The 108,867-nt window shown below is 71.9% G+C and carries 95 protein-coding genes and 3 pseudogenes; 48 read left to right on the top strand and 50 right to left on the bottom strand.

Translation table 11 applies throughout. The features are described 5' to 3' along the window. Positions 1–52: 52 nt before the first annotated feature. The 4 genes from WN71_RS23585 to WN71_RS23570 all read right to left on the bottom strand — a co-directional run bounded on the left by WN71_RS23585 (position 53) and on the right by WN71_RS23570 (position 3,315). Positions 53–1,093 (bottom strand): NAD(P)-dependent alcohol dehydrogenase, encoded by a 1,041-nt coding sequence (locus WN71_RS23585; protein ID WP_046584773.1) that lies wholly within the window; start codon positions 1,091–1,093, stop codon positions 53–55. A gap of 34 nt (positions 1,094–1,127) precedes the next feature. After that, complete coding sequence (locus tag WN71_RS23580; RefSeq protein ID WP_046584774.1) at positions 1,128–1,913, bottom strand: SDR family NAD(P)-dependent oxidoreductase; 786 nt, start codon at positions 1,911–1,913, stop codon at positions 1,128–1,130. An 8-nt stretch (positions 1,914–1,921) separates the two neighbouring features. Beyond that, positions 1,922–2,590, bottom strand: coding sequence for a TetR family transcriptional regulator (locus WN71_RS23575; protein WP_046584775.1), 669 nt, complete (start codon positions 2,588–2,590; stop codon positions 1,922–1,924). A 215-nt stretch (positions 2,591–2,805) separates the two neighbouring features. Continuing rightward, positions 2,806–3,315, bottom strand: a complete 510-nt coding sequence (locus WN71_RS23570) for an FBP domain-containing protein (protein ID WP_046584776.1) — start codon at positions 3,313–3,315, stop codon at positions 2,806–2,808. Positions 3,316–3,386: 71 nt separating this feature from the next. Between WN71_RS23570 and WN71_RS23565 the strand changes: the two genes are divergently transcribed. The 6 genes from WN71_RS23565 to WN71_RS23540 all read left to right on the top strand — a co-directional run bounded on the left by WN71_RS23565 (position 3,387) and on the right by WN71_RS23540 (position 8,866). Continuing rightward, a complete protein-coding gene (locus WN71_RS23565; RefSeq protein ID WP_046584777.1) occupies positions 3,387–3,959 on the top strand; it encodes a TetR/AcrR family transcriptional regulator in 573 nt (190 codons plus the stop codon). Between the two features lie 139 nt (positions 3,960–4,098). After that, complete coding sequence (locus WN71_RS23560; protein WP_046584778.1) at positions 4,099–4,833, top strand: response regulator transcription factor; 735 nt, start codon at positions 4,099–4,101, stop codon at positions 4,831–4,833. Continuing rightward, the gene (locus tag WN71_RS23555; RefSeq protein WP_420856520.1) at positions 4,827–6,341 is read left to right on the top strand and encodes a sensor histidine kinase; all 1,515 of its coding nucleotides are present in this window, start codon (positions 4,827–4,829) and stop codon (positions 6,339–6,341) included. The genes WN71_RS23560 and WN71_RS23555 overlap by 7 nt, the downstream gene beginning before the upstream one ends. 147 nt (positions 6,342–6,488) lie before the next feature. Next, positions 6,489–7,442: an intradiol ring-cleavage dioxygenase gene (locus WN71_RS23550; protein WP_107469735.1), complete on the top strand. Its 954-nt coding sequence runs from the start codon at positions 6,489–6,491 to the stop codon at positions 7,440–7,442. Between the two features lie 84 nt (positions 7,443–7,526). After that, positions 7,527–8,384 carry a triphosphoribosyl-dephospho-CoA synthase gene (locus tag WN71_RS23545; protein WP_046584821.1) on the top strand — a complete coding sequence of 286 codons (858 nt, stop codon included), beginning with the start codon at positions 7,527–7,529 and terminating at the stop codon, positions 8,382–8,384. A gap of 128 nt (positions 8,385–8,512) precedes the next feature. Then, positions 8,513–8,866, top strand: a complete 354-nt coding sequence (locus WN71_RS23540) for a hypothetical protein (protein ID WP_046584822.1) — start codon at positions 8,513–8,515, stop codon at positions 8,864–8,866. Between the two features lie 53 nt (positions 8,867–8,919). Here WN71_RS23540 and WN71_RS23535 read toward each other — a convergent pair whose 3' ends face one another. The 4 genes from WN71_RS23535 to WN71_RS23520 all read right to left on the bottom strand — a co-directional run bounded on the left by WN71_RS23535 (position 8,920) and on the right by WN71_RS23520 (position 13,997). Then, complete coding sequence (locus WN71_RS23535) at positions 8,920–10,494, bottom strand: Na+/H+ antiporter (RefSeq protein ID WP_046584780.1); 1,575 nt, start codon at positions 10,492–10,494, stop codon at positions 8,920–8,922. 114 nt (positions 10,495–10,608) lie between these two features. Beyond that, a complete protein-coding gene (locus WN71_RS23530) occupies positions 10,609–12,057 on the bottom strand; it encodes an FG-GAP-like repeat-containing protein (protein ID WP_240529728.1) in 1,449 nt (482 codons plus the stop codon). A gap of 219 nt (positions 12,058–12,276) precedes the next feature. Continuing rightward, the gene (locus tag WN71_RS23525) at positions 12,277–13,332 is read right to left on the bottom strand and encodes a hypothetical protein (RefSeq protein ID WP_046584782.1); all 1,056 of its coding nucleotides are present in this window, start codon (positions 13,330–13,332) and stop codon (positions 12,277–12,279) included. Between the two features lie 119 nt (positions 13,333–13,451). Beyond that, positions 13,452–13,997 carry a TetR/AcrR family transcriptional regulator gene (locus WN71_RS23520; protein ID WP_046584783.1) on the bottom strand — a complete coding sequence of 182 codons (546 nt, stop codon included), beginning with the start codon at positions 13,995–13,997 and terminating at the stop codon, positions 13,452–13,454. 171 nt (positions 13,998–14,168) lie between these two features. Here WN71_RS23520 and WN71_RS23515 point away from each other — a divergent pair, with 171 nt between their 5' ends. Further along, positions 14,169–15,002 carry an oxidoreductase gene (locus WN71_RS23515; protein WP_046584784.1) on the top strand — a complete coding sequence of 278 codons (834 nt, stop codon included), beginning with the start codon at positions 14,169–14,171 and terminating at the stop codon, positions 15,000–15,002. 190 nt (positions 15,003–15,192) lie between these two features. On the opposite strand, the gene WN71_RS23510 is transcribed toward WN71_RS23515, so the two are convergent. Further along, the gene (locus tag WN71_RS23510; protein WP_046584785.1) at positions 15,193–15,975 is read right to left on the bottom strand and encodes an SDR family NAD(P)-dependent oxidoreductase; all 783 of its coding nucleotides are present in this window, start codon (positions 15,973–15,975) and stop codon (positions 15,193–15,195) included. 86 nt (positions 15,976–16,061) lie between these two features. On the opposite strand from WN71_RS23510, the gene WN71_RS23505 reads away from it, so the two are divergent. Both WN71_RS23505 and WN71_RS23500 read left to right on the top strand, forming a co-directional pair. Then, the gene (locus WN71_RS23505) at positions 16,062–16,913 is read left to right on the top strand and encodes a helix-turn-helix transcriptional regulator (protein WP_046584786.1); all 852 of its coding nucleotides are present in this window, start codon (positions 16,062–16,064) and stop codon (positions 16,911–16,913) included. Between the two features lie 196 nt (positions 16,914–17,109). Further along, the gene (locus tag WN71_RS23500) at positions 17,110–17,790 is read left to right on the top strand and encodes a hypothetical protein (RefSeq protein ID WP_046584787.1); all 681 of its coding nucleotides are present in this window, start codon (positions 17,110–17,112) and stop codon (positions 17,788–17,790) included. On the opposite strand, the gene WN71_RS23495 is transcribed toward WN71_RS23500, so the two are convergent. Beyond that, positions 17,753–18,670: a hypothetical protein gene (locus tag WN71_RS23495; RefSeq protein ID WP_240529727.1), complete on the bottom strand. Its 918-nt coding sequence runs from the start codon at positions 18,668–18,670 to the stop codon at positions 17,753–17,755. The genes WN71_RS23500 and WN71_RS23495 overlap by 38 nt on opposite strands. A gap of 80 nt (positions 18,671–18,750) precedes the next feature. On the opposite strand from WN71_RS23495, the gene WN71_RS23490 reads away from it, so the two are divergent. The 5 genes from WN71_RS23490 (at position 18,751) to WN71_RS23470 (ending at position 25,823) form a co-directional block, all read left to right on the top strand. Then, positions 18,751–19,974 carry a CapA family protein gene (locus tag WN71_RS23490; RefSeq protein ID WP_240529726.1) on the top strand — a complete coding sequence of 408 codons (1,224 nt, stop codon included), beginning with the start codon at positions 18,751–18,753 and terminating at the stop codon, positions 19,972–19,974. Between the two features lie 317 nt (positions 19,975–20,291). Then, a complete protein-coding gene (locus WN71_RS23485; RefSeq protein WP_079178046.1) occupies positions 20,292–22,553 on the top strand; it encodes a HAMP domain-containing protein in 2,262 nt (753 codons plus the stop codon). A 6-nt stretch (positions 22,554–22,559) separates the two neighbouring features. Beyond that, positions 22,560–24,248 (top strand): poly-gamma-glutamate synthase PgsB, encoded by a 1,689-nt coding sequence (gene pgsB, locus WN71_RS23480; RefSeq protein WP_052743003.1) that lies wholly within the window; start codon positions 22,560–22,562, stop codon positions 24,246–24,248. After that, positions 24,245–24,727 carry a poly-gamma-glutamate biosynthesis protein PgsC/CapC gene (locus WN71_RS23475; RefSeq protein ID WP_037621835.1) on the top strand — a complete coding sequence of 161 codons (483 nt, stop codon included), beginning with the start codon at positions 24,245–24,247 and terminating at the stop codon, positions 24,725–24,727. The genes pgsB and WN71_RS23475 overlap by 4 nt, the downstream gene beginning before the upstream one ends. 37 nt (positions 24,728–24,764) lie before the next feature. Further along, positions 24,765–25,823, top strand: coding sequence for an NlpC/P60 family protein (locus tag WN71_RS23470; RefSeq protein ID WP_046584788.1), 1,059 nt, complete (start codon positions 24,765–24,767; stop codon positions 25,821–25,823). 16 nt (positions 25,824–25,839) lie between these two features. On the opposite strand, the gene WN71_RS23465 is transcribed toward WN71_RS23470, so the two are convergent. Further along, positions 25,840–26,472: a DUF1345 domain-containing protein gene (locus tag WN71_RS23465; protein ID WP_046584789.1), complete on the bottom strand. Its 633-nt coding sequence runs from the start codon at positions 26,470–26,472 to the stop codon at positions 25,840–25,842. 322 nt (positions 26,473–26,794) lie between these two features. On the opposite strand from WN71_RS23465, the gene WN71_RS23460 reads away from it, so the two are divergent. The 5 genes from WN71_RS23460 (at position 26,795) to WN71_RS23440 (ending at position 36,797) form a co-directional block, all read left to right on the top strand. Further along, positions 26,795–28,129 carry a DUF3500 domain-containing protein gene (locus WN71_RS23460; protein WP_052743004.1) on the top strand — a complete coding sequence of 445 codons (1,335 nt, stop codon included), beginning with the start codon at positions 26,795–26,797 and terminating at the stop codon, positions 28,127–28,129. Further along, complete coding sequence (locus WN71_RS23455) at positions 28,126–29,517, top strand: HupE/UreJ family protein (RefSeq protein ID WP_046584790.1); 1,392 nt, start codon at positions 28,126–28,128, stop codon at positions 29,515–29,517. Before WN71_RS23460 ends, WN71_RS23455 begins: the two co-directional genes overlap by 4 nt. 264 nt (positions 29,518–29,781) lie before the next feature. After that, positions 29,782–30,771 (top strand): ornithine cyclodeaminase family protein, encoded by a 990-nt coding sequence (locus WN71_RS23450; RefSeq protein ID WP_046584791.1) that lies wholly within the window; start codon positions 29,782–29,784, stop codon positions 30,769–30,771. Positions 30,772–31,147: 376 nt separating this feature from the next. Next, a complete protein-coding gene (locus WN71_RS23445) occupies positions 31,148–35,419 on the top strand; it encodes a discoidin domain-containing protein (protein WP_046584792.1) in 4,272 nt (1,423 codons plus the stop codon). Between the two features lie 145 nt (positions 35,420–35,564). Continuing rightward, entirely contained in the window at positions 35,565–36,797 is a 1,233-nt protein-coding gene (locus WN71_RS23440) for a hypothetical protein (protein WP_046584793.1), read from the top strand. Between the two features lie 3 nt (positions 36,798–36,800). On the opposite strand, the gene WN71_RS23435 is transcribed toward WN71_RS23440, so the two are convergent. Then, the gene (locus WN71_RS23435) at positions 36,801–38,048 is read right to left on the bottom strand and encodes an MFS transporter (RefSeq protein WP_052743005.1); all 1,248 of its coding nucleotides are present in this window, start codon (positions 38,046–38,048) and stop codon (positions 36,801–36,803) included. Between the two features lie 375 nt (positions 38,049–38,423). Between WN71_RS23435 and WN71_RS23430 the strand changes: the two genes are divergently transcribed. Continuing rightward, positions 38,424–39,296 (top strand): IclR family transcriptional regulator, encoded by an 873-nt coding sequence (locus WN71_RS23430; protein ID WP_046584794.1) that lies wholly within the window; start codon positions 38,424–38,426, stop codon positions 39,294–39,296. Positions 39,297–39,341: 45 nt separating this feature from the next. Here the strand turns inward: WN71_RS23430 and WN71_RS23425 are convergent, their stop codons facing one another. The 3 genes from WN71_RS23425 to WN71_RS23415 form a co-directional block, all read right to left on the bottom strand. Further along, positions 39,342–39,923, bottom strand: coding sequence for a flavin reductase family protein (locus WN71_RS23425; RefSeq protein ID WP_240529725.1), 582 nt, complete (start codon positions 39,921–39,923; stop codon positions 39,342–39,344). Positions 39,924–40,011: 88 nt separating this feature from the next. Then, a complete protein-coding gene (locus WN71_RS42310; RefSeq protein ID WP_079178044.1) occupies positions 40,012–40,758 on the bottom strand; it encodes a nuclear transport factor 2 family protein in 747 nt (248 codons plus the stop codon). After that, on the bottom strand, positions 40,755–42,014 hold the full coding sequence (locus tag WN71_RS23415) for an acyl-CoA dehydrogenase family protein (protein ID WP_052743006.1): 1,260 nt from the start codon (positions 42,012–42,014) through the stop codon (positions 40,755–40,757). Before WN71_RS23415 ends, WN71_RS42310 begins: the two co-directional genes overlap by 4 nt. 312 nt (positions 42,015–42,326) lie before the next feature. On the opposite strand from WN71_RS23415, the gene WN71_RS23410 reads away from it, so the two are divergent. The 3 genes from WN71_RS23410 (at position 42,327) to WN71_RS23400 (ending at position 44,946) form a co-directional block, all read left to right on the top strand. Continuing rightward, positions 42,327–43,508 (top strand): acyl-CoA dehydrogenase family protein, encoded by a 1,182-nt coding sequence (locus tag WN71_RS23410; protein WP_052743007.1) that lies wholly within the window; start codon positions 42,327–42,329, stop codon positions 43,506–43,508. 51 nt (positions 43,509–43,559) lie between these two features. Then, the gene (locus WN71_RS23405) at positions 43,560–44,216 is read left to right on the top strand and encodes a nuclear transport factor 2 family protein (RefSeq protein ID WP_046584796.1); all 657 of its coding nucleotides are present in this window, start codon (positions 43,560–43,562) and stop codon (positions 44,214–44,216) included. Between the two features lie 121 nt (positions 44,217–44,337). After that, on the top strand, positions 44,338–44,946 hold the full coding sequence (locus tag WN71_RS23400; RefSeq protein ID WP_046584797.1) for a TetR/AcrR family transcriptional regulator: 609 nt from the start codon (positions 44,338–44,340) through the stop codon (positions 44,944–44,946). A gap of 35 nt (positions 44,947–44,981) precedes the next feature. Here the strand turns inward: WN71_RS23400 and WN71_RS23395 are convergent, their stop codons facing one another. The 8 genes from WN71_RS23395 to WN71_RS23360 all read right to left on the bottom strand — a co-directional run bounded on the left by WN71_RS23395 (position 44,982) and on the right by WN71_RS23360 (position 54,939). Next, on the bottom strand, positions 44,982–46,475 hold the full coding sequence (locus WN71_RS23395; protein WP_046584798.1) for an MFS transporter: 1,494 nt from the start codon (positions 46,473–46,475) through the stop codon (positions 44,982–44,984). A 49-nt stretch (positions 46,476–46,524) separates the two neighbouring features. Continuing rightward, entirely contained in the window at positions 46,525–47,502 is a 978-nt protein-coding gene (locus tag WN71_RS23390; RefSeq protein WP_046584799.1) for a fumarylacetoacetate hydrolase family protein, read from the bottom strand. A gap of 79 nt (positions 47,503–47,581) precedes the next feature. Then, positions 47,582–48,712 (bottom strand): FAD-dependent monooxygenase, encoded by a 1,131-nt coding sequence (locus tag WN71_RS23385; RefSeq protein ID WP_046584800.1) that lies wholly within the window; start codon positions 48,710–48,712, stop codon positions 47,582–47,584. Then, a complete protein-coding gene (locus WN71_RS23380; protein WP_046584801.1) occupies positions 48,709–49,731 on the bottom strand; it encodes an amidohydrolase family protein in 1,023 nt (340 codons plus the stop codon). The genes WN71_RS23385 and WN71_RS23380 overlap by 4 nt, the downstream gene beginning before the upstream one ends. Further along, positions 49,725–50,705, bottom strand: a complete 981-nt coding sequence (locus WN71_RS23375) for a fumarylacetoacetate hydrolase family protein (RefSeq protein WP_046584802.1) — start codon at positions 50,703–50,705, stop codon at positions 49,725–49,727. The genes WN71_RS23380 and WN71_RS23375 overlap by 7 nt, the downstream gene beginning before the upstream one ends. Before the next feature lie 42 nt (positions 50,706–50,747). Next, positions 50,748–51,758 (bottom strand): cyclase family protein, encoded by a 1,011-nt coding sequence (locus tag WN71_RS23370; protein ID WP_046584803.1) that lies wholly within the window; start codon positions 51,756–51,758, stop codon positions 50,748–50,750. Between the two features lie 469 nt (positions 51,759–52,227). Further along, on the bottom strand, positions 52,228–53,148 hold the full coding sequence (locus WN71_RS23365) for a LysR family transcriptional regulator (RefSeq protein ID WP_046584804.1): 921 nt from the start codon (positions 53,146–53,148) through the stop codon (positions 52,228–52,230). A 282-nt stretch (positions 53,149–53,430) separates the two neighbouring features. After that, positions 53,431–54,939, bottom strand: a complete 1,509-nt coding sequence (locus WN71_RS23360) for an MFS transporter (RefSeq protein WP_240529724.1) — start codon at positions 54,937–54,939, stop codon at positions 53,431–53,433. Positions 54,940–55,406: 467 nt separating this feature from the next. On the opposite strand from WN71_RS23360, the gene WN71_RS23355 reads away from it, so the two are divergent. From WN71_RS23355 to WN71_RS23315, 9 genes are all read left to right on the top strand, one after another. Continuing rightward, positions 55,407–56,342 (top strand): VOC family protein, encoded by a 936-nt coding sequence (locus WN71_RS23355; protein WP_046584806.1) that lies wholly within the window; start codon positions 55,407–55,409, stop codon positions 56,340–56,342. Between the two features lie 59 nt (positions 56,343–56,401). Beyond that, positions 56,402–56,809, top strand: a complete 408-nt coding sequence (locus WN71_RS23350; RefSeq protein ID WP_052743009.1) for a Rieske (2Fe-2S) protein — start codon at positions 56,402–56,404, stop codon at positions 56,807–56,809. Further along, a complete protein-coding gene (locus WN71_RS23345) occupies positions 56,806–57,636 on the top strand; it encodes an acetoacetate decarboxylase family protein (RefSeq protein WP_052743010.1) in 831 nt (276 codons plus the stop codon). Before WN71_RS23350 ends, WN71_RS23345 begins: the two co-directional genes overlap by 4 nt. A 54-nt stretch (positions 57,637–57,690) precedes the next feature. Continuing rightward, positions 57,691–57,921 (top strand): hypothetical protein, encoded by a 231-nt coding sequence (locus WN71_RS23340; RefSeq protein WP_046584807.1) that lies wholly within the window; start codon positions 57,691–57,693, stop codon positions 57,919–57,921. A 231-nt stretch (positions 57,922–58,152) separates the two neighbouring features. Continuing rightward, positions 58,153–58,965, top strand: a complete 813-nt coding sequence (locus WN71_RS23335; RefSeq protein WP_046584808.1) for a TauD/TfdA dioxygenase family protein — start codon at positions 58,153–58,155, stop codon at positions 58,963–58,965. A 50-nt stretch (positions 58,966–59,015) separates the two neighbouring features. After that, positions 59,016–60,035: a transporter substrate-binding domain-containing protein gene (locus tag WN71_RS23330; RefSeq protein WP_046584809.1), complete on the top strand. Its 1,020-nt coding sequence runs from the start codon at positions 59,016–59,018 to the stop codon at positions 60,033–60,035. 43 nt (positions 60,036–60,078) lie between these two features. Next, positions 60,079–61,299, top strand: coding sequence for an MFS transporter (locus tag WN71_RS23325; RefSeq protein ID WP_052743011.1), 1,221 nt, complete (start codon positions 60,079–60,081; stop codon positions 61,297–61,299). A gap of 94 nt (positions 61,300–61,393) precedes the next feature. After that, positions 61,394–62,230 (top strand): LLM class flavin-dependent oxidoreductase, encoded by an 837-nt coding sequence (locus WN71_RS23320; RefSeq protein WP_046584810.1) that lies wholly within the window; start codon positions 61,394–61,396, stop codon positions 62,228–62,230. 34 nt (positions 62,231–62,264) lie between these two features. Further along, positions 62,265–62,807: a nucleoside deaminase gene (locus tag WN71_RS23315; RefSeq protein WP_240529730.1), complete on the top strand. Its 543-nt coding sequence runs from the start codon at positions 62,265–62,267 to the stop codon at positions 62,805–62,807. A 105-nt stretch (positions 62,808–62,912) separates the two neighbouring features. On the opposite strand, the gene WN71_RS23310 is transcribed toward WN71_RS23315, so the two are convergent. The 8 genes and pseudogenes from WN71_RS23310 to WN71_RS23280 form a co-directional block, all read right to left on the bottom strand. After that, positions 62,913–63,365: a cupin domain-containing protein gene (locus tag WN71_RS23310; RefSeq protein ID WP_052743012.1), complete on the bottom strand. Its 453-nt coding sequence runs from the start codon at positions 63,363–63,365 to the stop codon at positions 62,913–62,915. Positions 63,366–63,427: 62 nt separating this feature from the next. Next, on the bottom strand, positions 63,428–64,693 hold the full coding sequence (locus tag WN71_RS23305; protein ID WP_167382949.1) for an MFS transporter: 1,266 nt from the start codon (positions 64,691–64,693) through the stop codon (positions 63,428–63,430). A gap of 10 nt (positions 64,694–64,703) precedes the next feature. Beyond that, positions 64,704–65,960 carry an ATP-grasp domain-containing protein gene (locus WN71_RS23300; protein ID WP_046584811.1) on the bottom strand — a complete coding sequence of 419 codons (1,257 nt, stop codon included), beginning with the start codon at positions 65,958–65,960 and terminating at the stop codon, positions 64,704–64,706. A 79-nt stretch (positions 65,961–66,039) separates the two neighbouring features. Continuing rightward, on the bottom strand, positions 66,040–67,365 hold the full coding sequence (locus tag WN71_RS23295; protein WP_052743014.1) for an ATP-grasp domain-containing protein: 1,326 nt from the start codon (positions 67,363–67,365) through the stop codon (positions 66,040–66,042). Next, the gene (locus WN71_RS42830) at positions 67,362–68,717 is read right to left on the bottom strand and encodes a pyridoxal-phosphate dependent enzyme (protein WP_420856521.1); all 1,356 of its coding nucleotides are present in this window, start codon (positions 68,715–68,717) and stop codon (positions 67,362–67,364) included. Before WN71_RS42830 ends, WN71_RS23295 begins: the two co-directional genes overlap by 4 nt. 24 nt (positions 68,718–68,741) lie before the next feature. Further along, positions 68,742–69,698: pseudogene (locus tag WN71_RS42825) on the bottom strand (ATP-grasp domain-containing protein); the annotation flags it as partial. Positions 69,699–69,781: 83 nt separating this feature from the next. After that, positions 69,782–70,390: a serine O-acetyltransferase EpsC gene (epsC, locus tag WN71_RS23285; protein ID WP_046584812.1), complete on the bottom strand. Its 609-nt coding sequence runs from the start codon at positions 70,388–70,390 to the stop codon at positions 69,782–69,784. A gap of 84 nt (positions 70,391–70,474) precedes the next feature. After that, positions 70,475–74,665 (bottom strand): amino acid adenylation domain-containing protein, encoded by a 4,191-nt coding sequence (locus tag WN71_RS23280; RefSeq protein WP_046584813.1) that lies wholly within the window; start codon positions 74,663–74,665, stop codon positions 70,475–70,477. A gap of 896 nt (positions 74,666–75,561) precedes the next feature. Here WN71_RS23280 and WN71_RS23275 point away from each other — a divergent pair. The 6 genes from WN71_RS23275 (at position 75,562) to WN71_RS23250 (ending at position 81,073) form a co-directional block, all read left to right on the top strand. After that, positions 75,562–76,170, top strand: coding sequence for a superoxide dismutase (locus WN71_RS23275; protein WP_046584814.1), 609 nt, complete (start codon positions 75,562–75,564; stop codon positions 76,168–76,170). A 150-nt stretch (positions 76,171–76,320) separates the two neighbouring features. Beyond that, the gene (locus tag WN71_RS23270) at positions 76,321–77,610 is read left to right on the top strand and encodes a flavin-containing monooxygenase (RefSeq protein WP_046584815.1); all 1,290 of its coding nucleotides are present in this window, start codon (positions 76,321–76,323) and stop codon (positions 77,608–77,610) included. Continuing rightward, positions 77,607–78,245, top strand: a complete 639-nt coding sequence (locus WN71_RS42820) for a RidA family protein (RefSeq protein WP_240529723.1) — start codon at positions 77,607–77,609, stop codon at positions 78,243–78,245. Before WN71_RS23270 ends, WN71_RS42820 begins: the two co-directional genes overlap by 4 nt. Further along, positions 78,242–78,907: a DUF1028 domain-containing protein gene (locus WN71_RS23260; RefSeq protein ID WP_046584816.1), complete on the top strand. Its 666-nt coding sequence runs from the start codon at positions 78,242–78,244 to the stop codon at positions 78,905–78,907. The genes WN71_RS42820 and WN71_RS23260 overlap by 4 nt, the downstream gene beginning before the upstream one ends. Next, the gene (locus WN71_RS23255) at positions 78,907–80,043 is read left to right on the top strand and encodes a M20 family metallopeptidase (protein ID WP_046584817.1); all 1,137 of its coding nucleotides are present in this window, start codon (positions 78,907–78,909) and stop codon (positions 80,041–80,043) included. Before WN71_RS23260 ends, WN71_RS23255 begins: the two co-directional genes overlap by 1 nt. Before the next feature lie 103 nt (positions 80,044–80,146). After that, entirely contained in the window at positions 80,147–81,073 is a 927-nt protein-coding gene (locus WN71_RS23250; RefSeq protein ID WP_046584818.1) for a LysR family transcriptional regulator, read from the top strand. A 41-nt stretch (positions 81,074–81,114) separates the two neighbouring features. Here the strand turns inward: WN71_RS23250 and WN71_RS23245 are convergent, their stop codons facing one another. Next, a complete protein-coding gene (locus WN71_RS23245) occupies positions 81,115–81,732 on the bottom strand; it encodes a TetR/AcrR family transcriptional regulator (RefSeq protein ID WP_046584819.1) in 618 nt (205 codons plus the stop codon). A 446-nt stretch (positions 81,733–82,178) separates the two neighbouring features. On the opposite strand from WN71_RS23245, the gene WN71_RS23240 reads away from it, so the two are divergent. Next, the gene (locus tag WN71_RS23240; RefSeq protein WP_046592442.1) at positions 82,179–82,475 is read left to right on the top strand and encodes a hypothetical protein; all 297 of its coding nucleotides are present in this window, start codon (positions 82,179–82,181) and stop codon (positions 82,473–82,475) included. A 15-nt stretch (positions 82,476–82,490) separates the two neighbouring features. Here WN71_RS23240 and pspAB read toward each other — a convergent pair whose 3' ends face one another. The 4 genes from pspAB to glnA form a co-directional block, all read right to left on the bottom strand. After that, on the bottom strand, positions 82,491–83,075 hold the full coding sequence (pspAB, locus tag WN71_RS23235) for a PspA-associated protein PspAB (RefSeq protein WP_046592443.1): 585 nt from the start codon (positions 83,073–83,075) through the stop codon (positions 82,491–82,493). A gap of 2 nt (positions 83,076–83,077) precedes the next feature. Beyond that, positions 83,078–83,995 (bottom strand): zinc metalloprotease HtpX, encoded by a 918-nt coding sequence (gene htpX / locus WN71_RS23230; RefSeq protein ID WP_046592444.1) that lies wholly within the window; start codon positions 83,993–83,995, stop codon positions 83,078–83,080. A 189-nt stretch (positions 83,996–84,184) separates the two neighbouring features. Further along, the gene (locus WN71_RS23225) at positions 84,185–84,442 is read right to left on the bottom strand and encodes an SCO2583/SCO2584 N-terminal domain-containing protein (protein WP_046592445.1); all 258 of its coding nucleotides are present in this window, start codon (positions 84,440–84,442) and stop codon (positions 84,185–84,187) included. Positions 84,443–84,699: 257 nt separating this feature from the next. Then, entirely contained in the window at positions 84,700–86,109 is a 1,410-nt protein-coding gene (glnA, locus tag WN71_RS23220) for a type I glutamate--ammonia ligase (protein ID WP_046592446.1), read from the bottom strand. 208 nt (positions 86,110–86,317) lie between these two features. Here glnA and WN71_RS23215 point away from each other — a divergent pair, with 208 nt between their 5' ends. Next, positions 86,318–86,785 (top strand): RDD family protein, encoded by a 468-nt coding sequence (locus tag WN71_RS23215; protein ID WP_046592447.1) that lies wholly within the window; start codon positions 86,318–86,320, stop codon positions 86,783–86,785. 340 nt (positions 86,786–87,125) lie between these two features. Here WN71_RS23215 and WN71_RS23210 read toward each other — a convergent pair whose 3' ends face one another. From WN71_RS23210 to lipB, 4 genes are all read right to left on the bottom strand, one after another. Further along, positions 87,126–87,824, bottom strand: a complete 699-nt coding sequence (locus WN71_RS23210) for a DUF4191 domain-containing protein (protein ID WP_046592448.1) — start codon at positions 87,822–87,824, stop codon at positions 87,126–87,128. A 145-nt stretch (positions 87,825–87,969) separates the two neighbouring features. Then, a complete protein-coding gene (locus tag WN71_RS23205; protein ID WP_046592449.1) occupies positions 87,970–88,170 on the bottom strand; it encodes an SCO2195 family GlnR-regulated protein in 201 nt (66 codons plus the stop codon). A 372-nt stretch (positions 88,171–88,542) separates the two neighbouring features. Beyond that, positions 88,543–89,508: a lipoyl synthase gene (lipA, locus tag WN71_RS23200; RefSeq protein WP_046592450.1), complete on the bottom strand. Its 966-nt coding sequence runs from the start codon at positions 89,506–89,508 to the stop codon at positions 88,543–88,545. A 97-nt stretch (positions 89,509–89,605) separates the two neighbouring features. Next, positions 89,606–90,409, bottom strand: a complete 804-nt coding sequence (lipB, locus tag WN71_RS23195) for a lipoyl(octanoyl) transferase LipB (protein WP_046592451.1) — start codon at positions 90,407–90,409, stop codon at positions 89,606–89,608. A 298-nt stretch (positions 90,410–90,707) separates the two neighbouring features. Here lipB and WN71_RS23190 point away from each other — a divergent pair, with 298 nt between their 5' ends. Continuing rightward, a complete protein-coding gene (locus WN71_RS23190; protein WP_046592452.1) occupies positions 90,708–92,228 on the top strand; it encodes an NsdA family TPR-like regulatory protein in 1,521 nt (506 codons plus the stop codon). Between the two features lie 461 nt (positions 92,229–92,689). On the opposite strand, the gene WN71_RS23185 is transcribed toward WN71_RS23190, so the two are convergent. Together WN71_RS23185 and WN71_RS23180 are read right to left on the bottom strand one after the other, a co-directional pair. Further along, the gene (locus WN71_RS23185; RefSeq protein ID WP_046592453.1) at positions 92,690–94,045 is read right to left on the bottom strand and encodes an NAD(P)/FAD-dependent oxidoreductase; all 1,356 of its coding nucleotides are present in this window, start codon (positions 94,043–94,045) and stop codon (positions 92,690–92,692) included. Positions 94,046–94,324: 279 nt separating this feature from the next. After that, positions 94,325–95,221 (bottom strand): TIGR01777 family oxidoreductase, encoded by an 897-nt coding sequence (locus WN71_RS23180; protein WP_046592454.1) that lies wholly within the window; start codon positions 95,219–95,221, stop codon positions 94,325–94,327. Positions 95,222–95,345: 124 nt separating this feature from the next. Here WN71_RS23180 and WN71_RS23175 point away from each other — a divergent pair, with 124 nt between their 5' ends. Beyond that, a complete protein-coding gene (locus tag WN71_RS23175) occupies positions 95,346–95,834 on the top strand; it encodes a GNAT family N-acetyltransferase (protein ID WP_046592455.1) in 489 nt (162 codons plus the stop codon). Between the two features lie 111 nt (positions 95,835–95,945). On the opposite strand, the gene WN71_RS23170 is transcribed toward WN71_RS23175, so the two are convergent. Beyond that, positions 95,946–97,130 (bottom strand): MarP family serine protease, encoded by a 1,185-nt coding sequence (locus tag WN71_RS23170; RefSeq protein WP_046592456.1) that lies wholly within the window; start codon positions 97,128–97,130, stop codon positions 95,946–95,948. A gap of 277 nt (positions 97,131–97,407) precedes the next feature. Here WN71_RS23170 and WN71_RS23165 point away from each other — a divergent pair, with 277 nt between their 5' ends. Both WN71_RS23165 and WN71_RS23160 read left to right on the top strand, forming a co-directional pair. Further along, positions 97,408–98,310 carry a peptidoglycan recognition protein family protein gene (locus WN71_RS23165; protein WP_338058692.1) on the top strand — a complete coding sequence of 301 codons (903 nt, stop codon included), beginning with the start codon at positions 97,408–97,410 and terminating at the stop codon, positions 98,308–98,310. Positions 98,311–98,413: 103 nt separating this feature from the next. Continuing rightward, a complete protein-coding gene (locus WN71_RS23160) occupies positions 98,414–98,674 on the top strand; it encodes a hypothetical protein (RefSeq protein WP_046592457.1) in 261 nt (86 codons plus the stop codon). Positions 98,675–98,755: 81 nt separating this feature from the next. Here the strand turns inward: WN71_RS23160 and WN71_RS23155 are convergent, their stop codons facing one another. The 5 genes and pseudogenes from WN71_RS23155 to WN71_RS23140 all read right to left on the bottom strand — a co-directional run bounded on the left by WN71_RS23155 (position 98,756) and on the right by WN71_RS23140 (position 104,110). After that, positions 98,756–99,274: a DUF4240 domain-containing protein gene (locus tag WN71_RS23155; RefSeq protein ID WP_046592458.1), complete on the bottom strand. Its 519-nt coding sequence runs from the start codon at positions 99,272–99,274 to the stop codon at positions 98,756–98,758. A 110-nt stretch (positions 99,275–99,384) separates the two neighbouring features. After that, positions 99,385–100,359, bottom strand: a complete 975-nt coding sequence (locus WN71_RS23150) for a helix-turn-helix transcriptional regulator (RefSeq protein ID WP_046592459.1) — start codon at positions 100,357–100,359, stop codon at positions 99,385–99,387. 77 nt (positions 100,360–100,436) lie between these two features. Then, positions 100,437–103,133, bottom strand: a complete 2,697-nt coding sequence (aceE, locus tag WN71_RS23145) for a pyruvate dehydrogenase (acetyl-transferring), homodimeric type (RefSeq protein ID WP_046592460.1) — start codon at positions 103,131–103,133, stop codon at positions 100,437–100,439. 220 nt (positions 103,134–103,353) lie between these two features. Then, positions 103,354–103,479, bottom strand: a pseudogene (locus tag WN71_RS43570) (CU044_2847 family protein); the annotation flags it as partial. Between the two features lie 7 nt (positions 103,480–103,486). Continuing rightward, entirely contained in the window at positions 103,487–104,110 is a 624-nt protein-coding gene (locus WN71_RS23140) for a GntR family transcriptional regulator (RefSeq protein ID WP_046592461.1), read from the bottom strand. Between the two features lie 589 nt (positions 104,111–104,699). On the opposite strand from WN71_RS23140, the gene WN71_RS23135 reads away from it, so the two are divergent. From WN71_RS23135 to WN71_RS42000, 4 genes and pseudogenes are all read left to right on the top strand, one after another. Continuing rightward, on the top strand, positions 104,700–105,014 hold the full coding sequence (locus WN71_RS23135; RefSeq protein ID WP_046592462.1) for a WXG100 family type VII secretion target: 315 nt from the start codon (positions 104,700–104,702) through the stop codon (positions 105,012–105,014). Then, positions 105,014–106,762 carry an RNase A-like domain-containing protein gene (locus tag WN71_RS23130; protein WP_046592463.1) on the top strand — a complete coding sequence of 583 codons (1,749 nt, stop codon included), beginning with the start codon at positions 105,014–105,016 and terminating at the stop codon, positions 106,760–106,762. Before WN71_RS23135 ends, WN71_RS23130 begins: the two co-directional genes overlap by 1 nt. A 17-nt stretch (positions 106,763–106,779) precedes the next feature. Further along, entirely contained in the window at positions 106,780–107,319 is a 540-nt protein-coding gene (locus WN71_RS23125) for a hypothetical protein (RefSeq protein ID WP_046592464.1), read from the top strand. A gap of 30 nt (positions 107,320–107,349) precedes the next feature. Next, a pseudogene (locus tag WN71_RS42000) lies at positions 107,350–107,520 on the top strand (RNase A-like domain-containing protein); the annotation flags it as partial. Here WN71_RS42000 and WN71_RS41995 read toward each other — a convergent pair. Both WN71_RS41995 and sucB read right to left on the bottom strand, forming a co-directional pair. After that, complete coding sequence (locus tag WN71_RS41995) at positions 107,448–107,690, bottom strand: hypothetical protein (protein WP_046592465.1); 243 nt, start codon at positions 107,688–107,690, stop codon at positions 107,448–107,450. The pseudogene WN71_RS42000 and the gene WN71_RS41995 overlap by 73 nt on opposite strands. Before the next feature lie 70 nt (positions 107,691–107,760). Further along, a partial coding sequence (sucB, locus tag WN71_RS23115; protein WP_071369872.1) for a 2-oxoglutarate dehydrogenase, E2 component, dihydrolipoamide succinyltransferase occupies positions 107,761–108,867 on the bottom strand: 1,107 nt, incomplete at its 5' end.

Genomic DNA, 108,867 nt, shown 5'->3' with positions numbered 1-108,867 from the left:
GACCGCGCGTCGGCGGTTCGGCGGGCGGCGACCGGCGCCCGCCTCACCCCTGTCAGGCGTTCGGCAGGATGACCGCCCGGCCGTTGATCTTTCCGGCGTGCAGGCGCTCGTAGGCGAGCGGGGCCTCGTCCAAGGAGTAGGTCTCGGTGTGCACCGAGACCGCGCCCGCGCGGGCCAGGCCGAGGACCTCGATCAGCTCGCCGCGGCTGCCCCAGTAGGGGGCGGACACGGACACCTCGAAGGGCAGGGTGCCGAAGCCGACGGGCAGGGCCGCGCCGCCGATGCCGACGATCGTGACGTCGGCCTCCACGGCGGCGACGGCGCCCGCGGTCCTCACGGTCGGCTCGGCGCCGACGAAGTCGAAGACGGCCTCCGCGCCGAGACCCCCGGTCAGGGCGCGTACGGCGGCGGCCGCGCCCGCGTCGGAGACCACCACCTCGTGGGCGCCGACCTCCTTGGCCAGCCGCAGCTTGTCCTCGCTGACGTCGAGCGCGATCACCCGGGCCGGGGTGAGGGCGCGCAGCAGCTGGATGGCGACGTGCCCGAGACCTCCGGTGCCGATGACCACCGCCGTCGAGCCGGGGACCAGCTTCGGCAGCGACCGCTTGATCGCGTGGTAGGGGGTGAGGCCCGCGTCGGTCAGCGGGACCGCGGTCACCGGGTCCAGACCGTCCAGCGGCACGAGGTGGCGCGGGTCGTCGACGAGCAGGTACTCGGCGATGGCGCCCGGCGCGCCGAGCCCCGGCGGCCGGATGCCGAGGGCGTCGGCCCGCAGGCAGTAGTTCTCCTTGCCCTGCGCGCACTTGGCGCAGGTGCCGCACCCCCAGGGCCCGTACACGGCGACCGCGTCGCCCTCGCGCACGCCGCTGACGCCCGCGCCCAGCGCGGCGACCGTGCCGACGCCCTCGTGGCCGAGGGTGAGGGGAAGGTCGTAGGGGAAGTTCTCGGCGGGCCAGCTCATCACCGCGATGTCGGAGTGGCAGACGCCGGCGGCGGTGACCTTCAGCAGGACCTGGCCGGGGCCGGGCTCGGGGTCGGGGACGGTGACCACCTCGGGGGCGGCGCCGATGGTGCGGTACTGCAGTGCCTTCATGAGGCGAACTCCTTTCTGTGGCTGACGGCGCGGCTCAGACGGCGGTGTAGGCGCCGTCGACCAGGTGGTAGCTGCCGGCCACGAAGGAGGCGCGGTCGGAGAGCAGGAAGGCGATCAGCTCGGCGACCTCCTCGGGGCGGCCGAGACGGGCGATCGGGTGCAGGCCGACCAGGCCGTCGTAGGCCTGCTGGTCCATGCCCTGGAGCAGCGGGGTCTCGATGAAGCCGGGGCCGACCGCGTTGACGCGGATGTTCTTCGCCGCGTACTCGGCGGCGGCCGTCTTGGTCAGGCCGACCACGCCGTGCTTGGCGGCGACGTAGGCGCACGATCCGGCGAAGCCGACCGAGCCGAGGATGGAGGCGACGTTGACCACGGCGCCGCCCTCGCCGGCCGCCTCGATGGCGGGCAGTTCGTGGCGCAGGGAGTAGAAGACGCCGTCCAGGTTGGTGCGGACGACCTGGCTGTAGGCGTCGAGGTCGTACGCGCCGGTCGGGGCGCTGGGGCCGCCGATGCCGGCGTTGTTCACGGCGAGATGCAGGGCGCCGTAGGTGTCCTGGGCGAAGGCGACGGCGGCGGCCACGGAGGCCGGGTCGGTGACGTCGAGCTTCACGGCGGCGGCCTTGATGCCCTCGGCCCTGAGCGTCTCGGCGGCCTGTTCGGCGCCCTCGGCGTTGTAGTCGGCGATGACGACGTTCGCGCCGCCGGCCCCAAGGCGGCGGGCGGTGGCCAGGCCGATGCCGGAGGCGGCGCCGGTGACCAGGGCGGTGCGGCCGGCGAACTCGTCGGCGTAGGTGAACTCCGTGCTGGGGGTGGTGCTCATGTGCGGTCTCACTCTTCGGAAGATGGATCGGCGGCCGCGGTGGCGGCCTCCGAGATCAGGGCGTCGTAGGCCCGCTCCACCAGGGCGGCCAGGTCTGCGGCTCCCGAGTCGTGGCCCTCGCCGCCGCGCGCCCAGATGCGCAGCGCGGCGGTGAGGACTCCGGCGGCGGCGTCCACGACGACGGCCGGGCGCATGTCCCGTACGTCGTCCGTGCCGAGCCGCTCGGCGATGATCCGGATCGACTCCTCCTGGGCGTCGACCCGGATGCGTTCATAGGCGGCGAACAGAGCCGGCTCCGTGTCCACCAGGGTCAGCAGCCGCCGCATACGGGGGCGCAGATGGTGGGCCGGGTTCTCCTGGTCGGCGAGCCACGCGCGCACCGCCCGCCGGTAGGCGAGCAGCGGCGGCTCGGCGGCCGGCCGGGTGCGCAGCAGGGCGTTGATGCGGTCGCCGTCACCCCGGACGAAGTCCAGCGCCGCGTCCTCCTTGCCGGTGAAGTACCGGCTGAAGGTGCGGCGGGTGACGTCGGCCCGCTCCGCGATCGCCTCGACGGTCGTGGCCGCGAGCCCGCGCTCGAGGATCAGCTCGACGGCGGCCGCGGCCAGCGCGTTCCGCGTCTGCTGCGCCTTGCGCTGCCGCCGGTCCTGGGTCGGGGTGAGGGGCTCCGTCGCCTTCATGGGACCCACCGTACGCCTGGATGTCCCAGTGGGACACATGTCGCGATGAGACATGTGTCCCACTGGGACATGCTGGCTCGATGTCGCCGCCCGGGGACGGACTCTCGGCCGGGAGTGACCGTCGGCCCGGAGCGGCTGCCGGCCGGGGGCGAGTCCGCAGGGCGGGCGCAAGGCCGGCCGGGTGGGGGCAGGGCCGGTCGACCGGGGGCGGTGGGTCAGCCGCGCGGAGGCGCCTCCGCGGTGACCTTGGCGACGAACGCCGCGAGATGCGCGACGGTCCGCTCGACCTTCTCCTCCAGGGTGAGCGACTCCGGCAGGCGCGCGCCGATCCCCGCGTCCTTCTTGCCCCGCACGTACAACGGGCAGGCGAGGTCGCTGCACATGTACACGCCCACGGAGTTGCCCTGCTGCCCGGCCTTGCCCGCCTTCGCGGCGACCATGAGCGAGACGCCTCCGGTGTGGGTGGTCAGGCAGACCGAGCACATGCTGCGTCGCGACTGCCAGGAACCGCCGCCGGAGGAGCGCAGGGCGAGCGCAGCCGGGCGGCCGTCCAGCTCGGCGACGAGATAGGCGCGGTCGGGGGCCTGGGGATCCCGCCAGCCGAGGAAGTCCAGGTCGTCCCAGGGGCGTTCGTCGAGGTCGTGGGGGACGAACAGGCGCTTGGCCTGACCCTTGGTGCAGTTCACGAAGGCGGCGCGGATCTCCCGCTCGGTCAGGGGCTTCATGAAAGGCAGGCTAGTTTGCCTAAAAGCTTTAGGCAAATGCCTTATAGTTGTCGCCAGACAGGAGGATGCTGATGGTGAGAGTGGGACTGACCCCGGAGCGGCTGACCCTGGCCGGTGCGGAACTGGCCGACGAGGTCGGGTTCGAGCAGGTGACCGTCTCGGCGCTGGCCCGGCGGTTCGACGTCAAGGTCGCGAGTCTGTACTCGCATCTGAAGAACTCCCAGGAACTCAGGACCAGGATCGCCCTGTTCGCCCTGGAGGAACTCGCCGACCGGGTCGCCGACGCCCTCGCCGGACGCGCCGGCAAGGACGCCCTGGCCGCCTTCGCGAACGCCTACCGCACCTACGCCCGCGAGCACCCCGGCCGCTACGACGCCGCCCGGCTCCGTCTCGATCCGGCCACCGCCGCGGCCAGCGCCGGGGTCCGGCACGCGCAGATGACACGCGCGATCCTGCGCGGCTACGACCTGACCGAGCCGGACCAGACGCACGCGGTACGGATGCTCGGCAGCGTCTTCCACGGCTACGTCAGCCTGGAACTGGCCGGCGGCTTCGACCACAGCAAGCCGGACCCCCAGCAGTCCTGGGACTGGATCATCGACTCCCTGGACATGTTGCTGCGGAACCGGCCCACCGACAACTGAGCACCCGAGGCCGCGAGTTCATCCGACCGTCGTGGCCCGGGTCGGCCCGGTTCCCGGGTCGCCCTGCGGGTGCAGCCATCGAGCCACGGGCGTGCGCGTACACAGCGTTCTGACAGGGCCGCGGAGCAGCCTCGCGGGCATGACTCAACTGGGAACCCTCCACCGCAACGCCGTTCGGGTCCTCATCGTCGACGACGAGCCCGAACTGTCGCACGTGCTCAGTGAGGCCTTCGCCGAGACGGGCTGGCAGCCCTTCAGCGCGCACGACGGTCACGACGCCCTGCGCCTGGCCCGGGAGTGCGATCCGCACGCCGTCGTACTCGACTGGATGCTGCCCGACCTCGACGGCCTGAACGTCCTACGGCGACTGCGCGACGACAACGCCGAACTGCCCGTGCTCATGCTCACCGCCCGGGACGCGCTGGAGCACCGCCTCGACGGACTGTCGGCGGGCGCGGACGACTACGTGACCAAACCCTTCTCCCTGGACGAGGTGATGCTGCGGCTGCGCGGGCTGCTGCGCCGCGCCGGATCGGGCGGCGACCCCGCGCACGCCGACCCCGGCGAACGCAGACTGGGCGACCTGGCGCTGTCCAGACACAGCCGCAAGGTGTGGCGCGGGACGACACCGATCACCCTCACGGCCAAGGAGTTCGACCTGCTGTGGTTCCTGGTCGGCCGCCCCCGCCAGGTGCTGAGCAAGAGTCAGCTGCTGGAGCACGTGTGGAACAGCTCCTTCGACGGAGAGGGAAACCTCGTCGAGGTGTACATCTACGGCCTGCGCTCGAAGATCGACAAAGGACGGGCCCCGATGATCCACACGGTACGCGGGGCCGGCTACGTCATACGCGCGGCCGAGGCCGGACCGTGCTGACTCCGGTTCCCGGCGGGGCGGGTCCGGCACGGGGGCGCGGCCGGTCCCTGCGGACGCGTCTGGCGCTCTCCCTGTCCGTACTCATGGCGGTCGTCTGCGCGGCCATGTCCGTGGCGACCGTGCTGGTGCAGGGCGCGTACCTGCGCAGGGACCTCGACCAGCGGGTCGTGGAGGCCGCCGAACGCAGTCAGGGTGTCCTGCACGTGTGGAACGGCGGCGCGCAGGGCGTGCAGTTCCTCCGACTGCGCGGCCAGGCGGCCGGAACGCTGGGCGCGCGCACCGACTTCCGCGGCCGCGTCCTGGTCGGCGGCGTGGTCGACCACCACGGCCGCCGCCGGCAGTTGTCCGCCGCCCAGTGCGCGGCGCTCGACGCGCTCCCGCTGGACGGCTCCCCGCACACGCGCGTGGTGCCAGGCCTCGGCACCTACCGGCTGACCGCGCTGTCCGACGGAGGCACTCCGGTGGTCGCGGGGCTGCCCACGGCCGAGGGGGAGCGCCTGATCCGCCGCCTGGTGATGCTGGAGACGGTCATCGCGGCGGCGGGGCTCGTCCTCGCGGGAGGGATCTGCGCGGTGACGGTCGGGCGGCAACTGCGGCCGCTCAGCCGGGTCGCCGCGACCGCCGCGGAGGTCGCCCGGGTCCCCCTGGACCGGGGCGAGATCACCGGACTGAGCCGGGTCTCCCCGCGCGACGCCGACCCCGGCACCGAGACCGGGCAGGTCGCGGCCGCCCTCAACCGGCTGATCGACCACGTGGAGAGGTCGCTGGCCGGGCGGCAGCGCACCGAGGAACGGATGCGGCGCTTCCTGGCCGACGTCGGCCACGAACTGCGCACCCCGCTGGCCTCGATCGCGGGCTACGCCCAGCTCATGACGGCGGGCAGCGCCAGGACGGCGCCCGAGGTGGCCTGGCGGCGCGTGTCCGCCCAGTCGGCGCGCATGACCGCCCTGGTGGAGGACCTGCTGCTGCTCGCCCGCCTCGACGAGGGCCGTCGGCTGGAACGGGCCGAGGTCAACGTGGCGACCCTCGTCGCCGAGGCCGTATGGGACGCCCGCGCGGCGGGGGACGACCACCGGTGGCAGGTGGCGCTGCGGCTCGGTCCCGCCGTCAGCGTGGTCGGCGACCACGCGCGGCTCCACCAGGTGCTGGCCAATCTGCTGGCCAACGCGCAGGCGCACACACCGCCCGGCACGCACATCGGCGTGACCGCCGTGGCCTCCCGCGACCGGTGCGAGATACACGTCCACGACGACGGCCCCGGCATCCCGGCCGCGCTGCTGCCCTCGGTCTTCGAACGCTTCACCCGCGCCGACGCCTCCCGCACCCGGACCGCCGGCCGGCCGGGCGGCACCGGCCTCGGACTCGCCATAGCCGCCGCGATCACCCGGGCGCACGGGGGCCGGATCGACGTGCGCAGCGCGCCGGGGGACACGGAGTTCACGGTGGTGCTGCCGCTGACCGGGCATCCGGTCGAGGGGCACCCGGCGTCGCCGGAAGGGGACTCCTGAGCCGGACCCGCGGTAGGCGGTCGTCGCCGATGGCTCGAATTCCCCATCCGCCACACCCGTTTCAGCTGCGCCTCAGGTCCGCCCCGCACAGTGAGTGTCTCGAGGCCGGTCGCCGCAGACCGCCGCCCGTGAAGGGAGTGGATGACGATGACTCAGGAAGACGTGCGCCCCGACGGCACCGCGTCCCGCCGCCGCGTGCTCGCCGCGGGCGGTGCCGTGGTGGCCGGGGCCGGCGCGGGAGGTCTGCTCGCCACGAACGCCGTCGCCGAGGCGGCACCGGCCGGCACCGCCGACTCGACGAGCACCACGGGTGAGGTCTGCTACCGGCTGACCTCGGAGTCGATCGAGGGTCCGTACTACATCGACGCCGACAAGCTCCGTACGAACGTCACCGAGGGCAAGCCGGGCATCCGGCTCGCGCTGAACATCAAGGTGATCGACTCCGAGACCTGCCGGCCGCTGCGGAACGCGGCCGTCGACATCTGGCACTGCGACGCGCTCGGCGTCTACTCCGGATACGAGTCCACCGGCTCCGGCGGCGGCTCGGGCGGCGGCCCCACCGGCGGTCCGACCGACAGCCCCACCGACACACCCACCGGCGGTCCCGGTGGCGGCGGCGGGGGTGGCGGTCACCAGGAGCCCACCGACGACACGCGGTACCTGCGCGGCACCTGGCGCACCGACCACCAGGGAAGAGTCCGCTTCCAGACCGTCCTCCCCGGCTGGTACCAGGGCCGGGCGGTGCACATCCACACCAAGGTGCACGTCGGCGGCGCCTGGACCGAGGGCGGCTACGAGGGCGGACACACCTGCCACACCGGCCAGTTCTACTTCGAGGAGGAAGCGGTCCTGGCCGCCGCCGAGCTGACGCCGTACTCCACCAGCACCGTCACCCGTGTCACCCTCACCGAGGACATGCTGTACGACCAGAGCGGCGCCACCGGCGGCCTGCTGACGCTGCACTACGACAAGAGGCGGATCGGCAGGGGAGTCCGCGCGTTCATCACCGTGGGCGTCGACCCGGACGCCACCCACGACGGCGACGACGGGGGCTTCCCCGGCGGCGGTTCACCCGCGCCCTCACCCTCGGCGACGGCGTAGCCGCACCCTCGGCCGGTGCCGCGCACCGCCCCCTGACCGCACCTCCGCCCCCATCCAGCCGGACACGCAGTCGCCATGATGACCATGTTCACGCCCCGGGACCGCCGGCTCGCCGAGACCGCCGTGTCCGCGCTGACCGACCAACTCGACCTGGCCCCCAAGCCAGGACTGCCCGACCCGCGCGACCCCGCCGCCCGGGTCACCGGCCACGACCACCACGCCCTGCGCTGGTCGGCCGGGGCCATGACCTCCGGACTGACCGCGATGGCCGCCGCCGCACGCCGCACCGGGGAGCCGAGCGCGGCGCTGCGCGCCGAACTCGGGGCGATCGGACGCTGCACCGAGCACTCCCTGCGGCTGGCCGGCGGCGGCCACCGCGGAGCGCTGTGGACCCTCGGCCTGCTCGTGGCCGGCGCCGCCCTCACCCCCTCCACGGGCAGCGACGACATCACGGCCACCGTCCGGCGGATCGCCGCACACCCCGACCCCGGCGCCCCGCACCGTCCCTCGCACGGCTCGGCCATGTCGGTGCGGTACGGCGCCGCCGGCGCCCGCGGCGAGGCACGCGCGGGCTTCCCGCACGTACGCCGCGCCCTCCACGTCCTCACCGCCACGCGCAGATCCGGTGCCCCCGAGACCCAGGCACGCCTCGACGCCCTCCTCGCCGTGATGGCCAGCCTGCGCGACAGCGAACTCCTCCACACGGCCGGTCCGTCGGGCCTGCGCCAGGTGCACAGCGAGGTCCAGGCGGTTCTGGAGGCGGGGGGCACCGCGACCCCGGCCGGCGCCGCGGCGCTCGCCGCACTGGACGAGGCCCTGCGGGCGCGTGGCTGGAGCCCCCGCGGCAGCGCGGGACTCCTGGCCGGGGCGCTGTTCCTCGACGCACTGAAGTCCGCGGGCCGCAACGGGAATTCGCAGGGCGCCGGGAGCGGGCGGCGCTGAGACGGCGCCGGTCACGGAGCCGGCCGAGGGCGGGAAACCCGGTGGCTGCCGGCTTCGGGCCACCGGTAGGGTCCGGTCCCCGGGCCACCCGCCGCACCGGCACGGCCCCCGTCCAGAAGGCGATGCAGATGACCGGCCGCAACCCGACGACGACCCTCTGGCGCCCGACCGGCCCCAAGGAGCTCGCTCTCGTGCGTGAGCTCGACTGGCGTGCCTGGCCGCCTCGCCTGCCGGAGCAGCCGATCTTCTACCCGGTCCTCGACGAGGACTACGCCATCAGGATCGCGCGGGACTGGAACGTGAAGCACAGCGGAGCCGGCTATGTCACGCGCTTCGAGGTCGAGTCGGACTTCGTGAGCCGGTACCCCGTCCAGCAGGCCGGCGGCCGGACCATCCTCGAACTCTGGGTTCCGGCCGAGGACCTGGACGACTTCAACGCCCATATCGTCGGCGAGATCCAGGTGGTGCACGAGTTCCCCTGACGCCGCGCGCCCGAGGTCCGTCGAAGACGGTGCCGGACGGGGGCCGGGCGAGGTCAGGAGTCCGTCAGCCTGGCCTCCTCGAGGTCCAGGGTGCGCTGCAGCTTGCGGCGGCTGGTGTCGCTGATGCGGTGGGTGTCGTACAGGCGCTGCAACTCGGCCGACTCGACGACGATCAGGTCGCGGCGGAGCTGCCGGTAGACCTGGTCCGTGGACTCGACGGCCCCGGCGGCGCCGTCGTTGCCGGAGAGCCGGTCGCGGGCGTCGTCGATCCGGGCGACCAGACCCCGGCGCAGCCGGTCGAGGACGACCGCGGGTACGGCCTCCGCCTCCCCCAGTTCCTCCAGGCGGGAGAGGCCGGCGCGGGCGATCCGGGAGTGGGCCTCGGCCTCCTCGCGCGCGGTGTGCGCGGGCTCCAGGGCGATGCCGGAGGCGCGGACCACCGGGGCGAGGGTGAAACCCTGCACCACCAGCGTGACGACCACGACCGAGGTGGTGAGCACCAGCACCAGCGGCCGCTCGCCGAGCGGCGTGCCGTTCCGCGCGACCTCCGGGATGGACAGCGCGGCGGCCAGCGGCATGACCCCGCGCGTACCCGCCCAGGTCAGCACCATCGGGATCCGCCAGTTCGGGCGGCCGATCCCGCCCTTGCGCTGGACGACCGCCGACAGCGGTGCCAGCCACAGCAGGCGTACCGCGACGAGTGTGGCGGCGACACCGAGGGCGTACAGCGGCCAGGCGCCGTCACCGTCCACCAGGGCCCGCACCTGCGAGGGCAGGGCCAGACCGATGAGACTGAAGACGACACTCTCCAGCAGGAAGACGACCGTGCCGTAGACGGCGTGCAGTTGGAGCCGGATGCGGGCGCTGGTGAGGCGGTCGCCGCGGCCGCCCAGGACGATCCCCGCCACCACGCAGGAGGTCACTCCGGAGGTTCCCGCGGCCTCCGCGACGAGATAGGCGGCGTACGGGGTGACCAGGGCGATCACCGTCTCCAGGACCGGATCCTCGGTACGGCGCCGGATCAGCGCGACCACCCCGGCCAGCGCGGCCCCGATCACCGTGCCGCCGCCCGCGAGCAGCACGAACTCGCCGCCTGCCGCACCCCAGTCGGGGGCGGTCGAGGCGATGGCGATGCCCGCCGCCACCCGGACCAGCACCAGGGAGGTGGCGTCGTTGAACAGACTCTCCGCCTGCACCAGGACCTGCACCCGGGGCGGGAGGGCGAGCCTGCGGCCGAGCGCCGTCACCGCCACCGGGTCGGTGCTGGACAGCACCGCGCCGAGGACGAACGCCATCTGCCAGGACAACGGGGTCAGCCAGGTGGCCACGGCGGCCACCGCGGCGGCCGACGCCAGCACCAGGCCGATGGCGAGGACCCCGACCGGTTTCCACACGGCGCGCAGTTCCCGCCACGGCATGTCCTCGGCGCTCGCGTACAGCAGCGGTGGCAGGACGACCAGCCCGATGACCTCCGGGCTGATCTCGATCCGCGGGGTGCCCGGCAGCAGGGCCACGGCCAGGCCGGCGACCACGAGGAGGGAGGGGGCGGGGATGCGCCAGCGGCGCGCGAAGGTGGCCACCACCGTGGCGAGGACCACCAGGGCCAGAACCGTACCGACGCTGCGCATGCCGTCCCCCTGGAATGTCGGAAGCCGCTCCGGCTTCCGGCCGACCAGACTTCCCGGCACACCTGCCCTCACCCTATCGGGTCAGTCGGGCGAACACCCAGGTGGGCTGCCCTGTCAGTTGTCCTTGTCGAGGTCGTATCCGAACTCCGCCTGCGTGGCCGGTGCCCCGAGGTCCATCGGGTTCAGCGTGACGGAGCCGGTGGCGGTGAGGCCGCCGGCCGTGCCGGGCAGCAGCCATGCCGCGCCCCCGTCCACGACCAGGCCGAGGTCCTCACCGGGGGCGCCCGCGACCAGATCCGCCTTGCCGTCACCGGTCATGTCCAGCAGCCGCACCGCCCAGCCGAATCGGTCGCCCGCCTCCACGACACCCGGCACGCCCGCGGTGTCCTGGTGGAAGGCCTGCGCGCCCGTGCCGGTGAGGCCGTTCTTGCCGCCCTTGAGGAGGACGACGGAGCCGGCCTCGTCCCGGGTGCCGATGGCCTCGCCGGGCACGCCGACGGCCAGGTCGGGGTAGCCGTCGCCGTTGACGTCGCCGGTGCTCATGCGCCGTCCGAAGGCGTCGCCGACCTCGTCGACGCCGGGCACGCCGGCGGTGTTCTGGGTGATGGTCTGCGTACGGGTCTGGCTGGGGCCGGCCGGCGAGCCGTAGTAGATCCTGACGGTGCCGGAGTCTTCCGTCTCGGTGTCGTTGTCGAGGTAGAGGCGGGTGGCGAGGTCGGCGTAGCCGTCCTGGTCGAAGTCGCCGACGGCGGTGCTGGCCGCGGAGGGCAGCCGCTGCGGGACGGTCGACAGACCCTGCGGGGTGCCGAGCCAGAGCTTGCCGCCCTCGGCGTGGTCCTCGTAGACGTAGAACGTGGCGAGGTCCTCGATGCCGTCGCCGTTGAAGTCGCCCGCGGCGGTGGTGTTGATGAAGTTGTCGGTGCTGTAGACCGTCAGCGTCTGCTCGCGGGCGGGGGAGCCGTCGCGGTCGAAGGGGCCGTAGAGGACGTCGTGGTCGTCGTACTCCTCGTTGCGGCTCATGAACAGGTCGAGGTGGCCGTCCCCGTCGAAGTCGCCCGCGGTGAGGTCGTCGCCGACGGTGGCGCCGGAGGGTGCCGGGACGCGGACCGCGTCCTGGCCGGAGATACCGGACTTACGGCCCCAGAGGATGATCACCGAGCCACTGGTGTTGTCCTCGGACCGGTAGCCGTGGGCCACGAGGGCGAGGTCGGTCAGGCCGTCGCCGTCCAGGTCGCCGGCGGTCATGAGGTAGCCGAACGCCGCGTCGTCGGCGGCAGGGCCGGGAACACCCGGGGTGTCCTGGCTGATGACCGTGGTGCGGGCCGGCTTGAGGCCGTCGGCCGAGCCGTAACTGATCGCGACGTAACCGGCCTTGGTGTGGCCGGCGACCTTGGCGAGGGGAGCGGCGATGGCGACGTCCTCGTATCCGTCGCCGTTGAAGTCCTCGCGCACGGTGGCGGTGCCGTTCTCGGCGGAGGCCGCACCGGCGATGATCGGTACGCTGAAGGTGCCGATCAGGGCGGCGGCTACGGCGGTCGAGATGGCGGGTCGGCGGATGCCCACGATTCCTCCTTGGGGGGCGCGAGCGGATCGAAGTCGCATGCGCGCGGATGAGATTCGCCTGTGAGACCCACGGCAACGGCGGATGGTTGTGTGGTGAACGGGGCGTGAACCGGCCGCAGTTGGTGGCGCGTGTCACGACGAGCCGGACGTGTGCCCCTGGTGTCTCACGGCTTTCGTCGTCCACCGCAGCACGCGCGCCGGCCCTCTCGGCCGACGGCTTCACACCTCTTCGGCGTCGGCCGCCTGCCAGGTCTGCGTGTCCTGGTTCCAGCGCAGGGTCGTCCCGCGCACCGCGTCCGCGGTGATGTCGAGCTCGATCAGGGCGAGTCGGGCCTCCTCCGTGAAGTCCTCCGGCAGGGCCACGGTGGTCGGGCGGCGGCTCTCCCCGTCCTCGATCTCCAGATTCCTGGCAGCCGCGTCACGTCGACGTGTCACCCTGATGCGCCCGAGCACCTGGGCGACGGACTCCCCGAGCCGCTCGCCGAGTTTTCCCGCGAAGGCCTCCAGGAACGGCCCGAGGAGCTTGACGGCGAGGAAGCCGACGACGATCTCCTCGAACACCGACGGGAACGCGGCCTCCGCACCTCGGCCGTGTTCGGGCTCCGGTGCGGCGAGTTCGGCGGTGGAGGGCGTCGTAGGGCCGCCGCCGTCGTCGCTGTAGGCGTCCGCCTCCTCCGCGTACGGCATGAGGACGTCCAACTGCCAGGAGAACTGCCTGAGTCGGGAGGGCCACAGCGCGTGCGCCCGGTGCGCCGCGTCGTCGGCCCACCCCGGTTCACCGGCCGTCCGGAAGACCCTCCCTGCCTGGCGAAACGCGCTCTGGGCGGCGGCGAGCGCCCTTTCGCGTCGCCTGACGATCGCGGCTTCCCGTGCGTCCTTTCCCAGCCATGCGCCCCAGGCGGTGTCGGGGTCACCCCCGATCGTCTGCAGGTCGAGGCCGCGTTCCATGAGCATCCCGGCCTGGGCCACGCGTACGGCCGCGCTGGGAGCGACGGCATCGGCCCGCCGGTGGAAGTGATCGGCTTCGGCCGACCGGCCGGCCTCCTCCAGGGCCTGGGCGAGGACCGTCAGGGCGCGCGCCTCGCGCGCGGCGTCGCCGCGTTCGCGGGAGTCGGTGACGGCGTCCCAGGCGGCGTCGACGGCGAACTCGATCTCCGCCGGATCGGCGCCGTCCGTCGCCGCGGCGCCGGTGCCGTGGCGCCGGACGGGCTGCGCCGTCAAGCGTGTGGGGCGCGTCGGCTCGGATTCCAGGAAGCCGTCCCTGCCTGCGTCCACGAGCCCTCCGTCGATTCTGGGCGACGGGGTCAGCGAACCAGACGACGTCTCGTCACGACCGCCGTTTCGCGGTTTCGGCTCACCGGGCGGTGCGGCGCTTCACCGGGCGGTCCGGCGCTTCACCGTGCGCCGAAGCCGTTCAGGAAGGTGTCCGCCACGAGGTCCGCCGCCTGGGGGGCGTCCAGGGTCGGGAAGTCGTGGGCGACGGTGTCGACGAGGCGGCCCAGAGCGGCGTAGGTCCAGGCCGAGTCGACGTCGGCGCGGAGATGTCCCTCGGCGGCGGCGCGTCGCAGGAAGGCGTCGAGGCGCTCGCTCAGCGCGTCTCGGCGGTCCCGTGCCGCGGGGTCCTGCTGCATCATCCGGCGCGTGTCCACGGGCCAGTCGCGGCTGACCGGGATGATCCCCTCCAGGTAGCGGTGGAGGGCGACGGGAACCGGGGCCTCGGTGAGGCGGGCCTCGTCGAGGACGCGTTCCGACGCGTCGAGCTTGGCCTGGAAGACGGCCCGCAGCAGCGCCTCCCGGCTCGCGAAGCGGCGGTGGACGGTCGTCCGGTCGACTCCCGCGGCCGTGGCGATGGCCGCCATCGATGTGCTCGGGTCCTCCGCGAGGAGGCGTGCCCCGGTGCGCAGGACGGTGACGAGGTTGCGGGCGGCGTCGGCTCTCATGATGGCGACAGAGTAACGGATCGTTGCAGTTGGCGCACAAATAACTCTACATAGGATGCGATCTCCTCGATATCTGCAACACTGATGTTGCGGTTACTGAAAAATGAGCTACATTCGAGTTGCTCCCCTGCTGGTCGAGGCAGTCGGAGAGACGATCCCGAGGAGTACGACATGACGCAGACGTGGCTGATCACCGGAGCTTCCCAAGGGCTCGGCAGGGCGCTGGCCGTCGAGGCGCTGCGGGCCGGGCACCGCGTCGTCGCGACCTCGCGCACGCCCGGGGCGCTCGCGGACCTGGAGGCGGAGTGCCCGCAGCACCTGGCGGCCGTGGCGCTGGACGTGACGGCGCCCGCCGAGGCGCGCGAGGTGGTGGCGGACGTGGTGGAGCGGTTCGGCACCGTGGACGTCGTGGTCAACAACGCGGGCTACGCCACCAGCAGCTCGATCGAGGACTTCCCGGAGGACGAGTTCCGGGCCCAGATCGAGGCCAATCTGTACGGCGTGATCAACGTGACCCGCGCCGCGCTGCCCGTGCTGCGGGCGCAGCGGTCCGGAACCGTCGTCCAGATCTCCTCCGTCGGCGGCCGGGTCGGCGGCACGCCCGGACTCGGCGCCTACCAGACCGCCAAGTTCGGAGTCGAGGGCTTCTCGGAGGTGTTGGCCAACGAAGTGGCGCCTTTCGGCATCGATGTGATCATCGTGGAGCCGGGCGGTATCCGCACCGGCTGGACCGCGGGCGCGGCGACGTCGGCCGCCCCGGTCACCCGCGACTACGAGGAGACGGTCGGGGCGATGCTGCGGCGCCGAGCCGACTACGACGGCAAGGAGCCCGGCGACCCGGTGCGGATGGCGCGCGCCGTGATCGAGGCCGTGGCCGCCGAGCAGCCCCCGCGCCGTCTGCTGCTCGGCTCCGACGCCCTGGACCTCGCGCTCACGTCCGAGGAGGCGCGGCTGGCGGAGGCCCGCGCGTGGAGCGAGGTCAGCCGCTCCGTGAGCCATCGGTGAAGCGTGGGGTCATCGGTGAAGGGTGGGGCCCTCGGCGCGGCGCGGGTCATCGGTGAACCGCGGGTCATCGGTCAGCTGCGGGCTCGTCCGTCCGCGCGAAACGGTGGGCCCGCCCGTCCGCACATCCGTGGGCCCGTCCGTCCGCACCTCCGTGGGCCGTCCGTCCTTGGCCCTGGGCGACCCATTCCGCTCAGGCGCCCGCGCCGCCGTCCACCGGCACGATCGCTCCGGTCACCATCGAGGCCCGGTCGCTGAGCAGCCACGCGGCCACCTCGGCGACCTCGCGGGGCTCGGCCATCCGTCCCAGCGGAATGGTGGCGTTGATCTGCTCGACGACCCCTGGGCTTGCCGCTTCCCACGCGTCGATCATCTGCGTGGCGGTCCCGCCGGGGGTGATGCCGTTGACGCGGATGCCCTGCGGGGCCCAGGTGACGGCCGCCGTCTCGGTGATGCTGTCGAGGGCGCGCTTCATCGCCCCGTACGCGGGCAGCCGGGGGTTCGCGCGACGGCTTCCGATGCTGGACGTGTTCACGATCGCCCCGCCGCCGCCCCTGCGCATGAGCGCGGCTTCGAGTGTCATCGCGGTCCAGTGCGCCCGGAAGTTCACCGCGAACTGCTCCTCGATGTCCTCCTCGCTCGTGGTGTCGAGCGGGCCGGGGTGCTGGATCGCGGCGCCGTTGTTGAACGCGCCGTCGAGCCGGCCGTGCAGCTCTGCCACGCGGTCGACGGCCGCGTGGATGCTCGCCCGGTCGGCGAGGTCCACGGTCACGGCATCGGCGGTGCCGCCGTCGGCGCGGATGCCGGCGACGACCTGCCGGAGCGCGTCCGTGCCCCGGGCGGCGAGCACGACCGCCGCGCCCTCCTCGGCGAAGAGGCGGGCCGCGGCGGCCCCGATCCCGCGGCTGGCGCCGGTGATGAACACGACCTTGCCCTTGAGCAGGCCGAGGGGTGTGCTGTGGGTGTCGTTGGTCATGACGTCAGTGTCGGGCGGGTCCGCGGGCCGGATGCAGGCACAGGCTGTACCAGGATGCGGCACCGGGCGGCGCGCACACTGGGGGGATGGACAAGCAGGAACTCGGGGCGTTCCTCCGCAGCCGTCGTGAGCGGCTGCGCCCGTGGGACGTCGGTCTCCCCGCCGGTTCACGTCGCCGTACGCCGGGACTTCGCCGCGAGGAGGTGGCGGTCCTGGCGCACATCTCGACCGAGTATTACGTGCGGCTGGAGCAGGGCAGGGCGCCGCGGCCGTCGAGCGAGGTCCTCGCCGGGATCGCGGGCGCGCTCCGGCTCACCGACGCGGAGTCCGACCACCTCCATGTCCTGGCGGGGACCGCGCCGAGCCGTACCGGACTGCACCGGCGTGACGTCCGCCCGAGCATCCTGGCGCTGCTGGAACGGCTCCCGCAGACCGCCGCCATCGTGACGTCGGCCGTGTTCGAGGTGCTCGCCTGGAACGACCTCGCTGCCGCGCTCATGGAGGACTTCTCCCGGCTCGCTCCCCGGGACCGCAACCTCGTGCGCCTGGCGTTCCTCCCGAGGGAGCACTCCGAGACACCTCTGTACGGCGTCTCCGACGCGACGGAGTTCCGCCACCACGCCGTGATGACCCTGCGCTCCACCCTGGCGCGGTACCCGAACGACCCCGAGGTGACCGGGCTCGTCGACGAACTCCGGTCCTCCAGCGGCGAGTTCGCGCGCCTCTGGGAACGGCACGACGTGCAGGCGGCGGCGATGCTGACGAAGACCTTCCACCATCCGGCCGTCGGCCCGATCACCGTCGACTGCGACGCCCTCACCCTCACGGACCGCGACCAGCACCTCGTCCTCTACAGCGCCCCACCGGGTTCCCCCGACGCCGAGGCGCTGGCCCTGCTGAACGTCCTGGGCGCCGAGGCCCGCGACTACCAGCGCTAGCCAGCCAGCCAGCCAGTCAGCCAGTCAGTCACCTCAGTCAGCCGGCCGGCCGAGGCGGGGCGCCGACGCCCCGGTGTCGGCAGACCCACCCCGGATCCGGGTGCCAGGCCCACGGCGTCGGACCCGCGCCGCTGACAGCATCTTTCCGGCGGGGACGGATCCCGTTCCCGTTCCGGTCCGCTTGGGGGAGGACGCTGTGCACGAGACCATGATGCGACGCCTGACGGGAGTGAGCGGCATCGCCGCCGCCGCCGCTTTCATCGTCGAAGTCCCCTTGTACTTCCTCTACTCGGGGCCACCGCCGGACGCGAACGTGTTGTCGCGGCTGCTGATCGGAATCCTCGGGCTGGGCTGCCTGATCGTCTTCATGGCAGCCCTGCGTGAACTCGTCGCCGTCGTGCGGTCCGACACGGCGTGGGCCGGATCGCTCGCCCTCGTCTCCGGACTCGCGTACGCGATCGTCACGCTCGTCTCCAGCGGGCTGGAGGCGGGAGCGGTGATCGCGGCCGACCGCCCCGTCGATCCCACGGTCGCGGTCGACGGCACCTACATCTTGTACGGCACGGTCTCCCGCATGTTGGCGGCCATGTTCCTCACGGCGACCGCCTACGCGATCTCCCGCACGGGTCTGCTGCCGCGTTGGACCTCCCGCACGGCGTACGCGCTGGCGGCGGTCGATCTCGCCTTCATGCCCTCCCTGTTCTTCGGGAACACGCCGGCCCGTTTCTACGCCGCCAACGGCTGGGGCACGACCGCCCTGACGGGAGCGCTCCTGAGCTACTGGCTGCTGGCCGTGGGCATCACGACGTTGCGCAGTGCGTCACGCGCCCCGCGGACCCTCACCCCGCCCGCGCATCCTCGGCCCATCCGCCCGTGACCGTGCCGATGGCCTGCGCCGTGCGGTCGGCCGGCGGGCCGTCCGTGCGCAGGGGCGGGGCGAGTTCCACGTGGAGGAAGGGGACTCCCGCCGCGGCGGCCTCGCGGCCCTGCACGTTGTCGCGGCCGGGGAGCGGGCAGGAGCGGGCCCAGGCGCGGCACACGGCGAAGTCCTTCGCGCGGAGCGCGTCGGCGAGCGCGCGGCCCGCCGCGCGCCCGTCCGTTCCGGCGCCCGTCGAAGCGATCGCGTCGTAGCGCGGGGCCGAATCCCGGGCGAAGCCGTGCAGCTGGATGCCGGGCAGACGGCGCCCGACGAGTTCGGCGCAGATCGCGTCGAAGACGGTGTCGCGCCGGTGCGCCACATCGGCGGCGTCTCCCTCGCCGGATTTGCGATGTGCTCCGGCGATGATCAGCAGACCGCCCGGAGTCCCCCTCAGTACGCGGACGCCGAGCAGTTCGGTGTCGTGGTCCGCGACCGGGTGGGGCACCTGCACGGACCAGCGGACGGGATGGTCGAGGTCCAGGAGGACGCGGCCCCAGCCGCGCGGCGCCGGCCCCTGGTCGACACGGTCGTACACCTCCGCGAACCCTCGGCCGGTGGCACTGTCGGTCACGGTCCGGACGGCGAAGTCCACCTCGGCGAGTCGTTCTTCGGCCTGGTCGATCCGGTGGTCGAGGAGGAGTGCCACCCCCGCTGCGACGGTCTGCCGTTCGATACGGCTGGGTGGCCGGTAGCCGCCGTCCGGTGTGAACCGGTCGGTGTACGCGGCGACGGAGCGGGCCAGGTCGACCGGTGGCGGACCGTCCCCGGTACGCCCGGAGGGGGCCGCCGCGCCGGTGTCGCGGGAACCCCGGAGCACCACCGTCACCCCTCCCGTCACGGCGGCGATGAGCAGGAGAAGTGTTGCGATCGTTATCGTTCTGGAGCGGCTGGCCCTCATGGCTGTATCAAGATATCTCGGTGAACAGACGCCGAAGACACCCCATCCTGCCCTCGCTGCTGACCCCGCTCCTCCTCGTCGCCGTACTGGCCGGATGCGGACTCGTCGGAAGCGGTGGCTCGGAGTCGGGGGCGCAGGGGGACGGGCGGTCGTTCACCGTGGCCGCGGCGGGTGACATCCTCATCCATCCGCAGCTGATCGACCAGGCGAAGGCGGACGCGGAGAAGACCGGCCAGGGTGTCGAGGGTCTGGACTTCGGCCCGCTCATGGCCGGGATCAAGCCGGTGATCAGCAAGGCGGACCTGGCGATCTGCCACATGGAGCCGGTGATCGGCGAACCCGGTGGCCCGTTCGAGAGCTACCCGAACTTCCTCGTGCCGCCGCAGATAGCCACCACCATCAAGGACGTCGGCTACGACACCTGCTCGACCGCGTCCAACCACTCGATCGACCACGGGTACACGGGTGTGAAGCGGACCCTGGACACGCTGGACGCCGCGGGCCTGAAGCACACCGGCTCCTTCCGCACGGAGAAGGACGCGCTCACCCCGCTGATCATGGACGTCAAGGGCGTCAAGGTCGCGCAGCTCTCCTTCGCCTTCGGGTTCAACGCCCACACCTTGCCGAAGGACAAGCCCTGGCTGGTCAACCAGAACGATCTGGGCCGGATCAAGACCGCCGAGAAGCGGGCCCGGGCGGCCGGCGCCGAGGTCGTCATCCTCTCCATCCACTGGGGTCGTGAGCACCACCCCAACCCCTCGACCCCGCAGCTCGAGTTCGCCCGGCAACTGGCCCGGGAGACGAGCATCGACCTGGTCATCGGGCATCACGCGCATGTCGTGCAGCCGATGGAGAAGGTCGACGGCACCTGGATCGCGTACGGCCTCGGCAACCAGGTCGCCCGCCACGACGTGCCGACCGGACTGACCGAGGAGGGGGTGATCGGCTGGTTCACCTTCACCGAGCGCGGCGGCACATGGGAGGTCGAGCCCCGCTACGAGCCGACCCTCGTGGAGATCCCGCCGGACGCCGAGATCACGGCGGACGGCACCCCCGCCGCCCCGGCCAAGGGCCAGGTCGAGAACTACCGGCTGGTGGACGTCGCGGCCGAGCTGAAGCGGGACGACCTGAGCGACCAGGAGCGGTCCCGGCTCCGGCTGGCCTTCGAGCGGACCGAGGGCACCATGCTCAACCGCGGCGCCGCGAAGGACGGCCTCCAGCCGCTCACGGAGATGCCCGGCTGAGCGGGGTCGCGGGAGACGGGAATCCGCGCCCGGCCCGCCGGGCCGGGCGCGTCCGCGCCGGTTCAGCCGGGGTTCCGATGTTGTTCAGATCACTTTTGGATCCGTACAACCCCTTGGCAGGCTCGCCGGTCTGACACGCGCAAAGACACGATTTTCTCACTTCTTTCTCACCTGGCTCATACTGATGCCCCGTGCCGTTCGCGCACGGCCGTCAGGGCCGCCTCGGCGCGCCCGCCCGCACCACCCCCCTCGAGAGGACCCGTCCGTTGGCGCTCATGCCCCCGGCGCGGCAGCACCGTGCTCGCCGCAGAGCTGATATGTCGCTGCTCGGCGGCATACGTCCGCCCATAGCGGTCCTGTCGGCGCTCCTCCTCTCGCTCGCCGCCGTCACCGCACTCGTGCTCGGACCGGCCGGCGACACCAGCCTGCCCAAGGCCGTACAGACCTCCCAGCAGCACTTCGCGGAGGACGGCGCGATCGCGCTGCGCGCCTCCATCGACGAGTCGGTCACCGACCTCGACCGCGCCGCGGGCCTGTTCAGCGCGGGCGACCCGGTCTCCGGCGACACCGTGCTCGACAAACTGGGCAACACGTACCAGAAGTGGATGGGTACCGCGGTCATCGAGATCCGCTCGGGCAAACTCGTCGCGGCCCGCGGCGAGACCGTCCCGCTGACCTCCCTCGACCGGTCCACGCTCGGCGCCGAGGGCGGACTCGCCCCGCGCATGGTGCGCCTGGAGAACGGCGAGGTCCGGCTGCTGTCCTTCGCGCTGCTGTCCTGGCCGGGCAGACCCCAGCTGCTCCTCGTGGCGTCCAACAGCCTCAAGTTCCCGGGCATCAGCCTCGGCCAGTTCCGGGCGATCGCCGTCGTCGACCGCTCCGGGGCGATCCTGAGCAGCGACGGCATCCCCGAGCCCGAGCAGGTCCTCACCGAGCTCCAGCGCAAGGAGGTCGCCGCCTCCACCAAGCAGCTCAAGTCCTTCGCGAAGCAGGCCTCCGCCCAGGCCGGCCGACAGCCCCTCAGCACCAAGGAACCCGGCTCGGGCGGCTACCTGGGCGTGAGCGGCAGCCTGCTCGGCGGCACCTGGCTCAGCGACCGGTCCGTCGCCGGATACGCCACCCTCTCCTCCCCGCAGCCCGGCGAGAGCACCACCGCCACCGCCCTCGGCCTCACCGTCGTCGCCATGGTGAAGGTCGCCGAGGACCCCACCCGTTCCACCTCGTCCGTCTTCTGGCTGGTCGCCGCCGGCGCCCTGCTGGTCATCGGCGGTATCGCCGTCGCCGTCCTGCTCGGCACGGTCCAGCGGCCGCTCATCCGGCTCTTCCTCGAATCGCGCCGGCTCACCCGCGGCGACCTGGACCGCCCGGTGAGCGTCCCCGGGTACGGCGAGGCCCGCAGGATCGGCACGGCCCTGGAACGCCTGCGCCGCCAGCTCCTCGGCGAGCCCGCCGAGGACACCGGGCCGGCCCCCGCCGGGCGCGGACTGCGCCGCGTCGGCACCCGTGCCCTGCTCGCCGTGAGCGCCGTCCTGCTGCTCGCCTGGTCGGTCCCGCTGCTGCTCGTCCTCAACCGGGCGGACGGCACCGTCGTCGTACCGCAGCAGCTCGTGAACGACCAGCGCGAGCGCACCGACACCCTCACCGACCGGGTGCGCCGCGCGCTCAACGAGGGCGAGGCCGACCTCCAGTCCGTGGCCTCGCTGATCGGCGACCGGACCACCCCGGCCGAGATGACCAAGGTGCTGGACCGCACCCTCAACCAGCATCTGCGCTACCAGTCGCTCTACGTCGTCGACGCCTCCGGACACGTGGTCGCGCGGGTGGGGGACAAGCCCCGCGAGGCCGGACCGAAGCCCGCCGAGGCCGACCCGCTGCGGCTGCTCGGCCAGGGCGGCACCAAGCCGATCGTGGCCGGCACCGCCGAGATCCCCGGCCGTGACGGCTCCGCGGTGGTCGGCGAGTTCCGGATCGACTTCCTCAACTCGATGCTCAAGAGGCCCGGCCTCGGCGTCGTACGCGTCGTCGACGACCACGGACAGATCATCGCGGGCAACACCGGCTACCTCGCCTTCCAGTCGCTGCCCAGCGAGCGCCTCCAGGATCTCGTCCTCGCCGCCGGCCAGAAGGTCGGCAAGTCGGCGCACCCCGCCGGCGTCCTCTACCGCGAGGGCGGGGTGCAGATCGCGGCCGCGGCCCCCTTCGTCGGCGGCGGCCCGGCCAAGAAGCTCGGCTGGACCGTCGTCAGCTGGCAGCCGGCCGACCGGCTCGCCATCCCGGAGTACGACGTCCAGCACCGCACCGTCCTCGCCGGGCTGCTGGGCGCCGCCGCCGCGGTCGCCTGCCTCGGGTGGATGCACATCGTGGTGGCCCGGCCGCTACGCGCCCTGGCCGACCAGGCCGAGGCGCTGGCCGACGGCGACCGCAGGACCGTGCTGTTCCCGCGCAACCACGACGAGGTCGGGGCGGTCACCCGCGCCCTGGAGGTCCTGCGCCAGTACCTCCAGGGGCAGCGCAGGGACCGGCCGACCGGGCGCCGCCGCGCCCCCGACACCGCTCACGAGCAGCACGTAAGGAACTGATCGGCCGTGCTCTTCCTCTACACCGTTCTCCTGGTGTGCTGCGTGATCCTGCTGGTCGCGGGCATCGTCGAACAACGGCGGCACTTCACCAACCTCAACAACATCCCCACCCGGGTGCTGGTCAACGGCATCCGCGGCAAGTCGTCCATCACCCGGCTGTGCGCGGGCGCCCTGCGCGGCGGGCGGCTCGTCACCGTCGCCAAGACCACCGGTACGGCGGCCCGCTTCATCCACCCCGACGCCACCGAGGAGCCGGTCTACCGCAAGTTCGGCATCGCCAACGTCGTCGAGCAGATCGGCATCGTCCGGCGCGCGGCCGCCTACAACCCCGACGCGCTGGTCATCGAGTGCATGGCCGTCATGCCTGCGCTCCAGGAGATCAACCAGTCCAAGCTGATCCGCTCCACCATCGGCGTCCTGTGCAACGTCCGTGAGGACCACCTCGCCGAGATGGGACCCACCCTCGACGACGTGGCCCGCTCACTGTCCCGGTCCATGCCGGAGGGCGGCATCTGCGTCACCGCCGAGCGGGACCGGTTCGCGATCCTCAAGGAGGAGGCGGAGTCCCGCGACTGCAAGCTGGTCTACGCCAACCCGGAGTCGGTCACCGACGAGGAGCTGCGCGGCTTCAGCTGGTTCACCTTCAAGGAGAACGTGGCGATCGCGCTCACCGTCGCCGAACTGCTCGGTGTGGACCGCCGGACCGCACTCCAGGGCATGTACGACGCGCCCCCGGACCCCGGTGTCCTCTCGGTCGAGCGGTACGTCACCGAGGACGGCAAGAGACTCCGCTTCGCCAACGTCTTCGCGGCCAACGACCCCGAGTCGACGCTGATGAACATCAACCAGCTGCTCGACCTCGGCGCCGTCCACCGCCCGCTCAACGTGGTCATCAACTGCCGCCCCGACCGCGTCGAGCGCAACGGGCAGATGGGCGAGATCATCCCCGACCTGGACCCCGACAAGGTCTTCGTGATCGGACACCCGGCCAAGAGCGCCATCGACGCCATGCCCCCGGAGTACCGCTCCCGCGCGGTCGACCTCGGCGGCGACCGCCGCGACCCCGAGGAGTTCATGCGGCTGCTGCTCGACGAGCTCGGCCCCGACACCTCGCTGGTCGCCATCGGCAACATCCACGGCCAGGGCGAGCACCTCCTGGAGCACCTCGCCGAACTCCCCGCGGACGACAGCGCGGACGAGGAGCCCCGTCGGCGCGGCGCGGGCGGGGACGGAAGCCGAGACGCAGACCGGGACAGCGGCTCGGCGCCCACCGCCGGTCCCGGCCGCCCCGCCGAGCGGCCGCGCGTCCCGGCGGCCGTACCCGAACACGTCGAGACCGTGCAGCTCTACGCGCCACGGATCGACCCCTACGAGCAGTACCCGCCCGCGTACGAGACGCGGTACGCGCCGCCGCAGATGCCCGCGCAGCGCACCACGGACCACGGTCGGCCCCACGCGGAGCCCGGGTACGAGGGTCACTTCCGACCGCGGGCGTACCCGCCCGGGCACGAACACCGGCCCGGGCACGACGGCGAGTCCTGGCCGGGCGCGTCGCCGGCCCCCGGCGCCGTACGTCCGCACCCCTCGGGTCCCGCTGCGCCGCCCCCCGCCCGCGGCGTGTTCGAACCGCGCGTCCCCCGCACCCGCACCGACGACGACCCCCAGCAGTGGTACAGCCCAGGAGAACCCCGTTGATCCCCTCCGTCCTCACCCCCGAGATCGCCGCGATCGGCATCGGCCTGGGCCTGATGTTCTCGCTGATCTGCTACCTCACGACCAACCTCTCGCCCGGCGGCATGATCACCCCGGGCTGGCTGGCGCTCACCCTCATCGAGGACCTCCAGCGCGCGGCCCTGGTCGTCGGCGTGACGGTCCTGACGTACGTCACCACGCTGCTGCTCCAGCGCTTCGTGATCCTCTACGGCAAGCGCCTGTTCGCGGCCGTCGTGCTGAGCGGCGTGCTGATCCAGGCCACCGTGATCATCGTGCTCCAGATGGAGTTCCCGCTGCTCTACGCCAACCAGACCCTCGGCTTCATCGTGCCCGGTCTCGTCGGCTACCAGCTGGTGCGCCAGCCCAAGGGGGCCACGCTGCTGTCGACCGGCACGGTCACCCTCGCCACCTACGTCGTGCTGACCGCCGGAATCCTGCTCGGCGCCATGCCGTCCGCCTGAGCCCGCCCGACTTCCGCACACCCCTGGAGCCGTCACCATGCCGAAGAGCAAAGGCCGCCCCGTCCTCCACACGTTCACGGTCCTCGCGCTGCTCGCGGGCAGCTCGTACCTCACCTACGAACTCCGCAAGGACGAGCAGGCGAAGGTCCCGGCCGTGCAGGCCGTGACCGACACGCCCGACCTGGAGAACTCGGGCAAGGCCACCGGGAAGCAGACCTGGGAGCGCCTGAACAATCCGACGCGCTCCGTGCTGCGCGGGGAGAACGGCGACATCCTGGCCACCTTCACCGACGGGGCCCGCACCGCGACCCTCCGGGGGCCCTCGCGCACCTTCACCGAGCCGGCCAACACCCAGTCCCGCGTGGTCACCCAGGACTGGGTGCGCCTGATGCCGGAGGCCTGGGGCAAGGGCGCCGAGAAGGAGCAGTGGTTCAAGGACTGGTTCAAGGAGTACTACGGCAGCGAGGAGGACGACATCTTCGCGTTCGCCTTCCAGTACGTCGACGGCGCACCCGTGAAGAAGGACGACGAGGGTGTCCCGTACGCGGGCGACGCGGTCTTCGGCCCCTACAAGGAGGACGGCGTCGACCGCCTCGAACAGAACGACTTCTACGACTACCTGGGCATCGACTACACCTTCCGCGACGGCACCACGATGGTGGCGCGCAAGGAGCGCTACCGCGCCCTGGACTGCTCCGGGTTCATGCGGATGGTCTGGGGCTACCGGGCCCGCTATCCGCTGATGTCGACGAACGCCTCCGGCGACGGCCTGCCGCGCAGCGCCGACGGCATGGCCCGCTCGGACGTCGGCGTCGACATCCTGAAGCTGTCCGGCCCGTCCCCCTGGTACACCCGTCCCCAGAACATCGACGTGGTCCAGCCCGGCGACCTCCTGTTCTTCAAGATGGACCACCGCACCGGCAACCACCTGGACCACGTCGCCATGTACCTGGGCGTGGACACCGACGGCCACCGCGTCTTCATCTCCAGCCGCAAGGAGGTCAACGGCCCGACCATGGGCGACAAGGGCGGCGCCTCCCGCATCGACGGCAACGGCTTCTACGCGGGCCTGCTGCGCAGCGCCAAGCGCCTGTGAGCCGTCGTGGGGACCGTCAGCTGCTGACGATCCCCACGACCAGGTTGATCGCGGTGGCCAGGATGCTGGTGCCGAAGACGTAGGACAGCAGGGTGTGGCGGAGCACGATCGCGCGGATCGTCGTGCTCGACACGGCGGTGTCCGACACCTGGTAGGTCATGCCCAGGTTGTAGCTGAAGTAGAAGAAGTCCCGGTACGCGGGCGGGCGTGGCGAGTTGAAGTCGATGCCGCCGCCGTCCTGGTGGTAGAGGTAGGCGTACCGGGCGGCGTACATCAGGTGCAGCGCCGCCCACGCGGTGAAGACTCCGCACACGGCGGTCGCGGCCGCGACGTGCTCGTTGTCGGTCCGGCCCCGCACGAGCAGCAGCACGATGGCGAGCAACCCGCACAACGCCACGCCGACGACGACGAGTTCGTCCAGCACGGGCCGGAAGTCCTCGCGGCGCACGTTGTGGTGGGTCGCCTCGGCGTCCATCGGCCACAGCACCGCCCAGCCCGCCAGCACGAAGCACAGTTCCGTCGTGGCGATCGCGGCCAGCCCGCCCAGCGCCCCGTCCGTCGCCAGTCCGACGGCGACGCCGACCGCGGCTCCGAGGACCACCGAGGCGGCGAGGCGCGGCACGGCGTCCAGGGGCAACCAGATGCTCATGCGCCCTCACCTTAGCTTCGGCGCCCCGGCCCTCCCTGGCGGAACTCGCCTCCACGAGGCCCGGATTCCACTCCGTCCCGGCGCCTGAAGCCGAGATAGGCACCACCTGTCAACGAGCCCAGTACTTTTTCTTTATATGCGGAGCAATCTCATCAAATAGGTCCCAGGCCGGAGGTCCGCGCATTGAGTTGTCAACAATATTGCTGATAGTTCTCTCGTCGATCGCGCGCGAGTCCCCGGGACGGCACTGCAGGACCACCTGTGGTGCCGTCTCCCACCCCTGTCCTGAGGGAGCGTCATGAGCAAAGAGAGAACAAGTCGGATGCGCAGCCGCAGGGCCTGGCGCGGTATCGCCGGCGTGGCCGCCGGTGTGCTTCTCGCGGGCGGTGGCCTGGCCGTGGCCAACGCCTCGACCGTCGGTGAGACGAAGGCGGCGGCCGTCAAGCGGCCCGTCGACAAGAACGCAAAGGGTGTCGCGGCCGTGGTCAGCGCCGCCAACGCGTTCCTGAACACCCTGGACTCCGACCAGCAGACGTCGACGGTCCTGGACTTCTCGCAGGCGAACGCGACCGCGTGGTCGAACCTGCCGTGCGGTTCCTCCTGCCGGCCGGGCATCGGCTTCGGCACCCTGACCGACGATCAACTGGCCGCCGCGGAGCATGTGCTGAAGGTGGCCCTGGGGTCCGGCAAGGACACCGGCTACGAGCATGTCCTGCAGACCCTCAAGGCCGACGACGTGCTGGCCGCGGCGGAGGCGTCCGGCTCCGACTCCACCGGGACCTCCGCGGAGCCGACCGACTCGGCGTCCACCTCGGCCTCGGAGTCGGCTTCGGACTCCGCCTCCGACTCGGCTTCGGACTCGGCGGAGCCGGCCGACTCCGCCTCGGACACCGCTTCGGACTCCGCCGACCCGTCCGCCTCCGCGAGCGCCACCGACCTCCCCACCGGCACCCCGCCGTCCGGCGGCGCGGGCGGCTCCGGCGGCGGCCCCGGCGGCTTCTCGTACGGCAGCGGCTCCTACTACCTGGCCTTCCTCGGCACCCCGTCGGCGGACGGCACCTGGCAGCTGCACTTCGGCGGGCACCACCTCGCCGTCAACATCACCTACAAGGACGGCAAGGTGGCGGGCGCCAGCCCGTTCTTCACCGGCGTCGAGCCGACCAGCTGGACCGCCGACGACGGCACCACCTACGCGCCGCTCGCGAAGTTCCGCGACGGCCTGCTCAAGGTGACCGGCAGCCTCAGCACCGGCCAACTGGCCGAGGCCAAGCTGTCCGAGTCCTTCGGCGACGTGCTGCTCGGCCCCGGCCAGGACGGCAAGTTCCCGGAGACCAAGGAAGGCGTCAAGGTCGGCGAGCTGTCGCCCAAGCAGCAGAAGCTGGTCCTGGCCGCCATCCACCCGTGGGTCGCCGACGTGGACGACGCCACGGCGGACCGGCTGATGAAGACGTACGCCAAGGAGCTCTCCCAGACCTACGTCGCCTACTCCGGCGGCACCGGTCTGGACACCCAGGGCGACTACGTCCGCATCGACGGCCCAGGCGTCTGGATCGAGTTCGTCTGCCAGAACGGTGTCGTCTACCGCGACCAGATCCACTACCACACCGTGTACCGGGACCACACCCGCGACTACGGGAGCGAGTTCTCCTTCTCATGACCGGACCGCGAAACTGGCTGACCGCAGCGCTCACACGCCTGGTGGCCGGGATCGCGATCGCGGTTCCGGCGGCGCTCCTGCTCGGGGCGTCGCCGGCCGCCGCGCATCCGATGCCGCACTCGGTCGTACAACTCGACGTCCACCAGACCTCGGTGAACGCGACGCTCGAACTGCCGACGGGCGAGTTCGCCGTGGCCAGCGGCATCGATCTCAGCGACTCGACCAAGGCGGGGCTGGCCGGGAAGGCGCCCTCCGTCCGCGCCTATCTCGCCCGCCACATCCGTCCGGCCACCACCTCGGGCACGGCATGGCGGGTGACCATCGGCGCGCTCAGCCTCGGCCGCACCGAGCAGACCTCGACCGGCCCCTACCGCGAACTGGTCGCCGAGGCCGTGCTGACCCCGCCGGCCGACGCGGACGTACGGCACTTCTCCTTCGGCTACGACGTCATCGTCCACCAAGTCGTCACGCACGTGGTTCTGGTGACGGTACGTCAGGACTGGGCGGCCGGGCAGGTCGACGGCCGGGGCACGACCCAGGTCGGCACCATCCGCATCGACACCCGGACCATGAAGGTTCCCGCCCTGAAGGTCGATCTCGGTGCCGGCAGCGCCTGGCGCGGCTTCCTCGCCATGCTCGACCTGGGCGGCGACCACATCCTCACCGGGACCGACCACCTGCTCTTCCTGCTGATCCTGTTGCTGCCCGCGCCGCTGGCGGTCCGCGGGCGCCGCTGGGAGGGTCTCGTCGGCCCGCGCGCCGCGCTCGGGCGCATCGGCCGCATCACGCTGGCCTTCACCGCCGGGCACTCCGTCGCGCTGGCCGCCACCGCGCTCGGCCGGCCGGCCATCCCCGCCTGGCCGGTCGAGGCGTTCATCGCCGCGAGCATCCTCGTCGGCGCCGTCCACGCGATCCGGCCCCTGTTCCCGGGCCGCGAGGCGGTCGTGGCGGGGGTGTTCGGGCTGGGCCACGGCATGGCGTTCTCGTTCGTGCTGGTCGAGATGCACCTGTCCACCGGACAGTTGGTGACCAGTCTGCTCGGCTTCAACCTCGGCATCGAACTGGTCCAGCTGCTGCTGGTCGGTCTCGCCCTGCCCTCGCTGCTGGTCCTGGCCCGCCTGCGCGTGCAGCCGACGCTGCGCCTGACGGCCGCCGCGCTCACGGGCACGGCGGCGCTGGGCTGGCTGGTGGACCGGCTGGGCCGGCCCAACCCGGTCGCCCGCGCCGCGGACGGTGCCGGATCCCATACGACCGCGCTGCTGACCGGTCTCGCGGTGACCGCGCTCGCGTCGGCGGCCTGGACGCTGACCACACGGCGACGCACGTCGGCCGCCGACCCGGCGGAGCCGCAGCTCGGACAGGAGGACCGCATGGCGTCCGTCCCCTGACCACGGGAGCGCTCGGCCCGCGCGGTCGTTCGCCGTTCCTGGTTCCCAGCCCCCGGTGCCGACGGGCGCGTACGGATGAACGTGCCGGGGACGGGCCGCGTGTCGCTGTGGTGGGGAGCGGGGGTGGCGCCGAGGCTTGGGCGGTGCGGCGGTGCGGCGGTGCGGCCGGGCGGCCGTCGGGCCGGTGTTTCGTCGGCCGACGGCCGGGGGATCGGCGCCCCGTGGTCCGATCGCCGCCGGGTCGGCGGCAGGAGGGTGCAGCGCATGCTGGTTCTGGGACGCTCGCAGGTCGAGGCGCTGCTCTCCATGGACGCCCTGATCGACGCCCTCGCCCCGGCGATGGCGGACCTCAGCGCGGGCCGTGCCTCGGTTCCCGACCGCGTCGCCGTCGAAGTGTCCGAGCGTGACGGGCTGGTGGCGGCCATGCCCGGCTATCTGCCGTCGTCCGGTGCGCTCATGACCAAGCTGCTGTCCTTGTTTCCGCACAACGACGGCGTACGGCTGCCGACCCATCAGGCGCTGATCGTGGCGTTCGACCCGGCCACCGGCGAGCCCGCGGCCCTGCTGGACGGCGAGGCCGTCACCGCGGCGCGCACCGGCGCCTGCTCCGCGCTGTCGGCGCGCCTGCTCGCCCGCGAGGACGCGACGGTGCTGGCCGTGCTGGGGACCGGCGTGCAGGCCCGCTCCCATGCCCACGCGATCTCCAGGGTCCGCCCGCTCGAACAGATCCGCGTGGCGGGCCGCGACCGGGCGAAGGCCGCCGCGCTGGCCGAGGAACTCGGCGCCGCCCTGGAGGTCGAGGTCCGGGCCGTGGCCGGCTACGCCGAGGCGCTCGACGGCGCCGACATCGCCGCCGCGGCGACGCACGCCGTCGAACCCGTGATCCGCCGCCCCTGGCTCGCTCCCGGCGTCCACATCACGTCCGTCGGCTTCAACCCGGCCGGCCGTGAGATCGACGACGCCACGATCGCCGAAGCCCTCGTGTGCGTCGAGTCGCGCCGTGCCGTGCTCTCCCCGCTCTTCGGCGGCAGCAACGACCTGCTCGCACCCCTCCGCGACGGGCTCATCACCGCCGACCACCTTCACGCCGAGCTCGGCGAGCTCGTCGACGGCAGTCGGCCCGGGCGCACCACGCCCGATCAGATCACCCTCTACAAATCGGTCGGCGTAGCGGTCCAGGACGCCGCGGCCACCGCCCTCGTCCTCGCGGCCGCGCGCGAACAGTCGGTCGGCGAGGAGATCACGCTGCGGTAGGGCTGCCGCCGGAGCCGCAGACCCGAGCCGTCCGATGACATAGACGTACGCAAGAAATTGCATTGCTTGCGCCCGCTTGCGCAGCGCGGCGCAAGGCGTATGCGGCGTGCCGCCCGTGCCATAAGTGTCATCAGGTCGGCGAAGTGGCCGACTTCGACCGCGAACACGCCCTCGCGCGCCCTCGCGCGTGCGTCCTGAGGCCAGACTGCCGGGCGCCGACGCGAAATTGGCGCTGCCTGATCTGTAGACGTATTCACACAGCTCTGCAATTCTGCGATGAAACCACGCAAGAACTGGCGCACCATCGCTCTGTCCATGAACGAGCCGCCCTCGCGCCGCGCCTCGGCGCGCGCACCCCCGCAGGGAGTGACTCCGCATGATGCGACACCAGCACAGAACACCGAGACGGCGCGCGGCGACAGCCGCGCTCGCGTGCGCCGTCCTGGTCCTCGGCCTGCCCGCCGTCGCCGCGCACGCGGCCGGCGGCCCCGACGCCGCCGCGGACGCCGCCACCCGGGCCGGCAGCGCGTTGCACGCCCACGCGGCCGCCAACATCACCGACGGCGACGCCGACACCTACTGGCAGGCCGGAAGGAAGTCGGCCCAGTGGGTGCAGACCGACCTCGGGCGGACCGAGCGGGTCCGCGAGGTCGTGCTGCGGCTCCCCGCCCAGTGGCAGACCCGCAGTCAGACCCTCTCCCTCCAGGGCAGCGCCGACGGAAAGAGCTTCGCCACGCTCAAGTCGTCCGCCCGGTACACGTTCAGCCCGGGCGACGGGAACACGGTGAAGGTCTCCTTCCCGGCGACCCTCGCCCGGTACGTGCGGGCCGACTTCACGAAGAATTCGGCCGCCTCCACCGCCCAGCTCGCCGAGATGCAGGTCCTCACGAGCGCCGCGTCCACCCCCAACCTCGCCCAGGGCAAGACGTTCACGGAGAGCGGGCACGCCGATGTCTACGGCGCCGCCAACGCCGGTGACGGCAACCGCAATACGTACTGGGAGAGCACCAACAACGCCTTCCCCCAGTGGCTCCAGGTCGACCTCGGCTCATCCGTCAAGATCAACCAGGTGACCCTGCGGCTGCCCGGCGGCTGGCCGAGCCGCAGCCAGACCTTCAAGGTCCAGGGCTCGACCGACAACCAGAACTTCACCGACCTGACGGCCTCGAAGGCGTACACCTTCGACAGCTCCGACGACCAGTCGGCGACCATCAGCCTCGACACGGTGACGACCCGGTACGTGCGCGTGCTGTTCACCGCCAACACCGGCTGGCCCGCCGGGCAGGCGTCCGAGCTGGAGGTCTACGGACCCGTGACGGGCGACACGCAGGCGCCCACCGCGCCGTCGAACCTCAGCTACACCGAACCGGCCTCCGGGCAGATCAAGTTGACCTGGAGCGCGGCCACCGACGACACGGGCGTCACCGGCTACGACGTCTACGCGAACGGACAACTGCGCGCGAGCGTCGCGGGCAGCGTCCTGACCTACACCGACACCCAGCCCGCCGGCACCGACATCACCTACTTCGTGCGGGCCAAGGACGCCGCGGGCAACGTCTCCGCGAACAGCAACAGCGTCACGCGCGCCGGGACGAGCGGCGACACCCAGGCGCCCACCGCGCCCGGCGGCCTCGCCTACACGCAGTCCGGCAGCGACGTGAAGCTCACCTGGCAGGCTTCCAGCGACAACGTCAAGGTCACCGCCTACGACGTGTACGCGGGCGGCCAGCTCCTCAAGTCCGTCGCGGGCGACGTCACGACGTACACCGACACCCCGTCGGCGTCGGCGACGGTCACCTACTACGTGAAGGCGAGGGACGCCGCCGGGAACGTGTCGGCGGCGAGCAACAGCGTCACCCGGGCCGGTTCGGGCGCCGGGTCCGACCTCGCGCAGGGCAAGCCGATCGAGGCGTCGTCGTACACCCAGACGTATGTCGCCACGAACGCCAACGACGGCCAGGTCGGCACCTATTGGGAGGGCGGCAGCGGGGCGTACCCGGAGACCCTCACCACCAAGCTGGGCGCCAACGCCGACCTCGGTCAGGTCGTCGTCAAGCTCAACCCGGACGCCGCCTGGTCCACGCGCACCCAGAACATCCAGGTGCTGGGCCGCGACCAGGACGCGACGGACTTCACCAGTCTCGCGGCGGCGAAGGACTACACGTTCAATCCGTCCACCGGCAACACGGTGACCATCCCGGTCTCCGGCGCGGCCGCCGACATCCAGCTCAAGTTCACCTCCAACTCGGGCGCCCCGGGCGCGCAGGTGGCCGAGCTCCAGGTGATCGGCACCCCGTCCGCCAACCCGGACCTGAAGGTAACCGGCATCACCAACGCCCCGTCCGCGCCGGTCGAGTCGGACACGATCAGCCTGTCCGCGACCGTCACCAACGGCGGCACCAAGGCGTCCAAGGCCACCGACCTGAACTTCACGCTCGGCGGCACGAAGGCGGCCACGGCCGATGTCCCGGCGCTCGCGGCCGGTGCGTCGGCGACGGTGACCGCGAGCATCGGCACCCGGGACGCGGGCAGTTACCCGGTCGGCGCCGAGGTGGACCCGTCGAACAAGGTCATCGAGCAGAACGAGGGGAACAACACCTTCGCCCGCTCCGACGCCCTGGTCGTCAAGCCCGTCTCCAGCTCCGACCTCGTCGCCGCTCCCGTCTCCTGGACCCCCTCCAGCGCCTCCGGCGGCGACAACGTCACCTTCTCCGTCGCCCTCAAGAACCAGGGCACGGTGGACTCGGCCACCGGCTCCCACGGGGTGACCCTGACCGTCCAGGACGCGAACGGCGCCACGGTCAAGACCCTCACCGGCTCCTACAGCGGCGCCATCGCCGCCGGCCAGACCACCGCACCCGTGAGCCTCGGCTCGTGGACGGCCGTCAACGGCAAGTACACCGTGAAGACCGTCATCGCCGCGGACGACAACGAACTGCCGGTCAAGCGGGACAACAACACCACCACGCAAGCCCTGTTCGTCGGCCGCGGCGCCGACATGCCGTACGACATGTACGAGGCCGAGGACGGCACGGTCGGCGGCGGCGCCAAGGTGGTCGGCCCCAACCGCACCATCGGCGACATCGCGGGCGAGGCCAGCGGCCGCAAGGCCGTGACCCTCGACGCCACCGGTCAGTACGTCGAGTGGACCACCCGTGCCGCGACGAACACCCTGGTCACCCGCTTCTCCATCCCCGACGGCACCACCACGACGCTGGACGTCTACGTCGACGGACAGTTCCTCAAGGCCATCGACCTCACCTCGAAGTACGCCTGGCTGTACGGCGACGAGACCGCACCCGGCAACTCGTCCGGCTCCGGCGCCCCGCGCCACATCTACGACGAGGCGAACCTGCTCCTCGGCAAGACCGTCCAGGCCGGTTCCAAGATCCGGCTCCAGAAGGACGCCGCCAACACCTCCACCTACGCCATCGACTTCGTCAACACCGAGCAGGCGACGGCGGATCCGAACCCGGACCCGGCCGCGTACGTGGTCCCGGCCGGCTTCGGGCAGCAGGACGTGCAGAACGCCCTCGACAAGGTCCGCATGGACACCACCGGCAAGCTCGTCGGCGTCTACCTGCCCGCCGGTGACTACGAGACCTCCAGCAAGTTCCAGGTCTACGGCAAGGCGGTCAAGGTCGTCGGAGCGGGACCGTGGTTCACCCGCTTCCACGCGCCCTCCTCACAGGAGAACACCGACATCGGTTTCCGCGCCGACTCCACCGCGAACGGCTCGACGTTCGCCGGCTTCGCCTACTTCGGCAACTACACCTCCCGTATCGACGGCCCGGGCAAGGTCTTCGACTTCGCGGGTGTCGCCCACATCACCATCGACGACATCTGGGCCGAGCACATGGTGTGCCTGTACTGGGGCGCCAACACCGACAGCATGACCATCGAGAACTCCCGCATCCGTGACACCTTCGCCGACGGCGTCAACATGACGAACGGCTCCACCGACAACCACGTCACCAACAACGACGCCCGCGCCACGGGCGACGACAGCTTCGCCCTGTTCTCCGCGATCGACGCCGGAGGCGCCGACGAGAAGAACAACCTCTACGAGAACCTCACGTCGACCCTGACCTGGCGCGCGGCCGGCATCGCCGTCTACGGCGGCTACGACAACACCTTCCGCAACATCCGCGTCGCCGACACCCTCGTCTACTCCGGCATCACGATCTCCTCGCTGGACTTCGGCTACCCGATGAACGGCTTCGGCACCGATCCGACGACGATCGAGAACGTCTCCCTGGACCGGACGGGCGGCCACTTCTGGGGCTCCCAGGTCTTCCCCGCCATCTGGGCCTTCTCCGCCTCCAAGGTCTTCCAGGGCATCCGCGTCAACGACGTCGACATCGACGACTCCACCTACGGGGGCGTCATGTTCCAGACCAACTACGTCGGCGGCGTGGCGCAGAACCCGGTGAAGGACACCGTCTTCACCGACATCTCCATCACCGACTCCAAGAAGAGCGGAGACGCGTTCGACGCCAAGTCCGGATTCGGCATCTGGGCCAACGAACTCCCCGAACCCGGCCAGGGACCGGCGGTCGGCGAAGCCACCTTCCGCAACCTGAAGATGAGCGGCAACGCCCAGGACATCCGCAACACGACCACCACCTTCAAGATCAACATCGAGTGACCCGGGAGCGGTACCGGACGGCACGGGGTCGCCTGCCCGCAGGCGGCCCCGTGCCTGTGCCGCGCGAGCCTCTGCCAGCGCCTTTCGCGCCGTACACTGCACGGCACCGGCCGCCGGCCTGCCGGGACAGCCTTGGGGGGAGACTGTGATCCGTGACCGAGCCGCCGTACTCGCGGCGGCACTCGCCGCAGCCCTGGTCCTGCTCTGCGCGGCCTGCGCACCCGGCAGTCCGAGGTCCTCGGCAGGCGCGCGGGGCACCGCTGCCGCGTCTTCGACCGCCTGGCGCTACGACTACCTGGGCGCGGACCGCAACGGCGCCGTGTCCGACATCGCCGCCGCGAGCGCCGACGACGCCTGGGCCGTCGCCCGCACCCCGGTGACCGGAAACATCGACGGTCAGCGGGCGTCCCTCCTGCACTACGACGGCCACCGATGGCGGCCCTACCCGCTCCCGCCCGTACTGGCCCCGATGACCGACCTCGGCAGCGTCCGCCTGGACGCCCCGGTGTCCGGCGGTGACGTGTGGCTGTTCGGCGGTGCCGTGGGCACCGGCGGCGAGGTCCTCGTGGCACGGTGGGACGGCACGCGCTGGCAACAGGCCGGCGTTCCGGCGCAGTTCCCGCGGGACGTGACGGGCGCGGCGGTCTTCGCCCCGGACGACGCGTGGGTGGTCGACGGAACCGACACGGCATGGCGGTGGAACGGCGCGAGCTGGCGGCCCGTTCGGCTCGCTTCCCGGGTGTGGGACATCGCGGGCGCCTCGCCGGGAGACGTCTGGGCGGTGGGTATCGGCCCGTCCACCGAAGGGGCGTTGGACAACGGCGGCCCGGTCGCCCTGCACTGGGACGGACGGACCTGGCGCAAGACCGCCGTACCGGCCGTGATGCCGGGGGAGTCGACGCCGGAACCCAGCGATCTGCAGGGCGAGAGCAGCCTGTCCTACGAGGCCGGCCTGACGAGGCTGGCGATCCGGTCGGCCGACGACGTGCAGGCCTTCGGCAGCGTGAGCGGTGAAGGCGGCCAAGACGTCTACCAGGAGCAGCTGACGCTGCACTGGGACGGCTCACGGTGGACGAAGACCCCTTCCGGCACGGTCCGTTGCTGCGTCACGGGGCAGGCGGGCGGCACCGTACTCCTCGGCTCCACGTACTACCTCGACGCGTCCGGCCGGGCGGTGCACATCGGCCGGCCGCCCTATGCCGCCGGCCGGTCGGGCAAGGTCACCGCCGTGGACAGGAAACAGAAGTTCCGCGTCGAGGACCAGGCCCAGATCCCCGGCACGCGGGAGATCTGGGCCGTGGGAGCGATGGTCCTGGACGCCCACGGAGACGCGAACTTCCACCGCCCGGTCATCGCCCGCCGTACACCGGCGGATTGAGCCTCAGGATCCGGTCGCCTCGGGACCGGACCTCATGCCCGCTCCGACACTCGCGACCGAAATCGCGCCGGACGCGGGGGACTTGCGCAGTCTCGGCATCCAGACCAGGGCGATCACCGAGGTGACGAGGGAGAAGGACAGGCAGACGGCGAAGAACGCGGTCCGCGAGACCGCCATCAAGGACGGTGTCAGGAAGGCGAACAGGGACACTCCGCCCTTGCTCATCGCCAAGGTCACGCCCTGTGCGGTGGCGCGGTTCAGCGTGGGGATGAGCTCCTGGGTCCACACCTTGTACAGGATCTCGCCGGCGATGCCGGCCGTCGCGGAGTTGAGGATCATCCCGATCACGAAGCCCGTGGTGGTGGACCCCAGGACCAGAAGCACCACCCACTGGCAGGGGAGGAGCAGGGCCCCGGCCGTGATCCACCGCGACCGCTTGGGCGAGTCGATGACCCGCATGAGCGCGATGCCCGGAACGAGGCCGATCGGCAGCACGGCGAGGCTCACGATCGAGTACGTGCCGAGATCGGAGCGGGTGAGGTTCGTCCACATGTAACTGCCGAACTGGCCCCAGGTGTTGGATCCGATGCTCCATGCCGTGAAGTACGCACCGGTCGCCAGGACCACGAGGCCGACGGGCCGGCGCAGCAGATCCCTGTGCTGGGCGAACCCCGTCGCCGCGGAGCGCGGGGCGGCGAGGGACGCCTGGCGCGCCGCGAGCCACTCGGAGGACTCGCCGAGCGTGGTGCGTGCGATCAGGATGACGAGCGCGACGACCGCGAGATGGGCGTAGAGGATCCGGGCCGCGAGGGCGCCGAGCGGCGCGATGAAGGCCATCGAGCCCAGCACGACGATGACGCCCGCCAGCCAGAGCAGTTCGGAGAAGACGACCATGCGTCCCTTCTGGCCCTCGGGCGCCTCCTCCCTGATCATCGAGATCGAGACCGGGAGGTCGGCGCCGATCGCCAGCCCGCCGATGACGACACCCAGGTACAGGCTGCCGGCGCCGTGCGCGAAGGCCAGGACCAGTGCGCTCACCGTGTAGCCGATGAGCGACGTCAGGAAGATGCGGCGGCGGCCCCACCGGTCCCCGAACAACCCGCCCAGTACGGTCCCGACGCCGAACATCAGCGTCTGGAGCCCCAATATCAGGCCCACGTCACCGGCGCCGAGATGAAGGTCCTTCGCGTACAGGGCGCCCACCGCCACACCGGTGGTCACCAGAAGTCCGGAATCGAGATAGGAAGCCATCCCGCACAGAAGGGCGACCCTCCAGTGGTGATTCACCTGTCGTGGAACAGACATGCAGATCTCCAAATCGATCGTCTTTGATCGGGGTGCACGAGCATCGGAATCCGGAATCGGAGGCCGGGAAACTGCGGTGAAAGGAATGAGGGCCTGACGGCGGCGGCGGGCCGGCCCGGGACGGGCGGGCCCGCGAGGTGGCGCAGAGTGATTCTTCAGTGCACGGTACGGTACCGTACCGTGCTATGAGTGGGAAGAGCCTTGCCCGACCGTACAGGTGAGGGCCATGCTCGGTGCGGATGGCCGCGCCCCTGGTGCTCTCCGGGATCACGTGATCGAATCGAGCGCGCGCCACGCGAACGACGAACCTGGAGGTTGCCTGTGAACTCAACGCAGATGGCCCTTCGGGTCGTGCTTCTCGTCGCGCAGCGAGGCAGCGTCCGGCTGACGGAAGTGGCGAAGGAACTTCCCGTGGCGCCCTCGACGGCACACCGAATCCTCGCCAACTGCGTTTCCGCCGGCTATGTGCGGCAGGACGAGGCCGGCGGTCCGTATCTGGCGGGGCCCCACCTTTATGAGATCGCCCTGCGGATGGCGTCCGGTGTGGACATGAACCGGGTGATCGCGCCGGTTCTCGACGAGGTTCACGAAAAACTCGGGTTCACCACCAGTTACGCGGCCCTCGAGGGGCGCAGAATTCGCTTTCTCCTTTCTCTCGTCGGTCGTGGAGCTCACCCTCTCGGGTCCCAGATGGGTCAGGTGCACCCCGCTCACTGGTTCGCGGCGGGAAAGGCGATGCTGGCGTTCTGCTCGCCGGGCGAACTGGCGTCGCGCATCTCGGGACGGCATCTCTCCCGGGCGACGGAGCGGACCGTCGTGGACTGGGACGAGCTGGTCCGTCAGCTCGACCTGGTCCGGGCGCGGGGGTGGGCGGCCTCCGTCGGAGAGGGTGTCGCCGGGGTCAGCGAGGTGAGCGCTCCCGTGCTGACGCTGGGCGGCGATCCGATGGGCGCGATCAGCGTGGCCGCGTTCACGCCTCGGCTCACCGCGAAGGCGGAGATCCTCGAGGTCGCCGGCGTGCTGCTCGACGCGGCATCCACGATTCAGTGGACGCTGCGCAACGGCACGGTCGGTCAGCCCGTCCAGCCTGACCGACTCGCCCAGCCTGACCGACTCGACGAGCCCGACCGACTCGACGAGCCCGACCGGCCGGACCACCCCGATCGGCCCGACCAAGCGGCGTACGGCGGTTGACGTTCCTCCGCTCGGCATGACACGCGGGCCGGGACCGGGGGCCTGTCAGCCGGCCAGCAGCGAATGGCTGCCCAGCCGGTGCCAGCCGCGGTTGTGGTGGACGAGCGGGGCGTCCTCGGCTGCCGGCGCGATGTGGGCCTGGAGCGCGTGGACCGCCACCATCGTCGACTGGCCGGCGCGCATCCGGTCCACGATGCGGCCCCGGATCCACACCGGCGCGCGGTGGAGGAAGGGCTCACCGGTGGCGAGCCGGCCCCAGCTCTCCCGGTCCGCGAAGCGGTCGACCCCGCTGGTCGCGAAGAGCCGTGCGGAAGGCAGCTGCGCCGCCGAGAGCAGGTGGACGACCACCGTGCGGGCCGTGGCGATCCCGGGCGCGCTCGACGAGGCCGAGGACAGCGAGAACACGAGCATGGGGGGCTCGGCGCTGACGGAGATCACCGAGGTCGCCGTGAGGCCCACCGGCCCCTGCTCCGTATCGGCGGTGATGACGGCGACGCCCGCGGGGTGATTGCGGAACGCGCGCTTGAACTCGTCCGCGGACAGGCCACCGTCGAGCGGCAGGGCCGTGCCGGGGGAGGCGTCGGCGAGGTCCGGCGCCAAGGCTGCGCGTGAGGCGGTGAATCCCAAGGAGGACTCCTCGATCGGGGCACGGAACAGTGCCGTACGGGCATGTGATCGTGCGTGTTGGTGCTGTCGGCTCTGTACTCGCCGTCCGTCAGGGCCCGTCGCGGCCGGGCATCCGCAGGGGCGCCGCCTCGTTGAGGCCGCTCCAGTGCTCGGCGAGCAGCCCGTTCTCGACCCGGAAGCAGTTGAACACCAGGTAGGGGTACTCCTGTCCCGGGCGTTCGGGGTCGGGCTGAGGTCTGGGGACGGCGTAGATCACCAGCCGGCCCTCGGCCATGACGACGGCCGGCGGGGTGAGGGGCGTGTCGGGCACCGGCTTGGGCCCGTCCGGGAACCCGGTCCTGACGAAGTGCTCCAGCGCCGCACGACCCGAGGGCACGCCGGGCATGTGCTGCCGGTAGTCGGCGGCGAAGAAGCGCGGGACCGCGTCGGCGTCCTCGGCGTCGAAGACGTACCGGAACGAGTCGACGACGAGCCGCTTGTTCCTCGCGAGCTCGGTGCCGCCGACCCCGGCGGCGACCTCCACGTCCTCCCGGGGCCGGCCCGTCGCGTGGGCCCACACCGTGGGAGCGGCCCTGCTGGCGCCCGTCCAGTGCTGGACCACGGCGTCACCGGAGATGCGGAAGGCGTCGAACTGGTAGTAGTCGAAGAGCTCTTCCGGGCGGCCCGGCCTCGGCTGCGGGAGGTGGTGGCACACGGTCACCAGATCTCCCTCCGCGACGACGAACTCCGGTGCGGCGGCGCAGCCGGGCGGGACCAGCCGCTGGGCGACGTACGCGCGGACCAGTGCCTTGTGGTGGCTCGGACGGTCGGCCGAGACCGTGTCGCGGGTCGTCATCGGGCCGGCGGCGCCGCGAAGTGGGCCCGGCCGTAGTCCTCGCCGAACTTCTCCTCGTCGGCGAAGATGTTGGTCCGGCCCATCGAGTAGTCGCGGTAGTAGCGGTTGAGCCGCGAGCCCGCGCGTCCGCCCTCGGAGGTGCCGGAGGTGCGGTACATCAGGTCGACCGCCTGCCAGCCCAGTTCGATGCTCTGGTGGCGCACCAGGTTGAACCGGCCGACGTCCTCCCACTTCCAGCCTCGGCCGTCGGTGGTCGCCTCGACGCAGGCCCGGGTGAGGTCCTCGGACACGCCGAGCAGCAACCTCTCCGCCGCTTCGACGCGTGCCGTCGCGAGGCCGAACCACCGCTGGAAGTCGTGCGTCTCGGACAGGGTCGCGTCGATGACGTTGCCCGAGGGGCCGGAGATGCCGCCGGGGGCCTTCTTCGTGCGCAGGATCCGCTCGTACTCGTCGAGCGCGGCGCGGGCGGTCCCCACCAGGACGGCATTGATCTCCAGCGGTCCGAGCATGCCGGGCTCGACCGCGTACATCGGGTTGTCGTGCAGCAGGAAACCCGGCGTCTGCGCGTTCTCGCCGTAGGGGTACGGGTCGTCGATCACGAAGTGGGCGGGGACGACCGCGCCGTCGATCTCGATGCTGTTGGAGCCCGAGCCGCGCATGCCGAAGGCCCTGTCGCGCCAGTCGTCGAGCAGGGTCCATCCGGACCGGGGGACCAGGGCCAGCTTGGTGCGGCCGGCCTGCGGTCCGTCGCCCGCCACGCGTGCCCAGACGAGGGCGTGCGTGGAGTACGGCGAGCCGGAGCAGTAGTCCCACGTGCCGTCGACGCGCCAGCCGCCGTCGACCGGCCGGACCGTGCCGCGCGGGACCGCCCGGGTGGGCGCGGCGAACTCGACGTCGGGTGCGAAGGCCTCGGCCTGGGCGGTCTCGGAGAACCAGGCGGCGAGCGGGACGGAGTGGGCCGACGCCAGGGCCAGGCACCACGCGGTGCCCGGGCAGCCGCGGGCGATCTCCATGACCACCTGGACGTAGGTCTTGATGTCGACCTCGTAGCCGCCGAACCGCCGCGGGCGGAGCATCCGGTAGAACCCCGACTCGGCGAAGGCCTGGTGCATCTCGGGCGAGTGGCGCCCGTCCGTCTCGACGGTGTCCTGGTCGGCGAGGAGACGCGGGCGCAGTGCGCGGGCCCGGCGGACCAGCTCCTCGCGGGTGAGGCCGGGCTCGGGCGCGACGAAGCCGATGTCGGTCGTGACAGTCAAGGCGGTTCCCTTCTTTGGGGCCTGTTGCAGGAGCACGCAACAGCACGGGCCGGGCGGAGGCAATGAAGCGCCGGACTCTTTCCCCTATGTGGAAACGCCGGGAGATCACGCGTCCGCGGCCGGGTTTCCGCAGATGAGGTGGTGCGCGTCAAATCCCCGCCGGTTTACGGGTCCGGTTCGGGGCGACGTCTTGACAGGCGCGGGGGACCCTCTATCCAATGAGACGGTACGGTACCGTACCGCGTCGGTCGGGGCCGGGAGCGCACGCCGCGATGCCCGGCGCGCGAGGACGTTCTGAGAGGGGCACGTCAGATGAAACAGTCAGCCGCCGTCACCCAGCAGGACCTGACGGCGCGGGCCGAGCAGCTCGTGCCCCGCCTGCGGGAGCGAGGAGCCGAGTCCGACCGCCTCGGGCAACTGCCCGAGGCGACCATCGCCGACTTCGAGGAAGGCGGCTTCCTCGGCGCGATGATGCCCAAGGAGGTGGGCGGCGGCGAGATCGATCTGCGGACGTTCGCCTCGATCGTGCGCAGCTTCGCCCGCGGGGACGCCTCCGCGGGCTGGATCGGCGGCTTCCTCATCAGCCACTCCTGGCTGATCGCCAAGTTCGGCGCCGAGGCCCGCGACGAGATCTTCGCCGGCCGCACCTGGGTGCCGGCGGCGGCAGCGGCGGCGCCGCCCGGACGGGCCGAGCGGGTGGCCGGCGGATACGAGATCACCGGCCGCTGGCGGTTCGCCTCCGGCATCATGCACTCCGAGTGGGTCGTCCTCATGGCGGTGGGCGACGAGGGCCCGCTCTCCTGCGCGGTGCCGGTCCACGAGGTCAAGATCCACAAGACCTGGGACGTGCCCGGGATGAAGGGCACGGGCAGCAACGACGTCGAGGCCATCAGGCTCTTCGTCCCCCACCACCGGGCGCTCGGCCTCGACGAGGCCAGCGGGGCGGACTGCCCCGGCGGGCGGCTGAACGACTATCCGCTGCTGCGCTACCCGATGCACCGGGTCCTGCCGATGATCCACCCGATCGTCGCGGTCGGCACCGCCGACGCCGCGCTCGAACTCTTCCGGGAGAACATCGGCAACCGCGTCCGCCCGCAGACCGGGGGACTCCTCGCGGACGAGGCGACCGTCCGGCAGGTGTACGGGGAGGCGGCGCAGCTCGTACGGACCGCGGGACTCGTCCTCGACGACGCCCTCGACCGCATCGTCGAGATCTACGATCCCGCGAGCCCGGGGGAGGCGACCCTCGAGAAGCGGGCCGAGCTCAACCTGGCCGTGACATACGCGGGTGTGACCGCCTTCGAGGCCGTCGACCTGCTGATCCGCGCCTCGGGCGCCGGCATCCACCGCACGGGCAACGCCCTGGACCGCATCTGCCGCGACACCCAGGTGATGCGGAACCACGGAATGCTCGACTGGAAGTACCAGGCGGCCGTCAACGGCGGGGTCCTGCTCGGCCGCGGCATCGGCGACCACAACGCGACCCTCTTCTGAACACCACCACTTGTCCGAGCGCCACCACCTGACGAAAGGAAACACGAGGACATGACCACCATGGAAGAGCTGGCTCTGCGCATGGACCGCATGGAGGCGGTACAGGCCTGTCAGAACGTGATGAGCACCTATCAGTACCTGCACTCGGCGTATCAGAACGCGGACATCGTGGACCTGTTCGCCGAACGCGACGACCTCGTGTGCAACATGCCCTTCGGCCGCTGGGAAGGCCCCGACGCGGCCCGGCGCTGCTTCGGCGTCATGTTCGAGAAGGAGCTCACGGCGCGGGACCGCAGCGGCGAACTCGTCGAGCACCACCTGACCACGCCGATCATCGAGGTCGCCGGCGACGGCATGACGGCGAAGGGCACCTGGTGGTCGCCCGGCCACGAGGTGCACAACTTCTTCTGGGTGGACGGCAGTCCGAAGATCGAGTTCTGGTACAACTGCCGCTACGAGATCGACTTCGTCAAGACCGAGAAGGGCTGGAAGTTCTGGCACCTCAACGTGCACCAGATCTTCTGCACCGAACAGGGCAAGACCATCTTCGACGGGCAGCCCGCCGAACCGCCCACCCCCAAGGGCTGGGGAGCCCCGGACGAGGAGTTCGCCTCCTCGACGACCTGGGCGCCGGACCGCGAGCCGCGTCTCGTTCCCGCACCGCCGAAGCCCTACCGGACGTACGGCGAGCCGGCCGCCGAAGGCTGAGCGCGCACCGGACCCACCCCGGCCGCCGACGGTCGGCGTCCGCCCGAGTTCCTCGGCGGACGCCGCCGCGGCGCCGCGTACCATCCAAGGGACCCACGAGGCAGAAGGAGGCACCGCCGACATGGCGAAACCAGCACGGCCCGGCCGGACCACTCGCCCCTGGCGCCCGGCGGACGACGACCCCCGGTCGGCGGAGATCCGTGCTGTGGCTCTCGAACTGGTGGCGCGCAAGGGGTACGACGAGGTCTCCATCGACGAGATCGCCGCCGAGGCCGCCGCGTCCAAGTCGACGATCTACCGGCGCTGGACGTCCAAGGCCGAGCTGGTGGTCGACGCCGTACGCCGCAACGCCCGGCAGTTCGAAGCGCCCGAGGACACCGGCACCCTCCGCGGCGACCTCCTCGCCCTGCTGGACACCGTGGCCGGTGAACTGAACCGGGACGCGGACCTGGTGATCGCCGTGGTGGCCGCGGCGCGGCGCGACGAGGAACTCATGCGCGTCGTGGGCGCGCAGCTGCGGGGACCCGGCCTCGCCGTCGGACGGCACCTGCTGGAGCGTGCGATCGCCCGGGGCGAGATCGCCGAGGGCGCCGACACCCTGCTGGTGGACGAGGTCGCGATGCCGATGCTGATGCACCAGGCGCTGCTCAAACAGCCCGTCGACAAGGACTACGTCGTGTTCGTCGTCGACGACGTCCTGCTGAAACTGCTGCGGCCGGTGGCGCCGTAGCAGAGATCCGCGCGCCGGCCTGCGGCGGTCACCGCTCAGAGGTCGGCGGCCCGAGGCGCGGTCCCGGAGTTGTCGGCGTGGCCGCTCCCGCGGTCCGGCAGGGCGCCGACCGGATCCGGTACGGCGGCACCGGGTGCGGGGGCGCGCCTGCTGCGGGGGACGAGTGTCGCCGCGAGGGTGGCCAGGGCCGCGGCCCCCGCCAGGAACCAGAACAGACGGGTGTAACCGGTGTCGGCGGGCAACGGGTGGGCCGTCGTGACGGTGGCGGCGAGCAGGCTCGCACCGATCCCGCTGCCGATCGCGCCGCCGATGGTGCGGATGTTGGCGTTCATGCCGGAGGCGACACCGGTCTGGCCCGCGGGCACGGCCTCGATGACGAGCCCGGCCATGGCCGAGAAGGCCAGGCCGAGGCCCGTCCCCGCCACGGTCACCGCGGTGCAGACCTGCCAGCTCTCGGTGTGCGCGACGGCGAGCAGCACGAACGGGGGGACGCTCAGCAGGCTGCCCGCGACCAGCAGGCCCCGGTAGCCCAGTCGTCCGCCGATCCGGCCGGCCAGCACATTGCCGGCGAAGGCCGCGGCGGACAGCGGCAGCATGTACAGGCCGGAGGCGGTGACGTCCGCGCTGAAGCCGTACCCGGCCACGGAACGGCGGGTCTGCAGCAGTTGCGGCATGAAGGTCGTGCAGGTGTACATGACCACGCCGAACAGCAGGGCGGACAGGTTGACGGTCCACACCGCGGGGGCGCGCATCATCCGCATGTCGATCAGCGGGTGGGCCGCGCGCAGCTCGGTGAGGATCCACAGCGGGACCAGGACGACCGTGGCGGCGAGCAGGCCGAGGACACCGGCCGAGTCCCAACCCCAGGACTGGCCTTCGCTCACCGCCAGCAGCAGCGTGACCAGCCAGGCCGCCAGCAGCAGCCCACCCGGACGGCTCACGCCGCCGGCGCCGCGTACCGGCGACGCGGGTACGAACACCAGGGTGGCGGCGGCCGCGGCGGCCGTGGCGATCATCGGGAACCAGAACAGCCAGTGGTAGTCGAGGTGACTCACGATCGGCCCCGCCAGTACCAGCCCGAGGCCGCCGCCCGCCGCGGTGAGCGACGCGATCACGCCGACGGCACCGCTCACCTTCGCGGAGGGGAACTCGTCGCGGACGATGCCGAACGACAGCGGGAGCACGGCACCGCCGGTGCCCTGGACGACCCTCGCGACGATCATCATGCCGATGCTGTGCGACAGCCCCGCGAGCAGTGAGCCGGTGGCCAGACCGAGGAGGGTGACGACGAGCATCCTCTCCTTGCCCACCACGTCGCCGACGCGGCCGAGGATCGGCGTGGCGACGGACGCCGCGAGCAGATAGCTGGTCATCAGCCAGGCGGTCGCCGACTCCGAACTGTGCAGGTGCGCCTGGATCGTCGGCAGCACCGGCGCGACCATCGACTGGAGCAGCGCGTAGGCGCCGACCGCGACCACCAGCACGGAGTAGGTGACGGTGTAGTGCGTACGTCCGGCCTTCACGGCCACGGCTGCTCCTTGCAAGGTGGTGAGGGGGTCGCGCCGGATGCTGCCGGTGTCACGGACGGTTCCGGGGGCGCTTGCGGGCGGTCGGCAGGGGGTGCGGGTCCTTGCCCCGCACCACGCGGTTGGAGACCTGTCCGATGCCCTGGACGGTGAGGGTGACCACGTCGCCCGGCTGGAGCGGGGGCGGCGTCTGGGAGCCGTTGATGCCCCACAGTTCGGCGAGGCAGCCGCCGTTGCCGCAGGTCCCGGAGCCGAGTACGTCTCCGGGGCGGACGACGGTGCCGCGGGAGGCGTAGGCGGCCATCTCCTCGAAGGTCCAGGACATGTTGGACAGCATGTCCTTGCCGACGACCTGGCCGTTGACTTCGGCGGTCAGCGCGAGGGCCAGGAAGCCTTCCTCGTCGCGGTAGGGCTCGAGTTCGTCGGCGGTGACGAGGTAGGGGCCGAGGGTGGTGGCGGTGTCCTTGCCCTTCGCGGGCCCGAGGCCGGCCTGCATCTCGCGGGTCTGGAGGTCACGGGCGGACCAGTCGTTGAAGACGGTGTAGCCGATGATGTGGTCGCGGGCCTGCTCGGGGGTGAGGTCCCTGCCCTCCGCGCCGATGACGGCGGCGACCTCGAGCTCGAAGTCGAGCAGGCTGCTGCCGGGCGGGACGGGGATGTCGTCGTGGGCGCCGACCGCCGAGTACGGGTTGGTGAAGTAGAACGTCGGGGCCGCGCGCCAGGCCTCCGGGACGTCCAGGGGCAGACCGGCCCGGCGCAGCATCCCCTCGCCGTGCTCCTCGAAGGTCACGAAGTCGCGCATCGCGCCGGGCTGGACCGGCGGGAGCAGGTGCACGTCCGCGGCCGCGGGCCCGGCGGGCTCGGCGAGGGCGGCCTGTCCGGCGTCGAGCAGGGCGGTGCGCCCGGCGCGGACCAGGTCCAGGAGCGAGACGTGGGCGGGCAGAGGGTGCAGCCGGTCGGCGCCGGAGGCGTCCGTGGAGACCGCGCCGCACCGGCGGATTCCGTCGTGTTCGTAGGTGGCGAAACGCATGACAGCTCCTGTGCTGACGGGGGTGGGCAGGACGCCGCGCGGGCCCGGCGGGGCCCGCACGGCGATTCCTGTGGGCGGTTCAGGCGGGCCGGCTGATCAGCTCGGAGATCCGCGCGGACAGGGCCGCCATGTCCCCCTGCTCATGGGCGAGATGCCACGCGGCGATCTGGTTGGAGGCGTCCACCACCGTCGTGGCGCGGGCGATCCTGCGCTCGTGGAAGGCGTCCCAGAGCGTGTCGTCGAGCCGGTCCGCGGCGAGCAGCAGTTCGGCCAGCACGGCGGCGTCCTCCAGCGCCTGGGCCGCGCCCTGCGCGAGGGTCGGCGGGCAGGTGTGGGCCGCGTCGCCGATCAGCACGATCCGGCCGCGGTTCCACGGCGCGGGGAGCACATGGGTCTCGAACCAGGTGTAGTTGAGCTGCGCGGCGTCGGTGATCAGCGGGCGGATCTCGTCCCACGGGCCGTGGTAGTGCTCCGCGAGGGCCCGGACGGTCGCCAGTTGCTCCTCCGGGGCGAGCGTCCAGCGGTCCTGGGCGTCCTCGACCAGGTAGGCGTACATCGAGTCCTCGCCCGTGGGGCAGAACCCGGCGATGTAGCACGGACCACCGTAGATCATCTCCGTGTGGGTGATCGAGGCCGGGCGCTGGATGAAGGCGCGCCAGATGCCCATGCCCACCGACCGGGTCTCCAGCTCGATGCCGAGGGCGCGGCGGGTCCAGGAACGGATGCCGTCGGCGCCCACGACCAGGTCGTAGCGGCCGGTCGTCCCGTCGGACAGGGTCACGTCGACGCCGTCCTCGTCCTGGTCGAACGCGGTGGGCGTGGTGCCGAAGTGGAGTTTCGCCCCGGCGTCCCGGGCACGGTCGAGCAGGATGCGGGCGAGTACCGGGCGGGACATGCCCATGCCGGAGGGCAGGTCCGGTCCGCCGGTGCGCTCGGTCTCCGCCTCCATGAGCAACGTCCCGGCCGGATCGGGCGCCCGGATGCCGAACAGGTCGGTCGGGTAACCGGCGTCGCGAACCGCCTCCCACACGCCGAGCTGCCGGAACACGCGCAGGGCGTTGCCCTGGAGGGTGATGCCGGAACCGAGCGCGGTGGGCGACTCCTTGACCTCGACGAGGTCGACGGAGACGCCGGATTCGGCGAGCAGGATGGCGGCCGCCGCCCCGGCGGCACCGCCGCCGATGACGAGGACCTTGCGTACGGCGGTCATCGGGGTTCTCCCAACGGACGGTCGGCCTCGGGCAGGCCGAGCAGGCGGGCGGCGTTGCCGCCGCGGACGGCCGCGACGGTCGCGGCGTCGAACCCGGCGGCCTCCAGCCGGTCGACGGGGTCCTCGACGCCCATGTCGAACGGGTAGTCGCTGCCGAGGGTCACCTGTCCGGCGCCCATGACGGAGACGAGGTGGCGCAGTTGCTCGGGGGTGTAGACGAGCGAGTCGACGAAGGTGCGCCGCAGCAGGGCGCTGGGTGGCTCGGTGGTGGTGCGCGCGTCGGCGCGGGCGTGCCAGGCGTGGTCGGCGCGTACGGCGTAACTGGCCAGGTAGCCGCCGCCGTGCGCGGACCAGATCCGCAAGTCCGGGTGACGTTCGAGGAGGCCGGAGTAGACGATCCGGGACAGGGCCAGCGAGGTCTCCACGGGGTTGCCCACGCTGTTGAACAGGTAGTAGGAGTTCAGGCGTTCACCCAGGGTGCAGCCCCAGGGATGGATGAGGACGGCGGCCCCCAACTCCTCGGCGGCGGCCCAGAATTCCTCCAGCGCCGGATCGTCCAGTTCGCGGCCGGGCCCGGCAGACGTGGAGATCTGCACGCCGCGCAGGCCGTACTCCCGTACGGCCGCCTCCAGTTGGGCCACGGCCTGCTTCGGGTGCTGGAGGGAGACGGTGCCGATGCCGAGCAGCCGCTCGGGGCGGCGGGCGCAGAAGGCGGCGACGGCCCCGTTGACGACGGTCGCGATGCGGTCGGCCAGCTCGGGCGGCGCCCACGTGTGCGGCAGCGGCATCGGGCTGACGGCCTGCACGTCGACGCGGGCGGCGTCCATGGCGGCGAGGCGCACGTCCAGGTCCATCAGCGGTGCGACGATCTCGCCCATGTGGGCGGCGTTGTAGGCCAGGGTGGCCGGCCCGAGGGAGGCCGCCTCGACGGCGCGCTGGGCGGCCAGGCCCGGCTCGTCGGCGATCAGCGTCTCCACCGCCGGCACACCGACGTGCGCGTGCACGTCGATCGTCAGCATGCCTCCTCCACGCACACGTTGGACTGTGCGCCCAGACCGGTGATCGAGCAGTCCATACGGTCGCCCGCCCGCAGCAGCCTGCCGTGCGCGAGGCCGTTGCCCGCCGGGCTGCCGGTGAGCACCAGGTCGCCGGGGAGCAGGGTGGCCACCTTCGAACAGTGCGCGATGATGGCGGCGGTGTCGAAGATCAGGTCCTTGGTCGACTCGTCCTGCATGACGTCGCCGTTGAGCCGCAGCGTGATCCGCAGGTCCGACGGGTCGGGGACGGCCGAACGGGGCACGAGCAGCGGCCCGGTGGGCAGGAACGTCGGCGCGTTCTTGCTCGCCAGCCAGTCCATGCCGAGCGCGCCCGCGTCCCGGCGTATCACCCGCTCCCGCAGGGTCAGGTCGTTGACGATCACCCACCCGGCCACGCACTCCAGCGCGTCCTCGGCGCTCACCCGCCGCGTGGGCCGGCCGATCACGGCGGCCAGTTCCAGCTCCCAGTCCGGCTGCTCGCCGTCGGCGGGCAGGACGACGTCGTCGTAGGGCCCGCAGATCGCGCTGGGCAGGCCGGTGAACACGAACGGCGGGAAGGCGAGGCGCTCGTCCATGTGCGCGGCCGCCTCGGCGCGCACCTCCTCGACGCTGCGCCCGTCGGAGCCGTCGTGGTGCGCGGCGACGAGGTCGATGACATGGGTGCGGTAGTTCGCCGCGCACTGGAAGATCTGCCGGGGTTCGACGGGAGAGTGCACGTGGAAGCCGGACAGCGGCTGCCAGGCGGCGGCGGTGTCGGCCGCCAACGCGGCCAGCACGGGCTCCAGTTCGTCCCAGCGGGCCAGGATGTCGGCGGTGCTGCGCGGGGATCCGAGCTCGGGGCGGTCCGACAGGTCCAGGGCACGGTCGTGCGCGACCAGGGCGGGCACGGTCGGGCCGCCCTCGGCGGACACCTGCGCCAGGGCCCATGTACCGGCGTGGTCGAATGAGTTCGGCACTGTGGATGACTCCTTGGTTCTGTGTTCTGCGGCGGTCGGCGGTCAGCGGACGGCGACGGGGTTGACCGGGGCTCCGGCCGCTCCGTAGAAGGGGATCGGGGGCGCGGCGAGGAAGAAGTCGTAGCGCCCGTCCTCGGCGCAGGCATCGGCCAGGTCGTCCAGGTTCCAGATCTCGCCGAGCAGCAGCCCGAGATGGGGGATGGCCACCTGGTGCAGCGGCTGGAAGGACGGGACGTCGAACTCGTTGGGCCGCACCTCGACGCCCCACGTGTCGGTGGCGATCGCGGCGATCTCGCTGCCGTGCAGCCAGCCGACGGTCTCGAAGGACAGCCCGGGGGCGTCGCCGCCGGCGAACGTTCCCCAGCCCTCGCGGCGGGCGCGGGTGAGCCGCCCGGTGCGTACCAGCAGGATGTCGCCCCGTCCCACGGCGGACGACGCACCCTGGGCCTCGATGGTCTCCTGGAGGTGGTGTGAGGTGATCGCGAAGCCGTCGGGCAGTTCGCCGTCCGTACCGAACATCCGGCCCACGTCCAGCAGGACACCGCGGCTCACCACGGGCTCGGCCATGGTGTGGATGCCGGTCACGGCGTCGCCCTGGTAGCTGGCGACGTTGCGGGCCTCGCGGCCGTTCCAGGCCCGTCCGCGGTCGAAGATGTGGCCGAGGCTGTCCCACTGGGTGGCGGCCTGGAGCGGCATGATGACGATGTCGTCGACGCCACCGCCGCCGTGTGGCGGGAACGGGACGTCGCCGGAGTCCTCGACGTGCAGTGCGCGCGCCGCCCAGATCGGGTTGGTGCGGCCGACGCCGTTCTGCGGTCCGTCCGGGCCGAACTCGATCGAGAGGCTGTAGGTGCGGCCGGTGCGGATCAGCCCGGCGGCCTGCTGCCGCTTGTCCTCGGTGATGAAGTTGACCGTGCCGTGCACGTCCTCCTCGCCCCAGCGGCCCCAGTTGCTGTGCGCGTCCGCCGCCGCGGCGATCGCCTCGCGAGGCTTGGTGCGGTCCCAACTCTCGTGGCTCGGGCTGGTGTTCGCGTCCTGGGATGCTGTGGTCATGGGTGGGAACCTCGCGTTCGTGGGGTCGGTCCGGGTGGAGCGAGTTCGTCTGTCGACAGGGACCGCGGAATGCTTTCGCGTCGGGCATGTGAATTCCGTGGCGAAAGGGCGGCCGCCCCCGGGTCCGCGGAATCGAAGTCCGCGCAATCGAAGTCCGCGGAAATGACTCCGCGGAATCGGGGCCACGGAAACGGATCTCGCTGGTCCGGAAATGCGAGAGGGGCTGTTCGACAGGCGCGTTACGTGCGTGTTTCGACTATGCAGGCAGGCGAACGCGGAGGGAAATCAGTGCTTTGTATAGGCGCATCGCCGGTGCCGATGCTCCTGGCGCCGCCGCGGACGAACCGGGCAGGGGAGGGGCGGCTTCGCCGGCGCATTCGGGCAGGTCGGATCCGTGGCCGGCGGGGAGGCCGGCCACGGTCGGAGGCAGGCATTCGCGGGGCCTGCCGTAGGGGAGGAGAGACTCAGGTCAGGCCGCGGGGCCCTTGGGTGATTCCAGGTCGAACTGCTCCTGCGCGAGGCGCCGGGCCGTGGCGGTGATCTGATCGCGCAGCCACAGGTGCCCGGGGTCGGCGGTGCGGGAGGGGTGCCACCAGAAGGTCTCCACCAGCTCGGGCGCGTCGAACGGGCAGGCGTGCAGATCCACCAGGAAGGCGTACTTGGCCGCCAGGCGCCGGGGCATCAGGGCGATCCGGTCGGAGTCGGTCACCAGGTGGGGAAGAGTCAGGAAGTCCTCGCCGATGATCTCGATGCGCGGGTCGACCCCGAGCCGGTGCAGCCGGTTCAGGGCGGGTGAGTGTCCGCCCTGGGAGTCGCCCATCACGGCCAGGGGACGCGTGGCCAGGTCCTCCATGGTGATGGCCGTGTCGTGCCCGACCGCGCTGATCACCACCCACTGGTCGGTGTAGAGGTCGATGGACGGAAAGCTGTCCCCGAACTCCTTCGCGGCGAGCACCCCGTCCGCCGCGGCGAGCCAGTCCGGCCGGGCCGCGAGTCCGGGCAGGTCGACCATCCTGAGCTGGAGATCGACGGACTGCTCGCGCAGGTCGTCCATGAGCGGACGGACGACGTTCAGGACGCCGTTGCCCGTCGACAGAAGCGTGTAGGCGCGGGGAGTCTCGGAGGTCCAGCGGGCCGCGAAGGCGTTCTCGACGGCCGAGACGGCGTCGGCGACCCGGCTCCGCAGCACCAGCCCGAACGGGGTGAGCTCGTAGCGGTTGCCCTCCCGCACGATCAGCTCGTCGTCGAAGTGCCGGCGCAGCCGCCGCAGCGCGTCGCTCATCGCCGGCTGGCTGAGCCCCAGCCGCTGGCCGGCCCGCGTGACGTGACGCTCGTCGAGCACCGCCTGCAGGGCGAAGAGAAGGTTGAGGTCCAGGTTCTGCAGCCGCATGTACTCCGCCCATCCCAATGATCCGCGATCGGTGTCGGCGGTCGCGGTGGGGTCACACTAGGCCTGGTCAGAGGCTATGGGAACCGTCCGCGTGGCATTTCGGTGCGGACTGGTGGAGGTGCCATCGGTGCGGCCGATGAGCCCATAGAGGGGGGCGATTCCCGGCACCTGGTACGGCGATCGACCGGGGCGCGGCCGAGCCCCGCAACCGGGCCGGCCGCGGGGCTCGTTCGACGGTGGCACGCGGCGGTCACCGGGGTGTCCCGGTCGCCGCGGTCGGGATCAGGCGAGGGCCTCGCCGGCCTCCCCGACCGGGCCGGCCGAGGCGGGCTCCGCGGCCGCGTCCGTCTCCTGCGCCGTGCGGCTCGGGGCGAGCAGCGAGACCAGCAACGTGACCAGCAGGATCGCCGCGCCGCCGAGGAGCACCAGCCGGTAGCCGGCGTCCAGGTAGAACGCGGTGCCCTGGACGACCTTGCTGTGGGCCGTCAGGATGGCGAAGCCCACCGCGCTGATCAGCGACATGAACACGTAGGTCAGCATCTGGAAGGCGCCACTGGCCTGCCCCTGCTCGCGCACGCTCACCGAGCCGAGGATGAGGACCGGGCCGGTCGCCACGACGATGCCCATGCCGATCTGCGCGAGGCACTGCGTCAGCACCAGTTGCGGCGCGGTGTGGTGCCAGGCGCCCATGAGTCCGAACCCGGCCGTGGCCAGGGCCAGGCCGGTCAGCCACAGCAGCCGCGGCGTGCTGTGCCGCAGCAGACGTCCGGCGAGGTAGCCGGCGAGGATCATGCACAGGTTCCAGCTCAGGCCGAGCTGCGCGTTGTGCATCGAACTCCAGCCCAGGCCGTCGGAGACGCCGGGGATGTGCGGGTACACCGCGAGCAGGACGGTGAAGCTGGCCATCATGAGCGCGGCGGCCTGGCCGATCGCGGCGACGGTGACGGCGACGGCGACCGGGCGGCGCGAGATCAGCCGCGGGTCGAGGATCGGGTGGCCGGCGGACCGCTCGACAAAGGCGAAGGCGACCAGCAGGACCACCGCGCCGGCGATCCAGCCGACGGTCTTCCCGCTGCCCCAGCCCCAGCTCTGGCCCTGGCCCAGGGCGTAGACCAGCGCGGCGAGACCGGCGCTCAGCGCGATGGCCCCGACCCAGTCGAACCCGGACTCCAGGTCGTGCCGCGGCGTCTCCGGGACCAGGGCGAGGACCATCACGAAGGCCACGGCCGTGCCGATGGCGATGAACCACAGGGCCGGGCGGAAGGAGAGACCCGTGATCAGCCGGCCCGCCAGGAACGGCCCGGCCAGGGCGATGACGCCCATGCTCGCGCCGAGCAGCGAGGTGGCCTGGCGCACCAGACGGGACGGGAACAGGTCGCGCACCGCGGGGAACGACAGCGCGGCGAAGACGCCGTAGAACCCGGCGATGCCGCGGCCGAGGATCAGCAGGCCGTAATTGCCGGCGACGGCGGCCAGCACGTCGCCGACGACGCCGAGGCCGACCATGACCAGCATGACGCGCCGCTTGCCGTAGCGGTCGCCGAGCTTCATCACGAACGGCAGCAGCGGGGTGGCGACGACGCTGGTGATGAGCGTGAACCAGACGATCTGCGTGGTCCGGAAGTGGACCGCGACCCCGGGGGCCGCGTTGTTGCTGATGATCGCGGCCAGAGTCAGCAACTGCGTCGGCCACATCAGCGCGACCAGCGTGCCTATCAGGCGCGGCGTCCAGCGCTCTGTGGTGTCGGAAGAATTCGCGGTGATCGAGGGGCTTGCGGACGTCGGTGTCACGAAGCCTCTCCCTTCTCGTGCAGAAACCGGGTGGGCTCTCGAAGAGGTGGGAGCTCGCGAGGGGCGTACGGCGAATCGACCGGCGCCGGTGCAGCGAGAGTGCACTGAATGTCGCGGTGACGGAATACGCCGGTGAATCAGCAGTTCGTATAGGGGTATCGCCCGAGCCGATGGAGGCGCCCTGGTGCGGTAGGTGGGGCCGTCCTGCCCTCGACCGATGCTCGGGCATCGGCCGCGGCGATGAGCGCATATCAACGCCTTGTTTCCCACGCCGATCCACTGACGGGATAGTCGAAACACACGGTTGACAACCGTCGGCAGGCGACGCCGGACTGCGCTCCGCGGCCGCCGACGGGCGCCACCCCCTGTCCGGAGGAAGACACCGCCATGCCCGCAGCGTGCGCGGGCGTCCTTCCGCCCCGTCCCGCACCCCTGATGTCCACCACCCCCGTTCCCCGGAGGACGAGATGAACAACCGCCTCATCACCCATCTGCGGCACGTGGACCTCGCGGTCCCCGACTTCCGCAAGCAGCTGGACTTCTACCAGAACATCTGGGGACTGGAACTGGTCGCCTCCGACACCGGGGTGGCCTTCCTGGCGGCCGTCGGCTCTCCCGAGCAGTACGTGGTACGACTGCGCGAGGCCGAGGCCAAGCGCATCGACCTGCTGGCCTTCGGCGCGGCCGACGCGGCCGACGTGGACGCCGTCGCCGCCAAGCTGGAGCTCGGCGACGTGAAGCTGATCTCCGAGCCCGGCCGCATCGACACACCCGGCGGCGGCTACGGCTTCCGCTTCTTCGACGTGGACGGCCGTGTCGTGGAGATCTCCTCCGACGTCGCCCCGCGCAAGCACCGCAAGGTCCAGCCGAAGGAGTCGGTGCCGGTGCGCCTTTCGCACGCGGTCGTCAACTCGGCGGACCCGGAGCGGACCGTGGCGTTCTACGAGCGCTTCCTCGACTTCGCGCTCAGCGACACCCTCAGCCACCCGCAGTTCGGCGGGGCCATGTACTTCATGCGGTGCAACCCGCAGCACCACAGCCTGGCCATCGGCCGTGGCCACCACGCCTCGCTGCACCATGTCTCGTTCGAGATGCGCGGCATCGACGAGTACCTGCGCGGCACCGGGCGTCTGCTGCGGGCCGGCACCGAACTGCTCTGGGGCCCGGGCCGCCACATGGCCGGCGACAACACCTTCAGCTACTTCCTCGACCCCAGCGCCAACGTCATGGAGTACACCACGGCGATGGAGGTGCTGGACGAGGACACCTGGCACCCGCACACCTTCGACTTCACCGAGCTGGAGGTGCAGGACCAGTGGGGGACGGCCAACTCGGTCGAGGACATGCTCGCCCGCTCGCCCCTGGACACCCCCGACCCGGTGTTCGTCGCCCCGCCCGTGTGACGCGCGCCCGGCGCGGGCGCCCGACCCGACTCGACCTCCAGGAAAGGAGCACGCACCTGATGCTGGTCGACATCTGCGACCGGCAGGAGTCGCGCAGGCGGTTCACGGTGGAAGGCGCCGGCCGCGTCCTCGCGGTGTTCTGGGACGTGGTGGCCGCCCGGCCGGTCGTGACCGACGGCCGGTGCCCCCACGCCGGAGCGCCCCTGCAGGACGGATGGCTGTACCACGGCGCCGTCGTCTGCCCCTGGCACCGGTACCGGTTCTCCCCGGAGGACGGTGCCTGCGAGAACACCGACGCCTACCGGCTCGCCGTGTACCCGGTGACCCTCACCGACGGGCGCTTCGTCGCGGAGGTGCCCGTCAACCCGCTGGGCACCGCCGCCTACCGCGCCGGCCGGATGTCCTCCCGGCAGGCGGCCGCCCGCTGCGCCCCCGCCTGCGCACCGCTTGTCGAGGAGGAGCAGTGACGTACCACCCGACCCTTGCAGCCGCGGCGCCCACGGTGCGCAGGATGCCCACCGCCTTCGGTCCGGCGTACGGCCCCCGCTGCATCCCGGCCGGCGTCGAGCCGCCCACCGGCCCGGAGCGCGTGTCGAGCATCGACATCGTCGCCGCCGCCGACGAGCGGAAGCTGCGCGCCCTGCTCCCCGACGGCGTGGAACTGGCCGAGGCGACGCTGCGCGTCCAGGCCGGGTGGTTCGAGAACCTGCGCTGGCTGGCGGGCCGCGGATACAACACCCTGGCCGCGCTGGTGCCCGCCGTCGTCCCCACCGAGGACGGTCCGGTGCGCGCCGACTTCCTCTGCGTGATGTGGGAGAACCTGGCCGACCCGATCATCACCGGCCGCGACGAACTGGGCTTCCCCAAGCTGTTCGCCGACATCGTCCGGCCCGACGTCGCCGCGCCCGGGTCGGAGCCGTTGAGCGTGCGGGCCTCCTGGCAGGAGACGGAGTTCTTCTCCCTCACCGTCGACGGCCTGCGCGAGGCCCCCGCGCCCGGCGTACGGCACCCGGTGGTCACCCACCGCTACCTGCCCTCGGCCGGGCACGCGGAGCCTCCGGAGGTGGACCACCTGACGATCAGCAACCCGGGCTCCGCCGACTCCGTCCGGATCCTCACCTCGCTGGCGGGCGAAGCCACCGTGTCCTTCACCGAAGTGACCTGGCAGCAGGTGCCGTTCCAGTTCCCGGTCGTCAACGGTCTCGCCGCACTGGGCATCAACGGCACCCACCCCGCGCAAGTGACCTGCGTCGAAGGCCACTTCACTGCCGCATCGAACCGGCGACTCGGCTGACGGACGGCGCCTCGCACCGTCCGTGCCGTCTGCCCGTCCAATGAGAGGTCAACGATGACCGTCGACGACCGGTACTGCACGCTCAGCCGTCGCGCGCTCGTCACCCGGCGGCTGGTGCGAGCCCTCCTGCACGGCGGTGGCTCCCTGTCCGGGCTCTCCTCCTGCCTGCTGCCACCCGACGTGATCAGGCGCTACGTCGACGAGGGCCTCCCGCCCCTCCACTCCCTGCGCCGCCGCGCCCGCCGGGGAATCACCGAGGCGGAGCGGTTCGCCAACGGCGGGTAGGCCATGCCCGCCCCCTCGCCGGAAGTTTCATGCGCCTGCAACGATCCGTTCCGGGCTCGGCTGGTAGACATGGCCGGGTGAGCATCCCCGTGCTGCTGTACCGCCGGTTGTACGTCGACCTGGCGCGCGTCGCCGCGTCGGCGTGTCCGCGCGTCTGACGTCGCCCGTACCCGACCACCGGGCGGCGACCCCGCGTGAGACCCCATGCCGGCAGCACACCGAGGGAGAGTCATGAGCACTGTCGCGAGCCACGAGATCCGACGGGCGGGACCGCGGTTCGGCGCGGAGGTGACCGGCGTCGACCTGAAGGCGGGAGTGGACGAGCGGACCGCCGAGGAACTGCGCCGCGCGTTCCTGGAGCACAAGGTGCTGGTCTTCCGTGACCAGCATCTGACCCCCGCTCAGCAGGTCGAGGCGGTACGCGTCTTCGCCGAACCCTTCGACCACCCGACCGCCGTGAAGGACCCCGCACACGCGCTGGTCTACCCCTACGACGTGCGCAGCACGGGCAAGGCCAGCACCTGGCACATCGGCGGTCTGTGGCGGCGGCCCGTCTTCGCGATCGAGTCGCTGACCTACGACGTCGTGCCCGAACTGGGCGGCCACACACTCTGGGCCGACCTCCAGGCGGCGTACGACGACCTGTCCGAGCCGTTCAGGACGCTGCTGGAATCGGTCGCCGCGGTCTACGACGCCAACGCGCGGAACTACGCGCAGGGCAGCAAGCGCACCTCGGTCGCCGAGACCGTCGAGCACCCGGTCGTGCTCGCGCACCCCGAGACCGGCCGCAAGGGGCTGTTCCTCAGCACCTCGGCGCTCCGGCTGACCGGCGTGACGCCCGCGGAGGGCAAGGTGCTCCTGGAGCATCTGCTGCGGCACGCGTCCTCGCCCGACTACACGATCCGCTTCGGCTGGCACCCGGGCGACTTCGTGCTCTGGGACAACCGCGCCACCTGGCACTACGCCGTGGACGACTACGGCGACGGCGCCCGCGCCTACCGCAAGGTCATCGGAGTGGAGCCGGTGCGCCGCCCCGCGGCCTGACCGGAACCGGTGAAGGCGCCCCCGTCAGCCAGGACTTGAGAGGAAACACCATGCCTGCCCACGTTCCCCGACGCAGCCTGTTCCGGGGCGTCTCCGCGGTGACCGTCGCCGCCGCTCTCGTCGGCGGGCTCGCCGCCTGCGGCGGTGACAGCGACGCCGTCGCCAAGACCGACGCCGCCGGTACGGTGACCATCGGCCGGCTCTCCAACGGCGCCGCCACCGAGACCACCCTGAAGGTGTCCGAGGTCGACTCGATCCGCGCCGAACTGCCCGACGCCGTAAGGAAGAGCGGCAAACTCGTGATCGGGCACGGCGTGCTGCCGTCCGGCTCCGCCCCGCTCGAATTCGTCGGCGGCGACCAGAAGACCCTCACCGGCTCCGAGGCCGACATCGGCCGCCTGGTCGCCGCGGTCCTCGGCCTCGAGCCGGAGGGCAGGAACTTCACCTGGGAGAACCTCTTCATCGGCATCGACAGCGGCAAGGTGGACGTGGCCTTCTCGAACGTCACCGACACCGAGGAGCGCAAGAAGAAGTACGAGTTCGCCTCGTACCGGCAGGACAACCTCGCCTTCGAGGTGCTGAAGTCCAGCACCTGGAAGTTCGACGGCGACTACGAGAACCTCGCCGGCAAGACCATCGAGGTCGGTTCCGGCACCAACCAGGAGCGCATCCTCCTCGCATGGCAGCGCAAGCTGAAGAGCGAGGGCAAGACGCTCACCATCAAGCACTACCCCGACAACAACGGCATCTACCTGGAGCTCGACAGCGGCAGGATCGACGCCCACTTCGGTCCCAACCCCACCATCTCCTATCACATCACCCAGACCGCGAAGACGACCCGCCCCACGGCCAACGCGGGCACGTTCTCCGGCGCCGGCGCCTCGCTCCAGGGCCTGATCGCGGCCACCGCCAAGAAGGACAGCGGTCTCGCCAAGCCGGTCGCCGACGCGATCAACTACCTGATCGAGCACGGCCAGTACGCCAAGTGGCTCGCCGCCTGGAACCTGTCCAACGAGGCCGTCGCCCACTCCGAGGTCGACCCGCCCGGACTGCCGCTCGACAACTCCTGACCGGCGACCGCGACATGGGCACCCCGGACCCGGCCGGGTCACGATGACCGCGCCGACGGACGCACCCGCGTCCGCCGACGACCGCCCGGCGCCGTCCGCCGGCCGACGGCGGGCGGCGACGGCCGGTGCCCTGGTCGCCGCGTTCGGCGGCTTCGCGGGCTTCAACCTGACCCTGTCCGCGATGCCCGCGTACGCAGTGCGCTCCGGCGTCGGACCGTCCGGCGCCGGAGCGCTCACCGCCACCCTCATGGCGGCCACCCTGGTCGTCCAGCCCTTCACCCCGTGGCTCTTCGCGCGCCTCGGGCGCAGACGTTCGCTCGCCCTGAGCGGTGTACTGCTCGGGCTGCCGTGCGCGGTGCTTCCGACGGTCACCGCGCTGCCCGCCCTGACCGGCCTCGCGGCCGTGCGCGGACTCGGCTTCGGCGTGTTCGTCGTCGCCGGTGTCACCTTCACCGCCGAACTGTTCCCGCCCGGCAGACGGGGACGTGCCATCGGCTGGTACGGCGCGGTGGTCGGTGTCTCCGGGGTGGTGGGGGCTCCGCTGGGCATCGCGCTGGCCCGGCGGGGAGCGTACCCGCTCGACTTCGCCCTGGCGGCGGCCGCGGCCGCGCTGATCCTGGCCGGCTCGCTGGGCTTCCCCCGCGCCGGGGCCGCCGTCCGCCCGGCCGGACCTTCCTCGACACGCCGCGGGACATGGCGGGCGCTGCGCCCGATGGCCGGTCCGCTCGTGGTGGAGACCGCCTCCACCACGGCCTACGGCGTCGTCTTCACCTTCCTGCCGCTCACCGCCCCGGCCGCGGCCGAGGCGCTCCTCGCCGCGCAGGCCGCCACCGTCCTCGCGCGGCTCGGCGCAGGCCGGCTCATCGACCGGTACGGGGGCCGCCCGGTGCTGACCCCCGCCGTGGCGGCCACGGTGCTCGGCACCGCCGCGGGCGCCGCCTCTCACGCGCCGGCTCTGCTGGTGGCCGGTGCCGCCCTGTTCGGGGCGGGGTTCGGGGCGGTCCAGAGCGCCACGCTGGTGCTCGCGATGCGGGCGGCCGGCGACCACCCCGCCGGTCTCGGCGTGGCCGGGGTCGCGTGGAACGTCGCCTTCGACGGCGGTACCGGGATCGGCTCGCTCGCGGGCGGCCCCCTGCTCTCCCTGGGCGGACCGTCCGCCCTCTTCCCCGCGACGGCCGCTCTCCTGGCCGTGGCCCTCCTCGGCGACCTCCTCGTGGCACATCCGCCGGAGGGCGGGAACGACGGCTCGGGGCCGGACGGATGACCGGCGGTCGATTGTCGGCCGTTCGCCTTGCTGAAATTCCGTTCCGGTCGCCGACAAGTGCACTCGACTCAAGCCCAGTTGATAGTGTCGGGTCATGCGGATCGGCGTGAATGTACCCAATTTCGGACCGGGCGCGAACCCGGACAACCTGGCCCGCTGGGCCAAAACATCGGAGGGTCTCGGATTCGACCTGCTGATGCTCTCCGACCATGTGGCGATTACTCCGGACGTCGCCAGGCAATATCCCGCTCCATTTTACGAACCTGTCACAACTCTCGCCTGGCTGGCCGGAATCACGACCAGGATCGAGCTGGGCACCACCATTCTCGTCGCGCCCTACCGGCACCCTCTGCTGGTCGCCCGCATGGCCGCCAACCTGCAACAACTCAGCGGCGGTCGGCTGATCCTGGGCGTCGGGGTCGGCTGGGCCCGCGAGGAGTTCGAGGCGCTGGGCGTTCCCTTCGAACGCCGCGGCGCGCTGACGGACGAATACCTCGAGACCATGCGCGCGGCATGGGACGACGACGCCGACTATCGCTGCGGACAGATTCCGATCTGGATCGGCGGCAACAGTGACACCGCTATACGGCGGGCAGTTCGTCTCGGTTCTCCCTGGCATCCGCTCCGATTCACGATGCCCTGGTTCAGAGAGTCCCTGAACCGACTGAAGGAATTCGCGGACGAGATCGGCCGGCCCGTTCCGGAACTGGCCCCGCGTATCTGCCTCCGGCTGACGGAAAGGCCGGTCGACGACCCGGATCGCCGGGCCGGCGAGGGCACCGTGGAGCAGATCCTCGAGGACATCGAGGAACTGCGCCGCGCAGGTGCCGAGACCGTGCTGCTCGATCCGTACCAAGGCGATCCGGACGAGACCCTGCGACCCGAGGCGGCATGGCAGGCGCTGGCCACCGTCGCCGCCCACCGGCCGTAGCCCACACCCCCGAGGACATGGAGTCACAGTGACCCTGAACGACCGCGGCCTGCCCGAGGGCGGCAGCGACCGCGCCACCACCGTCGACGCATCCGAACTGCCCTATCTCCGCCGCTGCATCGAGCTGGCGGCCGAGGCGGTGGAGGCCGGGGACTGGCCCTTCGGATCGGTGCTCGTCGACGCGGACGGCAAGATCCTCGCCGAGGACCGCAACCGTGAGACCACCACGGGCGACCCGACCCGGCACCCCGAGTTCGAACTCGCCCGCTGGGCCGCGACCCACCTCGGTCCCGAGGAGCGGGCCGCGGCGACCGTCTACACCTCGGGTGAGCACTGCCCGATGTGCGCGGCCGCCCACGGGTGGGCGGGCCTCGGCCGCATCGTGTACGCGAGCTCTTCGCAGCAGGCCCGGGAGTGGAAGGCCGAGTGGGGTGTGCCGGTCACCTCGCCCCTGAGTCCGCTGACCGTCCAGGATGTCGTGCCCGGCGCCGTGGTGGCGGGGCCGGTCCCGGAACTCGCCGCCGAGGTACGCGAGTTGCAGTGGCGCTTCCGTAACGGGAACAGCGCGGGCGACTGACGTCGTACGCGCAACGAGAACGGGGCCTGGCGGCGAATTCGCTGCCAGGCCCCGTTCTCGTTGCGGCCAGTGGGCCGGTCGGCCGGTCGGCCGGAGGGGCGCGGGTCAGACCATGAACTGGTCGTACTTCGCCATGTGTTCCTGAAGCTCCTCCAGGCTGGGATTGCGACCGTTGGCCGTCAGGCGCCCCAGACCGCGGAAGTAGTCCTCGCGGTTGTAGATCGGGTAGAACATGATCAGCAGCGTGGCGTCCTCGTTGCCCCGGTTGGTGAAGCCGTGCGGCTCGCCCTTGGGGACGTAGGCGAACGCGCCGGGCTCGCCCACCACCTTGCGGTCGCCGATGGTGAACTCGATCTCGCCCTTCACCACGTAGAACATCTCGGTGGACTGCTTGTGGATGTGCGGGCTGGCACCGCTCGCCTCCGGAGCCATGTGGTGCTCGAAGAAGCCGAACTCGCCGTCGGAGTCCGCGGTGACGAGCTTGAGATACGTCCTCTTGGTGTCCCGGATGTTGACGAACTCGCCTTCACCGGCCGGAACGTACAGCGGAACGGACATGTGTCTCCTCAGATAGTGATCGACTGCGCCGACCCGGCCACGGAGCCGGCGCGCAGGGGTGGTTACGTGGCTTCGGCCAGAGCCGGGTCGGGTTGCGGCCTGGCGTCGACCTGCGCCTGCGCCCATCGCCCGACGAGCGGGGCGGCGAGTCCGCATGCGGCGAACAGCGCCGCCAGGACGACCCAGCCCGTGGTGCCGGTCGTGACGACCAGGCTGACCAGGACCGGTGCCGCGATCTGCTGGACGGCCACGCCCAGCCAGAAGACCGAGAGATAGACGCCTTCCTCGCCGGGCACCGCGAGCAGATAGGAGCCGCCCCAGCCGCCGGCGGACTGGAACAGCTCGCCGCCGGTCAGCGCGACCATGGCCAGCAGCAGCACCCCGACGGCGAGAACGACCGGCAGCTTCGGCGCCGCGACGAGCAGCAGGCAGCACACCGCGAGGGAGAGACCGGCCCACACCAGCGCCCGCGCGGAGCCGGCGAGGGTGTCGGTGCCCCGGCTGGCCCACACCTGAAGGGCCACCGCGAGCACGGTGTTGACCGCCACCAGCGGGGAGATCAGCGCCGAGGAGACGTCGGTGTGTCCGACGATCCACAGCGGGATGCCGATGCTCAGCAGGGTCATGTGCATGGTGAGCACGGCGTTGATTCCGGTGAAGGACAGGAACGACCCGTCCCGCAGCACCTTGACCGAGAAGCGTCGGCGCAGGCTCCTGGCCGGCGCGCTGAGCACCGGCAGCCGGGCGGCCAGGCTCGCGAGCACCGCGAAGGAGGCCGCGTTGACCAGCAGGATCGCGGCGTACCCCGCCCGGGTGTCGATCAGCAGCCCGACACCGCCCAGCAGGGCGCCGACCGTGAAGCCCACGTTGCGCAGCGAACGCAGGGTCGCGACCACCCGGACCCGGTCGTCGGCCGCCGTCACCTGCCCCACCAGGGCCTGTTCCATCGGCGAGGCCGCCTTGTCGACCAGGCCGAGCAGGCACACCACGGTCAGGAACTGCCACAGGTTCTGCACGAACGGGTAGACCACGAAGCAGGCGCAGCGCCACAGGCTCACCCCGACCAGCACCTTCTTCGGGCCGATCCGGTCGGCCAGGACGCCGATCGGGATCGCCGTGCCCAGGGCGACGACGGCGGACAGGCTCAGGCCGGAGCCGAGTTTCCCCTCCGACAGGTGGACCGACCTGGTGATGAAGGGTACGGAGACGGCCAGGAAGGCACCCGTGCCCACCGCGTCGATCATCGCCATCACGGCGAGACGTAAGCCGACCGACCCGCCGGGCACGGACCCGCGCCATCCGCGGACGCGTTGCCACAAACCAGACATGTGTGTTTCCTCAATCGGTAGTGATGCGGATGGCGGCGTCCGCGTCCAGGACGCGGTGGTGGGCGGTGTCCGCGTCCGGCCCGGTCGCGATGACATGCCCGGCGCGGTCCCATGAGGACGCCCACGGCCGGACCTCCTGGCCCGCCTCGACATCCACCTCCGCGGCCTCGACACCCGACAGCCCCCGCGCCGTGTCCACCCCGGCGACCTCCGCCACGGTGCCCGGCTCGGCGGCCAGGAAGCGGATCGCCGAGCTCCGGCTCGCGGAGCGGGGCAGCGTGACGGGACGGCCGGCCAGCAGGTCGATCAGGGTCAGCCTGATCCGGGTGCCGTAGGCCAGGTCGACGAGGTCGATCAGGTAGTCACCGGGGCAGCGGCCCGCGCATTCGACCAGCGTGGGGCCCGCCCCGGTCAGGATCCACTCCGCGTGCAGGATGCCCGTACCGAAGCCGGTCGCGGCGACCAGCGCCCGCATGGCCGTCCCGAACGCGGCCTGGGTGCCGTCGTCGAGCGGGGCGGGCAGCAGGTGGCCGAGTTCGACGGGATACGGCCCCGGGATCACCGTCTTCGCCGTGACGTTCTCGAAGATGATCTCGCCGTCGCGCACCAGCGCCTCGACGCTGTACTCGGGACCGTGCAGGCGTTCCTCGGCGAGGAAGCGCCAGGCCAGCTGCCGGTCGGGCACCTGCTCGTACTCGGCGGCGGACGAGGTCCGCTCCCACGCGCGGGCCGCGGTGACGGTGTCGACCGAGTCCAGCAGTTGTACACCGACGCTCGCCTGCCGGTTCGCCGGCTTGACCACCACCGGGCCGTCCCCGGCGAAGTCGACGATGTCCGCGGGGCCGTGCACCTCGCGCCAACGGGGATTGCGCACGCCGCCCGCCCCGGAGACCTCGCGCAGCCGGACCTTGTCCCGCAACGCCAGCGCGGCCGACTCTGTCGCTCCCGGCAGCCCGAGCTTCTCGGCCAGGGCGGCCGTGGCGGGCACCGCGTACTCCAGACCCGGGACGACGGCCGCGACGGGGCGCGTGGCCGTCAGCTCGGCCGCCAGGTCGAGGGCGCCGGCCGACTGCTGATAGCTCGCCGGGACGATCCGGTCCAGGCAGTCGAAGCGGGCCGCGGCGTCCTGGAGTTCCCGCTTGCGGATGATGTCGGGCTCCTCGATCACCACGACCGAACCGCTGGGCACGCTCCCGTCGATCGCGCGCAGATAGGCCGCGTTGTAGCCGACGAACACCACCTGTGCGCCGGTGGCGGAGGCGGTCATGGCGACCTCCTGGCCGTGGATGTGGACCGCTGCATGTCAGTGCCTCTCTCGGGGTGGGGGGAGTCGTGGACGACGGTGCTCATACCGGCGTGCCGAGCGCCCCGGTGCGGCCGTCCGCCCGTACGGGGGTGTCGTCGACGACGACCTCGATGGCGGCGAGCACCTCCGCACAACGGGCCTGGGCCGCCGCGGGGGTGGGGCCGTGGACGATGACGTGGCCGTGCCGGCTCTTGGAGTCGCGGACCGCCGGCACGGTGTCGCCCGGGTGCAGCCGGAGGGTCAACTCGTCGACGTGGGGCAGGCGGGCCGCCGTCTCCAGCCCGCGGATCTCGTCGACCCGGCCGGGCGGGAAGGTGAAGAACCGGACGATGGCGGTCGCGGTTGCGGGCGCGGCCTTGGTCGTCGTCCGCTCCGTGGGCTCGGTGGGCTCGGTGGGCGAGGCGGGCCCGGCCGACCTGTCCGCCAGCGCGGCGAAGATCGCCCGCTCGATGTCGAGTCCGGTCGCCAGCTCGACGAGCCGCGGTATCCGGTCACCACCGAGCCGGGCCTGCGACTCGACGATGCGCGGGCCGCTCCGGGTCCAGATCACCTCGGTGTGCGCGGGGCCGAAACGATATCCGCACGCCGTGAGGAACTCCGTGGTGAGCTCCTCCAGGGCCCGTCGCCGGTCCTCGGGCAGCGGCGCCGGATGCACGTGTCCGACCTCCACGAACAGCGGCGGCGGCCCCAGCAGCTTCTCGGTGATGCCCACGACCTGGTGCCGGCCGTCCCTGCTTAGCGTCTCCACGCTGTATTCGGGTCCCCGCAGATACTCCTCGACCAGGAACGGGCCGTCGTAGCCGTACTCGTCGACGAGCGCGGTCCACTCCGCCCGGTCCCGCGCCTCCCGCCACAGGAACACCCCTCGACTGCCGGCGAGCGCGGCGGGCTTGACCACGGCCGGGTAGCCGATCCGCCCGACCGCCTCCGGTACGTCCCGCCGGGTCGGCGCGGCCTCGAAGGAGACCGGGGACAGCCCGCGCTCGGCGAGCAGGTCGCGCATCGCGTGCTTGTCGGCGAGGAGACGGATCGCGGCGGCCGGGTTCAGCTCGGCGCGCAGGTCCTCGGCCACCTCGTAGGCGGTGACCATCGTCTCCTCCCTGCCGAGGTGGTGGATCACCGTGGCGCGCTGCTCCTCGGCCACCTCGCGCAGGGTGCGGCGCAACGTCTCCGGGTCCTGGAAGTCGGCCTCCACGTAGCAGTCCGCCAGCGCGCGTACGTCGGCGAGATACTCGGGTGATTCCAGCCGGGGGTCCCAGATCGCCCCGACCCAGAACCCCTCGGCCTGTGCCTTGGTCACGAACTGGCGGTACGGCATCACCAGCAGAAGGCGGGGCCGGTCGTCGGCGGGTCCGGGCGCGGTCACCGGTCACCGCCACCGGAAGCGTCCCGGGCGGGAGCCGATCGCCCGGCCCCGGCGGGAGCCGAGCCGGCGCCCCCGGCGGGGGCCGGGTCGCCGTCCCCGGCCGGAACCGACCCGGTCCCCCCACCCGGCACCCGTTCGGCCTCGCGACCGAGCAGGCTCAGATACCGTTCGCCGCTGTCGGGCAGCACGGTGACGATGCGGCGGCCCCGGTACTCCGGCCGGGCGGCCAGGACACCGGCCGCGTGGACGACGGCGCCGGCCGAGACACCGACCATCAGGCCGGTGCGCAGGGCGAGTCGGCGGGTGGTCTCCAGGGCGTCCGCGTCGGAGACCGGGACGACCTCGTCGATGAGGGCCCGTTCCGTGGTGGGCGCGATGAACCCGCCGTTGAAGCCCGGGATGGTGTGCGTGCCGGGCTCGCCGCCGGACAGCAGCGGTGAGCCCGCCGGTTCCACGGCCACGATCCGGACCGCGGGGTGGCTCTCGCGCAGATAGTGCCCCGCGCCGCTGAGCGTGCCGCCGGTGCCCACCCCGCAGACGAACACGTCGATCCGCCCGTCGGCGTCGCTCCAGATCTCCGGGCCGGTCGTCTCGTAGTGCGCGCGGGTGTTGTCCGGGTTGTCGTGCTGGCAGCAGAACCAGGATCCAGGGGTCTGCCGGTGGAGCTCCTCGGCCTTGTCGACCGCCGCCTGATAGCCGCCCGTGTGCGGGGTCCGCACCACCTCCGCGCCGAGCGACCGAAGCATGGACACCCGCTCCTGGGTGGCGTTGTCCGGCAGCACGATGACGCAGCGGTAGCCGCGGGCCGCCGCCAGCGCGGCCAGCGAGATGCCGGTGTTGCCCGAGGTCGCCTCGATCACGGTGCCGCCGCCCGGGGTGAGCGCCCCGCGTTCCTCGGCGCCGCGCAGCATCGACAGCGCGGCCCGGTCCTTGCTGCTGGACCAGGGGTTGAACAGCTCCAGCTTCGCCAGCACCTCGGCGTCGGCGGGGACCCCGTCCACGATGCGGTGCACGGGCAGCCGGAGCAGCGGCGTACCGCCGATCAGATCGACCAGGGAGTCCGCGACCGGGCGCCGGGTGACGGGCTCGGTGCGGATGCTGATCTCCTGTGCGGCGGCCTCGGCGGTGCGCGCCGCGAGTTCGGCGGTCTCGGCCACCACGAGCACATGGCCGGCGCGGTCGCCGTTGCGGCGCAACTCCCGTACGACGGAGCCCGCCTTGGGTTTGACGACGACCTCCTCGACACCGGGCAGGGCGGCGGCCCGCTGCCGGCCGCTGACGGAGACGACCCGGCCGGGCCGTGCGGTCAGGTAGCGGATGGCGGCGCCGCCGACCGGCCGCTCGGGCAGCACCCGGGCCGGCAGCGGCTGGCCGAGGTACTGCCGGGCCACCAGCTCCAGGGACTTGATGCCGAGGGCGCGGTCGACGAGGTAGGTGATCTTGCCGCCGGCGGGCCTGGGGTTGATCTCGATGAGCTTGGGTCCCGACTCGGTCACCTTGATCTCGACATGCGCCATGCCGAGGTCGAACCCGACCGCGCGGAGCGCTTCCACGGCCAGGTCGCCGCAGGCGCGCACCACCGGCTCGGGCAGGCTGGAGGGGAAAGTGTGGGCCAGCTCGACGAAGTAGCCCTGCCCGACGACCGACTTGTCGGTCACCCCGAACACCTCGTAGCGGTCGCCGTCGGCGAGCACCTCCACGCTGACCTCGGGGCCGCTCAGATACTCCTCGACCATCAGCTCGTGGTAGCGGGCCTGGCCGCGGGTGTTCTCGACCCGGGACCGGATCAGCGCGACGTGCTCGGCGGCCTGCGCCGCGGTCTCCACCAGCCGGACGTCTGCGCTGCTGGTCTCGTCGGCCGGCTTGACCACGCAGGGCAGTCCGATCTCCGCCGCTGCCGCCTCGGCCTCGGCGGGGTTCCGCACGGTGCGGAACGCCGGTATCGCGACGCCGAGTTCGGCGCAGCGGCGGCGCATCAGCGCCTTGTTGCGTGCCGTCGCGACGCCGTCGACGCTGACCGTGGGCAGTCCGAGCTGGACGGCCACCTGGGCGGCCACGACCACGTCGTACTCCGCCAGGGTCAGGAACGCGTCGAAGGGGTGCTGGGCCCCGGCCGCGTGCACGTGCGGCAGGAGCTCTTCGAGGACGTTCGTCTCGCAGTGGACGATCTCGTCGACGTAGTCGTCGAAGTAGGCGGGCCCGCCCGGTACTTCGAGGTACCGGTCCAGGTCGCGGGTGAAGAAGGTGACCCGGCAGTCGAGTTCCTTGATGATCTGCAGGCCTTCGAAGCCGGATCCGGAGAGATTGCTCTCCACGACACCGACGTGAATCATGTCTGCCTCCGATGGCGTGCCGACAGGGGGTCGGCGGGAACGGCGTGCGACGAAAGACGGGCGGGGCGGGCCGGGGTCGGCCCTCACCAGCACCCCGAGGTGGCGAGCGCCCGCAGCAGCCGGTCGGCCTCCTCGCGGTCCGCGGCCGACAGCGGCTGTACGACCTCGGCCGCGGGAGCCATCACCCGTGCGCCCGGCGGCACATCGCCCAGGACGAGCGCCCCGGCGCCGATCAGCGCGTCGTCGCCGACGGTGAGCGGACCGAGGACGATCGCGTTGGTGCCGAGCACCACCCGGTCGCCGACGACCGGATGCCGGCGGGCACCGGGTTCTCGGCGGCCGTCCCGCCACCAGCCGACCGCACCGAGGGTGACCTGGTGGAAGATCGTGACGTCGTCGCCGACCTCGGCCGTCTCCCCGATGACCACCGCCGCCCCGTGGTCGATGAACACGCGGCGGCCGAGCCGCGCACCCGGATGGATCTCGATGCCGCCGGTGACGGCGCGGGCCATATAGGCCAGGAGCCTGGCGAGTTGACGGTGGCCACGGGTGTACAGGGCATGGGCCACCCGGTGGGTCCACAGTGCGGGCAGCGCGGGATGCAGCAGCGCCTCCGCGCGGGTGCGGATCGACGGGTCCCGCGCCACGATCACGGAGAGGTCCTCCCGCGCCCTGCCGATCACCCTGCGCATGCGATCCTCCGTGAGCTCATGTCCTGGTTCTCCGGTGCCATCGGCGAGAGGGGCTGTCGGTGTCTGCGAACGGCTGGACAGGCGTCAGTAGTTGGGTGCCTTGACCAGCGTTCCGGTGCTGTTGACGATCTCCGGCAGGTACACCTGCTCGGCCCACACGTCCTGGGCCACCGGTTCGAGGGCTATCGAGACCGCGCCCTCGTCGACCGAGAACGCGGTCCGCACGGCGCTGGTGATCGCGTCGACGAGGGTGGAGATCTGGTCGGCTTCGAGGTCGTTGGGGAAATGCTTGATGCTGACGTGAGGCACTCCGATGGCCTTTCTGGGGAGTCGCGCGGCCCGAAGGGCGGTCACGAGTTCGGCTATTCCGTTCGTGCGCAGCAAGGCGTAGTGGTCGGCCGCGAGCCGGCCGACCCTCGGGGGTGTGGTGGACAGCGCGTGGCCGGAGTCGAGGAAGGAGTCCTGGTCGCCGGCGGCGCGCAGGACCGTGATCGGCGCCTCGACGCTGCGCTCGGCCAGTTCGTGGGGGGCGTACTCGAAGAGGAAGGTCTGGCGCACCACGCCGACGATCCGGCGCACCAGGTCGCGCTCCAGGTGCTCGAACCGGCCGCACACGAACGCGACGAAGGAGTCTTCGTCGTGGGTCGCGGCCAGACACGCCTCGAGGGCGGACCGTTCCAGGTTCCCGGCGAACACCGAGTAGAGGATCGAGACGAAGGTGGGGTCGCTGTAGCTGACCGCTGCCTCGCCGGACGAGCCGTCGCGGACTTCCACGGGCGGTTTGCCGGGCGCGATGAGGATCAGCTCGTCGACCCGTTCGCCTGCGCGTTCCAGCCGATGGGCCGCCTCGAACGCGACCCGGGCCCCGAAGGAGTAGCCCCACAGGGTGTACGGGCCGACCGGCTGTACCTGCCGGATCAGTTCGATGTCCTTGGCGACCGTCTCGTCGAACGTCGGGTACGCGTTCTCGCCCGGGTTGATGCCGTGTGCCTGGACACCGAGGAACGGCCGGTCCAGGTCCAGCCTGCCGGCCAGCAGGCGCAGGCTCATCGGGTAGCCGCCGAGGCCGGGCCAGCAGAAGACCGGCCGCCCGGCGTCCGAGGCCCGCAGCCGCACCAGTCGGGGCAGCGTGGTCGCGGGCTCCCGGTCGACGCGGCGGGCCAGCTCGGCGATGGTCGGCGCGTCGAACAGCACCTGGAGCGGCAGGGAGCTGCCGAGCTGCCGGTTGATCCGGCCGACCAGGTTGACGGCGGTGAGCGAGTGGCCCCCGGCGGCGAAGAAGTTGTCCCGGATCGAGACCCGCTCCTGCTGGAGCACGGCGCGCCACAGGGCGGCGATGGCCTCCTCGGTCGGCGTGCGCGGGGGGACGACGGGTGCTTCGGTGTCGTCCACGGCGGCCTGGTCGAACGCGCGCAGGGCCTGGTGGTCGACCTTGCCGTTCGGGGTGAGGGGGAAGGAGTCGAGCACGGTGACCCGGTTGGGCACCATGTACGGAGGCAGGGATTCGGCGAGGTTGTCCTTGACGATCTCGGCGGGCCCCCGCATGTGGACGGAGTCCTCCTTCATGCCCTCGCTGAGCCGCTGTTCGGCGCTGATCCGGCCGCCGACGGCGAAGTAGGAGGCCGTGTCCGGGCCGAGGCCGAGGATGTCCGCGACGCGCCGGGCGGACGGCAGGGGGTTGCCGGTCTCCGAGCTGTAGCCGGAGGACATCAGCCCCAGGTCCAGGCCGTTCATCTGAAGGCGCTGGAGTGCCCGGCCGAGGTCGACATAGCGCTGCCAGGGTGCGGGAGCGTGCCCGATGATGCTGACCCCGAAGCTCGCGCGGTCGTACACCTCCTGGTTGATGGCGATGACGTCCTGCTTGCGGATCAAGTGGTCGGACACGCGCACCAGTTGGCCGCCGTCGTACCGGTACTGGCCGCCGTCCAGGTCGGCGATCCGGCCGGGGTGGGCCTGCACGTAGAGCTCCACCGGGCTGTCGTCGGCCGGGGCGGCGGCCGTCTCCACCTCGTAGGTGGCCAGGTAGTGGTCCTCGTCGGGGCAGCGCAGGACGTCCTTGACCTCGGGCACGGCCGGGCGGGCGCTGATGCGCAGCCCGTATTCCGGCAGGACGTGGTCGAACAGCCCGACCATGTGGCCGGCTTCGAACTGGAGAACTTCCTGGATGTTGTTGCGGTAGACGGGCTCGATCGCCGGCCGGTGCCCGACGAAGTGGACGCGCAGCCTCGGCGGGCCGGCCGGGGCGGGGGCGATCAGTACGAGCCGGTGGGTGATCGGGTGGTGGTAGTAGTAGCCCGCGTCGAGGCCGGCGATCCCGGACAGCTCCAGGTACAACTGCGTGGCGTACAGCGAGCCGGGGGAGGCGTACCCGTATTTCGGCAGGAGCCGCTCGCCGCTCGGGAACTGCCCGAAATAGCGCAACAGGGTCCCGAGTTCGGACAGGGTCAAGGTATCCGGGTCCCGGGGCGCCTCCGGTTGTGCGGTCGGAGGGGCCAACAGGGCCAGGATGTCGGACCGTCCGACCTCCCCGCCCTCGTAGAAGCGGTACGTCTTGCGGGCGTACACCGTGCGCCGCTGCCCCGCCGTGGCCGAGCGTCCGGGCAGGTCGACGACGACCGGCCCGTCCTCCGAAGGCGCATCCTCCTGCGGCACGCCTTCCTGACGGACCCCCAGATTGCTTAGCTGTGCCTTGAGTTGCAGCCTGCTCTGCTTCGACTGGTGGTGGGCGCCGTGGTTGCCCTGGTCCATCAGGGCGGCCCGCTGGGGGTCGAGTTCGATGAAGGCGACGAGATTGGCGCCGAGCCGGGCGTCGTCGCGGACCAGGACGGCGGCGCGCTTGACCCAGTCGTGCTTCTCGATGGACACCTTGATCTCGTCCAGCTCGACCCGGAAGCCGCGCAGCTTGACCTGGCTGTCGGTACGCCCGAGGAACTGCACGGTGCCGTCGTCGTTCCACCGGGCCAGGTCGCCCGTGCGGTACAGGCGGGCGGAGTCCGGGTCCGTGGCGAAGGGGTTGGGGACGAACCGTTCGGCGGTCAGCTCGGGGTTGTTGAGATACCCACGGGCGAGTTGGCGTCCCGCGATGTGAAGTTCACCCGATGCGCCGGGTGGCACGGGCCGCCGGGAGGCGTCGAGGATGTGGAAGCTCATGCCCCGGACCGGACGGCCGATCGCTATGTGGTCGGGAGCGTGCTGGACGCTGCCGCGGTCCACGGTGTGGGCCGACGCGTTGATCGTGCACTCGCTCGGCCCGTACAGGTTGACCAGTGTCAACTCCGGTAAGGCGTCGAGCAGTTCGACGGCCAGGGTCCGGGTGAGTGCTTCGCCGCCGCTGAACAGGTGGGTGAGCGACGCGCAGTCGGACAGCCGCCCGGTGTCGACGAGCGCCTGGAGCAGCGTCGGCACGCCCTGAAGAGTGGTCACCTGGTGTGCCACGACCAGGTCGATGAGCCCCCCGGGGTCGGCGTAGCGACCCGCTTCACTCATCACGACGCTGCTGCCACAGGCCGGTGCGAGGATCTCCCACTGGGCCGCGTCGAAGCTCAGGGGCGTCTTCTGCAGGACCGTCCGGTGTTCGTCCAGCCCGTGCTCGTCGGCCAGCCAGCGCATCTGGGCGGCGATGCTGCGGTGTTCGATGCCGATGCCCTTGGGGTTGCCGGTGCTGCCCGAGGTGTAGATGACATAGGCGAGGGTGCGGCCCCGCGCGCCGGCGGACGAGGCACCGGAACCGGTGACGTCCGGTTCGGTGCCCGGACCCGGGCCCAGGCCCGAGCCCGGGGCCGTGGCCCGACGCCGGTCCCCGGCCGGGGCGTGGTCCTGGTCCTGGTCCTGGTCCTGGTCTTGGTCCTGGGCCGGTGTCCGAGCCTCGCCGACGGTGACGATCGTCGTTCCCGGCGGCGTCATCGCGGCCAGCCGGGAGGCCAAGGACTCGTCCGTCACGATGACCTTGGTCCGTGAGTCCGCGATCATGTAGCGGACCCGTTCGTCCGGGTACTCCGGTGACAGCGGCAGATAGGGGGCGCCGGAGTGCAGGACGCCCCAGACGCTCACCATGAGGCCGACGGACGGCTCCATGAAGATGCCGACCGGTTCATCCGCCGTGGCGCCGAGGTGCCGCAGCCGGTCGGCCATGTTCGTACTGCGCTGACGGAGCTGCTGGAAGGTCAGCCGCTCCGTGCCACAGGAGACGGCGGTGCGGTCGGGCTGGGCGAGCGTCGCCGCGCGCAGCATGTCGGAGAGGGATAATTCCTCGGACCCCGTGAGTTTCGCCATCATCCTTCGAACCTGGAATTCGTCATGGTGGGTTGACGCGCGTAACCCGCCCGGAATGCAGGCAGGGGAAAGCGCGTCGGGTGACGGGATTCAGCAAAAGCGGGAGGCAGCCGGAAGGCGTACGACGCCTATGCGATCGGCTGCCGGAACGACCTGCCGGGACCGTACGGTGCCGGGCCGGCGCTCAGGGCCTGCCCGTACATCGCTCACGGGGGGCCTGCGCTCGCTCAGGGCGTCGCTCGGACATGCCCATCCACGCCTCCCCCGGCCGGTCAGTAATGGCTGTGCGTTCTCGTGCCTTCCCCTGGAAGGCGCGGTGCGGCCGAATCGAGTCGGTCGCCGCTGTGATCAATCGGAACGTACACGACGGAGATGGCCGACGCGAGACTCAGAAATCGGCCGCATCATCCCTTTTCTGATACTTCTCGCCCGTGCTCTCTCGGCCGGGCCGTGATGGCCGAAGTGTTGCGCGGTGCAAATCGGGGGACGTTGCTCCGGTTGTCGGACGTACGCACGACGGCGAGGCGTGGTCGTTCGGTCGGTGCTGCGGCGACAGGCTTCTCGGTCGCGCGCCGGGGCGCCGGCCGTCTGCGGCAGTGAATGCTCAATACATCCATGTGTGCGGCGTCGTCGGGCGGCGAGGGCGGGTCCTTAAAAGAGCGTTCACAGAGCCGCAACGGAAGGCGTTGCGGGGCCGGCCGGGACCGGCGGATGCCGGGTGAGAAGACGATCACCTCTCGGGAAGGACCGCACCGCGCCGGGTGCCGCACCGCACGAAAGCTGACGGGCCGACCCCGCCTCCTCCATCTTGCTGCATCTATATAGTTGTTGCAAGTTCTTCGCAGTAAGCGTCTAGGGTGGTCGCGGAAGATCACCCACTCCGAAAGAGGAGCCGCCTCATGGGCGCCTACGTGCTGCCTGATCTGCCGTACGACTACTCCGCGCTCGCGCCGGCCATCACCGGCGAGATCCTGGAGCTGCACCACGCCAAGCACCACGCCGCCTACGTCAAGGGCGCCAACGACACCCTGGAGCAACTCGCTGAGGCCCGCGACAAGGACGGGATCACGCCCACCGGACTGGTCGGCCTGGAGAAGACCTACGCGTTCAACCTGTCCGGTCACGTCCTGCACTCGCTCTTCTGGCAGAACCTGTCCCCGGACGGCGGCGACCGCCCCGACGGCGCCCTCGGCACCGCGATCGAGGAGCACTTCGGCGGCTTCGAGGCGTTCAAGAAGCAGCTCACCGTGGCCACGACCGGCGTGCAGGGCTCGGGCTGGGGCGTGCTCGCGTGGGAACCCCTCGGCAGGCGACTGATCGTGCAGCAGGTCTACGACCACCACGGCAACGTCGGCCAGGGCAGCACCCCGTTGCTCGTCTTCGACGCGTGGGAGCACGCCTACTACCTCCAGTACAGGAACGTCCGCCCGGACTACGTCACCAAGCTCTGGGACCTGGTCGACTGGGAGGACGTCGCCGCCCGTTACACCGCGGCCGCCGGCGCCTGAGGGTGGGCTGTCCCGGGATCTGTGAATCAGATGACCCATCCCGAAAACATCTGTTGGACAGGTCTTCGGGGCGCGGCCGAGGATGGCTCATGCGGTAGCCACGCCGAAGCGACACCGGCAACGGCTGCCGCCTGAGCGGAGGTTGCTGAATTGTCGAGTGAAGAGACCGACGTGGTCGTCGTCGGGGCGGGCCAGGCGGGCGTGGCGATGAGCGAGCACCTGGGCGCCCACGGCATACCGCACATCGTCCTGGAACGGCACCGGATCGCCGAGCGGTGGCGTTCGGAGCGGTGGGACTCCCTGGTGGCGAACGGGCCCGCGTGGCACGACCGCTTCCCGGGGCTGGAGTTCTCCGGCGTCGACCCTGACGCGTTCGCTTCGAAGGAACAGGTCGCGGATTACTTCTGCGCCTACGCGGAGAAGATCGGGGCGCCGATCCGGTGCGGTGTCGAGGTGACGTCGGTACGACGGCACACCGGCCGGCCCGGCTTCCGGGTGGAGACCTCGCAGGGAGTGGTCGACGCGCGATTCGTCGTGTCCGCGACCGGACCGTTCCAGCGGCCCGTGATCCCGCCCGTCGTCCCGGCCGGTGCCGTCGCCCTCCAGATCCACTCCAGCGCCTACCGCAATCCGGGCCAACTGCCGGACGGCGCCGTCCTCGTGGTCGGCGCCGGCTCCTCGGGGGTCCAGATCGCCGACGAGCTGCGCAGGTCCGGCCGTCGTGTGTTCCTGTCCGTCGGCCCGCACGACCGTCCGCCCCGTGCCTATCGCGGACGGGACTTCTGCTGGTGGCTCGGTGTGCTCGGGCTGTGGGACCTCCAGACGCCTCCGCAGGGCGCCGAACACGTCACGATCGCCGTCAGCGGCGCCCGCGGCGGCCACACCGTGGACCTCCGCGCGCTGGCCGCCGACGGTGTGCACCTCGTCGGCCCGACCATGTCCCACGAGAACGGCGTGCTGCGCTTCGCGCCGGACCTGGCCGCCAACATCGCGCAGGGCGACGCCGGTCACCTCGCGCTGCTGCGGGCGGCCGACGCCTACGTCGAGCGCAACGGGCTCGAACTCCCCGAGGAACCGCAGGCGCACGTCCTCGGGCCGGACCCGGACTGCGTGACCCACCCGCTGGCGGAGCTCGACCTCGCCGAGGCCGGTGTCTCCTCGATCGTGTGGGCGACCGGCTTCGCCACCGACCACGGCTGGCTGGAGGTCGACACGTTCGACGACCGGGGCCGGCCGCAGCACAGCCGAGGCGTCTCCCGCGAGCCCGGCGTCTACTTCCTGGGTCTGCCCTGGCAGTCGAGGCGGGGGTCGAGCTTCATCTGGGGGGTCTGGCACGACGCCCGCCATGTCGCCGACCACATCGCGACCCAGCGGGGCTACCTCGCCTACGCCACCGGCACGCCGGCCGTCGTCCGGAACAACCCGGGAGGGGCCCGATGACTTCCACGCAACAGGGCGGCTCGTCGAGCCGGCACCGGACGCGCCGGGCGAAGCCTCCGATCGTCACCGGCGGCCACACCCGCGTCCGCCCGTTCAACACCCGTGACACCTATCCCGAGCAGAACCTCGACAACGACCTCTGCCAGGCCGTCGTCGCCGGGAACACCGTGTACGTCCGCGGCCAGATCGGCCAGGACCTGGACACCAGCGAGTCCGTCGGCATCGGCGACGCTCAGGCCCAGGCCGAGCAGGCGATGGCCAACATCAAGATGCTGCTCGAAGAGGCGGGCAGCCGGATGGAACACCTGGTCAAGCTGACGATCTACCTGATCGACCCCCGCTACCGCGAGGCGGTCTACCGCACGGTGGGCCGCTGGACGAAGGGCGTCCACCCGATCTCCACCGGCCTGGTGGTGTCCGCCCTGGCCCGCCCGGAATGGCTGTGCGAGATCGACGCGATCGCCGTGATCCCGACCGAGGACTCCGTGATCCCGACCGAGGGCTCGGTCATCCCGACCGAAGGCTCGGTGGCGCCGGCCGAGGACTTGCCGGTTCCGGCCGAGGACGCGGTGGCCACGGCCGAGAACGCGGCGATCCCGACCGGGACCGCAGCCGACCCGAAGGAGCCGGCATGACCTTCTCCCTCGTGGTCCGCGACGGCGAACGGTTCGGCGTCGCCGTGAGTTCGTCGAGCCCGGCCGTCGCGGCCCGTGTCGCCCACCTGCGCCCCGAAGTCGGCGCGGCGGCGTCGCAGAACATCACCGATCCCACCCTCGGCACCGGCCTGCTGGACCGGTTGGCCGAGCACGGCGACGCGGCACGGGCCCTGGCCGACGTCACGGGCGGCACCCGGGACATCGACTACCGGCAGCTGACCGTCCTCGGCCGCACCGGACCGGGATACGCCCACAGCGGAGCGCACACCCTCGGGACCCACGCGTCGGCCACCGCGGACGGCGCGGTCGCGGCGGGCAACATGCTCGCCGGGGCGCACATCCCCGACGTCCTCCTGGACACATACCTCGCGACCGCGGGCGAGATGGAGGAGCGGCTGCTCGCGGCCCTGCGCGCCGCCGTCGCCGCCGGTGGCGAGGAGGGGCCGGTGCGCTCCGCGGGCCTGGCGGTCGTCGCGGACGTGGGCTGGCGGGTGACCGACCTGCGCGTGGACTGGGCCGACGATCCCGTCGAGCGGCTCGCCGAGCTGGTCTCCGTATGGCTGCCGCAGCGGGACGACTATGTGCGGCGCGGCCTGGACCCCGCGTCCGCGCCGTCGTACGGCGTTCCGGGCGACCTGTGATGGGGACGCCGAAGGAAGTCGTCCGGCACGAAGTCGACCGCCACGCCGAGGAGTTGATCGCACTCTCGGAACGGGTGCACGCCGACCCGGAGACCGCCTGGGAGGAACACCGGGCCGCGGCCGCCGTGCCCGAGCTGCTGGACCGGGCCGGCTTCGCGGTCACCTCCTCGTACCTGGGCCTGGACACCGCGTTCCACGCCCGGTCCGGCAGCGGGCCCGTGCGGGTGGCGCTGTGCGCCGAGTACGACGCGCTGCCCGGACTCGGGCACGCGTGCGGACACAACCTCATCGCCGCCAGTTCGGTGGGGGCCGCGCTCGGGCTCGCCACCGTGGCCGATGACCTGGGCCTCACCGTGGAGGTGTACGGCACACCGGCCGAGGAGGGCGGCGGCGGCAAGATCGAGATGCTGGAGCGGGGCGCCTTCGCGGGGGTGGACCTGGCCATGATGGTGCATCCGGCGCCGGTCGACGTCGCGGAGGCCCGCCCGTTCGCGGTCAGTCACTCCCGGATCTCCTACAGCGGCAGGTCCGCCCATGCCGCGGCCTATCCCGAGGCCGGCGTCAACGCGGCCGACGCCTTCACCGTCGCCCAGGTCGCGATCGGGCTGCTCCGGCAGCAACTGCCCTCCTCGGCCCGCGTGCACGGGGTGGTCACCCATGCAGGGGACGCGCCGAACGCCATCCCCGAGCGGGCGAGCGGGCGTTGGTACGTGCGGGCGGAGACGCTCGCCGAACTGGCCGAGCTGGAGCCGCGGGTGATGCGGGCCTTCGAGGCGGGAGCCCTCGCGACCGGCTGCGAGCTGACGATCGAGCCGGAGAGCCGACCGTACGCGGAGTTCCGCAACGACGAGAGCGCCCTCGCGCACTACCGGGCGAACGCGCTCGCCCTGGGACGGCGGTTCGCGCCGCCCGGCCAGGCCGCGCGGATGAACCGGGCCTCCACCGACATGGGCAACGTCTCCCAGGTGGTGCCGGCCATCCACCCCTGCATCGGGATCGGCTCGCTGCCCGCCACCAACCACCAGCGCGAGTTCGCGGCGCACTGCGTCGGGGGCGACGCCCAGCGCGCGCTGCTCGACGGGGCGGTGGCGCTGGCCTGGACCGGCGTGGACCGGACCGCAGCAGCGGTGACGTGAGGGCGGGGCGGCGGCACGCGGCACGGGTCCGGCCGCCCCGCCCGCCTGCGGGCACCGCATAGGGTTCGGCCAGGACACGAACGGTCAGGTGCAGAGGTTCCCTATGACGTCGCCGGTGGGCTTCACGTTGGTTCAGCTCCGCTACTTCCTCGTCGCCGCCGAGTGCGGCTCGATGACGGAGGCGTCGGCGCGACTCCACATCGCGCAGTCCGCCGTGTCCACCGCCGTCCACAACCTGGAGCGGGACCTGCGCGTGCAGCTCTTCATCCGGCGCCGGGGCCGGGGTCTGACACTGACGCCGGCGGGGGAGCGGCTGCGGCAGCAGGCGCGCGACCTTCTCGCCCGTGCGCGAGAGGTGGAGCAGGAGGCCCGGGGCGAGGGGGAGACCCTCTGCGGGCCGGTGGCCGTCGGCTGCTTCGTGACCCTGGCCCCGTACTACCTGCCGGCCCTGTTCAGCGCCTGCACCAGCCGCTTTCCGGGCATCGAGATCGATGTCGTCGAGGGGGAGGCGGACCAGCTGGTCCAGGCGCTGGGCGCGGGGCGCGTCGACTTCGCCCTCACCTACGACCTCGGGCTGCCCGGTGACGTGGAGCTGGACGGCGAGACGGTCGCCACCGCACCCGCCCACGCGATCGTCCCCGCCGGGCACCCGCTGGCCGGGGAGTCCTCCGTGGAGCTGAGCCAACTGGCAGCCGAGCCGATGGTCCTGCTCGACCTGCCGCACAGCCGCGACTACTTCCGTTCGCTGGTGGCCGCCACCGGCATCGCGCCCGACGTGCGCTACCGCACGCAGAGCTACGAAACGGTACGGTCCCTGGTGGCCCGGGGACTCGGCTACTCCGTCCTCAACCAGCGGCCCGCGACGCGTCAGACCTACGGCGGCGGGGAGATCGCGGCGCTACGGCTGCGGGACGCGGGCCCGCCCCTCGACGTCAAGCTGGCCTATGTGAAGGCCATGACCCAGACCGCCCGCGCCGGGGCCGTCATGGCGCTGCTCCGCGAGATCGCCGCCGAACGCGACACCGCCTGAGCCCGGTTCTCCCACCGCGAAGCATCCCCGGGAAGCGCGCCCTACAGCGACGGGCAGCCCGTCACCGCTCGCGCGTGCGCCAGGATCAGGCGCGCGGCCTCCTCATGTCGGACGGCCGCGTTGTGGCTGATGATGTGCAGGCCGAAGCCGTCCTCCAGCGCCACCAGCGCGTGGGCCAGGTCCTCGGCGCTCCCGGTGAGCGCGAACGCCCCGGTGGCCGCCCCGACTTCCAGCGCGCGGGCGTACAGCGCGACCTCACGGGCGTAGAGGGACGTCATGAGCTCGGCGTGTCCGGCGCTGCGCCCGGCCCGCCGGTGCAGTTCGTAGAGCAGGCCGTGTTCCGCGTCCTCCGCGGTCCGGGGCAGGCCGCTGTCGATCAGGGCCCGCAGCCGCCGTACCGGGTCGCCGGCGGGAGCGGTGTCGTAGGCGTCCCGGCGGTCGGCCAGGAAGCCCTCCACGGCGTCGCGGTGCACCTCCAGGACCAGGTCGTCGAGCTCGGGGTAGTAGTACAGGACCGAGCCCTGTGAGACACCCGCGGCCTCCGCGATGTCCTTGATCCGCAGCCCCTCCAGCCCGCGCTCGGCGATGGCGCGGCCCGCCGCGTCGACGAGCGCTTCGCGACGTGCCGCCTGGTTGCGTGGCCTTCCCGGCTTCCCCATGGTGGTTAATTCTCTGTTACCTGAGCCAGTTCTTGCAAGCAGTTGCCGCCCAGGGCATTGACGCGCCGTTCTCCTATTGTTTGAATCTCGATTCAAAGAAATAAGGGCGGTCCCGCCCGGGACACGCCCTGGCGCCGCCGCGCCGGCACCCGACGTCATCGCGTCGCCGCCCGCCGCCCGCCGCCCGCCGCCCGCTGTCCGCCGCCCCAGCCGCTCGGCCGCGCGCCGGAGCGCGGTCGCGGAAAACCGGATGCACGCAGCGTGACGATCCCCCTACGCTGGACACGCGTTACGGAGCCGCCCACCACCGGTTTCCTCCGGCCGGGCGTCAACCCGCGAACTCAGGGTTACTCTCTACAACGCACCGGCGGTGGTCGCCCCACCCCCAGCGCCCCGCCGGACGTCCTTCGGCACGTTCGGTCAACCACGCCCACGGAGGCCCTGTCATGGGCACCATCGTCATCACGGCGACCGTCGTACTGGTCGTCCTCGGATTCGGAAACCACGTCTGGTGGCTCGCCGCCGTCGCCGTTCTCCTCCTCCACCTCCAGTACGGCCGCAGCTCCTCGGCGTCCTCGCCGGGCGGCGGAGCCCCGGCCGGCGGGGGAGCGCCGTCCGCGGGGACGCCGGCGTCCTACAAGGCGTACCGCGACCGCCGGGACCGCCAGGCCAGGTGGGAGCGCCGTTACCGGCGCGAGCGCCCGCTCGAGTCCCGGCGCCAGGAGCGCGAGAAGAGCAAGTGAGCGAGGCGTTCCCGGTCACAGACCGGGGGCGCCCCACACCGGGAACCAGCGGCTGAGGTCCTGCTCGATCCGCAGATCGCTCGCGAGGGCCGCCTTCACCTGGAGTTCCAGCGCGTTGTCGCGCCGCTGCGCCGACCCGGGCAGCGGCGCGAACGGATAGAAGGTGCCGCGCTTGTAGAGGTAGACCAGCGCCAGGGGCCGGTCCTGCTCGTCGGTGAACCCGGCCAGTGAGCACAGCAGTTGCGGGCCGAAGCCGTTGACCTCCATCGAACTGTTCACCGCGTGCAGGTCGTTGACCAGCTGGGTCAGCTGGTCGGGCGCGCGGCGGGAGACCAGCCAGGAGTAGCCGTACGCGTCCCGGGAGAGCTCCACCGGGCTGCCGGCCCGGCCGGCGTCCGCGTCCAGGAGCGCCTGGACCTCGCGGTGCGTCTGCTCGAAGGCGGCGCCCTCGACGGTGGCGAAGCAGACCGCGCCCCGCCCGGTCGGGGTGAAGCCTGCCGCCGCCTCCAGCGTCACGGCCGCCGAGGGGAGCGCGAACAGCCGGTCCAGATCGGGTGCGACCGGTTTCGTACGGCCGAGCAGGATGTCCAGCAGCCCCATGCTCAGCCCGCCCTGTCCGGGGTCGCCGCCTCGCCCAGCTCGGCGGAGATCCGCCCCAGCTGGTCGAGCCGCTGCTCCAGGCTCGGGTGGGTGGAGAACAGCCGGGCGATGTCGGAGCCCTTGCCCAGCGCCGGGGTGAAGTAGAAGGCGTTGAACGCCTGTGCCGTGCGCAGGTCCTCGGTCGGGATGCGGGCGATCTCCCCGGAGACCTTGGTGAGCGCGGAGGCGAGCGCCGAGGGACGGCCGGTGAGATGCGCGGCGGCCCGGTCCGCGGCCAGTTCGCGGTAGCGCGACAGGGCCCGGATCAGCAGGAAGCTGATCGCGTAGACGGCGGCCGAGACGGCCATGACGGCGGCGAAGACGGCCACCGTGTTCTGGTCCTTGCGGCCCCGGAACAACTGTGAGTAGAAGGCGAACCGGACCATCAGCCCGGCGATGACGCCGAGGAACGACGCGATCGTGATCACGGCGACGTCCTTGTGCGCCACATGGGACAGCTCGTGCGCGAGCACGCCCTCCAGCTCGGCCGGTTCCAGCCGGCGCAGCAGGCCGGTCGTCACACAGATCACCGCGTGGTCGGGATTGCGTCCGGTCGCGAACGCGTTGGGCATGTCCAGGTCCGACACGGCGACGACCGGCTTGGGCAGGTCGGCCACGGCGCACAGCCGGTCGATCACCCCGTGCAGCTCGGGATACTGCTCGCGCTCCACGACCTTTCCGTGCATCGCGTACAGCGCGACCCGGTCGGAGAACCAGTACTGCGCGACGAGCAGGCCTCCCACGACCACGACGACCAGCACCCAGGACTTCAGCAGCACGATCAGCGCCGCGACGAAGCCCACGTACAGCAACCCGAGCAGGAACAGCGTCACGCCCATCCGGGCGGTGAGCCGGCGATCGCTCCGGAAGCGGCTCTGCATGTTGCATCACCCCGCAGTCAGGCACTCGTCCCGCTGTCCAGTGTGCACCTGCGGATCCCCATGAAGTGGTCCCGAACGGCCCTAGCCGGAGCAAAAGGTCCCTGTGAGTTCCGGTGCGCACCCTGTGGACGCCCGGTTCGCCAGGAGGCCCGCAACCGCGCCCGGCTCACCAGGAGGCCCGCGTCCGGCTCAGTAGGTGGCCCGCATCCGCGCCCAGCCCAGCAGCGCGATCACCGCGGCCACGCAGCCGACGACCAGCGCGGTGGACAGCCAGGAGGCGCGCCGGGCCCGCGCCGGGCCGAGGTCGCCGCGGAACGGCACCGGTTCGGGCGGGTTCTCCCGCCAGCGGGCCGCGAGCATCCGGGCCCGCGCCGAGGGCTCCTTGTGCTCGGCGGAGTTCGCCCACGTGTGATCGAATTCGCGCTCCCAGTCGACACCTTCGGACATCCCCGTATGCCTCTCTCTGTCCGCGACGGTCGGCGGCGTTCACGCCCCGCCCGTTAGAAGGCTGTGAAGAGAGAAAGGTTGCACGCGAAAGCGTGTCCTGTACACGGCATGCCGAGACGCGCGAGCTGTCCGCGCGTACCCGCCAGATGTCCGTCCGCACCCGCCAGGTGTCCGTCCGCACCCGTTTCCGCCCGGAACACGCCGGAGCCCCGGCCCTCGATGAGGGACGGGGCTCCGGTCGGCGCGTGCCGGGTCGATCACACGTCGAAGTACAGCTCGAACTCGTGCGGGTGCGGGCGCAGGGCCAGCGGGGCGATCTCCTGGGTGCGCTTGAGGTCGATCCACGTCTCGATCAGGTCGGGCGTGAAGACGTCACCGGCGAGCAGGAACTCGTGGTCGCGCTCCAGGGAGTCGAGGACCGCCGGGAGGGAGGTCGGGACCTGGGCGACGTTCGCGTGCTCCTCGGGAGCCAGCTCGTACAGGTCCTTGTCGATCGGCTCGGCCGGCTCGATCTTGTTCTTGATGCCGTCCAGGCCCGCGAGCAGCAGCGCCGAGAAGGCGAGGTACGGGTTGCCGGAGGAGTCGGGCGCACGGAACTCGACGCGCTTGGCCTTCGGGTTCGAGCCGGTGATCGGGATACGCATGGCCGCGGAGCGGTTGCGCTGCGAGTACACCAGGTTGATCGGGGCCTCGAAGCCCGGGACCAGGCGGTGGTAGGAGTTCACCGTCGGGTTGGTGAAGGCCAGCAGCGACGGGGCGTGCTTGAGGATGCCGCCGATGTAGTAGCGGGCCATGTCCGACAGGCCCGCGTAGCCGGCCTCGTCGTAGAACAGCGGGGAGCCGTTGCTCCACAGCGACTGGTGGACGTGCATGCCCGAGCCGTTGTCGCCGAAGATCGGCTTCGGCATGAAGGTCGCGGTCTTGCCGTTCTTCCAGGCCACGTTCTTCACGATGTACTTGAAGAGCTGGAGGTCGTCGGCCGCGGCGAGCAGCGTGTTGAACTTGTAGTTGATCTCCGCCTGGCCGGCGGTGCCGACCTCGTGGTGCTGGCGCTCGACCTGGAGGCCGGACTTCTCCAGCTCCAGGGAGATCTCGGCACGCAGGTCGGCGAAGTGGTCGACCGGCGGGACCGGGAAGTAGCCGCCCTTGTAGCGGACCTTGTAACCACGGTTGTTCTCCAGCGCGCCCGTGTTCCAGGCACCCGCCTCGGAGTCGATGTGGTAGAAGGACTCGTTCGCGCTGGTCGCGAAGCGCACGCTGTCGAACACGTAGAACTCGGCCTCGGGGCCGAAGAACGCGGTGTCGGCGATGCCGGTGGACGCGAGGTAGGCCTCGGCCTTCTTCGCCACGTTGCGCGGGTCACGGCTGTACTGCTCGCCGGTGATCGGGTCGTGGATGAAGAAGTTGATGTTGAGCGTCTTGTCCCGGCGGAACGGGTCGACCCGGGCCGTGGAGAGGTCCGCACGCAGCGCCATGTCGGACTCGTGGATGGCCTGGAAGCCGCGGATCGACGAGCCGTCGAAGGCCAGCTCCTCGTCCGGGTCGAACGCCCCGACGGGCAGCGTGAAGTGCTGCATGACACCCGGCAGGTCGCAGAAGCGGACGTCGACGAACTTGACGTCCTCGTCCGCGATGTACTTCTTGGCCTCGTCGGCGTTCTGGAACATCCAGCTCCTCCTACTCCCGACCGTCCCGCCGGGGTGGTAGTTCGTTCGTGCTGCCAGTGCGGTGGCACACGCTGCCTTGACCCTAGGGACGCGTGATTTCTCGGGCGTGACCCATTTGTTTCGCACAAGTTAACCGGCTCATCCACCACGGTAGCCCGGACACACCCCGCCGTCTCCCGGTCATAAGGGGGCGCAGTACCGTGGACGGGTGGACAACAGGCAAGCAATGGGATCGTGGCTCTCCGGGCCCCGCGCGGCCATGGAGGACGCCGGTGCCGACTTCGGATACCGGGGCGAGCAGCTCGGTCTGCCGGAGGAGGGGCCGGGGTCGATCGCCCGCCCCGGCCGACGCCTCGGGGCCCTCGCGGTGGACTGGGCCCTGTGCGTCTTGATCGCATACGGTCTCATCACCGACGGCTACTCACAGGCGACGAGCAACTGGGCGCTGCTCGTGTTCCTCGTGCTGAGCGTGCTGACGGTCGGCACGATCGGGTTCACACCCGGGAAGCGCCTGTTCGGCGTGCGGGTGGTGGCGCTGGAGACGGGGCGGGTTCACCCTGTGCGGGCGGCGCTCCGCTCGGTTCTGCTGTGTCTTGCCATTCCGGCTCTGGTCTGGGACCGGGACGGGCGTGGGCTGCATGACCGGCTGGCGCGGACGGTCGAGCTCCGCGTGTGACGCCCGCGTCAGGGTGGGCAGGGGGTTCCTGGGGCGTCCCTGATCGTCCCTGGTCGTCCCTGCGGCCCGGTGGGCTCGTTCGCGCAGTTCCCCGCGCCCCTTGGGGTGCGTCCGCAGGTCATGGTCCGTGTGCGGGTTCGTCGTGGTTGCTCGCGCAGTTCCCCGCGCCCCTTTCAGGGGCCCGGCAGGTGCGCCCCGTCAGGGGCGCGGGGAACTGCGCGACCAGCCCCCGTCGTCGCCGCGGTCGAAAGTGACTGGGAAGTCGGTGGCGGGGAAAAGGGGTCGGCCCCCGAACCAGCGCGGTTCGGGGGCCGACCCCTTTTCAGATCCGTCGGAGACGTCAGCGGGCCTTGCCGCCCTTCGGCATCCGCATGCCCTTCGGCATCGGACCCTTCGGCAGCGGCATGTTGGTCATCAGGTCGCCCATCGCGCGCAACCGGTCGTTGGTGGCCGTGACCTGCGGGCCGGTGAGCACCCGGGGGTACTTCATCAGCGTCGTACGGAGCTTCTTCAGCTCGGTCTGGCCCTCGCCGGTGCCCACGATCACGTCGTGCACGGGCACGTCCGCGACGATGCGGGCCATCTTCCGCTTCTCGGCGGCCAGCAGCGTCTTCACCCGGTTCGGGTTGCCCTCGGCGACCAGCACGATGCCGGCCTTGCCGACCGCCCGGTGCACCACGTCCTGGCTGCGGTTCATCGCCACCGCGGGGGTGGTCGTCCAGCCCCGGCCGACGTTGTCGAGCACGGCCGCGGCAGCGCCCGGCTGGCCCTCCATCTGACCGAAGGCGGCTCGCTCGGCCCGGCGTCCGAAGACGATGGCCGTCGCCAGGAAGGCGAGCAGGAGCCCGAGAATGCCCAGGTATACGGGGTGACCGATCAAGAAGCCGATCGCGAGGAGGACACCGAGGGTGCCGATGCCGACGGCCGCGAGTACAAGACCGATCTTCTTGTCGGCCTTGCGGGTCATCTTGTAGGTCAGAGCGATCTGCTTCAGTCGCCCTGCGTTCGCAGCGTCCGCTGCCGGTTCCTTCCTCGCCATGCCACGAAGTCTACGTGGCCCCGGAGGCGCCTTCGACGGCAGTGTCCCCACGGAAGGGAAGTGCGGGCACGCAGCGGGTACGGAGGGACACGCAGAGCGGAAGGTGCGGTCCCGGCGATCAGGGTGATCGGGGTGATCGGGACGATCAGGAACGGGCGGAGCCGACCCGCTCCAGCACGAGCTCCGCCTCGACACGGTCCTTCGCGCGGCGGCGGTCCTCCAGCACGGAGGTCCAGGCGTTGCGGCGGGCGGTGCGCTGGCCGCTGCTCATCAGCAGCGACTCGACGGCGCGGAGCGCGTCGGTGAAGGTCGGAATGGCGGTGGCGCGAACGGGCGCGGCCTGCATGATGGTCGGTCCCCCCTCGTGACGTCTCATGGGTACGGGGTGTACCTGGCGTGAGTCCAGGGTCACTGACTGGTGTTACCAGGGCGTGACCGACCGGTCAAACGCCAATGAAGGCTTGAGGAGGCCCGCTCCGGCAGGGGGGCGGCCCCGTCCCGCCCTCTCATCTGCGAGGACGTCCGGGGCCGTGCCGTATCGGACATTACTTATGAGTAGCTTCTTGTGCGCGAATTCACACGGTTGGTCGGCGGCCGTACGAGGCGGAAAAGCCGACGGCCCGTCAGGTGACGGGCCGTCGGTACGGCGTACGAAGGGGTCGCGACCGTCCTCGCGCGAAGGGGCGTCGACCGCCGTCGCGCCAAGGGGCCGTGACCGTCAGACCGCCTGGGTCGCGACGAAGCTGCCGCGCTTCTCGATCGCCATCTGGTAGAGGCGGCCGGCCCGGTAGGACGAGCGGACCAGCGGGCCCGACATCACGCCGGAGAAGCCGATGCGGTCGGCCTCCTCCTTGAGCTCCACGAACTCCTGCGGCTTGACCCAGCGCTCCACGGGGTGGTGGCGCACGCTCGGCCGCAGGTACTGGGTGATGGTCACCAGCTCGCAGCCCGCGTCGTGCAGTTGCACCAGCGCCTCGACGACCTCCTCACGGGTCTCGCCCATGCCGAGGATCAGGTTGGACTTGGTGACCAGGCCGTAGTCGCGGGCCGCCGTGATGACCTTCAGCGAGCGCTCGTAACGGAAGCCGGGGCGGATCCGCTTGAAGATCCGCGGGACCGTCTCGACGTTGTGCGCGAAGACCTCGGGGCGGGAGGAGAAGACCTCTTCGAGCTGCTCCGGGACCGCGTTGAAGTCGGGCGCGAGCAGCTCGACCTTGGTCCGGCCGGCCTCGCGGGCAGCGGTCTGCGCGTGGATCTGGCGGACCGTCTCGGCGTACAGCCAGGCGCCGCCGTCCGCGAGGTCGTCGCGGGCGACGCCGGTGATGGTGGCGTAGTTCAGGTCCATGGTGACCACGGACTCACCGACCCGGCGCGGCTCGTCGCGGTCGAGCGCCTCGGGCTTGCCGGTGTCGATCTGGCAGAAGTCGCAGCGCCGCGTGCACTGGTCGCCGCCGATGAGGAAGGTCGCCTCGCGGTCCTCCCAGCACTCGTAGATGTTGGGGCAGCCGGCTTCCTGGCAGACCGTGTGCAGACCCTCGCTCTTCACGAGGTTCTGCATCTTGGTGTACTCGGGACCCATTTTCGCCCGCGTCTTGATCCACTCGGGCTTGCGCTCGATGGGGGTCTCGCTGTTGCGGACCTCCAGGCGCAGCATCTTGCGTCCGTCGGGTGCGACTGCGGACACGATGGGCTCCCTAGCGATTGATTCCTCGGCGCCCCCTAGGGTACGCCCGTTGAATTGAATGCCCGTGCGAGTGCTCTCGCGGGCGTGCACGGACCGGTCAGGCCGTGGCCGGTGTGCGCTCGATCTCGCGCGGCTTCAGGTCCGCATGGTCGAGTACGTCCTTCAGGTGCCGCTCGACCACCGGCAGGACCTCGGCGATCGTCACGTCGCGGCCGAGCTCGTTCGCCAGCGAGGCGACGCCCGCGTCACGGATGCCGCACGGGATGATCCGGTCGAACCAGGAGTTGTCCGGGTTCACGTTCAGGGCGAAGCCGTGCATGGTCACGCCCTTGGCGACCCGGATGCCGATGGCGGCGATCTTGCGGTCCTCGCGGCGCTGGCCGGCGTTGGAGGGCGCGTACTCCGGGCCGTTCAGGCGCGGGTCGAACTCCTCGTCGGTGAGCCTCGGGTCGAAGTCCAGCGAGAGTCCGCCGAGGGCGGGGCGCCGCTCGACCGGGTCGCCGAGGACCCACACTCCGCTGCGGCCCTCGATCCGGGTGGTCTCCACGCCGAACTCGGCGCAGACACGGATCAGGGCCTCCTCCAGGCGGCGCACGTGGGCCACCACGTCGACCGGGCGCGGCAGCTTCTGGATCGGGTAGCCGACCAGCTGGCCCGGGCCGTGCCAGGTGATCTTGCCGCCGCGGTCCACGTCGACGACCGGGGTGCCGTCGAGCGGGCGCTCGTTGTCCTGGGTGCGGCGCCCCGCGGTGTAGACCGGCGGGTGTTCGAGCAGCAGCACGGTGTCGGGCAGTTCGTCGGCGAACCGGGCGGCGTGCACCCGTCGCTGCTCGTCCCAGGCCTCCTGGTACTCCACGGCCTCGGCACCGAATCCCATGCGGACGAACCGCAGCTCACTCACGGCAAGCGCCTCCCTGCACGTTGTAAGGCACGAAACATGCCCACGCCACTGTACGTCCGTGCGCGGGCGGTCCACCGGGGGGTCGACGTGGACCGATGCGGAATCGGCGGAAATCGACGGGGGCGGGGCTCCGCGTCAGCTCGACGGCCAATCCTCACACGATCGGATGAATGGATCCGGAACGCTGCGACCGCGTGCTCACGCTCCGCTACATTCGCGCCGTTCGCTAGGCCAAAAGGGCTGCTCACAGGCAGTCCGGTCACACCCCATGCCTGGAAGGCAGGAGACCGTACCGCAGATGACGGAACGACCCGCGCAGCGCACGCCCAACCGACAGCTCGCCGCGCTCATCGCAGAAGCGGGGTTCTCCAACGCAGGTCTGGCCCGACGTGTGGACCAGCTCGGCCTCGAACACGGACTGGATCTCAGATACGACAAGACCTCGGTCACCCGGTGGCTGCGCGGGCAGCAGCCGCGCGGCACGACCCCCGCGCTGATCGCCGAGGTCTTCACCCGGCGCCTCGGCCGCCGGCTGACCGCGCAGGACCTCGGGCTCGACGCGTGCGCGCCGGTGTACGCCGGGCTGGAGTTCGCCGCCGGTCCCGAGGAGGCGGTCGACATCGTCAGCGGGCTGTGGCGCAAGGACTCCGGGAGCCACGCCGAGCTGCGCAAGATCGCGTTCACGCCGGCCGGGCTCGTGGTGCCCAGCCGGGACTGGCTGATCGGGCGGGCCGACGACAAGGTCGCGCGGGGCGAACCGGTCGCCGGCCGGGTGCCCGCGCAGCCCGGCGCCGCGGCCAGGCGCCCGGTACCGGCCGCACCCACCGCGGCCGTCACCGGATCCTCGGTCACCGGATCCGCCGCCCCGCCCGCCGCCGCGGTGCCCCGGCAGCGCGGGGCCGAGCGCGGGCTCGGCCACCGGGTCACCGGCGGCGACATCGCGGCGCTGCGGTCGGTCGGCGAGCTGTTCCGCACCCTCGACAACGCCTACGGCGGCGGACACGCGCGGCAGGCGCTGGTGCGCTACCTGGAGCACGAGTGCGAGCCCATGCTGCGCGGCAGCTACGGCGAGCAGACCGGCCGCCGGCTGTTCGCCGCCGCCGCCGACCTCACCCGGCTCGCGGGCTGGACGTCGTACGACATCGCCGCGCACGGCCTCGCCCAGCGGTACTTCGTGCAGGCCCTGCGGCTCTCCCAGGCGGCCGGGGACCGGGCCTACGGCGCCTACGTGCTCGTCACCATGAGCCGCCAGGCCGTCTACCTCGGGCACGGCCGTGAGGCGGTCCAGCTCGCGCGGGTGGCGCAGCAGGGCATCGGGACGACGGCCCCGCCGCTCGTGCAGGCACTGTTGCACGCGGCCGAGGCGCGCGGGCACGGGGTGCTCGGCGAGGTGCGGGCGTGCACGGCGTCGCTGGTGCGGGCCGAGCGCGCGCTGGAGCAGTCCCGGCCGGGGGACGAGGCGCCGCACTGGGCGCGCTTCTTCGACGAGGCGCAGCTCGCGGACGAGTTCGGGCACTGCCACCGGGATCTCCAGCAGTTCCGCGCGGCCGCCCAGCACGCGGAGCGCTCCCTGCAGCTGCGCGCGCCCTCCTTCGCCCGCAGCCGCCTGTTCTGCCGGGTCGTCCTCGCCACCGCCCGGCTGGGCCTCGGCGAACTCGACCAGGCCTGCCAGCTCGGGGCGGAGGCGGCGGGGCAGGCGGCGGAGATGCGGTCGGTGCGGGCGCTGGAGTACATCCGTGACTTCGAGCGCCGCCTGGAGCCGTACAAGGACGCGGCCCCGGTCCGCGGCTACCGCGACAAAACCGCCGCCCTGGGCTGACCCCCTCGCGCACTTCCCCGCGCCCCTGACGGGGAGGGGGGTTTGTGCCGGTGGTTCCGCGCGGGCCCGTCGTGGCGATTCGCGCAGTTCCCCGCGCCCCTGAGGGGGAGGGGGGTTTGTGCCGGTGGTTCTGCGCGGGCCCGTCGTGGCGATTCGCGCAGTTCCCCGCGCCCCTGAGGGGGAGGGGGGTTTGTGCCGGTGGTTCTGCGCGGGTCCGTCGTGGCCGTTCGCGCAGTTCCCCGCGCCCCTGAGGGGGCGTACCTGCCAGGGCCCCCTGGAAGGGGCGCGGGGAACTGCGCGACCAGCCCCCACTCACCCGCACTCTCCAGCGGCGCGGCGAACCGCGTGAACGGGCCCGGCTCGGCCGCACTTTCCAGGGGCGCGGGGAACTGCGCGAAGGGCCCCACTCGGCCGCGGATGGCCACGAACCCCACCCCACCCCCCGAGCCCAGCGGCAGCGCTCACGCTGCGGTGGGCAGTGAAGGCGCCGGATCCGCCCGGTGCAGCGAAGCCGCCGCGCCCAGGTCCGCGAGGACGGCGGCCGCCGCGCGACGGGCCGAGTGCAGGGCCCCCTGGACGGTGCTCGTGTCGCGATGGTCACCGCACACGTACAGCCCGGCCAGCAGCCGCACCGGCCGGCGCAGATCGTGCGGAGGCCGCATCGCGGGCACCGCCTCCGGGGTGTGGTGCACCGCCAGCGTCTCCCAGCGGCGCGTCGACGTGCCGTAGAGCCGCGAGAGATGCATCCGCACCGCCGTGTCGACGCCCTCCGGGGGACGCCCGAGCACCGTCGAGGAGATCAGCGCCCGCCCGGCGGGGGCACGGCTCGGGTCGATCCGGCTGAGCACCGCCGTGTGCGCCACCGGCCCGCCGCGGTCGGCGTCGAGCAGCAGCGAGGCACCCGTCTGCGGCGGTTCGTCGGTGGTGTGGTGCACCACCGTCACCGGGTGGAAGTCCGGCACCCGCAGCCCGGGCAGCAGCTCCGCCGCGGCCCGCGCGTCGGTCGCCAGCAGCACGGCACGGCAGCGCACCACCCCGTGCTCCGCGGTCGTCACCGCGTTCGTGGCGACGGAGGTGACCCGCACGCCGGTGTGCACGGTCCCGGGCGGCAGCGACCGCGCCAGCAGCTCGGGCACCGACTCCGCCCCGCCCTCGGGCAGGCACAGCCGCCCCCGCGCGAAGGCGTGCAGCGCCAGGTCCGCGCAGCGGCTGGACGTCGTCAGGTCGGGGTCGCAGAGCAGCGCCGCGAGCAGCGGGCGCAGAAAGCCCTCCACCGTCCGCGCCGGCACGCCCCGCTCCGCGAGCGCGGCCGCGGCGGGCAGGTCGGGGCGGGCCAGCAGCCGCTCCACCGGCGTGGCCGCGATCCGCGCCAGCGCGGTGGAGAGCCGCGCCTGGTCCACGGGACCGCCGAGCGGCGCCGCCGTCCGCGGCGCTGCGGCCACCGGCGACCGGGGGGCGCTCGCCAGGGCGCGCACCACATGGAGTGCGCCCCTCGCGCTACGCCCGCTCGCCGGCGCGCCCGCCCGATGGCGGCGGCCGTCGCTGTGCAGCAGCACCCCCGGAGCGAAGGCGCGCAGCACGAGCCCTTCGAACCCCGGCGTCAGACGCAGTTCGGGGTACGACGTGAACAGCAGTTGCCCGATCCGGTCGAGCCGGAATCCGTCGACCTTCTCCGTCGACATGCGGCCGCCGACGCAGGGTGCGGCCTCCAGGACCGCCGTGGACACTCCTGCGCTGGTCAGCCGATGTGCGGCCGAGAGGCCGGCGATCCCGGCTCCGACCACGACGACGTCGGCCTGGTATGCGGGCTCAAGCACGTGGGTCCCTCCTCGCTGATGGCGCGGCCGGTGGTGACGTCATGCCCCCAACAGGCTCCGGGAATACCCGAGTTCGGGTCGAGGTTAGGAACCGCGATCGGTCAGCGACAGTCGCGCATCGACAGGGCACGGTCGCACGCCGGTCGCATACGGTCGTACGGCGAGCGCGAAACGGTCGCAGCGCGTCACACCCCCGCGCCACGCCCCCGCGGCACCCCCGCGCGTCCCGCCCGCGCGGCGTCCTTGCGGCCCGCCCGTCAGGCCGCCCGCACCGCCCCGTCACGCCGCCGCCCGCACCGCCCCCTCGATCCTCGGGAACGCGAAGTCGAAGCCCGACTCCGTCAGCCGGGCCGGCAGCACCCGCTGGCTGCCGAGGACGTCGCCCGCCATCTCGCCGAGCGCCAGCCGCAGCGCCGCCGCCGGCACCGGGAACGGCGTCGGCCGGTGCAGCACCCGCCCCATCGCCTCGGTGATCTCACGGTTCGTCAGCGGATTCGGCGCGGTGAGGTTGACCGGCCCGGACAGACCTTCGGTGTCGATGAGATGCCGGATCGCGGCGACCTCGTCGTGCAGCGCGATGAACGACCAGTACTGCCGCCCGTCCCCGAGCCGCCCGCCGAGCCCCGCCTTGAACAGCGGGAACAGCCGCCCCCAGGCGCCGCCCTCGCGCGCCACCACCAGACCCGTGCGCGCGAACACCGTCCGCACGCCCGCCTCCTGCGCGGGCGCGGCGGCCTCCTCCCACTCCACGCACAACCCGGGCAGGAAGCCGTCCCCCGGCGGCGCCTCCTCGTCCACGGCGCGGTCGCCGGTGTCGCCGTAGATGCCGATCGCGCTGCCGCTGACGAACACCCGCGGCGGGGTGTCGAGCGCGGCCACCGCCTCCGCCAACGCCGCGGTGCCGAGCACCCGGCTGTCGCGGATGGTCCGCTTGTAGGAGTCCGTCCAGCGGTGGTCGGCGATCCCGGCCCCGGCCAGGTTGACCACCGCGTCGCAGCCCACGAGGCCCGCCGTGTCGACGTACTGGCCCTCCGGGTCCCAGCAGACCTCGTCCGCGCCCCGCGCACCCCGGCGCACCAGACGCACCACCTCGTGCCCGTCCGCGGTCAGCGACCGCACCAGAGCCCCACCGATCAGACCGGACGCACCGGTCACCGCGATTCGCAACCGTTCCATACGGCCATCATGGCGGCAGGGCCCCGGGGCACCCACCGCGGCCGGGCCGGAACCGCGACGACGGGGTCCCGGCCGGCGCGGGCGGCCGGTGGGCGGGCAGGCGGCACGATCTAGGGTGGCCGTCATGTCTGAGCCGTACATACGCACCGCGCTGGACGACGACGCCGAGGAACTGGGGCTGCTGGACCGGGCCACCTGGTCGCCGCTGCACGACGTGGTGCCGCCGCCGACGCCCCCGTACCCGCCGTTCTTCACGGAGCGGCACCCGGCCTGCGACTGCCTGGTCGCCGAGGCGGACCGGCGGATCGTGGGCTACGTCCGGCTGGCGTTGCCGACACCGCTCGCCTCGAACGCGCACGTCCGCCAGATCCAGGGGCTCCTGGTCGCGCCCGAGGCCCGCGGGCACGGGGTGGGGCGCGCGCTGGTACGGGCCGCGGTCACGGAGGCCGACCGGCGCGGCGCGCGGCGCATCACGCTGCGGGTGCTCGGGCACAACGCCCCCGCGCGGGCGCTGTACGAGGCGGAGGGGTTCGCGGTGGAGGGCGTCCTGCCCGAGGAGTTCCTGCTCGAAGGGCGCTATGTCGACGACGTCCTGATGGGCCGCCGGGTCTGACGGAGGCCGCCGGGTCTGACGGAGGCCGCCGGGTCCGACGGAGGCCGCCGGCCTTGCGGGGGCCGCCGGGTCCGAGGGAGGCCGCCGGGCCTTGCGGGGGGCCGCCGGGCCCTACGGCGTGACCAGCGCGCCCGTGTCCACCGCCCGCGTCGCCGCGGACCCGCGCCGCGCGTCCGAGGACACCTCGTCCGCGGTCAGCACGTACCCCGTCTCGGTGTCCGAGGTGGACCGGGCGAACACCACGCCGTACACCTTCCCGTCCGTGGTCAGCAGTGGGCCGCCGGAGTTCCCGGGCCGCACCGTGGAACGGATCGCGTAGATCTCACGGGTCACCGTGGCGTCGTTGTAGATGTTCCGGCCGGTCGCCCGCACCTTGCTCGCCACGGTCGCCGCCTGGAGGTTCAGCGAGCCGTCCTGCGGATAGCCCGCGACCACCGCGGAGTCGCCGCGCGAGGCGTCGTCGTCGAAGCGCAGCACCGGGGCGCTCAGCCCGGGGACGTAGAGCACCGCGATGTCCTTGTCCGGGTCGTACAGCACCACCCGGGCCTCGTACGTCCGTCCGACGCCGCCGATCCGCACGCCCGGGTGGTCGATCCCCGCCACCACGTGCGCGTTGGTCATCACGTGCCGCGGCGCGTACACGAACCCGCTGCCCTCGCGCCCCTGGTTGCCCGAGGCGCCCTCGATCTTCACCGTGCTCAGCTCGGCGGCCCGGGTCGCGCGCGCCGTGACGCTGTCCCCGGACGGCTCGGCGACCTGCGCGGTCGACTCGTTCTCGAACGGGTTGAAGACCTGCGGGAAGCCCGCCTCCGTGAGCGCCGAGGTGGCCCGCGCGAACCACGACGGCGTGGTGTCCGGCATCGTGCGCTGCACGGCGCCGAGCAGGGCCGAGTCCCGTATCGCACCGGTCACCAGCGGGGACGAGGACGCGCCCAGCACGCTCGCGGCCACCCACGCCACCAGCAGCACGGCGAGCGAGTTCGCCGCGGCCCCGCCGATCCCGTCGGCGACTCTCAGCGGGCCCCGGTCCAGCTCGCGCCGGAGCTTCAGCGCGAGGCGCCCCGCCAGCTCGTGCCCCACCACCGCGGGCAGCAGCACCGTCAGCACCGCCGTGACGGTCGCCGCGAGCGAACCCCGCGTCACCAGCTCCATCACCCACGGCAGCACCCACACGCCCACCACGGCCCCGCCGACGAACCCGGCCAGCGAGACGCATCCGGCCACCAGGCCGCGCCGGTAGCCGGACGCCGCGTAGCCGATCACCACCAGCACCAGCAGCAGGTCGAGCAGGTCCACTCCGGCCGCCTCTCTCTCGGACTCCCTGGTACGCGCGTCTGTCGGACTCCCTGGTGCGCGCCCCGGGCATCCGGTAGTACGCGCGCCGGGCGCCCGATGATCAGCCGCCCCTCCGAGACTCCCTCTACCCGCAGAAACGCACCGGACCGGGATGATGGTTCCACCAGGTGGCACACCACATATCGCGGGCGAAGCGGAACGTACCCACAGTGGAGCCATGCGTGTCTTGCAAAGAGCCCCGGGCGCACGGAGACGGAGAGCGGCCCGGATATCCGGAATGCCGCGGCGGCTGGCGCTGCGGGTGCGCGGGCTGCCGCGCCCCGCCCAGGTGGCGCTCGGCGCCGTGCCGGGGCTGGCCGCCCTCACCGTGCTGGTGCTGTGCGCCAGGGGCATCGGCGGGTCCGCCGCGGACCGTCCCGCGAGGCGGCCCGTCGCCGCGCGCCCGGCCTCCGCGTACACCGCCCCCAAGCCCCGGATACTGCCGCGCTCGGTCTGGCTGGACGCGGCCACCCGGCACGCGCAGCCACCGCCGCGCTACGACGACAAGGTCGTCGCGGTCTTCGTCCACCACACCGACTCGCCCAACGGCTACGACTGCGCCGACACCCCCCGCATCATCAGCGCGCTCTACGCGGGGCAGACCGACGTCAAGAGCTGGGACGACATCGGCTACAACTTCCTCGTCGACCGCTGCGGCACCATCTACGAGGGCCGTGCGGGCGGCGTGGACCGCCCGGTCACCGGGGCGCACACCCAGGGCTTCAACCACCGCACGGCGGGTATCGCCGCGATAGGCACCTTCACCGCGGGCGTCCCCGTGCCGAAGGCGATGACCGACGCGATCGCCGCGCTCGCCGCCTGGAAGCTGGGTCTCGCCCACGTCGACCCGCGCGCCAAGGCGCACCTCGTCTCCAGCAACAGCCTCAGCCGCTACAAGGCCGGCGCGAAGGCCACGCTGCCCGCCCTGGCCGGGCACAACGACGGCTTCATGACGAGTTGCCCCGGCGCCGCGCTGACCGCCCGGCTGCCCGCGATCCGGCTGGAGGCGGCCCGGCTCCAGGGCCGGATCCCCGCGCGGAGCCCCGCCGGCACCTCGACCAGGAGCCCGGCCGCCTCCACCACAAGCCCCGCCGGCACCTCGCTCAGAAGCCCCGCCGGCACTCCCACAGCAACCCCCTAGGCCGTACGCAGAGTCCTCAGATCAGCTCGCCCTACGGTCGACGGCAGAAGACAGCGGAAGCCGACAGAAGGCAGGATCGGCCGACCGAGGGGCGGGAACCACCATGAGCGTCAGCAGCAGCGGACCGGCACGAGAGTTCGGCGCGGGGCCGACCGAGGAGCCGCGGGCGGGCCACCGGCGGGTCCCGGGCGGCCCCTGGGCGGTGCTGTGCGCCACGGCCGCGGTCGTCCTCGGCCCGGCCGCCGTCACCGCCTCCGCCCTCGACCAGGCCAACGCGGCACCGCTGCACCACGCGGTGAAGGCCGACGACCTCCAGGCGTACATCCCGTCGGACACGGGCGGCCGCCGCCGTACGGCCGCGTAGCGACGCACCCGGCGCGCCACGCCCTGACGGTCCACGCCGTGCGCGCGCACCCGGCGCGACGCGCCCTGAAGCGCTCCCGGCCTAGGCCCTGAAGCGCTCCCACAGCCGCGGATAGCGCTCCGCCAGCACCTGGTCGTCCTGGAGGCCGCCGGAGGAGCCCTCCGGCTCCGCGGGGGCGGGCGGGATGCCGAGGTCGGGCGCGACGGTGCCGGTCAGCTGCTCGTAGGCCTCGTCGGCCGCGTAGCCGAGTTCCTCGCCGTCGCCGTCGATCTCCGGGTCGAAGTCCTCGAGGAGGTCCGCGAGCGCGTCCGGCTCGTGCACCCCGCCCTCGAAGACGTCCCGGCCCTGGCCGATCAGCCAGCACCGGAAGAAGTCGAAGGCCTCGTCGCCCACGCGGTCGAGGAGTACGGCCGCGGCACCCCACAACTCCCAGGTGCAGGCGCGGTTGTAGCGGGACTCGAAGTGCCGGGAGAAGTCGAGCACCGAGTCCGGGTCGAGCCGCAGCAGCCGCTCCACCAGTACGTCGGCCTGCTCCTCCGGATCGCCCTCGGCGGCGTCACGGCTGGCGTCCACCAGCTCCCAGAACTCCGTCTCGTCCATCACGGGTCCAGCATCGGGCCTGGCGCAGGGGGGCGCACGCGGAGTGCGGCGGATTGTTATGTCCGGTTGCGGCACCGGGGCCCGCCGGGGGTGGCCGCGGCCCGCGCCGGTCACTCCCCGTACAGCGCCGCGAGCCGCCGCGCGTCCGCCGCGAGACGGGCCCGCAGCCCCGCCGGGGCCAGCGCCTCCGCCTCCGGGCCGAGCGCCGTGAGCTGGCCGTGGGCGACCTCCTCGGACTCCACCGGCAGGGTCACCGTGACCCAGCCGTCGGCTTCGGGGGGTCCCGCCGAGGCGAGCGCCCGGCGGGCGGAGGCCGGATCGACGGCGTACGGCAGCCGGCGCAGTCCGTCCGGGGAGAGCCGTACCACCGCCTCCGCCCGCAGTACGGAACGCGCGAACTCCGCCGCCCGCTCCCGCCAGAACCCGGGCAGGTCGAACTCCGGGTCCCGCTCGAAGCGTTCGTCCCCGGCCCGCACCGAGACGAACCGGTCGACGCGGTAGACCCGGTGGGCGTCCTCGTCCGTCACCCGCGCGCAGAGGTACCAGACGCCCGCCTTCAGGACCAGGCCGTACGGCTCCAGGTCCCGCTCCACCTCCCCCTTGCGGCCCCGGTAGCGGACGCCGAGCCGCCGGTCGTCCCAGACCGCGTCCGCCACGGCGGGCAGCAGCCCGGGGGTCGCCGGCTCGGTGAACCAGTTCGGCGCGTCCAGATGGAAGCGCTGCGCCGCCGTACGGGGAGCGTCCCGCAGCGACGGCAGCAGCGCCGCCGACACCTTCAGCCGGGCCGCCGAGGCCGCGTCCTCCAGCCCCATCTCGCGCAGCGCGCCCGGCACCCCGCTCAGGAACAGCGCCTCGGCCTCGCCGCGCGCGAGACCGGTCAGCCGGGTCCGGTAGCCGCCGACCAGCCGGTAGCCGCCGGCCCGCCCCCGGTCGGCGTACACCGGCACGCCCGCCTCCGACAGCGCCTGGGCGTCCCGGGTGACCGTGCGCTCGGACACCTCCAGCTCGCGGGCCAGCTCGGCGGCGGTCATCGAGGGCCGGGACTGGAGCAGCAGGACCATCTTGATCAGGCGGGCGGCACGCATACGCCCCATCATGCGCCCGGCACACGACGAGGCCCCCCGCCGGTGGCGGGGGGCCTCGGGTCGACTCTCGGCCGGGATCAGAGCCCGTACTTCTCGCGGGCTTCCTTCACCGCCGTCGCCTTGACCTCGCCGCGGCGGGCCAGCTGGGCGAGGGCCGCGACGACGATCGACTGGGCGTCGACGCCGAAGTGGCGGCGGGCCGCCTCGCGGGTGTCGGACAGGCCGAAGCCGTCGGCACCGAGCGAGGACCAGTCCTGCTCGACCCACTGCGCGATCTGGTCCGGGACCTGGCGCATGTAGTCGGAGACGGCCAGCACCGGGCCCTCGGCGCCGTGCAGCGCCTGGCGGACGAACGGGATGCGCTCCTCGCCGCGCAGCAGGGCCGCGTCGGCCTCCAGCGCGTCACGGCGCAGCTCGGTCCACGAGGTGGCCGACCACACGTCCGCGGCGACGCCCCACTCCTCGGCGAGCATCTTCTGCGCCGCGAGCGTCCAGTGGATCGCGGTGCCGGAGCCGAGCAGCTGGATGCGCGGCGCGTTGGCCACCGGCGACAGACCGGCGGTCTCGGCCGTGTTGAAGCGGTACAGGCCCTTGAGGATGCCCTCGTCGACGCCCGCGGGCTTGGCCGGCTGCGGCATCGGCTCGTTGTAGACGGTGAGGTAGTAGAAGACGTTCTGGTCCTCACCGGGGGCGGCCTGGCCGTACATGCGGCGCAGACCGTCCTTGACGATCGCGGCGATCTCGTAGGCGAACGCCGGGTCGTAGCTGAGCGCGGCCGGGTTGGTCGCGGCGATCACCGGGGAGTGGCCGTCGGCGTGCTGCAGGCCCTCACCCGTGAGGGTGGTGCGGCCCGCGGTGGCGCCGACGAGGAAGCCGCGGCCGAGCTGGTCGCCGAGCTGCCACATCTGGTCGGCGGTCCGCTGCCAGCCGAACATCGAGTAGAAGATGTAGAACGGGATCATCGCCTCGCCGTGCGTCGCGTACGCGCTGGACGCGGCGATGAAGTCGGCCATCGAACCGGCCTCGGTGATCCCCTCGTTGAGGATCTGGCCGTTCTTGGCCTCCTTGTAGTACATCAGCTGGTCGCGGTCGACCGGCTCGTACGTCTGGCCCTTGGGGGAGTAGATCCCGAGCGACGGGAACAGCGACTCCATGCCGAAGGTGCGGGCCTCGTCGGGGACGATCGGCACCCAGCGCTTGCCGGTCTCCTTGTCCCGGACCAGGTCCTTGACCAGGCGGACGAACGCCATCGTGGTCGCGATGCTCTGCGCGCCGGAGCCCTTGTCGAAGGCGGCGAACGCCTTGTCGGCGGGGGCCGGGAGCGGGGCGAGCGGCTGCGTGCGGCGGGCCGGGGCGGGGCCGCCGAGGGCGGCGCGGCGCTCCTGGAGGTAGCGGACCTCGGGGGCGTCGGCGCCGGGGTGGCCGTAGGGGACCTTGCCGTCGGCGAACGCGCTGTCCGGGATGGGCAGGTCGAGCAGGTCGCGCATCGTCTTGAACTCGTCCACCGAGAGCTTCTTCATCTGGTGGTTGGCGTTCTTCGACGCGAAGCCCTCGCCGAGGGTGTGGCCCTTGACCGTCTGGGCCAGGATCACCGTCGGGGCGCCCTTGTGCGCGAGGGCGGCCCGGTAGGCGGCGTAGACCTTGCGGGACTCGTGGCCGCCACGCGAGAGGTGGAAGCACTCGAGGATCTTGTCGTCGCTCAGCAGCTTCGCCATCTCGGCGAGCGCCGGGTCCTTGGCGAAGAAGTCCTGGCGGATGTAGGCGGCGTCACGCGTCTGGTACGTCTGCACCTGCGCGTCCGGCACCTCGCGCAGCCGGCGGACCAGCGCGCCCGTGGTGTCGAGCTGGAGCAGCTCGTCCCAGGCGGTGCCCCACAGCGACTTCACGACGTTCCAGCCGGCGCCGCGGAACTGGGCCTCCAGCTCCTGCACGATCTTGAAGTTGGCGCGGACCGGGCCGTCGAGGCGCTGGAGGTTGCAGTTGATGACGAAGGTCAGGTTGTCCAGACCCTCGCGGGAGGCCAGCGCGAGCGCCGCGGTCGACTCCGGCTCGTCCATCTCGCCGTCGCCGAGGAACGCCCATACGTGGCTCTGGGAGACGTCCTTGATGCCGCGCGCCGTCAGGTAGCGGTTGAAGCGGGCCTGGTAGATCGCCGACAGCGGGCCGAGGCCCATGGAGACGGTCGGGAACTCCCACAGCCAGGGCAGGCGGCGCGGGTGCGGGTAGGAGGGCAGGCCGTTGCCGCCGGCCTCCTGGCGGAAGTTGTCGAGCTGCTGCTCGGACAGCCGGCCGTCGAGGAAGGCGCGGGCGTAGATGCCGGGAGCGGCGTGGCCCTGGATGTAGAGCTGGTCGCCGGAGCCGTCACCCTCCTTGCCCTTGAAGAAGTGGTTGAAGCCGGTCTCGTAGAGCCAGGCCGCGGAGGCGAAGGTGGCGATGTGGCCGCCGACGCCGTACTTGCTGCCGCGGGTCACCATGGCGGCCGCGTTCCAGCGGTTCCACGCGGTGATCCGGCGCTCCATCTCCTCGTCACCGGGCACGGCCGGCTCGGCGGAGGTGGGGATGGTGTTGAGGTAGTCGGTCTCGAGGAGCTTCGGCAGCGCGACGCCGCCCGCCTCCGCGCGCTCCAGCGTGCGGCGCATCAGGTACGCGGCACGGTGCGGGCCGGCAGCCTTGGCGACCGCGTCCAGCGAGGCGCGCCACTCGGCGGTCTCCTCGGGGTCACGGTCCGGGAGCTGGTCGAGCTCGCTCGGCTGGATGGCGTAGGGGTCGGTCATGTCGCCGCCTTCCTCAGTCGAAGGGGGTTCCCTCATCGGTAAGGGTTCGGGTGTGCCCTTGGTCTTTGGCAGGACAGGGCGTGGGCTCGGTAAGCCCGTCGGCGACTGTAACTCCCTGATCGATGATCGATCAAAGGGGGAAGGCCGAAAACCTCTTGATTTCGAGAAAGTCGGCACGGGGTGCCTCCGGCGGTGGCACCGGGTGACCTTGCGGTCGGCTTGTTCTTGCAGGTGAGCGGGGGTTTGCTCGCGTGCGCGCCAGCCCCCGAGGGGCGCGGGGAACTGCGCGAAGGGGGTCTGGGGGCGGAGCCCCCAGGGACGGGACGGGAAGGGGTGGCGGGGGCGAGAACCCCTCAGGGACGCGGGGCGCAGCCCAGCACGTGTGCCTTCACGAGCTCCGCGATCCGCGGGTCGCGCCGCTTGAAGGCCGCGACCAGCTCCTCGTGCTCCTCCGCGTACGACTGCTGCACCGTACCCAGCCAGCGAATGGACAGCGCGGTGAACACCTCGATGCCGAGCCCCTCCCAGGTGTGCAGCAGCACCGAGTTGTCCGCGGCGCGCACCAGCTCGCGGTGGAAGCCCACGGTGTGCCGCACCTGGCCGGTGCCGTCGGCGTTGCGGTCGGCCTCGTAGAGCGCGGCGACATGCGGCTCCAGGGCCGAGCAGTCGTCCGCCAGCCGGGCCGCCGCCAGCTCCGCCGCGATGGCCTCCAGACCGGCCCGCACGGGGTAGCTCTCCTCCAGGTCGGCCGCCGTCAGGTTGCGCACCCGCACGCCCTTGTTCGGCGCCGACTCGATCAGCCGGAGCGACTCCAGCTCCCGCAGCGCCTCCCGCACCGGGGTCTGGCTGACCTCCAGCTCCGTCGCGATCCGCCGCTCCACGATCCGCTCGCCCGGCTTCCAGCGCCCGCTGACGATTCCCTCCACGATGTGCTCGCGGATCTGTTCGCGCAGCGAGTGGACGACGGGCGCGGTCATGAGGGCTCCTTCGGGAGGGGCTCATCGGCCCCCGGGGGCGTTTGACGTTTAGACAATAAGGCCGGACCGGTCGCGAGGAGGGGTGGACGGGGGCGCTTTCCCGCAGGTGAGACAAGACTTACACGCCCTGTGGGAGTTGTTCCCCGACGCGTCGCAGGCGCGGCCGCGCGCGGACGCCGATGCCCCACCCCCGGACCGCCGATGCCCCACCCCCGGACCGCCGGCACCCCGCGTCCGGGCGGTACCGCACTCCCGGAGTCGCCATGGCGCCCTTGCGCACCCGGGCCCTCGCCGCCCGCCCTCGATGGATCAATCCTGAACTTCTCGAACCGGCCTTCGAATAGGTTGGATTGGCGAGACGCGGCAGGCGGCCGGGTCCGGGGAGAACGGGGGCATGGTGAGCCGGAAGCAGGACCTGGCGGCCTAGCACGTCGAGGCCGAGGCGGATCGGCTGTCCACGTCGGCCGAGGCCCCGCCGGTCCGCCGGAGCAGTGGCCTCGACCGGTTGTGACACCGGCCCCGGTCCGGGGGCGGTTCTCGGACAGGCGGCGCGACCCGTGCCGCCGGAGGAACGGGGGAGGGACGGAACATGCAGGGTGACAGCCCCGAAGGCGACCGCACAACGGTCTCGTTCGGCACGCTGGAGCATCTGACGGCCGAGCTCGACGACATTCTCAAGCAGCTCGACGGACGGTTGGAGGACCTCTACCGGCGTCTGAAGCCGGTCGTCGCGTCCTGGCAGGGCGAGGCGCGCGAGGTGTTCCTCCAGGAACTCGACAAGTGGGACACGTCGGCGCGGGACCTCCAGGCGGCCCAGGCCTGGCTGCACGAGGCCGTCACCAGCGGGCATCGCGGATACGCGGCCGCGCACGGCGCCGTGCTGCGCGGTTGGGGCGGCGTCTGATGGGTGAGCCGCGCCCCAGCGACGAGGAACGCAGAAAAGAGCAGGCCGCGGCCCGGCCCGCGACGAAACCCAAGGACGGCGCCGGCGGATTCGACGTGCAGCCGCAGCACCTGCACTACACCGCCCTCGTCGTGCGCGACAAGCAGTTCGACTACGACAAGGGCGCCACGGCGCTGGTCGACGTGCTGAACCGGTACAGCCAGTCGGCGGGCGCCGGCTGGGGCGCGGACGCGTTCTCGGCGGCGTACCGGACCGTGAACGAGAAGTTCCTGGAGCTCTGGGCGAAGAGCGTGGTCAGCGTGGGCGGCGTCGCCGTGGGCCTCACGGACACGGCGAACAAGTACACCCAGGCCGACTGGCAGGCGCGCCGCATGTACGGACCGCCGCCGGTGGAGAAGGCGCCGCCGGTCGTCATCGAGACACCGCCCCGCTACGGCCCGGTGCACGACATCAAGTGGTCCGGCACCGGCCGGGACGCGGACTCCTCGGAGATCGCCGGGATCCTCGGCGAGGTGCCCGACTTCCTCGCCGACGCGATCCGGCCGGCCATCGAGCACGGCCTCAGGCTCGGCAAGATGCACGAGATCACTCCGGGGTGCAAGGACGACGAGTTCCAGGACATGGCCACCGGCTGGGCCGCGTCCGCGAAGGCCGCCAAGGGTGCCGCCGACGAGTTCAACAAGGCCATCAAGTACGTCACCGACAGCAGCGGCAACGGCGAGTGGCAGGGCGCGATGAAGGCCTTCTGCCAGACGATCTGGGGCACCACCGAATGGGGCAGGACGTACGACACCGAGGGCAACCGGGCCTCCATAGGCCGCGTGTGGAAGACGGAACGCAACGTCCAGCCGAGCAAGCGGCGTCCCATCATCGACATCCTGATCAGGGCGGCGACCGTCGTGAAGGAACAGCTCGACGAGCTGGCCGCGGTGGCGGCCACGACACGGGAGACGACCACAAGGCTCGGCAAGGAGGCGGCGAGAGCCACGGTCAAGGACCTGACCACGGACCTCGACCTGTCCGAGATGACCCGGCTCGCGGCGACCATGGCCTTCGGCGAGATCGTCCTGACGTTCCGCTCACACATGGACGAGGCGGCGGCGAACGCGGCGGTCGAGAAGTACCACCAGGCGTTCGGCGACGCGGCCACCAAGCTCGACGAACTGGGACCCGAGCTGGACGAGGCGCTCCTCAGCGTGCCCACGTTCCTCGCGGAGGAGGCCCGCGCCGAGGCCTACGGCGCCCGCTCCCTCAACGACTTCAAGAAGGAACACAGCTGGCAGCGCCCGGAGAGCACGGTCCCGTACAAGTACTCCCTGGACCTCGCCACGGAGGAGGAACTGTACGGCGGCCACAGCATCGACAAGCACGTCGGCCTGACGGACATGCAGCTGACGCAGCGGTTGCGGGACGAGTCGAGCGCGACGGGCGGACCAAGCATTCCCGCGGCTTCCACATTCACCGACCTGGAATCGGCGCAGGAATACACCCAATACAATATCCGGTCCAATTCGGCGGCGATCGAAAAATGGTTGCAGAACAGGCCTCCTGTTCCACTCAAGGAAGATTTCACGGTGGGTTCTGTCGCGGGCGGGAATCTTGCCGCCCCCGTGGTGACCGGTCGCACGGCGCCTGTGGTGAACCGCAATCCGACGCCGGCCAGGAACGCATACGGCGTGTCGACGGTGCTCAAGTACGAACCGAGCCTCGATCCGCCTTTTGTCGTTCTGACCTCGATGCCCAAGTGATGCCTGAGGAGACAGCGATGGCCGGACTCGACGAGCGGTCGTGGGCCGACGCGATCGGTATGTACGAGCGCCGGGTGACTGTTGCCAGGGTGATGAGCAGGGCGCATGAGGACTGGGTGCTCGACCTGCCCGCCCTCATGCGTGGTGACACCCGTGATGCCCGCGGGTGGCGCACCGCGGACTACTGGGCGGGGGAACTCGACAGACTCGATGAACCGTCCTACCCCTTCCTCACGCTTCCACCGGACGTCGCGAGGTCCTGTCTCCAAGAGATCCCGCGCTCCCAGGCCATGCGTTTCCTGGTGGCCCTTTCCACACCATGGATCGATGTCACGGAGGAGCCGGACTTCGAGGAGCGCAGGGAATCCCTTGAGGCCAAGGCGCGCGTCATCCTGTCGCGCTTCCCTGAAGGCTCGCACTTCTTTACGAACACGGGGCGCGATCGCGACTACTACCAGCGGGTCTCCGGGTGGAACTCCTTTTCCTCGCGCACCTTCGACTTCGGACTGGTCCTCGTGTCGGAGACGGAAGTCGGGATGGTGTGGTCTTTCCGCTGAGGTGATGACCGATCCGCCGAACTGCCCACCGTGGAGAATTCCAGGCGCACCCGAACCGCCACCTACCCCGACCGGGAGACCGCCCAGTGGGCGACCCAGCAGGTGGTCACCCGTAATGAGCAGGTCATTCATCGCTGGCTCGCGCAGTCCACGCGGCAGCGGCTGACCGTCGAGGCGGCCTGGCCCTCGCGGCCGGAGCCGACGAGTTCGACGGGTACGACGCGGCCGTGGACGACTGCGCCGGCACGACGGACCGGCAGTTCGTGGCGCGGCTTGTGGGGGAGATCCGGGAGCGGCTGGCTCGCGTCGGTGGCGGCCCGCCTGGCGTAGACAGCGGACCGCCACCGATGGCGCGGGACCGCGGGGCGCATGACGAAGCCCCCGTCCGGAGGAGACTCCGGGCGGGGGCTTCGTCGTACCGTTGCCGGCTGATCCGGGAGATCAGAGGCCGAGCTCGACCTCGAACTCGCCTGCCTCCAGGATCGACTTGACCGTCGTCAGGTAGCGGGCCGCGTCGGCGCCGTCCACCAGGCGGTGGTCGTAGGAGAGGGTCAGGTACGTCATGTCGCGGACGCCGATGACCGTGCCCTCCTCCGTCTCGATGACGGCCGGGCGCTTGACCGTCGCGCCGATGCCGAGGATCGCGACCTGGTTCGGCGGCACGATGATCGTGTCGAACAGGGCGCCGCGCGAACCGGTGTTGCTGATGGTGAAGGTCGCGCCGGACAGCTCGTCCGGGGTGATCTTGTTGCCGCGGACCTTGCCCGCGAGGTCGGCCGTGGCCTTGGAGATGCCGGCGATGTTGAGGTCGCCCGCACCCTTGATGACCGGGGTCATCAGGCCCTTCTCCGAGTCCACCGCGATACCGATGTTCTCGGAGTCGAAGTAGGTGATCGTGCCCTCGGCCTCGTTGATCCGGGCGTTGATGACCGGGTGGGCCTTCAGCGCCTGGGCGGCGGCCTTGACGAAGAACGGCATCGGGGAGAGCTTGACGCCCTCACGGGCGGCGAAGGAGTCCTTCGCCTGCGCGCGCAGCTTCATCAGACGGGTGATGTCGACCTCGACGACCGAGGACAGCTGGGCCTGCTCGTGCAGCGCCTTGACCATGTTGTCGCCGATGACCTTGCGGATGCGGGTCATCTTGACGGTCTGGCCGCGCAGCGGGGAGACCTCCAGCGCGGGAGCCTTCTTCGCGGCGGCGGCGGCCGGGGCGGCGGGCGCCGCGGCGGAGGCCTTCGCGGCCTGGGCGGCGGCGACGACGTCCTGCTTGCGGATACGGCCGCCGACGCCGGTGCCCTTGACGGTGGCGAGGTCGACGCCGTTCTCGGCGGCGAGCTTGCGCACCAGCGGGGTCACGTAGGCGCCCTCGTCGACCGGCTTGGCGGCGGCGGGCACCGGCTGGGCGACCGGGGCCGGCGCGGGGGCCGGAGCCGGAGCGGGCGCCGGGGCGGCGGCGACCGGCTGCGGCGCCGGGGCGACCGGAGCCGGGGCCGGAGCGGCCGGGGCGGGCGCCGGAGCCGCGGGGGCGGCCGGGGCCGGAGCCGGGGC

This window comes from Streptomyces mangrovisoli (assembly GCF_000974985.2).
GTDB lineage: Bacteria > Actinomycetota > Actinomycetes > Streptomycetales > Streptomycetaceae > Streptomyces > Streptomyces mangrovisoli.
This window is presented reverse-complemented; position numbering and strand designations above follow the sequence as displayed.

Excerpts from the sequence above, each read along its gene's own strand:
- WN71_RS23585 (WP_046584773.1), bottom strand. The coding sequence starts at position 1,093 with ATGAAGGCACTGCAGTACCGCACCATCGGCGCCGCCCCCGAGGTGGTC.
- WN71_RS23580 (WP_046584774.1), bottom strand. The coding sequence starts at position 1,913 with ATGAGCACCACCCCCAGCACGGAGTTCACCTACGCCGACGAGTTCGCC.
- WN71_RS23575 (WP_046584775.1), bottom strand. The coding sequence starts at position 2,590 with ATGAAGGCGACGGAGCCCCTCACCCCGACCCAGGACCGGCGGCAGCGC.
- WN71_RS23570 (WP_046584776.1), bottom strand. The coding sequence starts at position 3,315 with ATGAAGCCCCTGACCGAGCGGGAGATCCGCGCCGCCTTCGTGAACTGC.
- WN71_RS23565 (WP_046584777.1), top strand. The coding sequence starts at position 3,387 with ATGGTGAGAGTGGGACTGACCCCGGAGCGGCTGACCCTGGCCGGTGCG.
- WN71_RS23560 (WP_046584778.1), top strand. The coding sequence starts at position 4,099 with ATGACTCAACTGGGAACCCTCCACCGCAACGCCGTTCGGGTCCTCATC.
- WN71_RS23550 (WP_107469735.1), top strand. The coding sequence starts at position 6,489 with ATGACTCAGGAAGACGTGCGCCCCGACGGCACCGCGTCCCGCCGCCGC.
- WN71_RS23545 (WP_046584821.1), top strand. The coding sequence starts at position 7,527 with ATGTTCACGCCCCGGGACCGCCGGCTCGCCGAGACCGCCGTGTCCGCG.
- WN71_RS23540 (WP_046584822.1), top strand. The coding sequence starts at position 8,513 with ATGACCGGCCGCAACCCGACGACGACCCTCTGGCGCCCGACCGGCCCC.
- WN71_RS23535 (WP_046584780.1), bottom strand. The coding sequence starts at position 10,494 with ATGCGCAGCGTCGGTACGGTTCTGGCCCTGGTGGTCCTCGCCACGGTG.
- WN71_RS23520 (WP_046584783.1), bottom strand. The coding sequence starts at position 13,997 with ATGAGAGCCGACGCCGCCCGCAACCTCGTCACCGTCCTGCGCACCGGG.
- WN71_RS23515 (WP_046584784.1), top strand. The coding sequence starts at position 14,169 with ATGACGCAGACGTGGCTGATCACCGGAGCTTCCCAAGGGCTCGGCAGG.
- WN71_RS23510 (WP_046584785.1), bottom strand. The coding sequence starts at position 15,975 with ATGACCAACGACACCCACAGCACACCCCTCGGCCTGCTCAAGGGCAAG.
- WN71_RS23505 (WP_046584786.1), top strand. The coding sequence starts at position 16,062 with ATGGACAAGCAGGAACTCGGGGCGTTCCTCCGCAGCCGTCGTGAGCGG.
- WN71_RS23485 (WP_079178046.1), top strand. The coding sequence starts at position 20,292 with ATGTCGCTGCTCGGCGGCATACGTCCGCCCATAGCGGTCCTGTCGGCG.
- WN71_RS23470 (WP_046584788.1), top strand. The coding sequence starts at position 24,765 with ATGCCGAAGAGCAAAGGCCGCCCCGTCCTCCACACGTTCACGGTCCTC.
- WN71_RS23465 (WP_046584789.1), bottom strand. The coding sequence starts at position 26,472 with ATGAGCATCTGGTTGCCCCTGGACGCCGTGCCGCGCCTCGCCGCCTCG.
- WN71_RS23460 (WP_052743004.1), top strand. The coding sequence starts at position 26,795 with ATGCGCAGCCGCAGGGCCTGGCGCGGTATCGCCGGCGTGGCCGCCGGT.
- WN71_RS23455 (WP_046584790.1), top strand. The coding sequence starts at position 28,126 with ATGACCGGACCGCGAAACTGGCTGACCGCAGCGCTCACACGCCTGGTG.
- WN71_RS23450 (WP_046584791.1), top strand. The coding sequence starts at position 29,782 with ATGCTGGTTCTGGGACGCTCGCAGGTCGAGGCGCTGCTCTCCATGGAC.
- WN71_RS23445 (WP_046584792.1), top strand. The coding sequence starts at position 31,148 with ATGATGCGACACCAGCACAGAACACCGAGACGGCGCGCGGCGACAGCC.
- WN71_RS23435 (WP_052743005.1), bottom strand. The coding sequence starts at position 38,048 with ATGGCTTCCTATCTCGATTCCGGACTTCTGGTGACCACCGGTGTGGCG.
- WN71_RS42310 (WP_079178044.1), bottom strand. The coding sequence starts at position 40,758 with ATGACGACCCGCGACACGGTCTCGGCCGACCGTCCGAGCCACCACAAG.
- WN71_RS23410 (WP_052743007.1), top strand. The coding sequence starts at position 42,327 with ATGAAACAGTCAGCCGCCGTCACCCAGCAGGACCTGACGGCGCGGGCC.
- WN71_RS23405 (WP_046584796.1), top strand. The coding sequence starts at position 43,560 with ATGACCACCATGGAAGAGCTGGCTCTGCGCATGGACCGCATGGAGGCG.
- WN71_RS23400 (WP_046584797.1), top strand. The coding sequence starts at position 44,338 with ATGGCGAAACCAGCACGGCCCGGCCGGACCACTCGCCCCTGGCGCCCG.
- WN71_RS23390 (WP_046584799.1), bottom strand. The coding sequence starts at position 47,502 with ATGCGTTTCGCCACCTACGAACACGACGGAATCCGCCGGTGCGGCGCG.
- WN71_RS23385 (WP_046584800.1), bottom strand. The coding sequence starts at position 48,712 with ATGACCGCCGTACGCAAGGTCCTCGTCATCGGCGGCGGTGCCGCCGGG.
- WN71_RS23380 (WP_046584801.1), bottom strand. The coding sequence starts at position 49,731 with ATGCTGACGATCGACGTGCACGCGCACGTCGGTGTGCCGGCGGTGGAG.
- WN71_RS23370 (WP_046584803.1), bottom strand. The coding sequence starts at position 51,758 with ATGACCACAGCATCCCAGGACGCGAACACCAGCCCGAGCCACGAGAGT.
- WN71_RS23365 (WP_046584804.1), bottom strand. The coding sequence starts at position 53,148 with ATGCGGCTGCAGAACCTGGACCTCAACCTTCTCTTCGCCCTGCAGGCG.
- WN71_RS23355 (WP_046584806.1), top strand. The coding sequence starts at position 55,407 with ATGAACAACCGCCTCATCACCCATCTGCGGCACGTGGACCTCGCGGTC.
- WN71_RS23350 (WP_052743009.1), top strand. The coding sequence starts at position 56,402 with ATGCTGGTCGACATCTGCGACCGGCAGGAGTCGCGCAGGCGGTTCACG.
- WN71_RS23340 (WP_046584807.1), top strand. The coding sequence starts at position 57,691 with ATGACCGTCGACGACCGGTACTGCACGCTCAGCCGTCGCGCGCTCGTC.
- WN71_RS23335 (WP_046584808.1), top strand. The coding sequence starts at position 58,153 with ATGAGCACTGTCGCGAGCCACGAGATCCGACGGGCGGGACCGCGGTTC.
- WN71_RS23330 (WP_046584809.1), top strand. The coding sequence starts at position 59,016 with ATGCCTGCCCACGTTCCCCGACGCAGCCTGTTCCGGGGCGTCTCCGCG.
- WN71_RS23325 (WP_052743011.1), top strand. The coding sequence starts at position 60,079 with ATGACCGCGCCGACGGACGCACCCGCGTCCGCCGACGACCGCCCGGCG.
- WN71_RS23320 (WP_046584810.1), top strand. The coding sequence starts at position 61,394 with ATGCGGATCGGCGTGAATGTACCCAATTTCGGACCGGGCGCGAACCCG.
- WN71_RS23310 (WP_052743012.1), bottom strand. The coding sequence starts at position 63,365 with ATGTCCGTTCCGCTGTACGTTCCGGCCGGTGAAGGCGAGTTCGTCAAC.
- WN71_RS23305 (WP_167382949.1), bottom strand. The coding sequence starts at position 64,693 with ATGTCTGGTTTGTGGCAACGCGTCCGCGGATGGCGCGGGTCCGTGCCC.
- WN71_RS23300 (WP_046584811.1), bottom strand. The coding sequence starts at position 65,960 with ATGACCGCCTCCGCCACCGGCGCACAGGTGGTGTTCGTCGGCTACAAC.
- epsC (WP_046584812.1), bottom strand. The coding sequence starts at position 70,390 with ATGCGCAGGGTGATCGGCAGGGCGCGGGAGGACCTCTCCGTGATCGTG.
- WN71_RS23280 (WP_046584813.1), bottom strand. The coding sequence starts at position 74,665 with ATGATGGCGAAACTCACGGGGTCCGAGGAATTATCCCTCTCCGACATG.
- WN71_RS23275 (WP_046584814.1), top strand. The coding sequence starts at position 75,562 with ATGGGCGCCTACGTGCTGCCTGATCTGCCGTACGACTACTCCGCGCTC.
- WN71_RS42820 (WP_240529723.1), top strand. The coding sequence starts at position 77,607 with ATGACTTCCACGCAACAGGGCGGCTCGTCGAGCCGGCACCGGACGCGC.
- WN71_RS23260 (WP_046584816.1), top strand. The coding sequence starts at position 78,242 with ATGACCTTCTCCCTCGTGGTCCGCGACGGCGAACGGTTCGGCGTCGCC.
- WN71_RS23255 (WP_046584817.1), top strand. The coding sequence starts at position 78,907 with ATGGGGACGCCGAAGGAAGTCGTCCGGCACGAAGTCGACCGCCACGCC.
- WN71_RS23250 (WP_046584818.1), top strand. The coding sequence starts at position 80,147 with ATGACGTCGCCGGTGGGCTTCACGTTGGTTCAGCTCCGCTACTTCCTC.
- WN71_RS23245 (WP_046584819.1), bottom strand. The coding sequence starts at position 81,732 with ATGGGGAAGCCGGGAAGGCCACGCAACCAGGCGGCACGTCGCGAAGCG.
- WN71_RS23240 (WP_046592442.1), top strand. The coding sequence starts at position 82,179 with ATGGGCACCATCGTCATCACGGCGACCGTCGTACTGGTCGTCCTCGGA.
- pspAB (WP_046592443.1), bottom strand. The coding sequence starts at position 83,075 with ATGGGGCTGCTGGACATCCTGCTCGGCCGTACGAAACCGGTCGCACCC.
- htpX (WP_046592444.1), bottom strand. The coding sequence starts at position 83,995 with ATGCAGAGCCGCTTCCGGAGCGATCGCCGGCTCACCGCCCGGATGGGC.
- WN71_RS23225 (WP_046592445.1), bottom strand. The coding sequence starts at position 84,442 with ATGTCCGAAGGTGTCGACTGGGAGCGCGAATTCGATCACACGTGGGCG.
- glnA (WP_046592446.1), bottom strand. The coding sequence starts at position 86,109 with ATGTTCCAGAACGCCGACGAGGCCAAGAAGTACATCGCGGACGAGGAC.
- WN71_RS23210 (WP_046592448.1), bottom strand. The coding sequence starts at position 87,824 with ATGGCGAGGAAGGAACCGGCAGCGGACGCTGCGAACGCAGGGCGACTG.
- WN71_RS23205 (WP_046592449.1), bottom strand. The coding sequence starts at position 88,170 with ATGCAGGCCGCGCCCGTTCGCGCCACCGCCATTCCGACCTTCACCGAC.
- WN71_RS23190 (WP_046592452.1), top strand. The coding sequence starts at position 90,708 with ATGACGGAACGACCCGCGCAGCGCACGCCCAACCGACAGCTCGCCGCG.
- WN71_RS23180 (WP_046592454.1), bottom strand. The coding sequence starts at position 95,221 with ATGGAACGGTTGCGAATCGCGGTGACCGGTGCGTCCGGTCTGATCGGT.
- WN71_RS23175 (WP_046592455.1), top strand. The coding sequence starts at position 95,346 with ATGTCTGAGCCGTACATACGCACCGCGCTGGACGACGACGCCGAGGAA.
- WN71_RS23165 (WP_338058692.1), top strand. The coding sequence starts at position 97,408 with ATGCCGCGGCGGCTGGCGCTGCGGGTGCGCGGGCTGCCGCGCCCCGCC.
- WN71_RS23160 (WP_046592457.1), top strand. The coding sequence starts at position 98,414 with ATGAGCGTCAGCAGCAGCGGACCGGCACGAGAGTTCGGCGCGGGGCCG.
- WN71_RS23155 (WP_046592458.1), bottom strand. The coding sequence starts at position 99,274 with ATGGACGAGACGGAGTTCTGGGAGCTGGTGGACGCCAGCCGTGACGCC.
- WN71_RS23150 (WP_046592459.1), bottom strand. The coding sequence starts at position 100,359 with ATGCGTGCCGCCCGCCTGATCAAGATGGTCCTGCTGCTCCAGTCCCGG.
- aceE (WP_046592460.1), bottom strand. The coding sequence starts at position 103,133 with ATGACCGACCCCTACGCCATCCAGCCGAGCGAGCTCGACCAGCTCCCG.
- WN71_RS23140 (WP_046592461.1), bottom strand. The coding sequence starts at position 104,110 with ATGACCGCGCCCGTCGTCCACTCGCTGCGCGAACAGATCCGCGAGCAC.
- WN71_RS23135 (WP_046592462.1), top strand. The coding sequence starts at position 104,700 with ATGCAGGGTGACAGCCCCGAAGGCGACCGCACAACGGTCTCGTTCGGC.
- WN71_RS23130 (WP_046592463.1), top strand. The coding sequence starts at position 105,014 with ATGGGTGAGCCGCGCCCCAGCGACGAGGAACGCAGAAAAGAGCAGGCC.
- WN71_RS23125 (WP_046592464.1), top strand. The coding sequence starts at position 106,780 with ATGGCCGGACTCGACGAGCGGTCGTGGGCCGACGCGATCGGTATGTAC.
- WN71_RS41995 (WP_046592465.1), bottom strand. The coding sequence starts at position 107,690 with ATGCGCCCCGCGGTCCCGCGCCATCGGTGGCGGTCCGCTGTCTACGCC.